Below are 114,510 nucleotides of genomic sequence, written 5' to 3' on the forward strand. Positions count from 1 at the left end.
ACCGCGCCCGCGAGCTGGACATGATGTGGTGGTCGGTGTCGCCGTTCGCCGCCGACGAGGAGCTGTCCGCCGACACCCTCAAGCTCGGCATGCACGCCACCGAGACCTACCGCGGCGACACCGCCAAGGCCCTCGCGGACACCAAGGGCTGGCTGGCCGACGGCTGGCGCACGGTGTACGTCACCGAGGGCCACGGCACCGCCTCCCGCACGGTCGAGGTGCTCGGCGGCGAGGGCATCGCGGCCCGTCTGGACGTCGACCTGGACGAGCTCGGCCCCTCCGTCGTCCACGTGTCCTGCGGCTCGATCGACTACGGCTTCGTCGACCCGGCGCTCAGACTCGCCGTCCTCACCGAGACCGACCTGTCCGGCCAGAAGGCGGCCGGCAAGGACGGCGCCCGGATGCCGGCCCGCCGCCGCAAGACCATCGACCCGCTCACCCTGGAGCCGGGCGACTACATCGTCCACGAGCAGCACGGCGTCGGCCGCTACATCGAGATGGTCCAGCGCACCGTCCAGGGCGCCACCCGCGAGTACCTGGTCGTCGAGTACGCCCCCGCCAAGCGCGGCCAGCCCGGCGACCGCCTCTACATCCCGACGGACCAGCTGGAGCAGATCACCAAGTACGTCGGCGGCGAGGCCCCCACCCTGCACCGCCTGGGCGGCGCGGACTGGACGAAGACCAAGGCGCGCGCCAAGAAGGCCGTCAAGGAGATCGCCGCCGACCTGATCAAGCTCTACAGCGCGCGCATGGCCGCCCCCGGGCACGCCTTCGGCGGGGACACGCCCTGGCAGCGCGAGCTGGAGGACGCGTTCCCGTACGCGGAGACCCCGGACCAGCTGACCACCATCGCCGAGGTCAAGGAGGACATGGAGAAGTCGGTCCCCATGGACCGCCTGGTCTGCGGCGACGTGGGCTACGGCAAGACGGAGATCGCGGTGCGGGCCGCCTTCAAGGCCGTACAGGACGGCAAGCAGGTGGCCGTCCTCGTCCCCACCACCCTGCTGGTGCAGCAACACTTCGGGACGTTCTCCGAGCGGTACTCGCAGTTCCCGGTGAGCGTGAAGGCGCTCTCCCGCTTCCAGACCGACACCGAGGCGAAGGGGACTCTGGAGGGTCTGCGCGAGGGCGCGGTCGACGTCGTCATCGGCACCCACCGGCTGTTCTCCTCGGAGACCAAGTTCAAGGACCTCGGCCTGGTCATCGTCGACGAGGAGCAGCGCTTCGGCGTCGAGCACAAGGAGCAGCTGAAGAAGCTGCGCGCCAACGTCGACGTGCTGACCATGTCCGCGACCCCGATCCCGCGCACCCTGGAGATGGCGGTCACCGGCATCCGCGAGATGTCGACGATCACCACGCCCCCGGAGGAGCGGCATCCGGTGCTCACCTTCGTCGGGCCGTACGAGGAGAAACAGATCGGCGCCGCCATCCGCCGCGAACTGCTGCGCGAAGGCCAGGTCTTCTACATCCACAACCGGGTGGAGTCCATCGACCGCGCGGCGGCCAGACTCCGCGAGATCGTCCCCGAGGCGCGCATCGCGACCGCGCACGGCCAGATGTCGGAGTCGGCGCTGGAGCAGGTCGTCGTCGACTTCTGGGAGAAGAAGTTCGACGTCCTCGTCTCGACGACGATCGTCGAGTCCGGCATCGACATCTCCAACGCCAACACGCTCATCGTGGAGCGCGGCGACACCTTCGGCCTGTCCCAGCTGCACCAGCTGCGCGGCCGGGTCGGCCGAGGGCGCGAGCGCGGGTACGCGTACTTCCTGTACCCGCCGGAGAAGCCGCTGACCGAGACCGCGCACGAACGGCTCGCCACCATCGCCCAGCACACCGAGATGGGCGCGGGCATGTACGTGGCGATGAAGGACCTGGAGATCCGCGGTGCCGGCAACCTGCTCGGCGGCGAGCAGTCCGGGCACATCGCGGGCGTCGGCTTCGACCTGTACGTCCGTATGGTCGGCGAGGCCGTCGCGGACTACCGGCGGCAGCTGGAGACCGGCGAGATCGAGGAGGAGCCGCCGCTCGAGGTCAAGATCGAGCTGCCCGTCGACGCGCACGTTCCGCACGACTACGCGCCCGGCGAGCGGCTGCGCCTGCAGGCCTACCGTTCGATCGCCTCCGCCAACTCGGAGGCGGACATCAAGGCGGTCCGCGAGGAACTCACCGACCGCTACGGCAAGCTGCCCGAGCCGGTCGAGAACCTGCTCCTCGTCGCCGGTCTGCGGATGCTCGCCCGCGCCTGCGGGGTCGGCGAGATCGTCCTCCAGGGCGCCAACATCCGGTTCGCGCCGGTGGAGTTGCGCGAGTCGCAGGAGCTGCGCCTCAAGCGCCTGTACCCGGGGACCGTCATCAAGCCGGCCGTCCACCAGGTGCTGGTGCCTCGCCCGAAGACCGCGAAGGTGGGCGGAAAGCCGCTGATCGGACGGGAACTGCTGGGCTGGGTAGGGGAGTTCCTGGCCTCGATCCTGGGGTCGTAGGCGCGGACGCAGACGTATTCGTACGGGGGAGGCGCACGCCCCGCGACGGTGTGAGCGGGCGTGCGGCCTCGGCAGCCGGGCTTCTCCCGCTGTGTCCGGCCCCCGACTACAAGAAGGGGTCGGGGGCATCCGTCCGCTGAGGCCCCGTCCGGCCCGAACCCCGGCGGTTACGGTGGGGCCTGCGGACATCCGCCCCTGCCGGGCGACGGAGGGCGAGTACGAGGGGGGCGCACGTGGCGCGTCTGAGGGGCGGGGCGGCCGTGGCCGCCGCCGCTGTCTTCGCTGTGGCGGGATGCAAGAACGCGCAGGACAAGGGGGCTTCGGGAGCCCAGGGCTCCGGAGGCGGGGGCGCGGCCCTGGCCGCCGCCGACTCGCTGACCGTCAAGGGCCGGGCACCGAAGACCGGTTACACCCGGGAGAGGTTCGGCTCCGCCTGGGCGGACACCGACTCCAACTCCTGCGACACCCGCAGCGACATACTCAAACGCGACCTGAAGGACGTGAAGTTCACCGACGGCGACTGCAAGGTCTCCTACGGCGTCCTCGACCCTGACCCCTACTCCGGTAAGAAGGTCACTTACCGGCGTGGCCGCAGCCTGGTCGACATAGACCACCTCGTCGCCCTCTCGGACGCCTGGCAGAAGGGCGCCAAGTACTGGGACGCGAGCAAGCGCATAGCCCTCGCCAACGACCCGCTCAACCTCCTCGCCGTCGACGCGAGCGCCAACCGCGGCAAGGGCGACGGCGACACCGCCACCTGGCTCCCGGCCAACAGTTCGTACCGCTGCACCTACGTCGCCGCGCAGGTGGCCGTGAAGAAGAAGTACGGCCTGTGGGTCACCGCCGCCGAGAAGGACGCGATGAAGAAGGTCCTGTCCGGCTGCCCGAACCAGGAACTCCCCACGGGCGGAAACCCGACCGAGGCGCCGTCCCGCTTCAAGGCGCGCTGAACCGGCCCGCCCCCGCCGCGTGCGTCAGTACCCCAGGGAGTGGCCGCGCGGCGGAGGGGCGGGACGGCCCGCCTTCTCCCAGGCGACGAAGGTGTTGGTACGGGCGAAGACGAACGCCTTGACCGGGTTGGCGGAGTAAGTCCATGGCGTGCTGCCGACGTATCCGCCGATCGCACGGAACTGCTCGACGGCCTCTGCGTACCGCTTCGTCTGGAACAGGGCGTCCGCCAGCAGGTGCCGTACCGCCGGCAGCCGGTGGTGCCCGGCGGGCGCCCGGTCCACCGCGTCCAGGGTGGCGTCCACGGCCGACTGCACGAACGGCTGGTTGTAGACAGGCGCCTTGGGCTCCCGGAACGCGTGCTCCATCAATGCGTCCAGGCGCAGCACCGGCAGCAGGCTGCCCTGCGGCGCGGCGGCCGCGGCCTGGTCGGCGAAGGCGTACATCAGCTCGTGTGAACCGCGCCACTTGGCGCACCAGTACTGCAGAGCGCTCATGTGCGCTCCGAAGTGGTGCGGGTCGCGTGCGGTGATCTCGGCCCACAGCGCCCGGAAGTCGTCGTGCGACCAGCCGAGCCCCACAGCGATGGAGATCTGCGCGATCCAGGGGCAGGGATCCTCGGGTGCCATCCAGGCGGCCTCCTGGCAGGCGGGCAGCGCCTCGGCCAGCAGCCGGTGGAAGCCCTCGAACTGCTCCGCCGTGGTGTGCTTCGCCAGCTTCGCGCCGCGGACCTTGCCCGCCAGCGAGACGAGTGCGTCGGCGTGCACGAGGACGGCGGACGGGTCGCCGGGGTACTCGGTCCGCCACGCCTTCAGCCAGGCGTCGTCCTCGACGGCGGCGTGGGTGAGGATGCCGAGCCGGTACCACCGCAGGTCCCAGTCCCGGCCCGCTCCGGCCAGATAGGCGGCCGCCTGCCGCCAGTCACCGGCGAGGGCGGCCGCCGCGACCGCGTCGGCCTCGGGATCGGGGCCCGCGAAACGTTTGTCGAGCTGGGCGGCCGGCACCAGCCCGTACTTGGCGGGGTCGATGTTGACCGGCGCTTTGGCCTTCGCCTCCGCCCGGAGGGCCCGCCCCTTGCGGATGTTGCGGGGGAGGGTGACGACCGCATAGAGGAGGATGCCGGCACCGGCTATGTCGATCAGGATGTTCATACCGGGTCTTTCGGATAGGGGCCGCCGGAGGAAGCGGTCGAAGAGACTCTCGAGGAGACGGCCGAGGGGACGGCCGAGGAGGCTGTCGGAGCAGGAAAGCGCAAGGCTGTCAGCGCGGGGTGCCGGGCGGCGGCCAGGGCAGGACGGCCGGCGGTGGTGCCGAGCCGCCGAACGGAGCACGACCGCCCCCGGACAGCAGAGCCCGCAGGGGGGCCGTGGTGGGCGGGTCGGCGATCGCGTGGTCCAGAGCCTCGTCCAGTGCCTCGGCGAACCGTTCGGGTGCCAGCGTCCGCACCGGGGGTCCGGACCAGCACAGCTCCCACCGGCACAACCCGGTGTCCAGCGCGGTGAGCAGGGCCAGTCGGCGCAGGGCCGAGCCGAAGGCCGTCCTCGCGAACTCGCGTGCCGCACGGCCGCTGCTCCGACCGGCCTGGTCCGACCTGGGCAGCCGGTCCGCGATGTCGTACAGCAGGCCGTGGTCGATCAAGTCCAGGAGGCGGTCGAGGTGTGTCGCTCCGTACACGCCGACGCCCCTCGCGCCGGCCACCTGAGCCATGGCCTCCAGCAGCGGCCCCGTTTCCCGCGCCCAGCTCTCGCGCCGTGTCTGTGCGGGCAGTTCGGCCCAGGGCACCCGCCGCCAGGACTGCGTCTCCCGGCTCAGTACAGCCCGTTCCAGTCCGGCGAGGAGACGGTCCGGCTCCCGGAGCAGCGCGAGAGCGGGACGACGAGGGAATGTGGTGGTGCGACCGTCGTCGGGGAGTGCCTCCAGCGCCGCGATGCGGTCGGCCGTGGGCGGGTGGCTGTCGTACGGAGAGCTCTCCTCATAGACCGCCTCCGGGAGCGGTCTGAGGGTCCACGCTTCCAGTTCCGCCCGGCGTACGGGGTCCGCGAGCAGGAGGGCGAGGCCGCCGTGGAACTGTCCTTCCGGCGGCAGCAGGCCGGCGTCCCGGCCCATCAGCGCGTACTCGCGCAGGTAGAGGTCGTCGGCGGCTTCGAGCGCGGGGATACGGCGCAGTGCGGCGGACATGCTGTCCCGGCCCGCGACCCGGGCGGCCGTCAGGTCGGCCGCGTACTCCTGCCGGCGGCTGACGGCCTCGGTCAGGCGCAGACACAGCCGGGCGTACGCGGAGAAGACGAGGGCCAGGTAGTGGTCCGGGCCTCGCGTCGGCTCCCGCTTCACCGGTGGCGGCTTGCCGGCCGCACGGCGCCGCGCGGCCCGTGCGGCTGCCCTCGCCTTCTCTTCGGCTTCCTCACGCGCAGCCCGCTGCCGCAACGTGTGCGCGGTGTGCAGCAGTCGGCTGTGCAGCGCCCAGAGCAGGCCGCCCAACCGGGTGTCGTCGTGCGCGTAGTGGCCCAGTTCGTGCGCGAGCACGGCGTCCAGTTCGTCCTTCGGCAGGCCGATCAGCAGTGCCACGCCGAGGAAGAGCCGCCGTTCACCCGCGACCAGCCCGAGCCACCGGGAGTCCTCCCGCACCATGGCGTTGGCCCCTGGGACCACCCGGATCCGAGCGGGCGGCCGCGTGCCCACCCGCTCGGCCAGCTCGCGTACCCGCCGCCACAACTCCGGCTGCTCCCCGGGCGCAAGTGACAGACCGGGCTCCTCGTCCTGCCCGTCCCCGGCGCCGCGGCTGAGCAGGACGACCCGCACCACGCACCAGGCGATCGCCAGCGAGCCGAGCCAGCCCTCGACGGCCATGACCGTGAAGCCGTGGCCGCGGGCCAGGAAGACGTCCAGGGCCGCCAGCGCGACGAGGAGGAGCAGTGCCAGCACGTAGAACCCGAGGAGCAGGCCGAGAACGAGCGCGGCACGCAGCGGAGTTCCGGGCACGCCCCGTTCCCGTGCGGCGGTCTCCGCGGCGGCCGCTCGACCGGCGGGGCGGGACGTCAGGCGCATCGGCATCCTTCACGGGAACGGAAACGGAACGGAACGTGGGTGGGGCGGCGCCTCGGGGCCGGGCTCGGACCCGGCCGCACGCGGCGCCCGCTTCTTCAGCTACTTCTTCAGCGCCGACAGGATCGTCGTCGTCACCTTCTTCGCGGACGCGGCGCCGTTGTCGCCGCCCGCGGTGGACAGCACGGTGACCACGGAGCCGCCGGAACGGGCCGCGATCAGCGTGGTGCCGTTCTCCCAGTGGCCGCTCGTCAGCGTCATCGTGTAGGCCTCGTCACCGAGTCCGGCCGTGGAACTGCCGGTGAGCTTCACCGTGGCGTGCTCGTCGCTGTCCGTGTACGTGGCGCACTCGGCGGCCACGGTGCGCAGGGCCTTCATCACGTCGGTCGCCGTGGTGCCCTGGAAGGCGTCGATCTCCTGGTCCACTTCCTCGGTCTTGTTCGCGTAGCCGTTCTGCGCGAACGACACCCCGCCCTTGTAGCCGGACACCTGGATCCAGGACGTGGACTCCAGCGCGGTGCAGTCCGGCTTCCCCGTCTTCGGGCTGGACGGGGAGAGGAACTGGCCACCGCTGTCCGCGGAGCCGTCGGATTCGAGGGCGAGCCCGGACGGGAAGGCCGAGGCGGGCGCCAGCGCCTTCTTCAGCTGTGTGCCGGTGAGCAGGCCGGAGTTGGGGTCCTTCGCCTTGGCGGGCTTGGCGTTCGTGCCGGTACCGGAGTCGGTGGTGGAACCGGTGGAACCGGTGGAACCGGTGGAGCAGGCGGTCAGGGCCAGCGGAAGGGCCGCAACGGCTATCAGCATCACGGCACGGGACGGGAGACGCATCAGGAGTCCTTCTGGGGTGGGTGAAACGGATTCAGGGCGGGACGGTGATCCGGGCGGGCGATGGTCGGGCTGTTCTCTCCGGTTGCCACGGCCCGTTCGTCTCGAAGCGCTGGGTCAATAAGAACAGAGGCTGTGAACCGAGTCAACATGACATGTTTGATGCGGCGTTCGCGCGTTTGTGAAGGCAGAGGTCTTGTGTACGTCGGTATGCTCGGTGCACACACGGGACGAGGGGAGCTGGGCGCGTGCAGGACAACGCCACGGAGGTGACCGCGGCCGGTATCGCACGGCTCGCCGGAGTGGGCCGCGCCGCCGTCAGCAACTGGCGCCGCCGCCACGCCGACTTCCCCAAGCCGGTCGGCGGTACCGAGACGAGTCCGTCCTTCGCGCTCGCCGAGGTCGAGTCCTGGCTGCGCAAGCAGGGCAAACTCGCCGAGGTCCCGCTGCGCGAGCGGGTCTGGCAGCAACTCGCCGGGCACCCCGAAGGCGCCCTGACAGCGCTGGTCCACGCCGGATGTGCGCTGCTGCTGATCCACGAGCGCCCCACCGTCTGGCTCGACGTGAGCGCCGGCTCGGACGAGCGCCTGGCCGCGATGCTGCCGGGCGCGCTGGAGCAGGTACTGACTGCGCGCCTCGGCGGGAGAGCGGAGCCTACGGCTCGCGGCGGCCGATCTTCAGGTGCCGCCGAGGCTGTGAACAGGCCCGGTGGCACAGAGGGTGTGAACACCACAACGGCTGCCCACCCTGTGAGCCCCGCGCCGACGACACTTGGCGCGACCGCCTCGCCGATGACGCCCGGCGCGACCTTCGCCCCCGCATCACCTCGCACGGACCCCTCACCGGCCCCGGCCGACCGCATCCCGCCGGTGAACTCACCGTCCACCGTTCAGAGCCCCACGGCCCTCACCACCCCGGACACCCCCGTCGTCCGCACCCCCACCGGCCCCCGACTTCTTCCGTCCGCCCCGCTCCTGCGCGCCGCCGCCGAACTGGCCGCAGAGGTCGGGGCCCGGCAGGCCTTCGAGTTCCTGCTGGGCCGGCACCTGGACGCCAACCCCCGCCAGTACACGCTCACACCGTCCGAACTCGCCGGTCTCATGGCCGACCTGGTAGGCCCCGCACGCACCGTGCTGGACCCGGCCTGCGGGACCGGATCCCTGCTGCGGGCCGTGGACGTCCGCCCCGGCCAGGAGCTGTACGCCCAGGACAGCGCCCCCGACCTGGCCGCGCTCACCGCGCTGCGGCTCGCGCTGCACTCCCGGGCCGGTGTGCACGGCGCCGCCGGCGACACCCTGCGCGCAGACGCCTACCCGGAACTGCGCGCCGACGCGGTGCTGTGCCACCCGCCGTTCAACGAGCGCAACTGGGGCCACGACGAGCTGGCGTACGACTCACGCTGGGAGTACGGCTTCCCCGCGCGCACCGAGTCCGAGCTGGCCTGGGTGCAGCACGCCCTGGCCCGGCTCGCCGACGGCGGGACCGCGGTCCTGCTGATGCCGCCGGCCGCCGCGTCCCGCCGTTCCGGGCGCCGGATCCGTGCCGACCTGCTGCGCCGGGGCGCGCTCAGGGCGGTCGTCGCGCTGCCGGTCGGGGCGGCACCCCCGTACAGCATCCCGCTGCACCTTTGGGTGCTGCGCCGGCCCGACCGGACACCGGCCACGCCCGAGGTGCTGCTCGTGGACACCGGGCAGTTCGCGGGGGAAGGGCGGGATGGTCCGGACTGGACGGCGGTCCGGGACACCGTCCTGGACGCCTGGCGTGCCTTCGAGCGCGCCGGGGGACCGGTGGAACAGCCGGGACTGGCCCGTTCGGTGCCGGTCATCGAACTCCTCGACGACGACGTGGACCTCGCCCCCGCCCGCCATCTGCCCCCGGCCACGGCGGCCGACGGCGCGGAACAGCTCACGGCGGTCCGTGAACAGCTCGGCGACACCCTCCGCCTGACCGTCGACCTCACCCCGCCACCGGCCGACCAGGCGCCGCCCGCGCGCTGGCCGCTCACCACCGTCGGTGAACTCGTCCGTGCGGGCGCTCTGGTGCTGCGCACCGGCGGGCACGGCGGCCACGCGCGTGTGCCCGTGCTCACCGACCATGACGTCCTCGCCGCGGTGCCGCCCTCGGGCACGCTTCCCGAGAGCGACGAGGAGGCCGTACTGACCGAGCCGGGCGATGTCGTCGTACCGGTCCTCGGCGGGGGCTCGGTGGCGCGCGTGATCGACGATGCGACGGCGGGCGCCGCCCTGGGGCGCAACCTCGTGCTCCTGCGCCCCGATCGCACGGCGCTCGACCCGTGGTTCCTCGCCGGCTTCCTGCGGGGCACCGCCAACAACCGGCAGGCCAGCAGTTATGCCTCCACTGCGACCCGGCTGGACGTGCGCCGGCTGCAACTGCCCAGGCTCCCGCTGGAGGAACAACGGCGCTACGGCGCGCGTTTCAGCGCGCTCGACGAGTTCGAGCGGGCGCTGCGCCATGCGAGCCGGCTCGGAGAACACCTCGTGCGCGGGATGTACGACGGCCTCACCGACGGGACTGTCGCGCCCGACTGATTCCCGACCGACTCCCGCCAGAGCCCCGACCGGGCCCCGCCTGAGCCCCGGTCGGTCGTCGACCGGCGCGTCCCGGCAGCCGGTACGACAACGGTTCGGTACAACCCGAACCGGTTGTCCGCCCCGGGCCATATGCTCGAACCGACCATCGCACGACCGGTGTCGTCCCGGACGGAGCACACCGGGTGGGCGAGTGCGCCCTTTTCAGGCAACCTTCAGGCAACACAGGAGCGATCATGCAAGGCCAGGGCCATGCGCAGCCGGTGCAGCGGCCGCCGCACGAAGCGGTACTGGTCCTGTTGCGCGTGGTGTTCGTGGCGCTGGGCGTGTTCAGCCTCGGCCTCCTGACGTGGGTGATGATGCTGAGGCTGGCCGCCGTGACCCGCAGATCGGTGGACTGGGGCCTGCTGGTGGCGGTGGCGGCGTCCGACGTCCTCAGCTTCGTGCTGCTGGGCAACGAACCCGGCGACGACGTGAACACCACCGGCGGCTACCTGGGCATCACCCTGCTGTTCGGCACGCTCCTGGCCACGATCGTCTACTACCTCGTGGCCGAGGTACGCCACTTCCAGCGGCAGCGCGCGGCGTACGCGGCACAGACGTACGGCTACGCGCCGCCCGCTTCGCCGTACGTCACGGGGACGGCTCCCCTGGGCGTGCAGCCCCCGCACACCCCGCCCCCGCACACTCCGCCCCCGAACACCGTTCCCCCGATGCCCGGGCCACCGCTCTCGCAGCCTCCGATACCCGCCCCGCCCCAGCGCCCGGCGCCCGTCCGGATCGAGCAGGTGCGCGCCGAACTCGACGAGCTCAGTGACTACCTGCGCAAGCACGACGGGCACCACGAGGGCAACCGCGAAGGCGGAAGGTGACCGTGGCGACAGGACGTGTCGTCGCCGGCCGCTACGAGCTGTCCACACTCATCGGTCAGGGCGGTATGGGCCAGGTGTGGACGGCGTACGACCGGCGGCTCGACCGGCGTGTGGCGGTGAAGCTGCTGCGCCCCGACAAGGTGGCGGGCGCGGAGGCGGAGGAACTGCGCCGGCGGTTCCTGCGGGAGTGCCGGGTGACCGCGCAGGTAGACCACCCAGGGCTGGTCACCGTGCACGACGCGGGCAGCGAGGGCGAGGAGCTCTTCCTCGTCATGCAGTTCGTCGACGGTGCCGACCTCTCCGACCACCTGGCGGAGCACGACCCGTACCCGTGGCAGTGGGCGGTGGCGGTCGCCGCGCAGCTGTGCGCCGTGCTGAGCGCCGTGCACGCGGTGCCGATCGTCCACCGCGACCTCAAGCCGCGCAACGTGATGGTGAAGCAGGACGGCACGGTCACCGTCCTCGACCTGGGCGTGGCCTCCGTCATGGACACGGACACCACCCGCCTCACCCACACCGGCTCCCCGATCGGCTCCCCCGCCTACATGGCGCCCGAGCAGGCGATGGGCGGCGCCGTCGGCCCGTACACCGACGTGTACGCGCTCGGTGTTCTGCTCCACGAACTGCTCAGCGGAGAGGTGCCGTTCGCGGGTTCCACGGCGCTCGGCGTGCTGCACCGGCACCTGTACGAGCCGCCGGTGCCCGTACGCCGGATCCGCCCCGAGGTCCCGGAGCCGCTCGAAAGCCTCGTGCTGCGCCTGCTCGCCAAGGATCCGCAGCACCGGCCGGCGTCCGCGCAGGAGGTCTACGAGGACCTGGCGTCGCTCCTGCCCGCCCGCGGGACGCCCTCAGGGGCGCCCCTGGATCCCACGCGCCCCTTCCTGCGCCCGCACGCCCCCTGGCCGGACCGGGCCCGGACGCCCGCGCCCCAGCCCGCCGCCCCCGTGGCCGCCGTACCGGACAGACCGGATGTCGCCGCCGCCGTCGACGAGGTCAAACGGCTGCTCGGGGAGGGGCGCATCACCCAGGCCGTCGACATCCTGGGCGCGATCCTGCCGGTCGCCGCCGACCAGCACGGCGAGCGCTCCACGGTCGTACGCACCCTGCGCAAGCAGTACGCGGCCACGCTGATGGACGACGGGCAGTACCGGCGCGCGCTGCCCGAGCTGCGCCGGCTCGCCGACGAACGCGCCGCCGAGGCCGGCCAGGCCGACCCGCAGGTCCTGCGCTTCCGTTACGAGACCGCCCAGTGCCTGGAGCAGCTCGGCGAACCCGCGGCGGCGCTCGCGGAGTACCGGGCGTTGCTGCCGTACTACGAGAACCAGTACGTGGCCGGTGATCCGCAGCTCGCGCACGACGTGCGCCGCCGGATCGGACATCTGCTGCTGGCGCTCGGCGACCGGCCCGCCGCGCACGACACGCTCACCCGGCTGCTGATGGACGTGGAGCGGCTGCACGGGCCCGGACATCCGATGGCGACCGAGGTCCGGCGCACGTTGCAGTGGCTGGGACAGGTACGCGGCTAGCCGTTGCTGACCTGGCAGGTGGCCGACCGCGGCCTCCTGATAGGTTGCGGTCCGTTTTCCGCGGTTTTTGTTGCACAGTGCACACACAGGGGTGGGGTAGGGGCATGTCCAGCCATCGGCAGTCGAAGAAGCGCAGATACATCACCTGGGGCGTGGCGGGTGCCGCCGTCGTCGCCGGGGCCGGGATCGCCGCGCAGACCTCCATGGCGGCCACGACGTGGCCCGCACAGAAGACGTACACCGGCCACGCCTTCGACACCTGCGCCGCGCCCTCCCTGAACGCGATGACGGCCTGGAAGGGCGGCCTCTACGGTGCCGCCGCGGTCTACGTCGGCGGCAAGAACCGCGGCTGCAGCCAGCCCAACCTCACCGCCTCCTGGGTGAAGTCCGTCAGCTCCCTCGGCTGGAAGCTCATCCCGCTCTACGTCGGCGCCCAGCCGCCCTGCCAGAGCGGCTCCAACCCCGAGAAGCTCACCGCCTCCACCGCCGCCTCGCTCGGCGTGAGCGACGCCAACGACGCGGTGGCCAAGGCGTCGGCGCTCGGCATGAAGGCCGGCAGCCCGATCTACCTCGACATGGAGGCGTACGACACCACGAACACGTCGTGCAACAACGCCGTGCTGACGTACGTGCGCTCCTTCTCCAAGACGCTGCGCGCCAAGATCTACCGCAGTGGCTACTACGGCTTCACCAGCTCCAGCGCCAAGGCCGTCGCCACCGCGACCGACAAGACGGACCTGCCGGGCAACCTCTGGTACGCGCTGTGGGACAAGCAGTACACGACCACTTCGGACTGGCCGTGGGGAGCCACCCAGTACACCGGCCACAGCCGCGCGCACCAGTACCTCGTCAACAGCAAGGAGACGCGGAACGGGTACACGATCACCGTGGACCGCGACGCGTGGGACGCACCGGTGGCGATCACGGGCTGAGCACGGGGCGGGTCCGGGTCGGGCTCGCGGCGAGTACGCGTCGACCCGCAAACCCTTCCAGGGGTGGTGCGGCGGTGCCGGATGCGGCTGTGAATCGTTGGTCGAATGGGTTGGCCAGAGCCTGCCCACTGCCTACCATCGATCACCGCAAGACTTTGTGCACCGTCGCACAATCTCCTCGGGAGGCCTCCTTGCACCGCCGCCGTCGCACCGCGCTCGTCCTCTCCGCCGCGATCGCCGCCGCGGCCCCCTTCCTCACCGCCTGCGGAAGCGGCGCGCACGCGGGCGCGGCGGCCGTCGTCGGCGGCCAACGGATCACCGTCTCGCAGCTGGAGAGCCGCGTGAACGAGGTGCGTCAGGCACAGCGTGCGGCGGTGCCCGACGAGACGCAGTACCAGCAGGTCCTCGCCTCCACCAGCAGCCTCACCCGGGACACCCTGCACAACATGGTCCTCGACCAGGTGCTGCACCGGGCCGCCCAGGACGCGGGCGTCAGCGTCACCCGCAAGGAGGTGGAGCAGCTGCGCTCCGGCCTCGAACAGCAGGCCGGCGGTGCCAAGGGGCTGCAGGCCGCCTGGCTGCAGAAGTACGGCATCGCCCCCAAGCGCCTGGACGACAACCTCCGCCTCCAGGTGGAGGCCACCAAGCTCGCCCAGGTGCTCGGCACCGACACCGCCCAGCCCGCGTTCTGGAAGGCCCTGGCCAAGGCATCTCAGGAACTGCACGTCGACCTCAACCCGCGCTACGGCGCCTGGGACGTCCAGAAGAGCAGCCGTGTGGACGCCAAGACGCCGTGGGTACGCGAGGTCACGTCGGCGGGGACACAGGTGTCGGCGTAGCGCAATACGCCTAGGGCGGGAGTGATCACGCGAGTAGTCGTACGACCGCTTGATCGGCCCCGCCCTGTGGACGAACCGCGAGGTCGGCGGCGGCGGTGCGTTACGTTCGGAGCGTGAACACCACCAGGCCCGAACCCACCACCCCGGAACCCCCTACGACTCCCCGTGCCGACGCCACCGGGACCGGCCGCATCGTCCTGCTCACCACCAGCCACCGGGTCGCCCCCGGCCTGCTGTCCTGGCCCGCCTGGCAGGCGCTGCGCACGGCGGACCGGGTGCTGTGTTCGGACGGCGCGCATCCGCAGCTGCCGTATCTGCGGGAGGCCGGCACCGCGGTGGACGAGGCCGCCCCCACCGCCCAGGAGCTGGTCGACGCCTGCGCGGGCGGCCGGACCGTGGTGGTCGTGGCGACGGGTGAGGGCGAGCCCACGCTCACGGACGGACTGGCCCGCCTCGCCGGTTCCGGCCGCGTCGCAATGCCCGAGCTGGAGCTGCTCCCCGCCTCCTACGACCTGCCCGGCGCCCGCCTCCTCGACCTCGTCCAGGTGATGGACCGCATCCGCGCGGAGTGCGTCTGGTCCTCCCGGAAGACCCACGAGGGCCTGGCGAAGTACGCCATCGAGGAGGCGTACGAACTGGTCGAGGCGATCGAGCAGGGCGACCGTGACGAGCTGCGGGAGGAACTGGGGGACGTCCTGCTCCAGGTCGTCTTCCACGCACGCATCGCGGAGGAGGACCCGGAGGCCCCCTTCTCGATCGACGACGTGGCGGGAGGCATCGTCGCCAAGCTCATCCACCGCCACCCGCACGTCTTCGGCGACGAGACCGCGTCGACGCCGGAGGAGGTCAAGGAGCACTGGCTGCGGACCAAGGCGATAGAGAAGCGGCGGGAGTCGGTGACCGACGGTGTCCCGCTCGGTCAGCCCGGCCTCGCCCTCGCCGCCAAGCTCGCCTCCAGAGTCCACAACGCCGGCCTGGACGTCCCCCTGCCGGCCGGCGAGGGCATCGGCTACGAGCTCCTGGCACTGGCGGCCCGCGCCGAGGCGGAGGGCGTGGACCCGGAGGCGGCACTGCGGGTGGCTGCCCGGGCGTACCGGGACGCGATCAGGGAGACCGAGGGAGAGGAGAGGCGGTGAGGACGGGAACAGCGGAGAAGACGGGAACAGCGGAGAAGACGGGAACGGCGGTGAGGACGGAAACTGCGGAGTCGGTGCTCGGAGGGAAGCCCTATACGGTCAAGGAGTGACCGACCAGCCCCACCCTCAAGCCCCCCAGGCCTCCCAGGCCCCCGAGGCACTCGTCGCCCCCGACCTCTTCACCTGGGAGTTCGCCACCGATCCCTACCCCGCCTACGCGTGGCTCCGCGAGCACGCCCCCGTTCATCGGGCCACGCTCCCCAGCGGGGTGGAGGCCTGGCTGGTCACCCGGTACGCCGATGCCAAGCAGGCCCTCGCCGACCCCCGGCTCTCCAAGAACCCGGCGCATCACGACGAGCCCGCGCACGCCAAGGGGAAGACCGGGATTCCCGGGGAGCGCAAGGCCGAGTTGATGACGCACCTGCTGAACATCGACCCGCCGGACCACACCCGGCTGCGGCGGCTGGTCAGCAAGGCGTTCACACCGCGCCGGGTGGCCGAGTTCGCGCCGCGGGTGCAGGAGCTGACCGACCGGCTCATCGACGGGTTCGCGACCGGCGGGTCCGCCGACCTCATCCACGAGTTCGCCTTCCCGCTCCCCATCTACGCCATCTGCGACCTGCTCGGCGTCCCGCGCGAGGACCAGGACGACTTCCGGGACTGGGCCGGGATGATGATCCGGCACGGCGGGGGACCGCGGGGCGGGGTCGCGCGGTCCGTGAAGAAGATGCGGGGATATCTGGCCGAGCTGATCCACCGGAAGCGGGAGGCGCTGCCGGCCGAGGCGGGTCCTGGCGAGGACCTGATCTCCGGGCTCATCCGGGCGTCGGACCACGGTGAGCATCTCACCGAGAACGAGGCCGCCGCCATGGCCTTCATTCTTTTGTTCGCAGGTTTCGAGACCACCGTCAACCTGATCGGGAACGGGCTGTACGCCCTGCTCACCCACCCCGAGCAGCGCGCACGGCTGCAGGACTCGCTCGCCGCCGGGGAGCGCGGGCTGCTGGAGACCGGTGTCGAGGAACTCCTGCGCTACGACGGGCCGGTGGAGCTGGCCACCTGGCGGTTCGCCACCGAGCCGCTCGTCGTCGGCGGGCAGCGGATCGCGCCCGGCGACCCCGTCCTCGTCGTACTCGCGGCGGCGGACCGGGACCCGGAGCGGTTCGCCGAGCCGGACACCCTCGACCTCTCCCGGCGGGACAACCAGCACCTCGGATACGGCCATGGCATCCACTACTGCCTCGGCGCCCCGCTGGCCCGGCTGGAGGGTCAGACCGCGCTCGCGACCCTCCTCACCCAGCTCCCGGATCTGCGACTCGCGGCGGATCCGAGCGAGTTGCGGTGGCGCGGCGGGCTCATCATGCGCGGGCTGCGCACGCTCCCCGTGGAGTTCACGCCCCTCGGTCGGTAAGCCCTCTACCAGCCAAAGGTGACCAGCACTCAAGTCTGTGATCTTCACGTGATCTGCGCGGCATTAACTTGTGACAAGTGATCGTCTGCCTATACGTTCACCCATCAGTGCGGCGCCCCTGCGGGACCCGTCGCGCTGGTCACCGCTGTCGCTCGAAAGGTTTCCGCATGCTCTCCGGGAACGGTCGTCACCGTCGCCCCCACCAGGCTCCGGCTCTCCTCGTCGCGGCCGGAGTGACCGGCTCGGCCATCGCCATCCCGCTGCTCGGCGCCGCGAGCGCCCACGCGGCCGACGGCACCACGTGGGACAAGGTGGCCAACTGCGAGAGCGGCGGCTCCTGGAGCATGGACGCCGGCAACGGCTACTACGGCGGCCTGCAGATGTCCCAGGACGACTGGGACAAGTACGGCGGCTCGGACTACGCCACCACGCCCGACCAGGCGAGCCGTTCGCAGCAGATCGCGGTCGCCGAGAAGATACTCGCCGACCAGGGCACCAAGCCCTGGCGGACCTGCGCCCTGCTCGCCGGGCTCTCGTCGGACGACGCCTCGGTGAACGTCGACACCGGTCTCAACGGTTCGGGTGGTTCGTCCGGTTCCTCCGACTCGTCGAATTCGTCGGATTCGTCCTCCGGATTGTCGGACTCGTCCTCCTCGTCCGATTCCAGCTCCTCGTCCAGCGTGGCGGACTCCGGGGCCCAGTCCGCGAGCCCCACCCCGAGTTCCAGCGCGAGTGGCGACTCCAAGAAGGGCACCTCGGGCAAGCCGTCCAAGACGGACAAGTCGGCATCTTCCGATTCCGGCACCTCGAAGGCGAGCGAGAGTCCCGTCATTCCCGACAGTAGCGGCGACTCGGACAATTCATGGCAGACCGGCGGGTCTTGGAGCCTGGTCGACACAGGGGCCGTCAGTAGCAGCAGTGGCAAGCATCGCGGCGGCTCGGCGGACGAAAGCGTGACAAACGGTCAGAAGGCCGCATCCTCCGGTCGTCATGCCTCCCGGGGCGCCGGCACCTACACCGTCCGCGACGGCGACACTCTCGCCTCCATCGCCGACTCCCTTGACCTCGACGGCGGATGGCGCGCCCTCTATGCCGCGAACAAGGCGGACATCGGCACCGACCCGAACGACATCACCCCCGGTCAGACCCTGAAACTCAGCAGCGAATCGGACGAAAAGTAGCGGGAGTTGGCGCCCAACTTGGGGGCTAATGTCCGGTTTGGTGAAAGTGTGGGATGAGTCTCAGAAGCCCTGATCATCTTTGAAATTCACCGGATCGCCCGCTTACGGTCAAGGCCGCTCGTCACCACGAGCCCCGGCCGCCGCAACGCCGAGTCCTGCCAGCGGCTGCCCGGGAACAGTCGACGCGTCAAGCGCCGTAGGCAGGAGCGGGGGACCCAAGGTAAGCGCCGGGTCCGGCAGTTGAGCCCTCATGGGCGCACGGCCGAAAGGCCGCCGGAACCGGCTAGGGGTGGAGCCGCGCACCGACACGCAGGTGTGCGGCCGGGCAACTCAACCGGCCCGAACCCGACAGCTCACCTCGCAGGCGTCGGTGAGGGGATCCACCATGCTGTTTTCCGGCAAGGGCAAGCACCGTCGTCCGTCCAGGGCCATCCGCGCCGTCGCCGTCGCCGGTGTCACCGGCGTCGCCGTCGCCGCCCCGCTGATGGCGGCCGGCAGCGCCTCCGCCGCCACCGCCTCCGAGTGGGACACCGTCGCCAAGTGCGAGTCCGGCGGCAACTGGTCCATCAACACCGGCAACGGCTACTACGGCGGTCTGCAGTTCTCCGCCTCCACCTGGGCCGCGTACGGCGGCACCGCCTACGCCCCGCAGGCCAACCAGGCCACCAAGGCGCAGCAGATCACGATCGCCGAGAAGGTCCTCGCCGCGCAGGGCAAGGGTGCCTGGCCGGTCTGCGGCACGGGCCTTTCCGGCGCCGCCTACACGGGCGGCAGCTCCAGCTCCAGCTCGTCGAGCGGCAGCACGAGCGGCCGTACCACCGACACGCAGGCCGCCTCCCGGTCCGCCGAGCGTCCGGCCGTGACCAAGACCGTCACCACCCCGACCGGCAAGAAGGTCAAGAAGGGCGACGGCGAGTACAAGGTCGTCAAGGGCGACACCCTCAGCTCGATCGCCCAGAAGCACCACGTCAAGGGTGGCTGGCAGGCCCTGTTCAAGCTGAACAAGGGCATCGTCGCCGACGCCGACTTCATCTACCCGGGCCAGCAGCTCCACCTGAAGTAAGGCCCAGCTGAACCACAGCCCCCACACGGTCATGGTCCTCATGGTGGGGACCATGTGAGGGTCACCCCCGTCCCCCCGGGCCCCCGCTCCGGTGCGTTTTCCCCCGTACGCACCGGAGCGGGGTTTCTTTTTTGACCCGCTCTTCTTCCGTTCTTCATCGGCACCCCCTTTGTTCCGCGCATGAACAATGAGTACCGTCTGAGTGTCCACGGGCCGGTCGGTCGGCCGGCTGACGGCCCTGGGACGGTTAGGCTCTAGTCGCAAGGCTGAGCAAGGGCCGACAAGGCTCGCGTGCGCCCCGCACAACCAGCGTCACATCCCAAGAAGGAGATGCTCGTGCCGTCCATCGACGTCGTCGTAGCCCGGGAAATCCTGGACTCCCGAGGTAACCCCACGGTCGAGGTCGAGGTCGGCCTCGACGACGGCAGCACGGGTCGTGCCGCCGTTCCGTCCGGCGCCTCCACCGGCGCCTTCGAGGCCATCGAGCTCCGTGACGGCGACCCCAACCGCTACCTCGGCAAGGGCGTCGAGAAGGCCGTCCTCGCTGTGATCGAGCAGATCGGCCCGGAGCTGGTCGGCTACGACGCCACCGAGCAGCGCCTGATCGACCAGGCCATGTTCGACCTGGACGCCACCGACAACAAGGGCTCGCTCGGCGCCAACGCCATCCTCGGCGTCTCCCTGGCCGTCGCGCACGCCGCCTCCGAGGCGTCCGACCTGCCGCTGTTCCGCTACCTCGGTGGCCCGAACGCGCACCTGCTCCCCGTCCCGATGATGAACATCCTCAACGGCGGCTCGCACGCGGACTCCAACGTCGACATCCAGGAGTTCATGATCGCCCCGATCGGCGCGGAGTCCTTCTCCGAGGCGCTGCGCTGGGGTGCCGAGGTCTACCACACCCTGAAGAAGGTCCTGAAGGGCAAGGGCCTGGCCACCGGTCTGGGCGACGAGGGCGGCTTCGCCCCGAACCTCGGCTCCAACCGCGAGGCCCTCGACCTCATCCTGGAGGCCATCAAGCAGGCCGGTTACGTCCCCGGTGAGCAGATCGCGCTCGCGCTCGACGTCGCCGCGTCCGAGTTCTACAAGGACGGCAAGTACGAGTTCGAGGGCAAGTCCCGCTCGGCCGCCGAGATGACCGAGTACTACGAGGAGCTCGTGGCGGCCTACCCGCTCGTCTCCATCGAGGACCCGCTGTTCGAGGACGACTGGGCCGGCTGGAAGGTCCTCACCGACAAGCTCGGCGACAAGGTGCAGATCGTCGGCGACGACCTGTTCGTCACCAACCCGGAGCGCCTGGCCCGCGGCATCGAGGAGGGCACCGCCAACGCCCTGCTGGTGAAGGTGAACCAGATCGGTTCGCTGACCGAGACCCTGGACGCCGTCGAGCTGGCCCAGCGCAACGGCTTCAAGTGCATGATGTCCCACCGCTCCGGCGAGACCGAGGACGTCACCATCGCCGACCTCGCCGTCGCCACCAACTGCGGCCAGATCAAGACCGGCGCCCCGGCCCGCTCCGAGCGCGTCGCCAAGTACAACCAGCTGCTGCGCATCGAGGAGATCCTCGACGACGCGGCGGTGTACGCCGGCCGCTCCGCGTTCCCGCGCTTCAAGGGCTGAACCCCTGCGGCCCGCAGCGGCCGGTAGAGGGTAAGGCTTAGCCAGTCGTACGTACGTCCCCGTACCCGGTCCCGTACCGTGTCCGGGGACGTACGCACGTATCAGGGCGACCAGGGAGGCGGGGACATGGCCGTGAAGGACCGGGACCGGTTCTCCACCGCGACCAGGCTCAAGCTGCTCGGCGAGCAGACGGCGGCCCGGGTCTACCGTTCCCAGACCAGGCGTCAGGCCCGCCGCTCCCGGCTCACCGGCCGCGCGGCGCTGCTCGCGATCGTGCTGTGCACGATGATCGTCGCGCTCGCCTATCCGATGCGGCAGTACGTCTCGCAGCGCGCCGAGATCTCCGACCTGGAACGCCGGCAGCAGCAGGCGCAGCAGCGGGTCGAGCAGCTGCGGGACCTCAAGGCGCGGTGGCAGGACGACTCCTACGCCGAGCAGCAGATCCGGCAGCGGCTGCACTATGTGATGCCGGGGGAGACCGGCTACATCGTGATCACCCCCGGTACGGCCAAGCAGGCGCACGCCTACCTCGGGGCGGCCGACCGGCCCTGGTACGCGAACGTCTGGGACGGCGTCGACAAGTCCGACGCGTCCGACCAGTGAACCGACAGAAAGCCACGCAGAACACAGTCATGCAAACGCCTCCGCCCTCCACTCCGCGTACCGAGCCCACCGACGCCGACGTCGAGGCCTTCAAGCAGCAGCTCGGGCGGCCGCCGCGCGGGTTGCGGGCGATCGCGCACCGGTGCCCGTGCGGGCAGCCGGACGTCGTGGAGACCGCGCCGCGGCTGCCGGACGGGACGCCGTTCCCGACGCTGTACTACCTGACGTGCCCCAAGGCCGCGTCCGCCATCGGCACTCTTGAGGCCAACGGCGTGATGAAGGAGATGACGGCGCGGCTGGAGAGCGATCCGGAGCTGGCGGCGGCGTACCGGGCCGCGCACGAGGACTACATCCGGCGCCGGGACGAGATCGAGGAGCTGACGGGCTTTCCGAGCGCGGGCGGGATGCCGGACCGGGTGAAGTGCCTGCACGTCCTGGTCGCCCACTCGCTGGCTGCCGGGCCCGGCGTGAACCCGCTCGGCGACGAGGCGATCGCGATGCTGCCGGAGTGGTGGGCCAAGGGTGCCTGTGTGATCACCGGCGAGTGACGCACCCTCCAGGGGGCTCCGCCCCCTGGACCCCCGAGACCTTCGCCCATCCACCACCCGACTCGGTCGGCCGAGAAGTCACGAACAGACAAGGACCCCACCGTCATGACCCGCGTCGCCGCCATCGATTGCGGTACCAACTCCATCCGCCTCCTTGTCGCCGATGTGGACCCGGAGACCGGGGAACTCGTCGATCTGGACCGCCGCATGACGATCGTTCGGCTCGGGCAGGGTGTCGACCGGACCGGGCGGCTCGCGCCGGAGGCGCTCGCGCGGACCTTCGCCGCCTGCCGTGAGTACGCGGCGCTGATCAAGGAGCACGGCGCGGAGCGGCTGCGGTTCGTGGCCACCTCCGCCTCCCGGGACGCCGAGAACCGCGACGAGTTCGTACGGGGTGTGCTGGACATCCTGGGCGTGGAGCCCGAGGTCATCAGCGGTGACCAGGAGGCCGAGTTCTCCTTCACGGGGGCGACCAGGGAGCTGAGCGGTCAAAACCAAGGGGGCGCGGAGCGCCCTTCGATTGAGGGTGGTGGTGGGCGACGGGCGGGCGACCTCGCCAAGCCGTTCCTCGTCGTGGACATCGGCGGCGGCTCCACCGAGTTCGTGGTCGGCGACGAGCATGTGCGGGCCGCCCGGTCCGTGGACGTCGGGTGCGTGCGGATGACCGAGCGGCACCTCGTGCACGAGGGACACGTCAGCGACCCGCCCACCGAGGCCGAGACCGCCGCCATGCGGGCCGACATCGAGCGCGCCCTCGACCTCGCGGAGGAGACCGTGCCGCTGCGCGAGGCGCACACCCTGGTCGGTCTCGCCGGCTCCGTCACCACCCTCTCCGCGATCGACCAGGACCTGCCGGAGTACGACTCCGCCGCCATCCACCACTCCCGCATCTCCTATGCCCGCGTCCGGGAGATCACCGAGTGGCTGCTGCGCTCGACGCACGCCGAGCGGGCGGCGATCCCCTCCATGCACCCCGGCCGCGTGGACGTCATCGGCGCGGGCGCCCTCGTCCTCCAGTCGATCATGGAGCGGGTGGGTGCCCAGGAGGTCGTGGTGAGCGAGCACGACATTCTGGACGGCATCGCCTGGTCGGTCGCCTGACCCACAGGTCGGCGTGATCCAACCTCGGATGAGCATGCGAAAGGACGGGTGAGCGCCCCGAACGGCCTGTGACACGCCGTGCCACGACACCTCGCCGGAAAACTTCGTGAAGTTCTTCACAAGGAATTCGGTGCAGGTGAGGGGTCCGGAGGGGTCTCTTGGTCCGTTCGGGGGCTCAACGGGCCCGAATGGACGCTCAGGGGAGCGTCCAGGGGGCGTTCCGGGAGGCGCTCGTGAGGGTGACATCGGGGGTCCTCGCGGTGCCCCCGGAAGCCTGGAGAGGCAGCTCACGCGGCATTGACAACGGGTCGTATCGGAAGTGGGTTCCCGCCGATGACCATGACCTGCGTCACGTGGGTCGCGGAGTGTAGCACGACCCCTGTCGAACCTTGTGAAGGGGCGCACGAGCGGGCCCCTCGGGGCGGGTGGATACTCGATGCCATGAGCACCACGGAGCGTCCCAGGATCCTCGTAGTAGGCGGTGGGTACGTAGGCCTGTACGCAGCTCGGCGCATCCTCAAGAAGATGCGCTACGGCGAGGCGACCGTCACGGTCGTCGACCCCCGGTCGTACATGACCTACCAGCCCTTCCTCCCCGAAGCCGCCGCCGGCAGCATCTCCCCTCGGCACGTCGTCGTCCCGTTGCGACGCGTCCTGCCGAAGGCGGAGGTCCTCACCGGCCGGGTCACCACCATCGACCAGGACCGCAAGGTCGCCACGATCGCCCCGCTGGTCGGCGAGGCGTACGAGCTGCCCTTCGACTACCTGGTCATCGCGCTCGGCGCGGTCTCCCGCACCTTCCCGATCCCCGGTCTCGCGGAGCAGGGCATCGGCATGAAGGGCATCGAGGAGTCCATCGGCCTGCGCAACCACGTCCTCGAGCAGCTGGACAAGGCCGACTCCACGACCGACGAGGAGATCCGCCGCAAGGCGCTCACCTTCGTCTTCATCGGCGGTGGCTTCGCGGGCGCGGAGACCATAGGCGAGGTCGAGGACATGGCCCGCGACGCGGCGAAGTACTACAAGAACGTGTCCCGCGAGGACATGCGCTTCGTCCTGGTCGACGCCGCCGACAAGATCCTTCCCGAGGTCGGGCCCAAGCTCGGCCAGTACGGCAAGGAGCACCTGGAGAGCCGCGGTGTGGAGATCTACCTCTCCACCTCGATGGACTCCTGCGTCGACGGTCACGTGGTGCTGAAGAACGGCCTCGAGGTCGACTCCAACACGATCGTCTGGACGGCCGGCGTCAAGCCGAACCCGGCGCTCGCCCGCTTCGGTCTCCCGCTCGGCCCGCGCGGCCACGTGGACACCGCCCCGACCCTCCAGGTGCAGGGCACGGACTACATCTGGGCCGCGGGCGACAACGCCCAGGTGCCGGACGTCGCCGCCCGCAAGGCCGGTGTCGAGAACGCCTGGTGCCCGCCGAACGCGCAGCACGCGCTGCGTCAGGCCAAGGTCCTCGGCGACAACGTGGTCTCCGGTATGCGGGGCTTCCCGCAGAAGGAGTACAGCCACGCCAACAAGGGTGCGGTCGCCGGTCTGGGCCTGCACAAGGGCGTCGCGATGATCGTCCTGGGCAAGACCAAGATCAAGGTCAAGGGCCGTCTCGCCTGGTACATGCACCGTGGCTACCACGGTATGGCGATGCCGACCTGGAACCGCAAGATCCGCATCTTCGCCGACTGGACCCTCGGCATGTTCCTCAAGCGCGAGGTCGTGTCCCTGGGTGCCATGGAGAACCCCCGCGAGGAGTTCTACGAGGCCGCCAAGCCGGCGCCGGTCGCCGCCCCGAAGGCCGAGGAGAAGGCCAAGGCCTCCTGACCCCGGTCACCGGTCGCCGAAGCAGCTGAACCGACGAAGGACCTCCCGCCATCCGTGGTGCGGGAGGTCCTTCGGCGTTTCCGGGAGGCGGTGCGACGATTCCGGGAGCCGCCGCAATTACATGTTGGCTACATCTGTTTTGCCCAGTCGTAACTCCTTTGCGGGACTGCGCTGCTGCCTCCACGGTGTTTACGTGGTAACCGGCATCCGGGATCGATGTCTTGGAGGTGTGCGCCATGGCCGACGCCGCGTCGCGGCTGGGGAGAGTTGCCGAGCAGGTGCTGGGGGTCCCGCTCCCGGTACGGCTGCGGGCCTGGGACGGATCGCAGGCGGGACCACCGGGCGCGCCGACGTTCGTCGTGCGCAACCGACGCGCCCTGCGCCGCATGCTGTTCAAGCCGGGGGAACTGGGCCTCGCCCGGGCCTGGGTCGCCGGTGATCTGGACATCGAGGGCGACCTGTACGCCGCGCTGGCCGCGGTGTCGGAACTGGTCTGGGAGCGCGAGGAGGGCGGCCGTACCCTCGTCCAGGCCCTGCGCGAGCCCGAGGTGCGGGCGGCCGTCCGTGAACTGCTGCGGCTCGCCGGACCGCCGATCCCGCCGGCGCCGCCCCGCGAGGAGGTCCGCAGACGCCGGCATCTGCACACCCGCCACAGCGACAGACGGGCCATCAGCCACCACTACGACGTGGGCAACGACTTCTACGAGATCGTCCTCGGGCCGTCCATGGTGTACTCCTGCGCTTACTGGGGGGCCGTCGACGATGCAGAGACGCTGGAGGGCGCGCAGCGCGACAAGCTCGAACTCGTCTGCGCGAAGCTCGGCCTGACCCCCGGTCAGCGGCTGCTGGACGTCGGCTGCGGCTGGGGCTCCATGGCGATCCAGGCGGCCCGGGAGCACGGGGTGAGCGTCGTCGGGGTCACCCTCTCCCAGGAGCAGGCCGCATTCGCCCGTAAACGGGTCGCGGACGGGGGTCTGACGGACCGGGTGGAGATCAGGGTCCAGGACTACCGGGACGTCACGGACGGGCCGTACGACGCGATCTCGTCGATCGGGATGGCCGAGCACGTGGGGGCCGAGCGGTATCTGGAGTACGCGGAGAACCTGCACGGGCTCCTGAAGCCCGGCGGGCGGCTGCTCAACCACCAGATCGCGCGGCGGCCGCAGCGCGACGAGTGGGCGTACGACGTCGACGAGTTCATCGACGCCTATGTCTTCCCGGACGGCGAACTCGCCCCGATCGGCACCACCGTCACCCAGCTGGAGCGGGCCGGGTTCGAGGTGCGGGACGTGGAGTCGATCCGCGAGCACTACGCCCGCACCCTGCGCCAGTGGGTGGCCAACCTGGAGGCCGACTGGAAACACGCGGTACGGCTGACCAGCCCCGGCCGGGCCCGGGTCTGGCGGCTGTACATGGCCGCCTCCGCCCTCGCCTTCGAACGCAACCGCATCGGCGTCAACCAGGTGCTGGCCGTGAAGCCCTCCGAGTCGGGCGCCTCCGGCCTGCCGCTGCGCACCCGTACCTGGAACTGACGGCGCAGCCGAAAGGGGCCCCACGGCGAACGTGGGGCCCCTTCGTCGTGCCTGCGGCGCGATCGCGTACCGCTACTCGGACTTGATCGCCGACAGCATGTTCAGCTTCGCCGCCCGCCGGGCCGGCCACAGGGCCGCCAGGACGCCGACCGTGCCGGCCAGGAGGAGGAAGACCGCCATCCGGGTCCAGGGCAGGACCAGTTCGTACGTCGGCATCTTCGCGCCGACCAGCCGGCCGGCCGCCCAGCCGAAGAACACGCCCAGGCCGATGCCCAGCACCCCGCCGAAGAGCGAGATGACGAGGGACTCCAGGCGGACCATCCGCTTGACCGCCTTGCGGTCCAGGCCGATCGCGCGGAGCATGCCGATCTCCTGGGAGCGTTCGAAGACCGACATGGCCAGGGTGTTGATGACCCCGAGGACCGCGACGATCACCGCCATCGCGAGCAGGCCGTAGACCATGTTCAGGATCAGCGTGAACACCTGCGCGATGGAGTCGGACAGGTCCTGCTTGTCCTGGACCTGGATCGCCGGGTTGGAGCCGAGCGCCCTCTCCAGCTTGTCCTTGGCGGCGGCGGTCGCGCCGTCCGCCGTCTTGACCATGACCTGCATGTCGGCGGGGTCGGTCACGTGCGGGGTGAGGGTGGCGTTGTCCAGCATGATCCCGCGGATCATCTGGTTGCCCTCGTAGACCCCGGCGACCGTCAGCCGCTGCGCCTTGCCGTCCTCGTAGTGGACGGTGAAGACCGAACCGGCCTTCCAGCCGTGCGACTTGGCGGTGTCGTCGTCCACGACGACGTCCGAGCCGCCGACCTTGAACGAACCGCTGTCCACCGTGAGGTCGGTCAGTTTGCCGATCGCCGAGCCGTCGACGCCGGTGAGGAACTCGGTCTCGCCGCCGATCCGGGAGGCCGCGTTGCGCAGCGGGCTGGAGGCGGTCACGCCGTCGGTGGCCGCGACCTTCTCGGCGACGTCGGGGGAGAGCGGGTTGCGGTTGGCCATCGAGACGACGTAGTCCGCGCGGATCGCCGCGCTCGCCATCTTGTCGATGGACTTCTGCAGGCTGCCCGCCATCACCGTCATGCCCGTGATCAGGGTCAGCCCGATCATCAGCGCCGAGGCGGTGGCGGCGGTACGGCGCGGGTTGCGCACCGAGTTCTGGCGTGCGAGCTTCCCGGAGACACCGAACCCGCGCAGCAGCGGGGCCGCGGCCGCGATCAGCGGGCGGGAGAGCAGCGGGGTGAGGACGAAGACGCCGATGATGAGGAGGACCGCGCCCAGCCCCATCGGGGCCTGGCCGTCGCTGCCGCTCATCGTCGTCGCCGCCAGGATCACCGCCACGCCCGCCGCCGAGAACAGGGCGCCGATCGTGTTGCGCAGCACCAGCGACTTCGTGGTCGGGGCCGAGTGCAGCGCGCTCATCGCGGCGACCGGCGGGATCTTCGCGGCCCGGCGGCCGGGCAGCCAGGCGGCCAGCATGGTGATGACCACGCCGACGGCGAGCGCGGCGGCGACCGTGCCGGGGGTGACGACCAGCGGGCCGTCCGGGACGGACGCGCCGAACGAGCCCATCAGCGCGCGCAGTCCGGCGCCGATGCCGATACCGGCGGCCAGGCCGGTCACCCCGGCCACCGCGCCGACCACGAACGCCTCGATCAGCACCGAGCGGGTGACCTGGCGGCGGGAGGCGCCCACCGCCCGCAGCAGCGCCAGCTCCTTGGTGCGCTGGGCGACCAGCATGGTGAAGGTGTTGGCGATGATGAACGTGCCGACGAACAGGGCGATGCCGGCGAAGACCAGCAGGCCCTGACGCAGGCCGCTCATACCGTCGGCGATCTGCTTGGCCTGGTCGTCGGCGAGCTTCTTGCCGGTGGTGGTCTCGACGAGCTTCTGCGGAAGCGCCTGGTCCAGCTCGGACTTGAGGGCGGCCTGACCGGTGCCGGACTTCGCGGTCACGTCGATCTCGTCGTACGCGCCCTTCTTGCCGAACAGCTGCTGCGCGGTCGCCGTGTCGAACAGGGCGAGGCTGCCGCCGGCCGTGACGTTGCCGTCGTCGGTGGTGAAGATGCCGGCGATCGTGGGGGTGAGGACCGGGCCGTTCACCGAGATGCGCACGGTGTCGCCGACCTTGTAGCCGGCCCGCTCGGCGGTCTTGGAGTCGATCAGCACCTGGCCCGCGCCGCTGGGCGCGTGGCCGCTGACGAGCGGGTAGCGGGCGTCCTTGGTGCCCCAGTAGTTGCCGCCCGCGGACTGCCAGCCGCCGCCGATCAGCTTGCCGTGCTTGTCGGCGATCGCGGTGAAGCCGGAGACGACCCCGGTGGCGGAGGCGGCCCCGGGGACCTTCGCGGCCTTGTCGAGCAGGGTCTGGGTGAGGTCGGGTGTCTTGCCGACCTGGTCGCCCTTGGAGTCCTGGTACTTGGCCTGTACGGCGACGTCGACGCCCTGGAAGCCCTTGGCGGAGCTGTTCTGGTAGGCGTCCGAGATGGTGTTGGTGAAGACCAGGGTGCCGGAGACGAACGCGACGCCGAGCATCACGGCGAGCACGGTCATCAGCAGCCGGGCCTTGTGCGCGAGTACGTTGCGCAGGGCGGTGCGGAACATCAGCTGGTGCGGCCCTTCGCGTCGAACTGCTTCATGAAGTCGAGGACCGTCTCGGCCGTCGGCCGGTACATCTCGTCGACGATCCGGCCGTCCGCGAGGAAGACCACGCGGTCCGCGTACGAAGCGGCCACCGGGTCGTGGGTGACCATGACGACGGTCTGGCCCAGCTCACGCACGGAGTTGCGCAGGAAGCCCAGCACCTCGGCGCCGGAGCGGGAGTCCAGGTTTCCGGTCGGCTCGTCGCCGAAGATGATCTCCGGCCGGGAGGCGAGCGCGCGGGCGACGGCGACGCGCTGCTGCTGGCCGCCGGAGAGCTGTGAGGGACGGTGGCTGAGCCGGTCCTTGAGGCCGACCATCTGGATCACGCTGTCCAGCCACTGCTTGTCCGGTTTCCGCCCCGCGATGTCCATCGGGAGGGTGATGTTCTCCAGTGCGGTCAGCGTCGGCAGCAGGTTGAACGCCTGGAAGATGAACCCGATCTTGTCCCGGCGGAGCTTGGTCAGCTGGCGGTCCTTCAGGGAGCCCAGCTCGGTCTCGCCGATCCGCACGGAACCCGAGGAGAAGGTGTCGAGGCCGGCCACGCAGTGCATCAGCGTGGACTTGCCGGAGCCGGACGGCCCCATGATCGCGGTGAACTCGGCCTGCCGGAACTCGACGGTGACCCGGTCCAGGGCGACCACCTGGGTCTCGCCCTGGCCGTAGATCTTCGAGAGGTCCGTGGCGCGAGCGGCCACGGAGGTGGTCCGCCGGTCGGCGATGGGTGTGGTGGACACGGAAGGGCGCTCCTGTCGGGACGGCGTTGTTCGTACGGCCGGACCATCGTCTCCGGCGCACGGGCCCGTGTAGTCAGCCGCAGTTCCCGTTCCGGAGGCCGACCAAGGGGGGACCGGAGGGTGCCGAGGTCATACCTGGGGATGACGGCGGACCCTGAGACTCCGCTGGGAAGCGCTTGCTCCGAATCGTCGAGAACAGGTGGAGCCCCCTTGTTCGGACGGTGAAATTCCGTCATTCCGCGTACGCGCGCACCCACCGCGCGTAACGCTATTGGCAAGTGCGGATGGCTCGTTCCGGGGGCTGATGCTCCCTCAGACGTCAATAAAATAAGACAACATCGGGTCGGCCGTCCGCTGTTCGGGGGACGCCTCCCGATAGGCTCGGAAACTCGTAGCGGAGCCCATGGCCTGCCCGGATGGTGGAATGCAGACACGGCGAGCTTAAACCTCGCTGCCCCTCGCGGGCGTACCGGTTCAAGTCCGGTTCCGGGCACTTCCCGCGCCTTCTCGCGCCTCCTCGGAGGCGCGTCGGCTCACCCCTCGTAGACCGTCAGGACGGCGCCGTCGACCTCGACGCGCCGGCCCGCGCGCATTCCGTTGCGGCGCAGGGCGTCCAGGCACTCCTCGAAGAGGATCAGTTCCTCGGCGTCCAGGATCGCGGCGGCCAGGTCCAGGAGTTCGGTGACCGAGGCGTCGGTGAGCACCTCGGGCAGTTCCCCGGACAGCAGGACGACGGACTCGCCGTCAGGGCCTCGGACCACTGCCGTTGCGGGTCCGCCGTGCACGAACAACACATCTTCCCCCTGAGAGCCCGTGGTCGAGCGGCTCTCGCGTTCCCGGGCAGGACGAGAGACTAGCCCTGGATCTTCCCGCTTTCGTGCGGAGTCGGATTCTTTTTCCGACTTGGCGGAAGAACGTCCGGGAGTGGACCGGTGACGGTCACTTCTCCCGGGGGGCCCGAGGGGCGCGGTCCAGCAGGGACTCGACCAGTGCGGCGACATGCCGGCGGTCGTCGGACGACAGCTTCTGGACGCTCGCGATGAGCAGCGCGACCTCGGGGTCGGCGGCCGCGCCGTCCGGTTCCGCGTCCGGCGAGGTGTCGTACACGTGGATCCCGCAGGCCTCGGCCGCCGCGCGGCGCACCGCCTCCAGCGGGAGCTCCAGTCCCTTGGCCAGGCCTTCCAGGGTCGTCGTCTGGGGCATGCGGACCAGGCGCTCGGTGGTGGCGAGGTGGTGGACGGTGGAGCGGGGGACGGAGCCGCGGCGCGCCACGTCACCGTAGGACCAGCCCTTGCGGTCGAGGTGCTCGCGGATCAACTGCTGCAGTGCGTTGGCCACTGACCCGTCACTTCCTGCTCGCCGCCGGCGGAGTCCGCCATGTCGCGGCCGATTCTACGGTCGGGTCGGCGATCGGCCGAGAGGGTGATTTTCCGAAGGGGTTGCGCGAGGGGTCTCCGAGCCCGTAGTGTCCAATCTCGTTGGACAGCACGTCCGACCAGATTGGACAGAGTCCGGGGGGAACCTGACTCGTTCCGATCGGAAATGTCTATCCCTGAGGGGGAAAAGATCATGATGGACGCCCATGAGCTCGAGGCCGAGTCCGCGGAGCTGCTGCCGGGTCGTGAGGCCCTGGGCAAGCTGAAGTTCGGCTTCGGCAAGACGGTCAACGTCACCAAGCACGTCGCGAACATCAGCGCCCACAACGAGTCCGCCGCGCTGAACGACCACTCCTCGTGGTCGGTGGCCGACTCCGGCGCCGCCCAGACCATCAGCGTCACCCAGTAACACCGTCCCGGCGCACGGCGCCGGGACCCTCGCGACCGACCTCAATCTCACCGCACACGCAACGAAAGGACATCCGTCATGAGCATGGACATGAACGAGCTGGAGAACGAGTCCGCCGAGCTGCTGCCGGGCCGTGAGGCCCTGGGCAAGCTGAAGTTCAGCTTCGGCAAGACGGTCAACGTCACCAAGCACATCGCGAACATCGAGGCGTCCAACCAGTCCGCCGCGCTGAACGACCACTCGGCCTGGTCGTCCGCCGAGTCGGCTGCCGCGCAGACGATCAGCGTCACCCAGTAGTCCCCGCGAGCGCCACCGCCGTCGCCCCGGCGGTGGCGCTCTTGGGCATCGGGGGGGGGAACTTCATGGGGGATCCGGGGGGAGACCACATATGACGGTGCTCGGAGACGGGACCGCCGCGCTGTACGACACGGGCCCGGTGCCCGGACCCGGCGGCTGGCCGGTGACCTACGAGCAGGTGGCGACGGGCAACCTGCCGGTGGTGGAGGCGCCGTCGCCGGTCCCGAGGCTCAGCGCGGGACTGCGGCTGCACGGCGAGTACCAGGGGTCGGGTTTCACCGAGCCCAAGTACATCGCCCGTCGGGGGGACGGGCAGGTCGTACAGCTGTCCAGGCTGCTGTACCTGGTGGCGTCGTCGGTCGACGGCGTCCGCGATGCCGAGGCCATCGCGCACCGGGTCAGCGCCCGCTTCGGCCGCGAGGTCAGCGGGGAGAACATCCGCTTCCTCGTCGAGAAGAAGCTGGAACCGCTGGGGGTGACGGTCCCGGAGGGCCAGGAGGACGACGAGGTCGACGCCCCGCGCTCCGACCTGCTGCTCGCCCTCAAGGGCCACCGGGTCATCTTCAACGAGCGGCGCACGATGAAGATCGCGCGTTCGCTGGCATGGCTGCACCGGCCGGCCGTGGTCGCGCTGGTGCTGGGCTCGGCCATAGCCATGGACGTCTGGCTGTTCGGGTTCTTCGGGGCGATCGAGCCCGTCCTGCAGGTACTCGACCAGCCGGTCCTGATCCTCGTCGTCTTCGTGCTCACCGTGGCCTCCCTCGTCTTCCACGAGTTCGGTCACGCCTCCGCGTGCAGATACGGAGGAGCCCGGCCCGGCTGCATCGGGTGCGGGCTCTTCCTCATCTGGCCCTCGATGTACACCGACGTCACCGACGTCTACCGGATCGGGCGGGGCGGCCGGCTCCGCACCGACCTGGGCGGTGTCTACTTCAACGTCGTCTTCATGCTGGCCATGGCGGGCGCCTACTTCGCCACCGGCGCGCAGTTCTTCCTGGCCACGGTCTACCTCGGGCACTTCGAGATCCTGGAACAGCTGATGCCGGCCGTACGGCTGGACGGCTACTACATCCTCGGCGACCTGGCCGGGGTCCCGGACCTGTACGGCAAGATCAAACCGATCCTGCTGAGCCTGGTGCCGGGGGCGAAGGGTGACAAGGCCCGGCAGGAGGTCGCCGGGCTGAAGAAGTCGGCCCGCGCGATCGTCGCCACCTGGACGCTGACGATGGTCCCGCTGATCATCGGCGAGCTCGGCTACGCCATGTGGAACCTGCCCCGGATCCTCACCACGATGACCCGCTCGCTGACCGAGCAGCTCATGGGCACCGGTTCGGCGTTCATGGACGGGAAGATCGTCGAGGGTCTGGTCGGGACCATCGGCTCCGTGATGCTGCTGTGCCCGATGGCCGGTGTGGTCTATCTGTCCGTGAAGATCGGCGGGCGGATCTTCCGGGCCGCCAAGCGGTCGACGGACGGCAGGCCCGCGCTCCGGCTCGCGGTCTGCGCGCTCGCCCTGGCCGCGCTCACCGGGCTCAGCTACGCCTGGGTGTCCGGGGTGACCCCGAAGCCGCTGCCCAAGCAGCCGCCGATCGCACCGATCCTCCAGCCGGGGGTGCCGACCGAGGAGCCGCCGACACGGCAGGCCTCGACCCCGGAGGGACCGACGGGCTCAGGCGCCCCGTCGGACACGGTGTCCGGTGTGCCGGCCGCCTCGCCCGGGGCGAGCGCCGGACCCTCGGCCGAGTCGACGTCGCGCGGGGCGTCCGCCTCCGCGTCGCCGTCCGCCTCCGTGTCGGGCCGCCCCGGCCGGGAGGCCACGTCACCGGCGCCCTCTGGCGGGGGAACGGTCACCGGCCCGACGGCCTCGTCGTCGGCGAGTGTCCCGGTGACCCCGACGCCCACACCGTCGGAGAGCGTGCCGGTGTCCCCGACGCCCTCCGGCCCGTCCTCGCCGCCGGTCAGCGAATCGCCGGTCAGCCCGGCACCGGCCACGTCCTGACGAGCGGCACCGGGCCGCCGCCGTACCAGCCGTACCGCGGCGGCTCATGGTCACCGAACCATCCATCGCAGCAGCACAGCACAGGAGCACTTCATGAGCATCCACCGAAAACCACGCACTCCGAGCCCGCTCACCCGACGGGCCCTCGGGCTCGGCCTGTTCGCCGCCGGGGTCGCCGGGGCGGCCGCGGTACCGGCACAGGCGGCCACCGTCGCGCCGCACGCCGCGTTCGCCTCCGACCACGTCTTCAGCCACGCGGACCGGGGCCACCACACCCAGACCAGGGACTCGTTCACGATCCGTCAGTTCGGCACGGTCAACGCCGCCACCGCGCGCAACCAGGCCAACGCGGTCGGGGCCGGCTGCTCGGCCGACGACCACTGCCGGTCGGTGGCGCTGTCCTTCCAGATCGTCACGATCGGCGGGGAGCACACGCACCTGAACGCGGTGAACCTCAGCGACGCCGCGAACAAGGAGTGCACGGGCTGCCAGACCCTGGCCGGCGCCTACCAGTTCGTGGTCTCGACGCCGACCGCGCTGAGCTTCGACAGCGCGACCCGCGGCAAGCTCGACGACATCCACCGCCGGCTCGATGCGCTGACCCGCTCCACCCTGCCCGCCGCCGAGCTGCGCTCGAAGGTCGACGGGCTGGCCGGCGAGGTCACCGCCGTCCTCCACGACGCGGTCGCGAACGCCCCCAAGGGCGACCCGAAGACCGACGTCACCCTGCACCGCCACCTGGACGGCTGGCCGGGCCACTGACCCCGAGCATCGTCGTCCCGTGATCCGGCCGCCCGGCCCACGACCGCCTCCGGCGGGCCGGGCGGCCGGTCACGTGCGCGCCGCGGACATCGGTGTGTCCTCGGGTGTGTCCATTGACATGGGGTACGACCGGACGGAGACTCGGAGGAAATCGGTGAAGTAAATTTCACCAGGCGAACACCAGATCACGCGAACATCAGTGGAAGGGAACGACCGATGCGCACCACCGTCGGCATCATCGGAGCCGGACCCGCCGGGCTCCTCCTCGCGCGGCTGCTGCACAACGCGGGCATCGACTCGGTCGTCCTGGAGAGCCGCGACCGCAGCTACGTCGAACACCGCCAGCGCGCCGGGATCCTGGAACAGGGCACGGTGGACGTGCTGCGGGCGGCCGGCGCCGGGGAGCGCATGGACCGCGAGGGCCTGCGCCACGACGGCATCGAGCTGCGCTTCGCGAAGCAGCGCCACCGCGTGGACTTCCCCGGCCTGACCGGCGGCCGGTCCGTGATGGTCTACGCCCAGACCGAGGTCTGCAAGGACCTCATCGCCCTCCAGCTCAAGGAGGGCGGCCCGCTGCTCTTCGAGGCGGAGGCGCTGGAGGTCGAGGGCGCCGAGAGCGGGCGGCCGCGCGTGCGGTTCCGGCACGAGGGCCGGGAGGACGTCCTGGAGTGCGAGTACGTCGTCGGCTGCGACGGCTTCTGGGGAGTGGCCCGCAAGGCGTTCCCCGCCGGACTCTCCAGGGTCTTCGAGCGGACGTACCCCTACGCCTGGCTGGGCATCCTCGCCGATGTCGCCCCCTCCCACGACGAACTGGTCTACGCCCGCCACGACCGCGGCTTCGCCCTGCTCTCCATGCGCTCCCCGTCCGTCTCCCGCCTCTACCTCCAGGTGCCGGCCGGCACGGACGCCGAGGCGTGGCGCGACGAGGAGATCTGGGACGAGCTGGAGCGGCGCTTCGAGACCGACGACGACTGGCGCCTGGAGCGCGGGCCGATCACCCAGAAGTCGGTCACACCCATGCGGTCCTACGTCCACGAGCCCATGCGGCACGGCCGGCTCTTCCTCGCCGGGGACGCCGCCCACATCGTGCCGCCGACCGGCGCCAAGGGACTGAACCTCGCCGTCGGCGACGTCGTCACCCTCGCCCGCGCCCTCGCGCACGAGAAGGAGACCGGCTCGCCCGAGCTCCTGGAGACCTACTCGACGACCTGTCTGCGCCGGATCTGGCAGGCGGAGCGCTTCTCGTACGACATGACGACCCTGCTCCACACCAGCCCCGAGGACACCCCCTTCGATGCCCGGCTCCAGCTGGCCCGGCTCGGCCGGATCGCCTCCTTCCGGGCGGCCGAGACCGACCTGGCGGAGGCCTATACCGGGTTCCCCCTGGATGTCTGAGGCCATCCGAGGGCATCCGAGGACATCCGGGGGATCTCTGGCCGATTCCGGTCGTGTAGCGGCTTCGTCATGGAATGAAGCCCTCCGTGGCCGGGAATCAGGGGTCCGCGTAGCGTGTTGCGCAGCACGGTGAGGGAAAGATCCTCCCCAGGTACTAGGGTCAATCCTTTGCCAATCCATTACTCTTGACGCCAAGGCCACGCACGGTGGCCATGGAGGAGTGAAATGAGGAGCAGCAACCCGGTCTTCTCGCGACGGGGGTTCAGCCGCGACAACGGCTACGCGGGCTTCAACACCGCGCCGCAGGCCGGGTACGCACAGGGCAACCCGTACGCGCAGAACCCGTACGCGAACAACCCCTACGCCCAGCAGGACCTCCAGCAGGGCGCCCCGCCGCAGGCCCCGGTCTCCACCGGCCACATGACGATGGACGACGTCATCACGCGTTCCGCGATGACGCTCGGCACCGTCGCCGTCGGCGCGGTCCTCGCCTGGGTCCTGCTGCCGATCTCGGCCACCAGCTACGGCCTGGCCTTCGGCTCGGCGATCGTGGCGATGGTCCTGGCACTGATCCAGAGCTTCAAGCGCACCCCGTCGCCCGCGCTGATCCTGGGGTACGCCGCCTTCGAGGGCGTCTTCCTCGGCGTCATCAGCGAGATGTACAACAGCCAGTGGAGCGGCGCCCCGTTCCAGGCGGTGCTCGGCACCATGGCGGTCTCGGGCGCGACCCTGCTGGTCTACAAGGCCGGCTGGATCCGCGTCACCGCCCGCTACGCCCGCATCGGCATGGCCATCGCCATCGCCTTCGTGGTGGTCATGGCGGTCAACCTGCTGCTGGTCGCGTTCGGCGTCGCCGAGAACGGCGGTCTGCGCAGCTTCGGCCCGCTCGGTGCGATCGTCGGCATCATCGCGATCCTGCTCGGCGCGTTCTTCCTGACCCTCGACTTCAAGCAGATCGAGGACGGCATCGCGTACGGCGCCCCGAAGAACGAGGCCTGGCTGGCCGCGTTCGGCCTCACCATGACGCTGGTGTGGATCTACGTCGAGATGCTGCGCCTGGTGGCGATCTTCAGCAGTAACGACTAGCTGGACGGCACGCTTTCGCAAGTGAGCTGAGAAGGGCCCCGGGTCACCGCCCCGGGGCCCTTCGTCGTCTGAATGTGCGCGCCTAGAGAAGTTTGCGCGCCGCCCTCCTCAGGTCGTACTCGTGGATCAACGCCTTCGCGTGGCCGTACGCGAGGTTGTGTTCGTGGCGGAGCCAGCTGACCTTTTCCTCGAAGCGGAAGAGGGCCGGGCCTTCATCGACGGTGCGCAACCAGTCGGACACTTCACGACCGGTGCAGTGGGGGATGCGGGCGAGCATGTTGCGATGGGTCTCCTCGGAGAAGACTTGGGACATCGGCGCCTCCGGTGCGCAAAGGGGGTTGTAGCCGGTCCTTCACGTCACCGTGCCTGAGTGTTGGCGTGTTGGCAACAGTCATGACAGGACAGCCGGGTCCTGCCGGGAGAGCCGACGGGAGGCGTTACGCTCGCGGCGTGGTTGATACGACGCCTCTTACCCGTGCAGTGGAGCACTTCGCCGACAAGTTGCGGGCGGCACCGCAGAGCCGGTTGCAGAGGGGGGCCGCCGCGGAGGCGCTGGCGCTGGCCAGGCAGTTGGCGAACTGGGCGCAGACCGTCGAGGAACCGGGCGGTGAGGCGCGCGAGATGCCGGACGCGGGGATGTTCGCGGTCGCCGACCAAATCACGGTGGCCGGGAACGACTTGGCGGTGGTGCTGGAGAGCGACGCCGAGGTCGGCGACGCGGTGCGCCTGGTGGAGGAGGCGCAGAAGAGGGCGGGGGTGTGAGGCGGCGGTGCAAGGGGCGCTTCGACGCGCGCCCCTTGGGGGCGCGGGGAACTGCGCGACCAGCCACAGTGCACCCGCACCCGACGACGCACCGGAGCGCCCCCGAAATCAGAGCGACGCTATGACCCTGTCCGCCAGGATGTACACGTTCTCCTCGCCGCACGCGAAGGTCAGCGTGTACGCGCCCGAGATCCCCGACCCGCCCAGCAGATACGGCGTCTCACCGGCGTTCAGGGCGGCAGCCAGCCGCTCCGCCGTCTCCCGGTGCCCCGGCGTCATGCACAGGGTCGTGCCGTCGGCGAAGACATAGACGTCCAGCGTGCCCAGCGGCCCTGGACGGACGTCGGAGAGTTCGACCTGCGCCTCGGCCAGCTGTTCCAGCGTCGCGACCGTGCGCTCATGGTCGTTCACCACCGGCGACTGCACCGGCACGAAGTCCGGGTGGGAGGGGTGGCGTCGGCGGGCCGCAGCCAGTTCCGGGGACTCCCCGGTGAACTCGTCGGCCTCCGTGGCCGCCTCGGCCACCGGCTCCAGGCCCACGAAGTCGCCCTGCCGGGGCAGGAACAGCTCACTGTCCGCCAGGCCCAGCAGCGAAGGCGTGTCGGAGGCGTCACGTGCCTCCTGCGCGGCCCAGAAGGCCCGCGCCTCGGCCAGCTCCCGCTCCCGCTCCTCGGCCAGCGCCTCGGCGACCGCGGCGCGTATCTCCTCGGCGGCGGCGTGGCTACGAGCCGCCGGCAGAAGGGCGCGCATCGTCGCGGCCTGGTTCTGGGCAAGCTGGGTGTGCAGCTCGGCGACCTGACGGCGCAGCTTCAGAACGGTGCGCAGGACAGCGACGCCCACGGCGCCCGTGGCGGCCGTGGTGAGCAGCAAGGCGATCGGCATGGCGCTCACTGACGTACTCCCGGTTCAAAGTCGACCCCCGACTTCCTACATCAGCTTGAAGGGTGGACTATCAAGCTGTCAGTGCGTAACGTCACGAAACGGACAGGACTTTGGTCCTGAGGTTTGCCCCTGCAGCCGCGCTGACCTGGGGTGACATCTCCACAGAGGGAGATAGGTCACATCCTGGGGGAGATTGGATCACAAATCGGCCCGGTGTTCGGGGTTTTCTCGAACACCGGGCCGTGGTGTCACGGTGGGTCCCGTGACGGTCACTCAGGGGTCACTCGGGGGTCCTGCGATGCCTCAGCTCAGGCGCTCGATGACCATCGCCATGCCCTGGCCGCCGCCCACGCACATCGTCTCCAGACCGAACTGCTTGTCGTGGAACTGGAGGGAGTTGATGAGCGTGCCGGTGATGCGGGCGCCGGTCATGCCGAAGGGGTGGCCGACGGCGATGGCGCCGCCGTTCACGTTCAGCTTCTCCAGCGGGATGCCGAGGTCGCGGTAGGAGGGGATCACCTGGGCGGCGAACGCCTCGTTGATCTCGACCAGGTCGATGTCGTCGATGGTCAGGCCGGCGCGGCCGAGGGCCTGCTTCGACGCCTCCACCGGGCCGAGGCCCATGATCTCGGGGGAGAGGCCGGAGACGCCGGTCGACACGATGCGGGCGAGCGGGGTGAGGCCGAGCTCGCGGGCCTTGGTGTCGGACATGATGACCACGGCCGCGGCACCGTCGTTCAGCGGGCAGCAGTTGCCGGCCGTGACCAGACCGTCGGGGCGGAACACCGGCTTCAGGCCGGAGACGCCCTCCAGGGTGACGCCGGCGCGCGGGCCGTCGTCCTTGCTGACGACCGTGCCGTCGGGCAGGGTCACCGGGGTGATCTCGCGCTCCCAGAAGCCGTTCTTGATGGCTTCCTCGGCGAGGTTCTGGGAGCGGACGCCGAACTCGTCCATGTCCTGGCGGGTGACGCCCTTGATGCGGGCCAGGTTCTCGGCGGTCTGGCCCATCGCGATGTACGGGTCGGGGATCAGACCGTCCTCGCGCGGGTCGTGCCAGGTGGAACCCTCCGACGCGGCGGTGGCGGCGGTACGGGCCTCCGCCTCCGCGAAGAGCGGGTTGTGGGTGCCCGGGAGCTCGTCGGAGCTGCCCTTGGCGTAGCGGGAGACCATCTCGACACCGGCCGAGATGAAGACGTCGCCCTCGCCGGCCTTGATGGCGTGCAGCGCCATACGGCTGGTCTGCAGCGACGAGGAACAGTAACGGGTGATCGTGCAGCCGGGCAGGTGGTCCATGCCCATCTGCACGGCGACGATCCGGCCGAGGTTGTAACCCTGCTCGCCGCCGGGGAGACCGCAGCCGAGCATCAGGTCGTCGATGTCCCGCGGGTCCAGCTCGGGGACCTTGGCGAGGGCGGCCTGGATGATCGTCGCGGTGAGGTCGTCGGGGCGCAGGTCCTTCAGGGAGCCCTTGACGGCGCGGCCGATCGGGGAGCGGGCGGTCGAGACGATGACGGCTTCGGGCATCACGGCTCCAAAAGAAAGGGGCGGCGCGTAGCGCCTCGTTGAGGGGTGGCGGTCGGGTGACGGGCGGGCGTACGGACTGGCAGGGGTGCTTGGGAAGTTACCCGTACGTATGTCATCGGTCACGGGTGTCGGGGTGTGACACTGGCCGCACTTTCTAAGCGCTTGCTTGGCTCTTTCCCCGCGGAGCGTCCCGAGTGGCGGATCCCCGGGCGGCTCGTACGCGTCGCCGGTCACCGCCACCCGAGTGTTCCGTCCCTAGCCGTCCTGGTTCGTCGTCGTGGCCCTCGACCGTGTCTCCTCGGCGACCGGGCCGGCCGGCAGGTCGGGCGGTTCGACGCGCTGCCGCCGGCGGCGCTTCAGGAGGGCCCACGGTCCCCGGGGCCCTGTCGGCATCGCCGCCGTGACCTCCGTGCCGGGCTCGGCCGCTGCCTCCGCCGCGGCGCGGGCGACCGGCAGGAAGCCCTCGCGGCGGGTGACATCGGGGCGCTCCTCCTCCGCCGGCCACAGGCCCAGGGCCGCGCAGACCGTCGGCAGCACCGCCATCGCGGCCGTGGCGTAGCCCTCCGCGGACGGGTGGTAGCTGTCGGGGCCGAACAGTTCGCGCGGGTTGGCCGCGAACTCGGGGCCCAGCAGGTCGCCCAGCGACACCGTGCGGCCGCCCTGCTCCACCGTGCCGATGGTCTGGGCCGCGGCCAGCTGCCGGGACGCCCGCCGGGCCAGCCAGCGCAGCGGCTGCCGTACCGGCTCGATCGTGCCCAGGTCGGGACAGGTGCCGACCACCACCTCCGCACCCGCCGTGCGCAGCCGCCGTACCGCCGCCGAGAGATGGCGTACCGAGCGGGTCGGGGGCATCCGGCGCGTGACGTCGTTCGCACCGATCATGATCACGCAGACGTCGGGGACCGGCGTGGTCGAGCCCAGGAGCAGGGCGACCTGCCGGTCCAGGTCGTCGGACTGGGCGCCGGGCTGGGCCACGTTGCGCAGTTCCACCGGGCGTTCCGCGACGGCCGCCAGGCCGGACGCCAGCAGTGCGCCCGGCGTCTGGGCGGCCCGGTGCACGCCCTGGCCCGCCGCTGTGGAGTCGCCCAGGATCGCCAGCCGCAGGGGAGGCTCATGACCCTCACCGGGGTTGCCGTACCCGTCGCCGTAGCGGCCGTCGGCGGTCGGCACCCGTCCGCCGCTGTTGCCGTTGCCCACCGCCGTCCTGGCCATTCGCACCTCGGCCAGCACCACCCCCACCGCGGCCGCGCCGACCAGCCCGATCCCGCCTCCGCCGTACGCCGCACCGGCCGCGATCCGCCGGGCCACCCGTGCCCTCGACATGCTCGTCATGCGCCGCCGCCACCTCCTCGTTGCCGTCCATCCACTCCTTGCCCCGTACGGACCGTCCGCCAATCTCAACGGGGAGTGAACCTCGGACGTGCCCCGTAGGCTGGCGACACCACCAAGACCATTTCTTTTGCAGGCAACCGGAGACAACGGTGCGATTCCACGACTCGATGATCAGTCTCGTCGGCAACACCCCGCTGGTGAGACTCAACAGCGTCACCCAGGGCATCCAGGCCACCGTCCTCGCCAAGGTCGAGTACTTCAACCCGGGCGGGTCCGTGAAGGACCGCATCGCGCTGCGGATGATCGAGGCCGCCGAGAAGAGCGGGGAACTGCAGCCCGGCGGCACCATCGTCGAGCCGACCAGCGGAAACACCGGGGTGGGGCTGGCGATCGTGGCCCAGCAGAAGGGGTACAAGTGCATCTTCGTGTGCCCCGACAAGGTGAGCACCGACAAGATCAACGTGCTGCGTGCGTACGGCGCTGAGGTCGTGGTCTGCCCGACGGCCGTGGACCCCGAGCACCCGGACTCGTACTACAACGTCTCCGACCGGCTGGTGCGGGAGACCCCCGGCGCCTGGAAGCCGGACCAGTACTCCAACCCGAACAACCCCCTGTCGCACTATCACTCGACCGGCCCCGAGCTGTGGGAGCAGACGGCGGGGAAGATCACCCATTTCGTGGCGGGCGTCGGCACCGGCGGCACCATCTCCGGCACCGGGCGCTATCTGAAGGACGCCAGCGACGGCCGCGTCCAGGTGGTCGGCGCCGACCCGGAGGGCTCGGTGTACTCCGGCGGCTCCGGGCGGCCGTACCTGGTCGAGGGCGTCGGTGAGGACTTCTGGCCGACCGCCTACGACCGGACGGTCGCCGACGAGATCGTCGCGGTGTCGGACAAGGACTCGTTCCAGATGACCCGGCGCCTCGCGAAGGAGGAGGGGCTGCTGGTGGGCGGCTCCTGCGGGATGGCCGTGGTGGCCGCGCTGCGGGTGGCGGAGCGGCTCGGCCCGGACGACGTGGTCGTCGTACTCCTCCCGGACAGCGGCCGCGGCTACCTCAGCAAGATCTTCAACGACGAGTGGATGGCCGACTACGGCTTCCTGGAGGACGAGGGCCCGAGCGCCCGCGTCGCCGACGTCCTCAGTGACAAGGCCGCCGGGACCATCCCCTCCCTCGTCCACATGCACCCGGACGAAACCGTCGGACAGGCCATCGAGGTGCTGCGCGAGTACGGTGTCTCGCAGATGCCCGTCGTCAAGCCTGGCGCCGGCCACCCGGACGTGATGGCCGCCGAGGTCGTCGGCTCGGTCGTCGAACGCGAGCTGCTGGACGCGCTGTTCAGCAAGCGGGCCTCCCTGGAGGACCCGCTGGAGAAGCACATGTGCGCGCCGCTGCCGCAGGTCGGCTCCGGCGAGCCGGTCGAGGACCTGATGAAGGTGCTGGGCGCGGCGGACGCGGCGATCGTCCTCGTCGAGGGCAAGCCGACAGGCGTGGTCAGCCGGCAGGACCTGCTGGCCTTTCTCGCCAAGGGCGGCAAGCAGTAGCGAACCTCCGGTGAACGGCCCGTGAATCCCCGGAACTTACTGTTTCCCTATCGAAGCGGTGGACTTCGCGGAAGTGGTACGAGCGCGTCACGTCCACGCAGCACACGCTTAACACGGGTCCGGCAGATTAGTGGGTGTCGGCAGGGCGGGAGCGGCTCCCCGCCCCAGCCGGCACCGAACGTCCAAGGACCTCCGGAGCGGCTCCCGGACCTCCATGGACGCCCGGACGTGCGACCCGGCCCTGACCCGGTCCATGTCCCTCGCGGGGACCGCCGTCGTCCCGCCCCCCGGCAACGGGGGTGCGGCGGTCCCCGCGCATTACTTTTTCCGGGCTCAGTCCTCGCGGCCCGCGCCGCGGAACAGACCGGGGTTGAGGCGGACCGCCTGGGCCGCGTTGACGCCGACGATGCCGATCCAGGTGGCGATCAGGCCCGTCACGCCCGCGAAGGTGCCGCCGATCGCCGACAGCGGGATGGCCAGCACCAGCGAGACGATCCCGAAGCCGAACCGCTCGCCCCAGGAATCGCTGCCCTTCGACCTCCGCGCACCCCGGGCCACCTGCATCTGCTGCTCGGCCATGCCTCGGCGCAGCCGGCGCTCCACCGCGCCGTCGATGCGCTGGTCCAGCTTCTCCAGGAAGGAGTCGGCCAGCTCCGACTCGTACTCCGGCCCCAGTTCCCTGCGGGCGTGCAGGGTGGCGGAGAGGTCCTTCTTCAGGTCGGTGTCATGCGCGTCCGTCATGGCGTCCACGGTAGGGACCGGGGACCGCCGCCGCACTGGGGCAATCCCCCGCATCCGCCCGGGGGTCCGCCCTCAGGGCAGCAGCGACACCAGCCCGCTGTCCGGGTCGAACCGCGCCGCGACCACCGACGCTCCCGCGAACGCCGAGTCCGCCCGGATCGCGTCCCGCACCCACACGGTGTGGGCCCGCATGGTGTGGGCGGCCCAGTCCCCGGGCAGCGCCCTGGTCCGGCGGGCGGCCGGGGCGATCTCGTCGGCCAGGAGCTCCAGATGGCCCGGGACGGGCGCGCCGGTGCTCAGCCGGCCGAGGGTGGCGGCGACGGCCCCGCAGTGCTCGTGACCCAGCACCACGACCAGCGGGACGCGCAGTTCCGCCACGCCGTACTGGATCGAGCCGAGCACCGCCTCGTCCAGCACCTGCCCGGCCGTCCTCATGCACAGCAGGTCCCCGAGCCCCTGGTCGAAGACCAGCTCGGGGACGGCCTGGGAGTCGACACAGGCGAGGACGACGGCGAACGGGCGCTGCCGGGCGGCCCGGGTGCGGCGCGGGCGGCCGGTGGCGAAGCGCCGGTTGCCCGCGAGCAGTTCGTCGAGGGCTGCGCTCGCCGAGGAGGGGGCGACGGCCGCCGAGGAGAAGGCGACGGCCGGCGCGCCGACGGCGGTGGCCGCCGGAAAGGCCGTGGGGTTGGAGGCCATGACGCTTCCTCAGGTGCTGGTGCCGGTAGGGTCATCACTGTACGCGGCGGAAACGTTACGATGTGTATTGGTTTAACGACCCTTGGCCGGATCATCGCCCGCGCGATACCCGGTCGGGCATCCGGCCGGTCAGGCCAGCCCGTGCTGCTCGGCGTACGCGTTCGCCACGTCCTCCGGGTCCTTCTTGTCGTTGTCCACCTGGCTGTTGAGCTGGGTGAGCTGCTCGGTGGTGAGGACGTTGCCGAGCTTGGCGAGGGCCTTGCGGACCGTGTCGTCGGCCTTGCGGTCGGCGATGAGGGGGACGATGTGCTGGCTGGGGATCAGGTTCTTCGGGTCGGCCAGCACCACCCAGCCGTTGGCCGCGATGTCGGTGTCGGTGGTGAAGAGGTTCGCCACGTCCACATCGCCCTTCTTCAACGCGCCCTTGACCAGCGGGCCGTCCGAGTCCAGCGACTTGAACTCCTTGAACTGGACGCCGTACACCTCCTGCAGCCCGATCGCGCCCACCCGCCGCTTCTTCACCTCGGGCGCGGCGCCGATGACCAGCTTGCCGTTCTGTGCGGCCAGGTCGGCGAGCGAGGTCAGGCCGTACTTCTGGGCGGTCGCCCGGGTGACGACGAAGCAGTCGGAGTCGGCCGCCTGCCCGTACGGCAGCACCTGGAGGCCGCTGGGCAGCGCCAGCGTGAGCGCGTTCTGCATGGTGCCGGGCTCGGACGAGTCGTCCTTCGGGGCCAGGTAGTTGAGGAGGGCGCCCTGGTACTCGGGCAGCAGGTCGATGTCGCCGGCCTTGAGCGCGGGGATCACGATCTCCCGGGTGCCGAGGTTCGGGCGGACCTTCACCTTGACGCCGGCCTGCTTGAGGGCGGCCGCGTAGAGGTAGCCGAGCACCTGGTTCTCGGTGAAGTTGGCGGTGCCGATGGTGATCCCGCCCTTGCTGGAGCCGCCGCCCGCGGTCGAACCGCTGCTCTCGTTCAGGGAGGTGATACCGCTGGAGCAGGCGGCGAGGGCGGGCACGGATCCGGCGGCGAGCAGGCCACCGAGGAGGGTACGACGGTTCATCTGCGGGATCCCTAGGCAGTGCGGTGGCGGAAGAGGAGGCGCTGGAGGGTGCTGAGCAGCAGGTCGAGTACGACGGCCACGACCGCGACCAGCACCGCGCCGCCGAGCACCTGGACGAGGTCGCGCTGGGCGAGTCCGTCGAAGACGTAGCGGCCGAGACCGCCGAAGGAGACGTAGGCGGCGATGGTGGCGGTGGCGACGACCTGGATGAGCGCGAGGCGCAGGCCCGTCATGATCAGGGGGAGCGCCAGCGGCAACTCGACCTGGAGGAGGACCTGGTGGCCGCGCATGCCCTGGCCGCGCGCCGCGTCGCGGACGTCCGGGTCCACGGCGGTCATGCCGGCGTAGGTGTTGGTGACGATCGCCGGGACCGCGAGGGCGACCAGCGCCACGTACACCGGCAGCATCGAGAGCCCGCCCGCCAGGAAGACCAGGACCACCAGGCCGACGGTCGGCAGCGCGCGCCCGAAGGACGCCAGGTTGATGGCGAGGAAGGCGCCCTTGCCGGTGTGGCCGATCAGCAGTCCGATCGGGAGGCCGATCGCGGCGGCGATCAGGGTGGCGAGCAGCGAGTACTGGAGGTGCTCGGCGAGCCGGTGCGCGATGCCGTCCTGGCCGGCCCACTGGGAGCCGCTGGTCAGCCAGGTGCCGAGGTTCTTGAAGAGTTCGAACATCTCAGGCTCGCCTCCTGCGCCACGGGGTGAGGACGTACTGGAGGGCCACCAGCAGCGCGTCCGCGACCACGGCGAGCAGGATCGTGAGCACCACGCCCACGATCACCGGGGTCGGGAAGTCGCGCTGGAAGCCGTCGGTGAAGAGCTGGCCGAGGCCGCCGTCGCCGATGTAGGTGGCGACCGAGACCAGCGAGATGGACATGACCGTCGCGATCCGGATGCCCGCGAAGATCACGGGAAGCGCGAGCGGGAACTCGACGGTGAGGAGGGTGCGCAGCGGGCGCGTCCCCATCGCCTTCGCCGCCTCCTTGGTCTTCGCCGGGACCGAGTCCAGGCCCTCGACGGTGTTCCGGAGCAGCACGACCAGCGTGTAGACGGTCAGGCCGATGACGGTGGTGGTCCGGGTCAGGCCGCTGACCGGGAGCAGCAGTACGAAGATCGCGATCGAGGGGATCGTGAAGAGCACGTTCGAGAGGCCGAGCAGGAAGCCGCGCAGCGAGCGGACCCGGTGGGCGAGCACCGCGAGCGGCAGCGAGATCAGCAGGCCGAAGAAGACGGCGGTCATCGCGGCCTGGAGGTGGGAGAGGGTGAGGCTGGTGAGGTCGTCGGTGTGGTCGCCTATCCACGACCAGTCGATGGTCATGCGGCCACCACCCGGGCCTCGGAGTGCGCCTGGCCGGCGTGGACGTGGATGTCGTCACGGGACGAGACGCCGGTGAGGGCGCCGGTCGCGTCGACCCGGGCTATCAGGCCGGTGGGGGAGGCGATCGACTCGTTGAGGGCCGAGAGCAGGGAGTCGCCGTCGGTCAGCGGCCGTACGGGGAGTTCGGCGTCCTTCGAGGCCCAGTGCAGCGGCCTGCGGTCGGCGTCGAGGACCAGGGTCCAGGCGCCGCCCTCGGGTGCCGGGCCCTGCGGGACCTCGGCGAGGGTCTTCAGTGAGAGCAGCTTCAGGCCGCGCTCGGCGCCGAGGAAGTCGGCCACGAAGTCGTCGGCCGGGCGGGCCAGGAGTTCGGCGGGCGGCGCGCACTGGACCAGGTACCCGCCGGTGCGGAACACGGCGATCCGGTCGCCGAGCCGGACCGCCTCGTCGATGTCGTGCGTGACGAAGACGATGGTCTTGCTCAACTCCTTCTGGAGTCTGAGCAGTTCGTCCTGGAGCTGGGCGCGGACCACCGGGTCGACGGCGCCGAACGGCTCGTCCATCAGCAGCACGGGCGGGTCGGCGGCCAGTGCGCGGGCCACGCCGACGCGCTGCTGCTGGCCGCCGGAGAGCTGGTGCGGGTAGCGCTTGCCGGCGTCGGCGGCGAGGCCGACGGTCTCCAGGAGTTCGGCGGCGCGGGCGCGGGCCTTCTTCCGGTTCCAGCCGAGCAGCAGCGGGACGGTGGCGATGTTGTCGAGGACCGTGCGGTGCGGGAAGAGGCCGGCCTGCTGGATGACGTAGCCGATGGAGCGGCGCAGTTCGGCGGCGTCCTGCTCGGTGACGTCCCTGCCGTTCACCCTGATCGTGCCGGAGGTCGGCTCGATCATCCGGTTGATCATCCGCAGGGTGGTGGTCTTGCCGCATCCGGAGGAGCCGACCAGGACGGTGACCCCGCCCTCCGGCATCTCCAGGGAGAGATCGTGGACTGCTGTCGTGCCGTTGGGGAAGCGCTTGTGGACCGCGTCGAACTGGATCATGAGATGTCCCTTGCCCGGCTGTATAACGTCATGCAGAGTTCTTGGTGTGTGAATAGCTTGTCAACGGTCTGGCGTTAATCCGAGGTAACGGATGACCGACAGGCAAGATCAAGTGTCCGGATTGATGGGAGTATGGGCGTGATGTCGTCTCGTATCGTGGACGCTCCCGGAGGTACATATTCCGGCCTGGTGGTCCTCGACGGCATCGGAACGGGCGTCGAGGACGTCGTCCGCCTCGCCGACGGCACCGCACGGCCGGTCCCCGGCACGGACGCGATGCGCCGCGCGGAGGAGTCCTGGAACGCCGCCCGGCAGATCGCGGCGACCGGCCGCGTCTACGGCCGTTCCACCGGCGTCGGCGCCAACCGCAACGAGGACGTGCCCACCGAGGCCGCCGCCGGACACGGGCTGCGGCTGCTGCGCAGTCACGCCGGCGCTATCGGCGAGGAGCTGCCCGCCCGGCAGGTGCGGGCGATGCTCGCGGTGCGCGCGAACCAGTTGCTGGCGGGCGGTGCCGGGCTCAGGCCCAGTGTCGTCACGGCCCTGTGCGAGGCGCTGGAGTCGGGCGCGTATCCGGTCGTCAACGAGTTCGGCTCGGTCGGCACCGGGGACATCGCCGCGCTGGCCCAGGTGGGGCTGGCGCTGGCGGGGGAGCACCCCTGGCGGGGCGCCGGCGCTCCGGAATCCCAGCCCCTGGACAACAACGACGCCCTCGCCCTGATCAGCAGCAACGCCCTCACCCTCGGCCAGTCCGCGCTCGCCCTGCACGAGTTGCGCGGCCTGATCGAGGCCACCCAGGTCGTCGCCGCGCTCTCGCTGCTCGCCGTCGACGGCTCCCACGAGGCCTACGCCGCTCCCGTGCACGCGGCCCGCCCGCACCGGGGGAGCGTCGAGGTCGCCCGCCGGATGCGGGAGCTGATCGGCGCCGCGGACCGGCCGACCCCGCCGCTCGGCCGGATCCAGGACCCGTACGGCTTCCGCTGCCTGCCCCAGATCCACGGCCCGGCCCATGACGCGGCCGACGCCCTGGAAGGCGTGCTGGCGATCGAGATCAACGCGGCCGCCGAGAACCCCCTCATCTCGCCCGAGGACCTCGCCGCCTACCACCACGGCGGCTTCTACCAGGCCCAACTCGCCCTCGCACTGGACCACTTCAGACTCGCCGTCACTCAGGTCGCGCGGCTGTCCACATCCCGTCTGTCCACCCTCAACGAGCCCGCCTACACCCGGCTGCGCCCCTTCCTCGCCGACCAGGAGCCCGCCTCCTCCGGCGTGATGATCCTGGAGTACGCCGCCGGCGCCGCCCTCGGCGACCTGCGCGCCTTCTCCGCGCCCGCCTCCCTGGGGCACGCTGTACTCTCCCGAGGCGTCGAGGAGCAGGCCAGTTTCGCCTCGCTCGCCGCCCGTCAAACGCTGCGCGCCTGCCGTGCGTACCGTCTGGTGATCGGCTGCGAACTCGTCGCCGCCGTACGGGCGCTGCGCCAGCGCGAACTGAGGCCCGAACCCGGGCTCGGGGCGGGCAGGGCGCTGGAACTCGCCGAGGCGGTGCTGGAGGCGGACCCGGCAGACCGGCCGCTCACGGACGACGTCATGGCGGCGGCCGAACTGCTCGACCGGTTCACGGACATCTGGAGGGGGAGCACGTCATGAGCGTGACCGACAGCCCTGCGACTCGCTTGCAGGCGCTTTTCGAGGGACACCGGCTCACGCCGACCCAGCGGCGCATCGCGCACAGCATGGTGCGGCGCGCCGCCGACGTGCCGTTCCTGTCCAGCGTGGAGCTGGCCGAACTGGCCGGGGTCAGCCAGCCCTCCGTCACCCGGTTCGCGGTCGCCCTCGGCTTCGACGGCTACCCGGCGCTGCGCAAGCACCTGCGCGAGGTCGTGCCCCCGGAGCAGGCGCCCGGCTCCGGGTCGTACAACGAGTACCAGCAGGCCGTCGAGGCCGAGATCGAGAACCTCCGGCACCTCGCCGAGGTGCTCGCCGACCCCCGCCCGGTGCAGCAGGCGGGGCGGCTGCTGGCCGCCTCCCGGCCGCTGCCGGTGCTCGGGCTGCGCGCCGCCGCCTCCCAGGCGTACGGCTTCGCCTACTTCGCGGCCAAGGTCCACCCGGACGTCCGGCTGCTCAACGAGGGCGGCACGATGATCCACGACCGGATCGACGCGGCCGTCCTCGCCGGCGCCTCCGCGCTGCTCTGCTTCGCGCTGCCCCGGCACCCCCGCGAGGTCGTGGACACCCTGGGCTATGCCAAGGAGGCCGGACTGACCGTCGTGACCGTCGCCGACTCCGCGTTCGCGCCCGTGGCCAAGGTCTCCGACCTGCTGCTGCCGGCCGCCGTCGGCACCGGACTGGCCTTCGACACGGCCTGCGCACCGATGCTGCTGGGCCGGGTGCTCCTGGAGGCGATGTGCGACGACCTGCCGGACGCGCAGGCCCGCCTGGAGGAGTTCGACGCGCGGGCGGCGGTGCGGGGTCTTTTCGTCGAGTAGGCGGCTTTAAGACTCGTCTCACGTTCGCTGGTTACCGTCCCGCCCTACGGACTGGGGCGGAGACCGGCGAGGAGGCTGCGGACATGGCGCGTGGGGCACGGGAAGGGCGTGGGGTGCAGGGGCTGGCCCGGGTGGCCGTCGTCGTACGGGCCGGGGCCGCACCCCTGTGGTGGGCCGGGGTGTTCGCGGCGGGTGTCGGGGTGCTGCCCCCGGGGATCACCGGGCGACGGATCGGCGTCCTGGCCGGGGCCGCGTTGTTCGTCATCGGCGCCGCCGTCGTGGCGCTCACCCGTCACAAGCGGTACACCGCGCTGCTGCGCGGTGCCGCCCGGGCCGGCAAGCACGACGTCCTCCAGGACCGGGCGGTGACCGTGCGGAACTGGCGCCGGGGCCACCGCTGGTGGCTGCTGCTGGCCTTCGCCGTCGCGCTCGGCAGCTCCTTCGCGGTGCCCGCGGCCGGCGGCATGCTGCTCGCCGGGACCGGAACCGGGCTGCGGCTGAAGGCGGCCTGGCTGGGCCGCCGGGAGCGGGCCGGGGAGCAGCTGATGTGGCTGCGCGTCGACTGGCTCGACGGGCGCGGCGGCGGCCCGGCCGGCAAGACCGTCAAGGCGTACCGCGGCACCGGCGTCGCGGCGGGCGACGCGGCCCCCGGCGGGGCACGCCGCCGCACCGCGGCACTGGTCTGAGGCCTGGTCCGAGGTCCGGTCAGACCTCCAGCTCCTCCTCGATCCTCTTCAGCTGGTGCCGGGCCATCGCCAGGTTGGCGCGGGCCTGGTCGAGCACCAGGTAGAGGAAGAGGCCGTTGCCGCCCCGGCCCTTGAGCAGCCGGATCAGGTGGTACTGGTTGGAGAGCGTGATCAGGATGTCCTCGATCTCGCCCTTGAGGCCGAGGTGCTCCATGGTGCGCATCTTGGCGCGGATCACGTCGGTGTTGCCGGCGGCGGCCACGTTCAGGTCGAAGGTCTTGCTGCCGCCCATCGTGCCCAGCGCCATGCCGCTGGTGTAGTCGACGAGCGCCACGCCGGTGGCTCCCTCGATGGAGGTGAGGCACTCTTTCAGCGCGGTTTCGGTGTTGGCCATGGTGGTCTTTCCTCTCGGACTTCCGTTTTCAACTGTCGGTTGCGGTGCGCGCGTCGGTGGTGGTGCTGGTGCGTGGCGTGCGCGTGGTTCTGGTCCGTGTGGTGGTGGCGCGGGCGGGCCGCAGGACCCTGGCGGCGGCCTCGGCCGCGTCGACCAGCTCCCCGATCCGGACGGCCGCCCTACGGCCCTCCAGGTGCAGCCGGCCGACGTTCACCCGGTCCTCGGTGAGCAGGGTGAGCACCGCGCTGCGGCCCGCGGCGTAGGTGGCGACATAGCCGTCCTCGCCGCGCACCAGCAGCTCCCTGAGCTCGCCCTTGCCGGTGGCGTCCGAGACCCGGACGGCGACACCGAGCTCCGCCGCGGTGAGCGCGGCCAGGCCCTCCGGATCGACCCCGGGGAGGTCATGGGCGATGACGAGGCCGTCCACGCCGGCCGCGAGGGCGCCGGTGAGCTGGGGCATCCGGCTGCGTAACCGGCGCAGCTCGTCGAGGACGGCCTCTCTGTCGGAGCTGCCGGGTTCTGCCGCCATCAGCTGTCTCCTCTCGGCGGGGCGGTGCCGTTCAAAGGGCCTCCAGCGCATCCCTGAGCCTCTTCAGCAGCGCGATGTCGGGGTCGGTGACCGGGGGGAGCACGGGTGGGGCGGCCACGGTGCTCGCCGGGGCGAGAAGCCCGGCCGCCGTCAGCCGTCGGACGTCCACCAGCGTGTGGAAGGCCGGCCGGCCCAGTTCCCGGGCGATCTCCGGGGCCGTGCGGACGCCGTCCACCCGGTCCAGGACCGCCCGCTGCCGGGGGGTGAGCGGCGGCGGTGCGAGGGGGTCGGCGCGGATCAGCGGGGCGCCGTCCGTCGCCGGGTCGGGCCAGAGCCGGTCCAGCAGCTCACGGCGGCGCAGGGTCTCGCGTTCCACGGCGGCGACGGGGACGGAGTGCAGCGGAGCGGGGGTGGGCGGGTCGCCGTAGCGGAAGCGGCCCGGTGTGCTGCTGGGCGACAGCGCGAAGTACGCGGCGTCGTAGAGCGCGTTCAGCCCGCACAGTTCCAGGGCGCCTCTGGGCAGCAGACCGGCGGCGAGCAGCCGGTGGGTGGCGGCCGGTATGTCGTCGGTCCACGGCCAGGCCGCCGCGTCGAGCGTGCCGTGGGCCGTGAGGAGCACGTCGAGGCCGGGGGCGAGCGGGCTCTCGGCGTGCACCACGCGGCCCTCGGCCAGGTGCAGGCTGCCGTACTCGCGGACCAGGACTCCGGTGGCCCGCTCCGCGGCGAGGCGTATCAGCATCGGCGAGAGCGCGCCGGCCGTCCGGTCGCGCAGGGCCGTTCGGTCCCGGACCGGCAGCGGCGGAGGCGTTTCGACCACGGTCATCCCAGCACCAGCCGCTCGGCCATGTCGCCGAGCCGGATCCGGGCGAGGGCGAGATTGCCGTCCTCGCGAGCCAGCCACAGATGCAGGAACACCGTGGCGTCGAAGGACGTGACCACGAACCGCAGCAGGTGGTAGCTGTCCCGGTTGCTGACGATCAGGTCCTCCACCGGAGGACTCACATCGATGTCGTCCCCCGTGCTGAACGCCCCGTGCTCGGCGGCCAGCCGGGCCAGCTCGGCGGCCTCCGCCGCGGTGGTCTCGTGGTCACCGCCGGGCGCCTCCCCGACCGTCCCCAGGGCCAGCCCGCTCGTCCAGTCCACCAACGCTGCGCCCCGGGCACCGGGCAGGCGCATCGCTTCCAGCAAACACTCGTCGATTCCGGGCACCGTGGCTCCCCTCCCACCGCCTGGGACTCCGGTTGAGTGACGCAGACACTACGCAACGTGTGCGGGGAGGGGTGAGTCGTTTGGCATTTTCCGGTGGAACATGCCTTCGGCAGGCTAGTGTTGGTCAACTGGGCTGCTTTTCGCACCAGTTGATCCTTGTGTCACGGGTGTCTCAACGGCTCGCGGAAGCATGCAGGGTGGTGAGCGCGTCGGCGTGCGCCCCGCCGGATTCGGCCACGATCTCCGCGAGCGTCTGCGGCTCCCGTACGACGGCGAACGCCACGCCCCCGTCGCCGTCCGGTGCGAAGCCGTAAACTCCGGGCCGGGCAAGGGAGTTGTAGGAGTAGTGACTGCCGAAGTAGTACGCGCCGGTGTCGAGTGCGGCCGCGAGGTCCCCCTGCTCCAGTGGTGGCAGCGCACGCCCCTCGGCGAGCAGATCGCCCGAGAAACAGGCCGGCCCCGCCACGTCCTGCACCACCGGCGCCCCCTCCTTCGGCCGCCCCTTCGCGTCGTACGCGGCGATCCGCACCGGCCACGCCTCCGGTACGTACACCGTCCGCGGCGCCACCTGCACGCCCGCGTGCGTCACCGCGATCCGCCGTCCGCCCGAGCTCTTCGCGTACTCCACCCGGGCCACCACCGTGCCGTGCCGGGCCAGCAGCGACCGCCCGAACTCCGTCACCAGCCCGTACCGCCCGTCGAACAGCCCCGGCACGGCCTCCGCCAGCAGTCGCGCGTACTGCGCGTACGTCGGCTCCGTCCGCTCCGACCCGAAGTTGACCGAAAGCCCGCCGCCGATGTCGAGGGTGTCGATCTGCCGCCGTCCGATCCGCGCGTTGATCTCCTCGGCCAGCGCGTACGTCTCCGCCACGCCCCGCGCCAGCAGCGTCAGCGGGATGCCCTGCGACCCGATGTGCGCGTGCAGCCGCGTCAGCCACGGCCGCTCCTCGAATGCCTGTACGACCCACTCCCGCGCCCCCTCGTCCCGCAGCCCCACCCCGAACTTCGAGGTCGCCGTCGCGGTGGAGGTGGCCCCGATCGACCCGGCACCGAGCTGCGGGTTCACCCGGATGCCGAGCGGGGAGCGGCCGGGGCCGCCGCCCCGCACCAGGGCGTCGATGCGGCCCAGCTCCTGCGGGCTGTCCGCGTTCACGGCGACGCCCAGCGCCAGCGCCTCGCGCAGCTCCGTCGCCGTCTTCGCGGGCGCGTCGAACACCGTCCGCGTCACCGGTACCCCGGCCGCCCGCGCCAGCGCCAGCTCGCCCGCGCTCGCCACCTCGGCGCCGATCCCCTCCGCGGCCAGCAGCCGCACCACCGGCACCAGCGGGTTCGCCTTCACCGCGAAGGCGTGCAGGATCTCCGTCCCCGGCGCCGCCACCGCCGCGAACGCCCGGCGGAGCGCCGCCGCCGAGGCGCGGATGCCGGTCACGTCCAGCAGGCCCACGAGCGGCGCGTCCGGCCTCAGCAGCCCCTGCTCCACCGCCGCCCGCACGGCGACGTCCCGCCGCACGGCCCGCTCGACGTCGTCCCCGCACCCGTCCCTGTCGCCGTCCACGACGTCCCCTGACATGTCGTCGTCCACACCTTTAAGGCCCATAAGTCCAGCCAAACATCCGGGGGGCGCCCACGCTGGCCGACCGATGTATTGACTAGTTCTATTCAGGGGGCCAGGATGTGAATAACCGCAAGAACATCCGAGGAGGCAGACCATGTCAGGACCCCGCCCCGTACGAGCGCCGCGCGGTACGGAACTGAGCGCCCTGGGATGGCAGCAGGAAGCCGCCCTGCGGATGCTGCAGAACAACCTCGACCCCGAGGTCGCCGAGCACCCCGACAAGCTCGTCGTCTACGGCGGCACCGGCAAGGCCGCCCGCGACTGGCGCTCCTTCGACGCGATGGTCCGCACGCTGCGCACCCTCAAGCAGGACGAGACCATGCTGGTCCAGTCCGGCCGCCCGGTCGGCGTGATGCAGACCCACGAGTGGGCCCCGCGCGTCCTCATCGCCAACTCCAACCTGGTCGGCGACTGGGCCAACTGGGAGGAGTTCCGCCGTCTGGAGGCCCTCGGCCTGACCATGTACGGCCAGATGACCGCCGGCTCCTGGATCTACATCGGCACCCAGGGCATCCTCCAGGGCACCTACGAGACGTTCGCCGCGGTCGCCGCGAAGAAGTTCAACGGCACCCTGGCCGGCACGATCACCCTCACCGCCGGCCTCGGCGGCATGGGCGGCGCCCAGCCTCTCGCGGTCACCATGAACGACGGCGTCGCGATCTGCATCGACTGCGACCCGCGCGCGATCGAGCGCCGTATCGAGCACCGCTACCTGGACGTGAAGGCCGACTCGCTGGAGCACGCGCTGCAGCTGGCCGTCGAGGCACGTGACGCCCGCCGTCCGCTGTCCATCGGTCTGCTGGGCAACGCGGCGGAGCTGTTGCCCCGCATGCTCGCCGAGTCCGCCCCGATCGACATCGTCACGGACCAGACCTCGGCGCACGACCCGCTGTCCTACCTGCCGGTGGGCGTGGCCTTCGAGGACATGGCGGACGCCGCGGCCAAGGACCCGGCCGGGTTCACCACCCGGGCGCGTGAGTCGATGGCGAAGCACGTCGAGGCCATGGTCGGCTTCATGGACGCGGGCGCCGAGGTCTTCGACTACGGCAACTCGATCCGCGGCGAGGCCCAGCTGGCGGGCTACGAGCGGGCGTTCGCGTTCCCCGGCTTCGTCCCCGCCTACATCCGCCCCCTGTTCTGCGAGGGCAAGGGCCCCTTCCGCTGGGCCGCCCTGTCCGGCGACCCGGCCGACATCGCCAAGACGGACAAGGCGATCCTCGACCTGTTCCCGGAGAACGAGTCCCTCGCCCGCTGGATCAAGCTGGCCGGTGAGCGGGTCCACTTCCAGGGTCTGCCGGCGCGTATCTGCTGGCTCGGCTACGGCGAGCGGGACAAGGCCGGCGAGCGGTTCAACGACATGGTGGCCAGCGGTGAGCTGGCGGCGCCGCTGGCGATCGGCCGTGACCACCTCGACAGCGGCTCGGTTGCCTCCCCGTACCGGGAGACCGAGGCCATGCTCGACGGCTCCGACGCGATCGCCGACTGGCCGCTGCTGAACGCGATGGTGAACGTGGCCTCGGGTGCGTCCTGGGTCTCCATCCACCACGGCGGCGGGGTCGGCATGGGCCGCTCCATCCACGCCGGCCAGGTCACGGTCGCCGACGGCACGAAGCTGGCCGGCGAGAAGATCCGCCGGGTCCTCACCAACGACCCCGGCATGGGCGTCATCCGGCACGTCGACGCCGGCTACGACATCGCGGAGACGGCCGCCGACGAGCGGGGCGTGCGGGTGCCCATGCGCGAGGGTGACGACGCGTGACCCCACACGAGGGCGGACCTAGCGGCAACGCTCCGGTGGGGGCCGAGCCCTCGTCGCCGTCTGCCGCGTCGGCTGTGCCCACCCGCCCCCACTCTCAACTTCGATCGAGCGGGGGGACCCCCATCGCCCTGCGGAACGACTGCCCACAGCCTGTACGGGGCGACGAGGGGCAGCCTGCCCGGGGTGACGGGCGGCAGGCTGGGCGGGGTGACCGCGCGCAGCCCGCCGGCGGTTCCTCCTTCCAGGAGATGTGGCGCGAACTGGCGCCCATCGGCCGCCACCCCGACTCCCACGGCTACCGGCGGTTCGCCTGGACCGGGGCCGACGCCGACTGCCGGGCCTGGTTCAAGGAGCAGGCCGCGGCGCGCGGGCTCGTCCACGAGGTCGACCGGAACGGCAACCAGTGGGCCTGGCTGGGCGATCCGGACGCCGGGGACGCCGTCGTCACCGGGTCGCATCTGGACTCCGTGCCGGACGGCGGTGCCTTCGACGGGCCCCTCGGCGTCGTGTCCTCCTTTGCCGCGCTCGACGAACTCCGCGCGAGGGGGGTGGAGTTCACCAGGCCCCTCGCCATCGCCAACTTCGGCGACGAGGAGGGCGCCCGGTTCGGGCTCGCCTGTGTCGGGTCGCGGCTGACAGCCGGGCATCTGACCGTCGAGCAGGCGCACCGGCTGACCGATGGTGACGGGGTCAGCCTCCCGCGGGCCATGGAGGCCGCCGGGTACGACCCCGACGCCATCGGCGCCGACCCCGAGCGGCTCGCCCGTATCGGCGCCTTCGTCGAACTGCATGTCGAGCAGGGGCGGGCGCTGGACCTGTCCGGCGACCAGGTCGGCATCGCCAGTGCCATCTGGCCGCACGGGCGCTGGCGGTTCGACTTCCGGGGCGAGGCCAACCACGCCGGCACCACCAGGACCGCCGACCGGCGCGACCCCATGCTGTCGTACGCCGAGACCGTTCTCGCCGCCCGCCGCGAGGCCGAACTCGCCGGAGCCGTCGCCACCTTCGGCAAGATCGCCGTCGAGCCGAACGGCGTCAACGCCATCCCCTCCCTGGTGCGCGGCTGGCTCGACTCCCGTGCCGCCGACCAGGCCACCCTCGACACCGTCGTCGGCGGTATCGAGAAGGCGGCCCGGGAGTACGCGGAGGCGCACGGCATCGACCTCGACGTCGTCCGGGAGTCCTTCACCCCGGTCGTCGAGTTCGACCACGCCCTGCGGGACGAACTGGGCCGAATCCTCGGCCGGGACACCGGTCTCACCGTGCCCGTCCTGGGCACCGGTGCGGGACACGACGCCGGGATCCTCTCCGGGAGCATCCCGACCGCCATGCTGTTCGTGCGCAACCCCACCGGTGTCTCGCACTCCCCGGCCGAGTTCGCGGCCGAGGACGACTGCCTGGCCGGGGTGAGCGCGCTCGCCGACGTACTGGAAGGGCTGGCCTGCGAGTGACGACACGGACGACGTACTGGTTGGAGTACGCCTGGCTGGACACGCACGTCGAGCCGGGCGTCGCCGTCGATGTGGCGAACGGCCGGATCACCGCCGTTCGCACGGAGACCCCCACCCCGCCGCCGGGGGCCGAGATACTGAGCGGTCTCACCCTCCCCGGCCTGGCCAACGCCCACTCGCACGCCTTCCACCGCGCCCTGCGCGGCACGGTCCAGGTGGGCTCCGGGACCTTCTGGACCTGGCGCGAGCTGATGTACTCCTTCGCCGACCGGCTCACCCCGGAGACCTACCTCACGCTCGCCCGCGCGGTGTACGCCGAGATGGCGCTGGCGGGCGTCACCTGCGTCGGTGAGTTCCACTACGTCCACCACGCCCCCGGCGGCACCCCGTACGCCGACCCGAACGCCATGGGCGAGGCACTGATCGCGGCCGCCGCCGACGCCGGGATCCGGATCACCCTCCTCGACACCGCCTACCTCTCCTCCGGCTTCGGCGAGCCGCCCAACGCCCACCAGCAGCGCTTCTCCGACGGCAGCGCGGAGGCCTGGGCCGAACGCTGTTCAGTTCTCAAGGAACGGGATCACGCACGGATCGGGGCGGCGATCCACTCCGTACGGGCCGTGCCCGCCAGGCAGTTGGCGACCGTGGCGCAATGGGCGCAGGAGCGCCGGGCCCCGCTGCACGTCCACCTGTCCGAGCAGACGGCGGAGAACGACGCCTGCCTGGCCGCCCACGGCTGCACGCCCACCCGGCTGCTCGCCGACCACGGCGTCCTGGGCCCGCGCACCACCGGCGTCCACAACACCCACCTCACCGACGAGGACATCGCGCTGCTCGGTGGCAGCGGGACCGGCACCTGTATGTGCCCGACGACCGAGCGCGACCTGGCCGACGGCATCGGACCGGCCGTCGCCCTCCAGCGCGCGGGCTCCCCGCTCTCCCTCGGCTCCGACAGTCACGCCGTCATCGACCTGCTCGAAGAAGCGCGCGCGATGGAGCTGAACGAGCGGCTGCGCACCCGTGCCCGGGGCCACTGGACGGCCGCCGCCCTGCTGCGCGCCGCCTCCGCCGACGGTCACGCCGCCCTCGGCTGGGACGACGCGGGAATCATCGAGCCCGGAATGCTCGCCGACCTGACGACGATCGCCCTCGACTCGGTCAGAACGGCGGGGCCGCTGCCGCGACTCGGCGCCGAGACGGCCGTATTCGCCGCCACCGCGGCTGACGTACGGCACACGGTCGTCGCGGGCCGTCATGTCGTACGCGACGGCGCGCACACCCTCGTACCGGACGTGCCGTCTGCGCTGGCGGACGCGATCGAAGCCCTCCGAGCCTGACGTTCACCCACGAGGACACCATGAGCAGCAGCACCGTCATCACCAACATCGCCACGCTGGTCACCAACGACCCCTCCCTCGGTGACAACTCCCCTCTCGGTCTGATCCAGGACGCGGCCGTCGTCATCGACGGCGACCGCGTCGCGTGGACCGGCGAATCCAGCAAAGCACCCGCCACTGACAACCGGGTCGACGCGGGCGGCCGGGCGGTGCTGCCCGGCTTCGTGGACTCCCACTCCCACCTGGTCTTCGCGGGTGACCGCACCCAGGAGTTCAACGCCCGTATGTCCGGCCGCTCCTACACGGCCGGCGGCATCCGGACGACCGTCGCGGCCACCCGCGCCGCGACGGACGAGGAACTGGAGCGGAACCTCACCCGTTACCTCACCGAGGCGCTCCACCAGGGCACGACCACCTTCGAGACCAAGTCGGGCTACGGCCTGACGGTCGAGGACGAGGCGAGGGCCCTGCGCATCGCCGCCGCCCACACCGACGAGGTCACCTACCTCGGCGCCCACATCGTCTCCCCGGACTACGCCGACGACCCGGCCGCCTACGTGGCCCTGGTCACCGGCGAGATGCTGGACGCCTGCGCCCCCCACGCCCGCTGGATCGACGTCTTCTGCGAGAAGGGCGCCTTCGACGGCGACCAGGCCCGCGCGATCCTCACGGCGGGCCGGGCGAAGGGCCTGACCCCGCGCATCCACGCCAACCAGCTCTCCTACGGCCCCGGAGTCCAGCTCGCCGTCGAACTGGACGCGGCGAGCGCCGACCACTGCACCCACCTGACGGACGCCGACGTCGACGCGCTGGCGAGCGGCGACACGGTCGCCACCCTCCTCCCGGGCGCCGAGTTCTCCACCCGGGCCGAGTGGCCGGACGCCCGTCGCCTCCTCGACGCGGGCGTGACCGTCGCCCTCTCCACGGACTGCAACCCCGGCTCGTCCTTCACGTCCTCCGTCCCCTTCTGCATCGCGCTGGCGGTACGGGACATGCGCATGACCCCGGACGAGGCGGTGTGGTCGGCGACGGCGGGCGGCGCGGCGGCACTGAGGAGGCACGACATCGGTCGCCTCAGCCCCGGCGCGTACGCCGACCTGACCCTCCTGGACGCCCCGAGCCACGTCCACCTGGCCTACCGGCCGGGTGTTCCGCTGGTCAGCGGGGTGTGGCGGCGGGGCGTAAGGGCCGCCGGCTGAGTCAGCGCGCCCCCGCCCGCCACCGCTGGGCCGTGCTGTCGTCGACCCGGTCCAGGGAAAGTTGGTCGTCGCCGTCCGGGGTGAGGGCTGTTTCGACGGCGATGGCCGGGCGGATCTCGCCGTCGGGGGTCACGGTGAAGCGGAGGTTGATGCCGTGGTCGCCGTCGACCGAGGAGCACTGCCAGATGCCGACGCCGTTGTCGACCGAACCCCGGCTGTCCAGGCAGAAGTCGGGGTCCTCGGCGGACTGCAGGACACCCCGGGACTCGTCGACGCGCCAGCGCTGGGTGGCGGAGCCGGAGCAGGGGGCCGTGACGACGTCGGTGCCGTTGTCGAAGTCGGCGTCGAGGACGTCCAGGCAGCGGGCGGTGGCGGCGTTCACGACCTGGGTGTAGGCGGTGCCCGGGGGCTTCGGGACGGGGGACGGGGTCGGGGACGGCACCGGGCTGTGTGACGTCCTGCTGGGCGTGGGAGTGGGCGTGGGCGATGCGGGGGTCGGCTCGGGGGAGACGGTCGTCGTCGCCGTCACGGTCACCTGGGGGTTCGGGGACGGTGGTGTCGCGGCCGTCTCGGTGCGGGCGTGCGCGTCCGGGCGGGTCAGGAGATAGAGGAGCAGCGGTATCAGGGCCGCGCCCAGGGCGGTGGAGGTCAGGAGGAGACGGCGGGACGGGGTCCGGCGCCGGTGCGGCGGGCGGGGGTCGGCGGGCGGTGCCGTCGGGATGTCGTGTCGTACGTACGCGGTTCCGGCCCAGGGCAGCAGCCCCTCCGCCAGTGCTTCGCGCGGGGTGTCCCGGAGCGCGGTGAGGTCCTCGAACGCCGCCGTGCAGTGCGGGCAGTGCGCCATGTGCGCGTGCAGGTCGGCGCTGTGACGGGGACTCTCGGGGCGTACCGACTCCTCGATCAGGCGGCGGAAGTCCGCGCAGCGGGGGTCGTCGGAGGCGGCCAGCCGGGTGCGGAGGCAGGCCTGGGCCAGGGAGTGCAGGGCGGGCGGCGTGCCGTGGCGGACGTCCTCGGAGGTCAGGCCGAGGTGGGCGACGGTCAGGGCGCGGGGTTCCCGGTCCACGACGTCGTACCAGATGAGGCCTTGGGCGCGGGACGGCAGGGACTGGAACGCCGGCAGCAGCGGCGGGGTCGGGCCGTCGGGGCCGCCGGAGGAGTTCAGGACCAGGAGGAGGGTGGGGTCCAGGGTGGCGGAGCGCTCGTCGTGCGACCAGTCGGCGGCCAGGCGGGCGGTCAGCAGGAGCAGGTGGTGGCGGAGCGGGACGACCGGCTCGGCGCCGTGCGCTATGTCGCGGGCCGCGGTGGTGAAGACCTCCGCGGCGAGCCGGCGGGCCGCCGCGTCGCCGGTCGTGCAGAGGCGGGCGTAGGCGAGCACCGCGGGGTGGTGGCGAGTGCGGAGTTCCTGGAGCGCGGGGTACGCGGTGGCGCTGGGGGTGCGCAGGAGTTCGGTCAGGCGCGCGTCCGAGGGTGAATTGTCGTCCTGCACCATCGTGCACCCCTTGTCGCCGGGCGTCCTTGCTGACGTACCGGCCAGTTTGGGGTGTGGGTGCGGGTGCGCGCGGAGCTTTGGCCAAAGACGCGGGGGGCCGGGGCGCGGGCACCTCCGTCGCCCCGGCGGCATGACCGCCGGCCCGGCTCACTCCTCCAGGGTCAGCGCCTTGCGCAGTTGCACCAGCGTGCGGGAGAGCAGACGGGACACATGCATCTGGGAGATGCCCAGTTCGTCGCCGATCTCCGACTGGGTCATGCCCGCGACGAAGCGGAGGGAGAGGATCTGGCGGTCCCTGGCCGGGAGTCCGGCGATCAGCGGCTTCAGGGACTCGACGTACTCGATGCCTTCGAGGCCGTGGTCCTCGTAGCCGATGCGGTCCGCGAGGGCGCCCTCGGACTCGTCCTCGTCCGGTTGTGCGTCCAGGGAGGAGGCCGTGTAGGCGTTGGAGGCCGCCATGCCCTCGACCACCTCGTCGTTCGAGAGGCCCAGGCGTTCCGCGAGCTCCGCGACCGTGGGTGCGCGGTCCAGCTTCTGCGCCAGTTCGTCGCCCGCCTTGGCGAGGTCGAGGCGGAGCTCCTGCAGGCGGCGCGGGACGCGCACCGACCACGACGTGTCGCGGAAGAACCGCTTGATCTCGCCGATGATCGTCGGCATCGCGAAGGTGGGGAACTCGACACCGCGGGCCAGCTCGAAGCGGTCGATCGCCTTGATCAGGCCGATCGTGCCCACCTGGATGATGTCCTCCATCGGCTCGCTGCGGGAGCGGAAGCGGGAGGCGGCGAACTTGACCAGCGCGAGGTTCAGCTCGACGAGGGTGTTGCGGACGTACGAGTAGTCGAGCGTGCCTTCCTCCAGCGACTCCAGCCGCTCGAAGAGGGTCTTGGACAGGGCTCGCGCGTCGACCGCGTCGACCTCGTCGTACGGGGGGATCTCGGGGAGTCCGAGTCCCGCGGTGAGTCCCTCGATGGCATCCAGTTGTTCCGGTGGGGGTGTCGACGTCGCGGTCCGGGGATGCGGGGCGTCGAGCCGGGGTGACATGGTGTCCTCCATCGTTCTCGGCTATCAGGCTGCCGAAGCCATACGTGCACTGCGGTGTGCGGCGCCTCCAAAGCCGGCCGTGTCGGTTGTGTGTCCTACTAGCCCTACCGGCTCGACGGAGCCCATCGCAAGTCCGTTCTATTAGGGTTTGTCCGTTTGTGGGTGGTTGTTCGGGTGTCGGAGTACGTGCAGAAGGCGTAATGTTCGAGGGCGTCGCCAAGGCGTTCGGCGGGCATCCACGGACACCGCCGGGCATCGGCCCGGACGGTGTCGAACAGCGGTCACGACCTCGGGAGAGAGACGGCAATGGACCACGGGACGGTCGGCAGCGCACAGTCGGGCCGGCTTCTGGTGGAGGTGCGGAAAGTGGGCTCCAGCGCCGTCGTGATTCCGGCGGGTGAGCTCGATCACCACACCGCCGATCTGCTGCGCGAGCCGCTCGACGATCTCCTCGACAAAGGGTTCTCACGCCTGGTCGTCGACTGTTCACGCCTTGAGTTCTGCGACTCCACCGGGTTGAACGTGCTGCTCGGCGCCCGGCTGCGCGCCGAGGCCGCCGGAGGCGGGGTGCATCTCGCCGGGATGCTGCCCGTCGTCGCCCGGGTGTTCGAGATCACGGGAGCCGAAGCGGTCTTCACCGTCCACGACTCCGTCGAGGCGGCCCTGGCCGACGAGGCCGGCGGCGACGAGCGCTGAACCCCGGTCCGGCGTCCGGAACCGGGGGGTGTTCCCGCGGATCGGTCGGGCAGGAGAGATTCTGGATCTGGCGGTGACCGACCGGGCCACTTTTGAGTGGATCATGCCGACGGGTCCGTACGAAACTGCAGCAACACGAACTTTTGACTCGTGAAACGGTGAACGGTGAGGTGAAGCGCTGATGAGCACCACCCGGCCTTACCCGCCGGGCGACCGCGGCCCGGAGTCCAGTGGTGCCTCCGGGGCGTCCGAGGGGGCGTTCGAGGGGGCGGTGCCCGACGCGCCGTCCGCCTCGTCGGGGGGTCGTCAGGTCCGCAGAGTGCGTCTCGACGGTGCGAGCGGGGTCGTACCGCTCGCCCGCGACTTCGCCCGCCAGGCGCTGTACGACTGGGGCTGGCTGCCGGCCGCGACCGCCGACCGCAGGGCCGCCGCCGAGGACGTGCTGCTCGTGGTCTCCGAGCTCGTCACCAACGCGTGTCTGCATGCCGAGGGGCCGGACGAGCTGTTCCTGGCCTGCGACCGCAAGGTGATCCGGGTCGAGGTGTCCGACCGGGGGACCGGGCAGCCGGCCCCGCGGACCCCGCACCGGGCAGGGCGGCCGGGCGGGCACGGGATGTTCATCGTGCAGCGGCTGTGTCTGGACTGGGGGGTCGTACGGACGCCGGGGGCGGCCGGTAAGACCGTATGGGCCGAGTTGGGGGCACCGGCCTAAGGGGCGGCGGCTTCGGGTTCGTGCGCGGCTGCGGGTCGTGAGTGGTTGCTCGCGCAGTTCCTCCTCCAGCGCCCCTTACGGGGCGCTCACACTTCCGCCACGCCCTTTCTCTTCCCTCCTCATGAGCCCCGGCGTACCTTGACGGCCCATCTGATGTGCCGTCAGGAACGAGGTGGACCGTCGTGTCATACCCCAAACGAACCGCCGCGCTCGCGTCCGCCGCCGCGCTGGCCGGATCGGCGGTGCTGCTCGCCGCCCCCGCGGCGCACGCCACCGTCGTCGAGGTCAACTACGCCTGCAAGACGCCGATCGGCAACAAGAGCGCGGTCTCCCCGATCGACATCAAGGGCGTCAAGAGCGGCAGCGGCTACAAGATCACGATGTCCTGGCAGAAGGGTGTCTCCTCCAGCCCCGTCGAACTCGGCAAGGGCGCGATGAGCCCGAGCGCCACCGTCAAGCTCGGCGGCGCCGACAGCGGGACCGTGAGCGTCACCGGCGCCGCCAACCAGGCCGCGATCCCCGCCAACACCCCCATCAAGATCAATGACCTGAGCGGCACCTACACGCCGAAGAAGACCGGCAAGGTGACCTTCACGCCGGGCACGCTCATCATCAAGGCGCTCGGTACGACGACGACCTGCAACCCCACCAACAATCCCGGCCCCGCCCTGACCCTGGACGTGACGGCCGCGAGCGGCGGCTCGTCCGACAGTTCGTCGTCCAGCAGCACCGGCGCCGACTCCGCGGGCACCCTCCCGAAGACCGGCCCCGAGGACTCGTTCGTCGCCCTCGGCACCCTCGGCGGCACCGTGCTGCTCGCGGGCGCGGCCGGCGTCCTCTGGCTGACCCGGCGGAACCAGACCGTACACCGCTGACCCTCCGGGCCCGACCGCGGGAGCCGCCCATGCCGTCCGCCCAGTCAGCCGCCCAGGTGCTGGGACTGTCCCTGCTGTCCTTGCTGACCCTGCTCGCCGCCGCTCCCCGAGCCGTGGCCGCCGAGGGCTGGTCCCTCGCGCCCGCGGGCGGCGGCCGCCCCTCCTTCTACGCCGAGGGCGCTCCGGGCGCGGTCCTCCAGGACACCGTGTCGGTGACCAACCCGGGCGGGCATCCGGTCTCGGTACGGCTGTCCGGCACGGGCACGGGCGTCCCCGTCACCTTCGCCGAGCGGAGCGTGCGCGTCCCCGCCCGCACCCGCGCCGACATCCCCTTCACGGTGACCGTCCCGACGGGCGCCGCGCCCGGTGACCACGCCGGTGCGCTCGTCGCCGAGGACGGCACCGGCCGCACCGCCACCGTCCGGATCCGGCTGCGCGCCGACGGCCCCGCCCTCTCCGCGCTGACCGTCGAACACCTCGCCGTGCACGGCGACCGCATCACGTACGAGCTGGTCAACCGCGGTACGACCGTCCTCGTACCCAGGCTCGCGGTGCACGCCGACGGAGTCTTCGGCCGAGTCCTCCTGGACCGGGCCCCGCGCACTCTCCCCGTCCGCCTCGCCCCGGGCACCCGCACCCGGCTCACCGAGCCCTGGCCCGGTCACCCCGCCCTGGACGCGGCCGAGGTCCGGCTGACGGCGACGGCGGCGGGCGGTGCACAGGACACGGCGAGCGCGCAGGCCCGGTTCGTGCCCTGGGGCGCGGCGGCGGGCGCCATGGGCGCACTGACGGCGGGGGCCGCCGTGACGGTCGTACGACTGCGCAGGCGGCGTGGCGACAGGGCGGCCGAACCCCCTTCCACGGAGATCGAGTTGACGGGAGCGGTGAGGTGAGGGCGAAGGTGTGCCTGGTGCTGGCGGCGATGTGCGCGCTGCTGCTGGCGGCGCCCCTGGCGGCAGCGGTCGGCGGGCCGACCGTCGAGGTCTCCAAGGCCCAGGCCGGCACCGGCAGTTCGATCACCGTCAGCGGCACCGGCTGGCGGCCGCACACCCTGCTGATGATGCTGGTCTGCGGCCAGGCCACCCCGTCCCGGGGCGTGATCGGCGGCACCAACTCCTGCGCCAACGCCGACGGACGGGCCGTCACCACCGACGCGAACGGCCACTTCGGCAAGCAACTTCCGGTCGCCGAACCGCCGGTGCCCTGCCCCTGCGTGGTGCACGTGGCCACCGTGACCGGCGCCACGGCCGACGCGGACGCCGCCTTCCAGGTCGCCGGGCACCCCGTGAAGGCGCTGCCCGCCGAGTCCACCGGCGGCCGCCTCTCCATGCTCACCGACACCCGCCTCGACGGCTCCTCGGGCCTGCTCACCTGGTTCGGCGCACCCCCGTCCCGCACCCTCGTCTTCACCATCGGCAACGCGGGGTCCTCGACCCTGAAGGACCCCGTCTTCCAGGTCGGCACCGCGCACGGCGTGTTCGCCCCCGAGTGGGACGAGCAGCAGTGGCACGGCACCCTCGCGCCCGGCAAGAAGGCGCAGGTCAAACTCCCCGTGGAGCTCTCGGCGGGCGCGCACGGCGACTACACCGTCTCCCTCAGGTACGACGGCAAGGTCCTCGCCGAGCAGCCCTGGGGCGTCGGCCGCCCCTGGGGCGTGACCCTGTTCTGGATCCTGCTCGGCGTGGTCGTACCGGCCGCCGTCTTCCGTATCGGCATGGCCGTGGTGGACCGGGTACGGCCGCCCCGCGCCGGCGGCATCCGCCACCGGGGGATCCACCGGCCGCTCCGCCCGACCCTGCGGATCCCCCGCCTGCGCGCGCTCGAACCGGAGCCCGCCACCACCTCGACCCTGCCGTGGTTCACCCCGGACACCGATCCGGGTACGACGGCCGGCCGGCTCTCCGCACCGCACGACGACAGCCCGGCGAGTCCTACGACTCCCACCACGAAGGGACCCACATGATCATGCGAAGGAGAGTGACACCGGTCGGAGCGGGTGCGGCGGCGGCCGCGCTGGTCCTCGGCGGGGCGGGCCTCCTGCTCGGCGCGGCAGCCGGGACCGCCCAGGCGGCCGAGGTGTCGTTCGCCACCCACTGCGTACCGCCCGCCGGGGTCGCCGACCCGATCGACGGGACCACCAAGGTCGATATCACCGCGCCCGCCACGGCGAAGGTCGGCGACACCGTCGACATCACCTGGAAGTTCGTGCAGGCCGCGTCCAAGAACCCGGACATCATCGACCTGCCCGCGAACACGGTCCAGCCGTCCGGCACGCTCAAGGCGGCCGGCGCCCAGACCGCCGACATCGCCATGCAGGGGCCGCGCAAGAACCCGGCGATCCCCAAGGGCGGCGACATGGTGCTGTCCGACATGACGGGCACACTGAAACTGACCAAGGCCGGCGAGGTGACGCTGACTCCGGACACGTACACGGTCAACGCGTACGGGACGAACACCGTGTGCACCCCGAAGGGGACGGTGCCGAAGGCGGCGACGATCGAGGTGAGCGGCAGCGACTCCAGCGGGTCGGCGACCCCGACGGACAGCACGTCCGCCTCGGCCTCCGCGAGCCCGTCCGACTCGGCGAGCGCGTCCGAGTCGGCCTCGGCGTCCGCCTCCGCGTCTGCGTCGGCCTCCGCCTCCGGCGGCACCGGCCAGACCGACTTCACCGGCAAGGAGGTCGAGGTGCCGTACGCGTGCGTGACCCCCATCGGCAACAAGAGCGCGACCTCGCCGGTGCAGATCAACGCCAAGAAGGACGGCGAGAGCTTCGACCTCACCGTGCAGTTCAAGAAGTCGGTGATGGACAGCCCCGCGGACATCCCGGCGGACTCCGTGAAGCCGTCGATGGAGGTGGTCCTGGGCGGCGCCGACAAGGGCACGGTCCATGTGGAGGGCCCGACGAACTCCTCCGCGATCAAGTCCGGCGACCCGATCGAGATCCCGGACCTGACGGGCACCTACAAGCCGGGGGCGAGCGGTACGTCGACGCTGTCGCCGGGCGTCCTGACGGTGAAGGCGCTGGGTACGACGACGACCTGCACGCCGAAGACGACGGCGGTCTCGCTGACGCTGGACACGACGGAGCAGGCGAGCGGGGCGTCGGGCAGCACCGGTTCGGGAAGCAGCAGCAGTAGCAGCAGCGGCGGCCTCGCCGAGACGGGCGACAGCAGCAACGGCGCACTGAAGGCGCTCGGACTGGTGGCGGGAACGGCGATCCTGCTGGGCGGCGCGGTGTTCACGTTCATGCCTCGAAAGAGGACGAGGTGACCTACCTGCTTTAGGGGCTCGGGGCTGTGACATGTGCGGCTCCGCCGCGTGGGCGCGATCAACCCCCACCGACCGTCAGCCGAAAAACGACGAGGGCCACCCCATGCAAAAGATGCGGTGGCCCTCTGTCAGAAGACGATTAGTGCACGTCTCCCATGAGCTCCCGGACCTTCTTCCGGTACATCCACACGGCCACACCGGCGAGCACCGCCAGCACCGCCTGGAACGCCACGATCCCCGTCTTGTTCAGGTCGACGCCCGCGATGGACAGCAGTCCGGTCGTCGCGTCGCCCGCGGTGACCGCCAGGAACCACACACCCATCATCTGGGACGCGTACTTGGCGGGAGCCATCTTGGTGGTGACCGACAGGCCCACCGGAGACAGCATCAGCTCACCCACGGTCTGCACGAAGTAGATGCCGACCAGCCACATCGCCGCGGCCTTGTGACCACCGTCGGCGATCGACAGCGGCGCGAGGAACAGGAAGAACGACGCACCGATCAGCACCAGACCACCGGCGAACTTCACGGCCGTGCTCGGCTCCTTGCCCCGCCGGGCCATCGCCAGCCACGCCCAGGCGAAGACCGGCGCGAACGCCATGATCATGACCGGGTTGACGGACTGGTACCAGGAGACCGGGAAGTTCCAGCCGAAGATCGTGTTCTTCGCGGAGGCGTCGGCGAACAGGGAGACGGTCGAGCCACCCTGGTCGTAGATCATCCAGAAGACGGCGGCGGCGACGAAGAACCAGATGTACGCGCTCATCTTGGACTGCTCGGCACGGTCCAGGTCCTTGTCCCGCTTGATACGGGCGATGACGACGACCGGGATCAGCAGACCCGCGATCGTGATCGGGACCAGCAGCCAGTTCAGCGTGTAGACGCCGGAGACACCGACGACGACGTAGAAGACCGCGGCGACGGCGGCCCAGAAGCCGGCCTTCGTCAGCGTCGCCTTCTTCTCCGCGGCGGACAGCGGCGTGGGGACGATGTCCGAGCGCGAGCTCAGGTGACGCGTGCCGAGCAGGAACTGCGCGAGACCCAGCGCCATGCCGACCGCGGCCAGCGCGAAGCCGATGTGCCAGTTGTAGTTCTCGCCGACCGTACCGATGACCAGCGGCGCGGCGAACGCACCCAGGTTGATGCCGATGTAGAAGAGCGTGAAGCCACCGTCACGGCGCGGGTCGTCCGGACCGTCGTACAGGTGACCGACCATCGTGGAGATGTTGGCCTTCAGCAGACCTGAACCTATGGCGACCAGACCGAGGCCGGCGAAGAACGTGCCGGAACTGGGCAGCGCCAGCGTCAGGTGGCCGATCATGATGATCGTGCCCGCGACGGCGACCGTCTTGCGGGGGCCGAGGACACGGTCGGCGAACCAGCCGCCCGGCAGGGCGAGCAGGTACACGAGCGAGAGGTACACGGAGTAGATCGCCGTGGCCGTGGCCGCGGTCATGTGCAGGCCGCCGGGAGCGACCAGGTACAGCGGGAGCAGGGCCTTCATGCCGTAGTAGGAGAACCGCTCCCACATCTCGGTCATGAAGAGGGTGGCCAGTCCGCGGGGGTGGCCGAAGAAGGTCTTCTCGGAACCGGGGGTGCCCGGTCGGACCGAGTCCTTCGTCAGGCTGGACGCCATGGTCGTTCCTTGCTGGTCGGGACGCGAGGTGGGGCTTTGCGCGCCCGTGGGGGGAGCGGCCGGCACCGGCGGGTCGGACCGTCCACCCCACGCCCAGGGGGAGTCCGCCCCGGGTCGCGGAGCGGCGGACGGCGACCACCGGGATCCACGCCCCGTGACGCTGAGTCGCGTCCGGAGCCCGGCCAGAGGTCATTCCTTTCAAGGCCGGCCCAGGCCGGCCCGCACACAAAAGAGACCTTCAGCGTCAGGATGCGCACCAAAGGTCACTGGGTGTACTGCAGGCGTTCACATCACTGTACGTCAGGACACTGCCGGATATGGAAGGACTTGAGACAGGGATCACAGGTGTCGGTGGAACCTCGCACCCGGTTTCGAAGGTCCCTCCTACGATCGCACCTTTCGCCCATAGGTTCGTACCACTGTGCCCCAAGGTAAGAATCCCTGGTGCCGATCACACTCCTGTACTGCGTGTAAGCGGACTACCATCACCTCATGACCCGTGTACTGCTCGCCGAGGACGACGCGTCCATCTCGGAGCCGCTGGCCCGCGCACTGCGCCGGGAAGGTTACGAGGTCGAGGTGCGCGAGGACGGACCCGCCGCGCTCGACGCCGGAATGCAGGGCGGCGTCGACCTGGTCGTGCTGGACCTCGGGCTCCCCGGCATGGACGGCCTGGAGGTCGCGCGCCGGCTGCGTGCCGAGGGCCACACCGTGCCGATCCTCATCCTGACCGCGCGGGCCGACGAGGTGGACACCGTCGTCGGCCTCGACGCCGGTGCCGACGACTACGTCACCAAGCCGTTCCGCCTCGCCGAACTGCTCGCCCGGGTGCGGGCGTTGCTCCGTCGCGGCGCCGCGGAGCCCGCGCAGCCGCCGGCCACGCATGGTGTGCGGATCGACGTCGAGTCGCACCGGGCGTGGATGGGCGACGAGGAACTCCAGCTCACCGCGAAGGAGTTCGATCTGCTGCGGGTGCTGGTGCGGGACGCGGGGCGGGTCGTCACGCGGGACCAGTTGATGCGGGAGGTCTGGGACACGACATGGTGGTCGTCGACCAAGACGCTCGACATGCACATCTCGTGGCTGCGGAAGAAGCTGGGCGACGATGCGGCGAACCCCCGGTACATCGCTACCGTGCGTGGGGTCGGGTTCCGTTTCGAAAAGAGCTAGGTCGGCTACGCGCGTCGCGCCGTGGGTGGCTGATGAGATGTGCGCGACCGGCCGTCGTGGTGGGCCGGTCGCGCCCACGCGGCGGAGCCGCATATGTCAGCGCCCCGCGCCCCTGAAGGGGCGCTGAAGTCGCCGTTTCCCGGAGAGTGCTGTGCGTCGTCGTCTGATTCAGTCCACCCTCGCCGTCGTACTCGTCGTCATCGCCGTGTTCGGTGTGTCCCTGGTGATCGTCGAGTCTCGGACCATCAGCAACAGCGCTCAGGAACGCGTCGACTCCGAAGCGCTTCGGCTTGCCAGCATCGTCGACAGCCGGATCCTCGGGGACGAGGACGTCACCGCCGAGATACTGCGCAGCCAGGTCGGCAAGGAGCAGTACGCCGTCATCCGGATCCCGGGCAAGCCGCCGATCGAGCTCGGGGTGAAGCCCGAGGGTGACGTCATCCACTACACCGCCGACGGTGAGGAAGGCGAGACGGTCACCGTCCAGGAGCCGCGCTCCACGGTGACCCGGGAGGTCGGCCGTACGCTGCTGATCATCGGGGCCGTCGCACTGCTCGCCGTGATCGCCGCCGTCCTGCTGGCCATCCGGCAGGCCAACCGGCTCGCCTCCCCGCTCACCGACCTCGCGGAGACGGCGGAGCGGCTGGGCTCGGGCGACCCGCGGCCCCGGCACAAGCGGTACGGCGTCCCGGAGCTGGACCGGGTCGCCGACGTCCTGGACTCCTCCGCCGAACGCATCGCACGGATGCTCACCGCCGAGCGGCGACTGGCCGCCGACGCCTCCCACCAGCTGCGTACGCCGCTGACCGCGCTGTCCATGCGCCTTGAGGAGATCACCCTCACCGACGACCCGGACATCGTGAAGGAGGAGGCGAACGTGGCGTTGACGCAGGTGGAGCGGCTGACGGATGTGGTGGAACGGCTGCTGACGAACTCCCGCGACCCGCGCACCGGCTCCGCCGTCTCCTTCGACCTGGACGAGGTCATCCAGCAGCAGCTCGCCGAGTGGCGGCCCGCCTACCGCAGCTCGGGCCGGGCGATCGTCAGCTCCGGCAAGCGGCATCTGCGGGCGGTGGGCACGCCGGGCGCGGTCGCACAGGTGCTGGCCGCGCTGATCGAGAACTCGCTGATGCACGGCGGTGGCACGGTCGCCCTGCGGACCCGGGTCACCGGCAACCAGGCCGTGGTCGAGGTGACGGACGAGGGGACCGGGGTGCCGGCCGATCTCGGCAACCGCATCTTCGAGCGGACCATCAGCGGCCGTAACTCCACCGGGATCGGGCTGGCCGTCGCCCGTGACCTCGCCGAGGCCGACGGCGGACGTCTGGAGCTGCTCCAGGCCCAGCCGCCCGTGTTCGGCCTGTTCCTGTCCCGGACCGCGCCGACGCACAAGCCGGACGACGACCGGCCGATGGTCCGCTAGGACCGGTCCGCCGGGAAAACCCTGCCGAGGCGGACCGGTCCTGACGTTTTGAACGTCCTACCGAACTCTCTGCCGAGGCTTCTCGGTGTCGGCGGCCTTCTCCAGGATGGCCTCCGCGTCCGCGACCGTCTCACGCGCCGGCAGCGCCTTGAAAACCCAGGTCCGGTACGACCAGAAGCGGAACAGCGTCGCCACGCCGATGCCGACGAACTTGAAGACGTTGCTCTGCAGCGGGCTGTCCCAGCCGAAGCCGTAGGTCGCCGCGTACAGCAGACCGTTCTCGATCACCAGGCCGACCGCGCTGAACAGCAGGAACAGGGTGAGTTCCTTGGTGCGGCCGTGCTTGTCACGGTCCCGGTACGTCCAGTAGCGGAAGCCGAGGTAGTTGAAGACAATGGCGACGACGGTCGCTATGACACTCGCCCGCACCACCTGCAGGCCGGTGGCATGCCGGAGCAGGTTGAAGACGCCGAGATTGACGAGAATCCCGGCACCGCCAACGGCGCCGAACTTGGCGACCTCGCGTACGAGCCGTTGCAGCCCCGAGGAACGATGTTCCATGGTCGTGCGGGCTCCCGTCAGTAGGTTCAGGCCAACTCCGCCATGCTAACGGCCCTGAATGTCCCCCGCCTGTGGATGGCGACACAGGACGGAAACGGCTTGGAAAGAGCACCGGAAAAGCGGGGCAAGAGGCGGCGAAGCGACCGGTAAGAGCCCTGGTCGCGGGCGTGGAAACCGGCCACCCTGGCGCGGCCGATACCCTAGGGGCGTGACGTTCCCGGTAGTCGGCATGGTCGGCGGTGGTCAGCTCGCGCGTATGACGCACGAGGCGGGCATTCCGCTGGGCATCAGGTTCAAGCTCCTCAGTGACACCCCGCAGGATTCCGCGGCCCAGGTGGTGAGCGATGTCGTCGTCGGCGACTATCGCGACCTGGACACGCTGCGTGAGTTCGCACGCGGCTGCGATGTGATCACCTTCGACCACGAGCACGTGCCCACCGAGCACCTGCGGGCCCTGGAGGCGGACGGCATCCCCGTACGCCCCGGTCCCGACGCTCTGGTGCACGCCCAGGACAAGGGCGTGATGCGGGCGAAGCTCGACGCGATCGGCGTCCCGTGCCCCCGGCACCGGATCGTGGCCGACCCGGAGGACGTGGTCCGCTTCGCGGCCGAGGGCGACGGCTTCCCCGTCGTCCTGAAGACGGTGCGCGGCGGTTACGACGGCAAGGGCGTGTGGGTCGTCGAGACCGCCGAGGAGGCCAGCGACCCCTTCCGGGCCGGTGTGCCCGTCCTCGCCGAGGAGAAGGTCGACTACGTCCGCGAGCTCGCCGCCAACGTCGTACGCTCCCCGCACGGCCAGGCCGTCGCCTACCCGGTGGTCGAGTCCCAGCAGGTCAACGGCGTCTGTGACACCGTCATCGCGCCCGCCCCCGACCTGGAGGAGTCCCTCGCCCTGCAGGCCGAGGAGATGGCCCTGCGGATCGCCAAGGAACTGGGCGTCGTCGGCCACCTCGCCGTCGAGCTCTTCCAGACCCGCGACGGCCGCATCCTCGTCAACGAACTGGCGATGCGCCCGCACAACTCCGGCCACTGGACCCAGGACGGCGCGATCACCTCGCAGTTCGCCAACCACGTCCGCGCGGTCCTCGACCTCCCCCTCGGCGACCCGCGCCCGCGCGCGAAGTGGACGGTCATGGTCAACGTCCTGGGCGGCGACTACCCGGACATGTACTCCGCGTACCTGCACTGCATGGCCCGCGACCCCAAACTGAAGATCCACATGTACGGCAAGGACGTGAAGCCCGGCCGCAAGGTCGGCCACGTCAACACCTACGGCGACGACCTGGACGACGTTCTCGAGCGCGCACGTCACGCTGCCGGCTACCTGAGAGGCACGATCACCGAATGAGCCCTGTTGTAGGCATCGTCATGGGTTCGGACTCCGACTGGCCCGTGATGGAGGCCGCCGCCAAGGCCCTGGACGAGTTCGAGATCGAGTACGAGGTCGACGTCGTCTCCGCGCACCGCATGCCGCGCGAGATGGTGACGTACGGCGAGCAGGCCGCCGAGCGCGGGCTGAAGGTGATCATCGCGGGTGCCGGGGGAGCGGCCCACCTCCCGGGCATGCTCGCCTCGGTCACGCCCCTCCCGGTCATCGGCGTCCCCGTCCCGCTGAAGTACCTCGACGGCATGGACTCCCTCCTCTCCATCGTGCAGATGCCGGCCGGTGTCCCGGTCGCCACCGTCTCCGTCGCCGGCGCCCGCAACGCGGGTCTGCTGGCCGCCCGGATCCTCGCCGCGCACGACGAGGACCTGCTGCAGAAGATGCGCGACTTCCAGCAGGACCTCAACGACCAGGCGACCGAGAAGGGCAAGCGGCTGCGGGCCAAGGTCGAGGGGTCGGGGTCGAACGGCTTCGGCTTCGGCAAGTAGGACTCCGGGAAGCAATACGCAATGACCTCATCCGACGAAGCCCGGTCCCTGCTGCGTGAGTTCCCGGTCGTCGACGGCCACAACGACCTGCCGTACGCACTGCGCGAGCAGGTCCGCTACGACCTCGACGCCCGGGACATCGCCACCCACCAGAACGCGCATCTGCACACCGACATCCCGCGGCTGCGCGAGGGCGGGGTCGGTGCGCAGTACTGGTCGGTGTACGTCCGCTCGGACCTGCCGGGCGCGGTCCCGGCGACCCTCGAACAGATCGACTGCGTACGGCAGCTGATCGCCCGCTACCCCGCCGACCTGCGGTCCGCGCTGACCGCCGCGGACATGGAGGCGGCCCGCGCGGAAGGCCGTATCGCCTCCCTCATGGGGGCGGAGGGCGGTCACTCGATCGACAACTCGCTGGGCACCCTGCGCGGTCTGTACGAGCTGGGCGTGCGCTACATGACGCTCACCCACAACGACAACAACGACTGGGCGGACTCGGCGACGGACAAGCCGAACGTCGGCGGCCTCTCCGCCTTCGGCCGCGAGGTCGTACGGGAGATGAACCGCCTGGGCATGCTGGTGGACCTGTCCCATGTCGCGGCCACGACCATGCGCGCGGCCCTGGACACGACCACCGCCCCGGTGATCTTCTCGCACTCCTCCTCCCGGGCTGTCTGCGACCACCCCCGCAACATCCCGGACGACGTCCTCGAACGCCTCCCCGCCAACGGCGGCATGGCGATGGTGACGTTCGTACCGAAGTTCGTGCTCCAGGCGGCGGTCGACTGGACGGCGGCGGCCGACGACAACATGCGGGCGAACGGCTTCCACCACCTTGACACCACCGAGGAGGCGATGAAGGTCCACCGGGCCTTCGAGGAGACCCACCCCCGCCCGATCGCCACGGCCGCCACGGTCGCCGACCACCTCGACCACATGCGCGAGGCCGCCGGCATCGACCATCTCGGCATCGGCGGCGACTACGACGGCACGGCCTTCACCCCCGACGGCCTGAACGACGTCTCCGGCTACCCGAACCTGATCGCCGAACTCCTGGACCGCGGCTGGTCCCGCCCCGACCTGGCCAAGCTGACCTGGCAGAACGCGGTACGGGTCCTGAGCGCGGCGGAGGACGTGGCCCGGGACCTGCAAGCCACCCGCGCGCCGTCCAACGCCACGATCGAGTCGCTGGACGGCGTCGACGGGGACTGAATCGCCGGGGTCGAGGTGAGCGAGGGCGTTCGGGCCGCACGGCCCCGCGTCGAGGGCCATACCCCCGAACGCCCCGTCCACCAGGAACCCTCCCGGGCGGGCGTGCGACGGTGGGCTAAGCCCCTTCACGACGTAGCTCACGACGACGTACGGAGCCCGCCATGGCCGACCTCCAGGACGACATCCCCACGACGACCGAGGTCGGCGAGGACGACTGCCTCCCGGACGACCCGTTCCCGACGGAGTCCGGCACCGATGTCCTGGAACGGGCCCATGCCCTGCTGGCCGCGCATCCGGTCGCGGACGGCTACAGCGGACTGCCCCGGGCGCTCGCGCCGCTCCCTTGGTACGACCTGGAGCTGGGCGAGACGGCCGTGGACACGGACGTGCCCCGGCTGCGCGAGGGGCATGTGGGCGCGCTGTTCTGGTCGCTGCAGGTCCCGGAGGGGGAACGGGCCGACCGGGCCGTGGGCGCCACGCTGGAGCAGCTGGACCTGGCCCGCACGGTGGTCGAGCGACACCCCGAGGGGCTGCGGCTGGTGCGCACCGCCGGGCAGGTCATCGACGCCCGCCACTGCGGCCGGGTCGCCGTGGTGCTCGGCCCGGCCTCCGTCGCCGCCCTCGGCGACTCCCTCGGCATCCTGCGTGTGCTGCACTCCCTGGGCCTGCGCGTGCTCAGCCTCGCCGGCGCCTCCTGGGCGGGGGAGGAGGGGCTGACCCGGTTCGGCGAGGAGGTGATCCGCGAGATGAACCGCCTCGGTGTGCTCGCGGACCTGACCGGAGCCCCGGAGGTCACCCTCGCCCGGGTGCTCGCCCTCTCCAAGACGCCGGTCCTGTGCACCCGCTCCGCGGCGGCGGCCGTACGCCCGCACCCCGCCAACCTCTCCGACGAGCTGCTCGCCCGGCTCGGCGGGCAGAAGGGCCTGTGCATGGTGCCGCTGATCGCCGAGCAGACCGGGTCGACCGCCCGGGACGTCGCCGACCACCTCGACCACGTGCGTACCGTCGCGGGACCGGAGTGCGTCGCCCTGTCCGGCACCTACGACTCCGGCGCCGGCCACCCCCGCGACCTCGCCGACACCTCCCGCTACCCGCACCTCATCGCCGAACTGCTCCGGCGCGGCTGGTCGGACACCGAACTGTCCCTGCTGACCTGGGGAAACGTCCAGCGGGCGCTACGCAGCGCCGACTTCACCGCACGGGCGGCCCAGCGCCGCAGAGAGCCGAGCCCGCCCCGGCCGGCCGACGCGGACGTCTGACCGGCCGAGGCCCGGTCGGACCGGTCAGTCGATCCGGCAGATGCAGAACGGATGCCCGGCCGGATCGGCGAACACCCTGAAGTCCTCCGCCACGGGGTCCTCCTCCCGCCGCAGCAGCCGTGCCCCGAGGGCCAGCACCTTCTTCTCCGCCGCGTCGACGTCGTCCCAGGTCGGCCCCGCGTCGAAGTCGAGATGGAACTGCTGGGAGTTGTGGTCGGCCCGCGGCCACTCGGGCGGTGTGTACCCCTGCGCCAGCTGAAAGCCCAGCCGCAGCCCGTCCGGCAGCCTCAGTACGACCCAGTCGTCCTCCTCGGCCACCAGGTCACCGCCGACGACGGCCGCGTAGAAGGCGGCCAGCGCGTGCGGGTCGGGACAGTCGATCACCACGTTGCGCAAGCGGGCGACGGATGCCATGAGTCCTCCCTCTCTCAGCAGGCGCAGAGGCAGAACGGGTGCCCCGCCGGGTCGGCGTACACACGGAAGCTGCGCGACCGGTCCGCCGCGTCCAGCGGCTTCGCGCCCAGCTCCAGCACCCCCTTCTCGGCCGCGTCCAGATCCTCCACCACCAGGTCCAGATGGAACTGCTGGGAGTCGTCGGGCGCGGGCCACTTCGGCGCCACGAAACCGGGCGCCTTCTGGAACGCCAGCGCCTGCCCGCCGGGCACCGCCAGGTCCACCCAGTCGCCGTCCCCTTCAACGCTGCCGCCCAGCACCCCGGAGTAGAAACCGGCGAGCGCGGACGGATCGGGACAGTCCAGGACGACGACACCGAGCTTGGCGAGAGCCATGACTTCCTCCTCGAAGCCGGGGTTACCCTTAAAAGCGGGTAACCAGTAACGGTCACCGCATGCTCCCGCAGCGGTGGTGACGTCGCAACCGAATTCGGGAGGTAACTTGCGGGAATGAGTGAGAGATCGCCCGCGCCGGGCGGCCTGGCCCTGGTCGAGGCCCTGGTGAACACGCTGGACCTGGAGTCGGGCGCTGACACGCTCGACACGCCGGACGGCAGGGCGCGCCTCGGCATCACGGAGGAAGGGCTCCAGCCCGCCCGCGCCCTGCGCGAGTCCCTGCGCGCCACACTCCTGGCCCACGCCGGCCACCCCCCGCACCGCGAGGTGACCCCGCTGGGCGAGCTGCTGGCCGACGCCCCTCTCCTCGTCACCGTCGACCCGGCCGACGGCACGGCGGCCCTGGCCTCCGCCGACCCGGCCCCCCTGCTCTCCCGGATCGCCGTCGCCGTCGCCTCCGCCCTGGTGGAGGGCACGTGGACGCGTCTGAAGGCCTGCGAGTCCGACACCTGCCACTGGGCGTACTACGACCGCAGCCCGGCGGGACGCGGCCGCTGGTGCTCGATGCAGGTGTGCGGGGCGCGCGCGAAAATGCGCCGTTACCGCTCCAAGGACCGGTAACACACAGCCAGTTCATCGCTCACAAACGTGCCGCGTGGTGCAGAATGCAACAAGACACCGGTTCGGCCGACTGAGCCTCGGCCGAACCGGTGTCGTCCTGTTCTATTTGGCGCCCTGCACTGAAGCGCCCCGTCAGGGGCGCTGGGGGTACCCCCAGCCTTCGGCTGGGGGAGGAACTGCGCGACCAGCCCCCACGCACCCGCAGCTTTACGCGGTCGGACGCCCCATCGCGCGATACGTCCAACCCGCCCGCCGCCAGACCTCAGGCTCCAGAGCATTACGCCCGTCGAGGATCACCTTCTCCGCGGCCACCTCTCCCAGCACCGCCGGATCCAGCTCCCGAAACTCCCGCCACTCCGTCAGATGCAGCACCACGTGCGCCCCCCGCACGGCCTCCAGCGCAGCCTCCGCGTAGCCCAGCGTCGGGAACAGCCGCCGCGCGTTCTCCATCCCCTTCGGGTCGTACACCGTGACCTGCCCGCCCTGCAGATGGATCTGCCCGGCGACATTCAGCGCAGGCGAGTCCCGCACGTCGTCCGAGTCCGGCTTGAACGTCGCGCCGAGCACCGCGACCCGCTTCCCGAGGAAGGACCCCCCGCCCAGCGCCTCCCGGGCCATCTCGACCATCTGCCCGCGGCGCCGCATGTTGATGGAGTCGATCTCGCGCAGGAAGGTCAGCGCCTGGTCGGCACCGAGCTCACCGGCCCGTGCCATGAACGCGCGGATGTCCTTCGGCAGACAGCCGCCGCCGAACCCGATCCCGGCCCGCAGGAACTTCTTCCCGATCCGGTCGTCGTACCCGATCGCCTCCGCCAGCTTCACCACGTCACCGCCGCCGGCCTCGCACACCTCCGCCATCGCGTTGATGAACGAGATCTTCGTGGCGAGGAAGGAGTTCGCCGAGGTCTTCACCAACTCGGCCGTCGGGAAGTCGGTCACCACGAACGGCGTGCCCTCGCCCAGCGGCGTCGCGTACACCTCGCGCAGCAGTTTCTCCGCGCGCTCGCCGCGCACGCCGACCACGACCCGGTCGGGGTGCAGCGTGTCCTGGACGGCGAAGCCCTCGCGCAGGAACTCCGGGTTCCAGGCCAGCTCGGCATCGGCCCCGGCGGGCGCGTTCTCCGCGAGGTACGCGGCCAGCCGCTCCGCCGAGCCGACCGGCACCGTCGACTTGCCGACGACCAGCGTGGGCCCGGTGAGATGCGGGGCCAGCGACGCGATCGCGGAGTCGACGTACGACATGTCGCAGGCGTACTCGCCGTGCTTCTGCGGGGTGTTCACACAGACGAAGTGGACATCGCCGAAGGCGCCGACCTCGGCCCAGTCGGTGGTGAAGCGCAGCCGTCCGCTGGAGCCCTCGAAGCCGGCCACGTGCCGGCGCAGCAGCTCGTCGAGCCCCGGCTCGTACATCGGGGTCTCGCCACGCTCCAGCATCGCGATCTTCTCGGGTACGACGTCCAGACCGAGCACCTCGAAGCCCAGCTCGGCCATGGCCGCTGCATGGGTGGCGCCGAGATAGCCGGTGCCGATCACGGTGATCTTGAGGCTCATGAATGCTCCAGCTCGGGGACGTGGGTGCGGGCTGCGGCCCGAGCATAACCGGGCCGTGTTCCGGGCAACTTTCCCGCTGTCGCCAAGCTCACGTGACCTATCCGTGGGCCGCGTTCTAAACTTTGAGTTACTTAACAGTAATTAGCGTCAGCACCACTGCGTCTGGAGTGAGAGACCTTGGCCGGATCGGCTGACTTCGACCTGTACCGCCCGTCCGAGGAGCACGACATGCTCCGTGACGTCGTCCGCGCGCTGGTCGAGGCGAAGATCGCCCCGTACGCCGCCGCGGTTGACGAGGAGGCCCGCTTCCCGCAGGAGGCGCTCGACGCCCTGGTCGCCAACGACCTGCACGCGGTGCACGTACCCGAGGAGTACGGCGGGGCCGGCGCCGACGCGCTCGCCACGGTCATCGTGATCGAGGAGGTCGCCCGCGCGTGCGTCTCCTCCTCACTCATCCCGGCCGTGAACAAGCTGGGTTCGCTCCCGGTGATCCTCTCCGGCGGCGAGGACCTGAAGAAGAAGTACCTGACGCCCCTGGCCAAGGGCGACGGCATGTTCTCGTACTGCCTCTCCGAGCCGGACGCGGGCTCCGACGCGGGCGGCATGAAGACGAAGGCGGTCCGCGACGGCGACCACTACGTCCTCAACGGCGTGAAGCGCTGGATCACCAACGCGGGCGTCTCCGACTACTACACGGTCATGGCCGTGACCGACCCGGAGAAGCGCACCAAGGGGATCTCCGCCTTCGTCGTCGAGAAGGCCGACGAGGGTGTCTCCTTCGGCGCCCCGGAGAAGAAGCTCGGCATCAAGGGCTCGCCGACCCGCGAGGTCTACCTCGACAACGTCCGCATCCCCGCCGACCGCATGATCGGCGCCGAGGGCACCGGCTTCGCCACCGCGATGAAGACCCTCGACCACACCCGCATCACCATCGCCGCCCAGGCCCTCGGTGTCGCCCAGGGCGCCCTCGACTACGCCAAGGGCTACGTCCAGGAGCGCAAGCAGTTCGGCAAGCCGATCGCCGACTTCCAGGGCATCCAGTTCATGCTCGCCGACATGGCCATGAAGATCGCCGCCGCCCGCGCCCTCACCTACCAGGCCGCGGCCGCCTCCGAGCGCGGCGACGCCGACCTCACCTTCCAGGGCGCGGCGGCGAAGTGCTTCGCCTCCGACGTCGCCATGGAGGTCACCACGGACGCCGTCCAGCTGCTCGGCGGCTACGGCTACACCCGTGACTACCCGGTCGAGCGCATGATGCGCGATGCCAAGATCACCCAGATCTATGAAGGCACGAACCAGGTTCAGCGGATCGTCATGGCCCGCAACCTGCCGTAGCCGCACCGGTATCCGGCGGGAAGGCGCCCCTCGGGGCGCCTTTTCCGTGTCCGGCCCGAATGGCACTACCGGGCGGTCGGGCTTAGGACGGGAAGCACACGGGGACCCGCCCCGGACCCCTCTCCCTTCCTCTGGAGGAGCCATGACCCAGACCGGACCCATGACCGCCATGTCCAAGCAGATGCAGGACTGCGTCAACATGTGCATGGCCACCCACACGATGTGCGAGGAGACCATGAGCTCCTGCATGTCCATGGAGGGCGGCCAGGCGCAGATGCGGATCATGCGCGCGCTGATGGACTGCTCCGAGATGACCCGGATGTGCGCCGACATGATGATGCGGCGCTCGCCGTTGTCCGCCGAGATGTGCGCGATGTGCGCCAAGGCGTGCGACATGTGCGCCGAGGCGTGTATGACCATGCCGGACGACCCACAGATGAAGCGCTGTGCGGAGATGTGTCGCAAGTGCGCCGAGATGTGCCGCTCGATGGCGGGCGTGTCCATGTGACACCGCGCTGAACCGGTATCAGGGGCACCTCGCCGGGTGCCCCTGATCCACGCTCTGGCACGCTTGCCCCATGACCAGTGACGCCTTCGACACCACCGAACGGGCCATGTGGACGGGCCGGGCGGCGGCCTACGCCGAAAGCTTCGCCCGCCTGTGCGCCCATCCCGTGGAGCAGTTGCTGGACGCGGCGGGCGTGACGGGGGGAACGCGACTCCTCGACGTCGGCACCGGAACGGGTACGGCGGCCCTGGCGGCCCAGGAGCGCGGTGCCCGGGTCGTCGCGGTGGACGCGGACGCCGGGATGGTGGCCGCGGCCCGCGCGAGGGGCGTCGGCGCGCGCACCGCCGTACTGCCCGAACTCCCTTTTTCTGGCGGGGAGTTCGACGCGGTCGTCGGCAACTTCGTGCTCAACCACGTCGGTCGCCCCCGAGCCGCCCTCGCCGAACTCCACCGTGTTCTGCGCCCCGGGGGCCGGCTCGCCGTGACGATCTGGAGCGGCAGACGCGGCGCCGGCCAGGACCTGCTCGGCCAGGCCTGCGCGGCGGGCGGTGCGGTACCGCCTCCGCACCTGCCCCGGCTCGATGCGGCGGACGACTTCGCACGCTCCGCCGAGGGCCTGGCGGGGCTGCTGGCGGAGGCCGGGTTCACGGACGCGTACGCCGGCGAACTGGAGTGGGACCACCGCGCCGGCCTCGACGAGTGGTGGGGCGGCGCCGCCGGCGGGGTGGCCACCATCGGCCTGGTGGTGACCTCGCAGGACGCGGCGACGGTCGTACGGATCCGGCAGGCGTACGAGCGGCTCGCCGCCGGATACGCCGACGGGGAAGGGCGCCTGGCCCTTCCCCATGTGGCACTGCTCGCCGCCGGTACGGCCTAGTTGCCGGTGACGGTGACCTTCTGGTCGTTCTTCAGCTCGTCCACCAGGGTCTTGACCTTCGCCTTGTCCCAGACGAGGTTGCCGCCGGTGGAGCCCGAGATCGGCATGTTCATGGAGGTGCCGTTGCCGCCGTTGACGTCCTTCATCGCGAAGAACATCGAGCCCAGGTCCCACAGGCTCATGTCCTTGTCGACGGTGAGGGAGTCCAGGCCCGCGCCGAGGGTGGGGTAGAGCTTGAAGGGGTTCAGGATCGTCGACGGGGTGGCCACCTGGTGGGCCAGCGCCGCCAGGAACTTCTGCTGGTTCTTGGTGCGCTGCAGGTCGGACGTGGCGAAGGCGTGCCGGGTACGGACGAAGGCCAGGGCCTCCTCGCCGTTCAGGGTCTGTGTGCCCGCCTTGAAGTCCGCGCCCGAGTACTTGTCCTTGAAGCCCTTGTCGATGTTGATCGTGACCCCGCCGACCGCGTCCACGATGCCCGCGAACCCGGCGAAGCCGATCTCCACGTAGTGGTCGATGTGCAGGCCGGTGTTGTACTCGATCGTGCGGACGAGGAGGGTCGGACCGTCCTCGGCGTAGGCCGCGTTCAGCTTCGTGTGCCGGCCGGTGCCCTTGTAGACCTTGCCGGACGTCGACCCCTGGTACGACGGGATCTCCACGTCCGAGTCGCGGGGGAGGGAGATCAGCGTGTCGCCGTTGTCGCCGACGTGCAGGATCATCATCGAGTCCGTGCGCTTGCCCTCGGCCGAGCCCGTGTGCAGCTCCTTCTTCTGCGCGGCGGACAGGCCCTGGCGGCTGTCGGAGCCGACGATCAGGTAGTTGGTGCCCGAGCCGGCCGCGGGACGGTCGATCACCTTCGACAGGTCGACGTCCCGGTGCAGCTTGGAGTCGGCCCAGAAGTAGGTCGAGACGGATGTGACGATCACCACGCTGAGGACGACGATCGCCGTCCACTTGATCCGCTTGCGCCAGTTCGGAGCCCGCCGCGGTCCACGCTCGTACTCGCCGCCGGGTCCCCCGCCCCCGGGGCCGCCGCCGTAGACCTGGCCGGTGTTGTAGCCGCTGTTGTAGTTGTCGTACCCGGCACCGTCGTCGAATCCGTTGCCGTTGCCGTACGACGGCTGCTGCGGCACCCCGCCGTATCCGCCGCCCTGCTGCGGGGCGCCGTACGGCGGTGCCGACGGTTCTCCGCGCCGCACCTGGCGCATCACGCGCGCGCCCTCAGGCTGCGCGTCCGCGCTCCCGCGTCCGTACCGGTTGCCGCGGTTGTCGTTCGACCATCCCTGGGGCCATTCGTTCATGGGCCCCAGTGTGCAGGTAGCGGCCATGCCAGTTACAAGGGTCGTCGGAAAATCAGGTCACCGCTGTTGCGAACCCGACACAAATTCCGCGAATGTCGCTTCGGCATAAGGTGGGGGCCATGACAGACCAGGCCCCCGAGGCGGAACTCGACATACCCGGCAAGCCGACGTCCGCGTCCCGGACCACGCTGAGCCACATCATGACCCACGGCGACACCAACCTCCTGGGCACGGTGCACGGCGGTGTGATCATGAAGCTCGTCGACGACGCCGCGGGTGCGGTCGCCGGCCGTCACTCGGGCGGTCCCGCCGTCACCGCGTCCATGGACGAGATGGCGTTCCTGGAGCCGGTCCGCGTCGGCGACCTGGTCCATGTCAAGGCGCAGGTCAACTGGACCGGCCGGACGTCCATGGAGGTGGGCGTGCGGGTCCTGGCCGAGCGCTGGAACGAGTCGACCCCCGCCACCCAGGTGGGCTCGGCCTACCTCGTCTTCGCCGCGGTCGACGCGGACGGGAAGCCGCGCCGGGTGCCGCCGGTGATCCCGGAGACCGAGCGGGACCGCCGCCGCTACCAGGAGGCCCAGATCAGGCGGACGCACCGGCTGGCGCGGCGGCGGGACATCAGGGAGCTGCGGGAGCGCCGGGTGGCGGAGGGCTTCGAGGACTGAGCAGCGACTGAGCGGCGTGAGCAGCGCCCTGCCCGGTCAGGGGCCGACCGGGGCGTCCCCGCGGAACGCGCCGGCCACCACGGGGACCAGCTGCCGTTCGATCCGCTCGGCGGACAGGGCGGCCAGCTCGGTGCCGATGGGCGCCAGCGCGAGCCAGTTGAGCATGCCGGCCGTACAGCGCGTGCGTACTCGAAGATGTACTCCGACATGGGCGTGAAGTGGGACTGGGCCGGCGCGGTCGACAACCACTGAGCCGCTTCCCGGTGGGTGATGCCCGGCGCTGTCGGCCGCGCATCACCCACCGGCTCCCGCTAGCAGACCTTCTCGTCCCCCCGGATGACAGCAGGCTCCCCCTGCGGTGCCGGATCGTCGGCCCGCACCTTCCGGGCCTGCCCCTTGAAGTCCGCCCCGGCCGTCACCCGCAGCACCGGCCCCAGCCCCTTCACCGCCCGCAGCTCACTGCCCGGCAGAGCCGCCGCGAGCGACCGGGCCGACCGGTCCCAGCGCGGGTCGAAGGAGATCACCGTCCGCTTCACGTCGTGACGTGCCGCGGTCACCGGCTGCCGGTTCGTCGCGAAGCCGGTCGCCGCCAGTGCCGCGTCCAGCCGCCGGGCGAGCCCCGCCGTCGCCGTGCCGTTCTCCACCTGTACGTGGATCTGCTGCGGCGCGACCTCCACGGTCACCGGCACCGGACCGCGCGGCCTGGCGGGCGTGGGCGTGGGCGATGCCGGCGATGCCGAAGGTCCCGACGACGCCGACGGTGCCGGCGTCCCCAGCGGTTTGTCGTCGCGCATCGACTGGAACAGCTGGGCCGCCCTGGCCTCGTCCCACTTCAGCGTCGAGCCGATGCCCTTCACGACGTACCCCATCTGCCCGATGGGGACCGTCGTGAACTCGGACGAGGACGGGGAGAAGTTCCGCATCGCCCGGCCGAGGTCCAGCAGCTCGTCCGTGCCGAAGCCCGTGTCGGCCCGTACGGAGCCCAGCACCGCCCGTGTCACGTCCCGGAACCTGATCGGGTTGAGCAGCACCCCGGACGACGCCGCCCGCTCGATCAGCGCGGCCATGAACCGCTGCTGCCGCTTCATCCGGCTCAGGTCGCTCGCCACGTCGACGTGCCGGGACCGGACGTACTGCAGGGCCTGCCCGCCGTTCAGCTGATGGGTGCCGGGGGAGAGGTTCAGGCCGGTGTAGGAGTCCTTCAGGGGCTGGGCCGTGCAGATCCGGACCCCGCCGAGCGCGTCGACGGTCTCCATGAAGGAGATGAAGTCGACCTCCAGATAGTGGTCGATCTTCAGATGGGTCATGTCCTCGACCGTGCGGACGGTCAGCTGCGGGCCGCCCTCCGCGTAGGCCGCGTTCAGCTTGATGGGATGGGCGGCGCGCTGCTGCCCCGTCGTCTCGTCGACATGCGCCGGGACCTCGACGTACGAGTCGCGCGGCAGACTCACCACGGTCGCCCGCTCCCGGTCTGCCGAGATGTGCACGATCATGATCGTGTCGGTGCAGTGGCAGGGCGCCCCGCCCAGCCGGTACCTGCGCCGCTCCTGCTCGGTGATCTTGTCGCGGCCGTCGGTGCCGACCAGCAGGACGTTCATGCCGTGCCCCGCCCGGGGCCGGTTCTTCATGTCCTTGAACGGGTCGACCCGTGCGATGTCCGCGTCCAGGCTGGCCATCACGGAGTGCCCGATCCCGGCCGACGCCAGCACCACCACGGAGAGTGTGGTGACCGCCCGCATGGCCCAGCGCGGCCGCCGGGGCCTCGTGGGTCGTACCGGCGGCCGCGGGGCCTGACGGGTGGGCTGTGGTCGGCGCTGCGGCCGGGCGGGCCGGACAACGGACCGGGGCGGGCTGGCGGGCAAGGGACACCTCCGGACGAGGCCGTACGTGGGATCCGTAAGGACGGTAGGCCGATACGACCTTCATCCCGCGACTTGGCCCCGGCGGCGCGCACCGGTGTCCCCCGTTCGCGGTAACGTGAGCCCCCTATGAACGCCAAGCCCGACGTGCGGCACCCCGCAGTTTCTGTGATCATGCCCGTCCTCGACGAGGAGCGGCACCTGCGCGGGGCCGTCGAAGCGATCCTCGCGCAGGAGTACGCCGGCGAGCTGGAGGTCGTGATCGCCCTCGGTCCGTCCAAGGACCGCACGGACGAGATCGCGGCCGAGCTCGTGGCCGAAGACCCGCGTGTGCACACCGTCCCGAACCCGACCGGGCGCACCCCGGCCGCACTGAACGCCGCGATCAAGGCCTCCCGGCACCCGATCGTGGTCCGCGTGGACGGCCACGGCATGCTCTCCCCGAACTACATCACCACCGCCGTACGGCTCCTGGAGGAGACCGGCGCGATGAATGTCGGCGGCATCATGCACGCCGAGGGCGAGAACGCCTGGGAGCACGCGGTCGCCGCGGCCATGACCTCGAAGATCGGCGTCGGGAACGCCGCCTTCCACACCGGCGGTGAGGCCGGCCCGGCCGACACGGTCTACCTGGGCGTCTTCCGGCGCGAGGCGCTGGAGCAGCAGGGCGGCTACAACGAGGAGTTCATCCGCGCCCAGGACTGGGAGCTCAACTTCCGGATCCGCGAGGCCGGCGGGCTGATCTGGTTCTCGCCGGAGCTGAGGGTGTCGTACCGCCCGAGGCCGTCGGTGAAGGCGCTTGCCAAGCAGTACAAGGACTACGGCCGCTGGCGGCACGTCGTCGCCCGCTACCACGAGGGCTCCATCAACCTGCGCTACCTCGCCCCGCCGGTCGCCCTGTGCGCGATAGCGGCCGGGATCGTGGCCGGTGCCCTGGTGACCCCGCTCGGTTTCGTGATCCCCGGCGGATATCTCGCCGCGATCGTCGCCGGGTCCGTCCCGGCCGGCAAGGGGCTGCCGCTCAAGGCGCGGCTGCAGATCCCGGTCGCCCTCGCCACCATGCACATGACGTGGGGGTACGGCTTCCTGACCAGCCCCAGGTCGCTGGCGAAGCGGGTCATCGCGTCCCGTCGCCCCGCGGTGCTCAGCCCTTCTTCCCGCTGAGCACCGCCCCTCGCGGGTTCACCAGGTGTAGTCCGGGTCCACGTGCATGCACGCCTTGGTGTCCGAGGCGTTGAGGGCGCTCGCCGAGGCCGGGGTGGTGTCATCGTCGTCGGCGGTGTACCTGGTGCCCGAGCGCCAGTCGGCGCCCACCACCAGCGTGACCCCGGAGACGGCCCCCGATGTTCAGGTCCGCCTTCTTCAGGTTGCTGTTCAGGTGCTCGTAGTACAGGTATCCGGCGGTGGCGGTGCCGGCCATCGCCAGGGCGAGGACCGAGGCCGACCAGCGTATGACCCGGCGTCTGCGGCGCTTCCGGTCGCCGTCCGTCCCGCCTCCGCGCCGTCTTCCGCCGGGCCCGCCGGCACCGGCTGCCTGGGTCGTGAGGGGCATGGTGTCGTCGATCACCGACACGTCGGACACCTCCCCTCGCACACCGCTGCGCACCACCGCTGCCCGCCTCCCGCTCGCACCTGCCACCACGCCCGGAACTCCCGGGCACCTGAGCACGGCGGCAGTGTCATGCAGCCGTTCAGGAGTTGCCTGTGCTTACCTGTGCGGACCTGTGTGTGAAGAGACCGTGCCGCCTGTAATGACCCTGTATGGGCAGGCGGCACGGGCTGTCACCAGCGATAGGGTCCGTACACGTCCATGCACTGCTTGGTGTCCGAGCCGTTGATCGCGTCGGTGTTGTCCGGCAGGTCACCGGCCTTCGGGGCGGACTGCTTCGGGTACGAGGTGCCCTCGCGCCAGTCGGCCCCGACGACGAGCGTGACGCCCGACACATCGGTGCTCTGCTTCACCTGGTCCGTGGGGATCCCCAGCGCCTTGGCGACCGCCTGGGCGTCGCCCTGCAGGTCCGCGCTCGGGTACTCCACCACCGTCTTGTCCACGGACTGCGCGCTCGCCGAGGTGTCCGCCGAGGCCTGGGTGTAGCCCTTGGCGATCAGCTCCTGGGAGACGGTCCGGGCCCGGCCGGGGACCGCGGCCTCGGTGGAGGTGCCGGTGGCGTTCCGCACCAGCGCCCCGAGCCGGCCGGCGGAGACGGAGGGCTCCTTGGCCGGCGTGGCGGTCGCGGTGCTCTTCTTCTTCGAGCCCGAGTCCTTGTCGTCCTTGCCGTTCTTGTCGAACGCCACGTCGTCGCGGAGCATCTGCCACATCTTGTCGGCGTTGGTGCCGTCCGGCACCAGGTGGTCCTTGTTCTGCGGGTCCTCGACGTTCGGCATCGTGAGCGAGGTGATGCGGTCCGTCGGCACCGACTTGAGCTGCATGGCCAGGTCGTAGAGCTTCTTCGGGCTGCCGATCTCCTCGGAGACCGTCAGCGACTTGGTGGCCGCCTCCGCCAGGTCCATCAGCCTGCCGGTGTCGGTGAAGACGTTCTGCCCCTTCAATGTGCGGATCATCGAGTTGAGGTACATGTGCTGGGCCTTGGCCCGCAGCGGGTCGCTGCCCCAGGCGTGCCGGGTGCGCAGCCACTGCAGGGCCTGCTTGCCCTCGACCTTGTGCGTGCCGGCCGTCATCTTCAGCCCGGAGCCGCCGGACACCGCGGCCGTCGGCCGGTCCCACACGTTCTGGTTCACACAGACGTCGACGCCGCCGATGGCGTCCGCCATGCTCACCACGCCCGCGAAGTCGATCGTGATCCAGTGGTCGATGTAGACCCCGGTCAGGTTCTCCCAGGTGGCCAGCGTGCAGCCGGCGCCGCCGCGGGCCAGCGACTCGTTGATGATGGTGTTGGTCGCCGGGTACTTCTTGCCGGTTACCGGGTCCTTGCATCTGGGTATGTCGACCCGGGTGTCGCGCGGGATGCTCACCATCGCGGCGCTCTTGCGGTCCGCGGACAGGTGGATCAGCATCTGCACGTCGCCGAGCGGCGGGCTGCCCCGGTCGTACTTGGCGCCGCCGAGCTTCACGTTCGCGTCGGAGTTACGGCTGTCGGAGCCGATCAGCAGGATGTTCAACGGCGTCTGGCCGGCCGCGTTGGCCGCGCTCTTCTGCGCCTTGGCGTCGCCGCTGCTGCGCTGGCCCTTGTGGATGTTGCCGTTCAGATGCTGGTAGTAGAGGTAGCCGGCACCGGCGGTGCCGAGGACCACCACCGCCAGCGCGGTCGCCGACCAGCGCAGTGCCCGCCGTCCGCGTCGGGGCCGGCCGCCGTTCGAGCCGTCGCCGGAGCCGCCCTTGCGACGCCCGCCGCCAGTGGCGCCCGGCCTGACGGGTGCCTCGGGTGTCTTCGGCGCCTTCGGTGCGAGGGACATCGTGTCCTCGACCGCAGGCACCTCCCTCCGCACATCGCTCTGCGTCAACTCCCTGCCCTCCCCACCCTGCGCCCAGCGCGCACAGGCCCGCCGTCACGCCCCCCGTCGGACGTCCCACGGACCACACGGGTCCGCCCCGCGCCCGGTTAGACGCATGACAGACCCAGAGGGTTACCTGCTTATTTGGTAAGACTTGATGTCACCCGATGACAACTCCGTGCCACCGGGCGTCCGTTCGCCGCTATTTGGCGCACGTCACCTTGTCTGCCGTGGTCTTGCTGTCCACGTCCGGCGCCTTTGTCGGGGTGGTGAGGGAGACCCCCGCCCCCTGGAAGTCCTTGCCCAGCGTCAGTGTCATCGCGGGCAGTCCCTGGGAGTTGGTCACGCTCTTGCCAGGCTTCATCGCCGAGCCGGACAGGCCCAGGAGGCTTGCCAGTTCACGTGCCTGGGCGGCCTGGTCGGGGGCGTACTCCAGCGTGGTCTTGGCGAGTTCGGCGGGCGCGTTGCCGGCGTTCTCCGACTTGAGGACGCCCTCGTCGTTCTGCAGCCAGCTGAGGGTCTCCTGGGCGCTGCCGGGCGGGGCACCGCCGTTGAGGATCCGCACCCGCACCTCGGAGGCCTTGGACTTGCTACCTTCGAGACGGGCGGCCGCGGCGTCCTTGCTGGCCTGCGCCTGCTTCTTCTTGACGTCGGTGAAGGAGACGTCGTCCTTGATCGCCTGGAAGACGGCGGGGGCCTTCGACTCGTTGACCACGACGGTGACCGGGACCTTCTCGGCCGGGTTGTCCAGTACCGGGATGGTGGTGAAGGTCAGGTTCTTCGGGTTGAGCTTGCCGAGCTCCAGACCCAGGTCCTTCAGCTTGTTGATGCTGTCCAGTTGGGAGTCGACGGTGAGCGCCTTGGTGCCGACCTCGGCCAGCTTCAGCAGCTTCGTCGGGCTGGAGAGCGTCGAGTTGGAGCTGAGCTTGCGCATCAGCGCGCTCAGGAACTGCTGCTGGAGCTGGATCCGGCTCAGGTCACCGCCGAAGCCGACCGAGTGCCGGGTGCGCACGAAGGCCAGCGCGGTCTCGCCGGAGATGCTGTGGGTGCCCTTGGACAGCTTCAGATGCGACTGCTTGTCGTTGATGTCCTTGGCGAGACAGACGTCGACCCCGCCGACCGCGTCGGTCAGCGTCTTGACCGCGTTGAAGTCGGCCACCATGAAGTTGTCGGGCTTGATCCCGGTCAGCTCCGTCACCGTGCGCACGGTGCAGCTGGCCGTACGGCCGTCCTGGCCGAGGCTGGTGTTGAAGCGGACGTCGGTCGTCCCCGGGATGACCTTCGTGGTGCCGTCGGACTGTGTGGTCGGGCAGTCCGGGACGTCCACGATCAGGTCGCGCGGGATGCTCAACGCGGTCGCGTTGGAGCGGTCCTTGGAGATGTGCAGCAGGATGTTGGTGTCGGCGTGCCCGACGCTGCCCGCGTCGCCGTACCCCTCGTTGCCCTTGCCGGTGCGCTTGTCGGTGCCGATGATCAGCAGGTTGATCGCCTTGTCCTTGCTGAAACCACCGGTGCTCGCGCCGTCGTCGGAGACGGACGTGATGTTGTCGTTGAGGTGCTTGATGTACAGATAGCCGGCGGCCGAGACGGCGACCAGCACGAAGGCCATCGAACCGCCGGTCCACAGCAGCGCCTTCTTGGCCTTCGACTTCTTCTTCACCGGCCGTCGTGAGCGCCGCCCGGCCGGCGGCTCGGGCTCGCTGCGCCGTCGCCGCTGCCCCGGCACCTCCGGGCTCGCCGTCTCCCGCGTCCCGCCCGGGGCGGTGTGCGACGACGTCGCTCTGCGCGGTCCGGGCACCGCCGACGACTGTGGTGACGACTGCGGTGCGGAAGGCGTCAGTCGCAGTTCGTATTCACCGGTGTTCGGATTGAGCACCCACTGGTCTGCGGGATCGATGTTGTCCGCCCGCCCACGGCCTTGCGCGTCCACGGTTGTCCGAATCCTCCGTCGGGGGCCACGCGGCGCCTTCCCCCCACCAAGGCGCTCGGTCACGTTTCGCGGTGCACGACCCCAGGACGGACCTCGCGGCCGGGTACACCGGAGCGCTCACACTATCCGCCCGGTTCAGCGTCGAGTGACGCCAGTGACAAATTCATCCTCCCTACAAGCGGGCAATCCATCTCATTTAACTGACATCGAACAGCGCGGAAGTTCGCCGCCTTGGCGAGTGCTTTACGTGCAACTGTCCTCAGCGGCGGTGTTCCCGTGAAACGCGGGCGATGCCGAGTCCCCGGGAGAGGTGTTCTTCTTGGTCACCGTCACCGGCCGGTCGGCCCGCAACAGAGAGAAAAGCGCGTCCGCTCTGCCCGCCACGAGCTGGTCGCGATTGGAGTCGTACACATACGGCTCCCGCGGAACAGTGAGGAACTGCACATGTTCCGTGGGGATGGCCCGCACCCCGCGCACCAGTTGGTACAAACCCCGCAGACTGGCCAGTTCCGGATCGGTGGTGAGCGCCGAGGTCGCCGCGTCCAGCAATGGATAGAGCTTCGCCGGGTTCAGCAGTACGTCGCTGCTCTGGACCTTGCTGACGAGCGCCCCCAGGAACCGCTGCTGACGGTCCATCCGCCCGGTGTCGCTGCCGTCCCCCAGCGACTTGCGCGCCCGTACGTACCCCAGCGCCTGCTCCCCGTCGAGGGTGACGCGCCCGGCGGGCAGCCGCAGCTTGGCCGCCTTGTCGTCGATCGGCTTCTTCAGGCACACCTGCACCCCGTCGATCGCGTCGATCATGTCCTTGAACCCGCTGAAGTCGACGACGACGTAATGATCGACGCGGATGTCCGTGAGCTTCTCCACGGTACGGACGGTGCACGCCGAACCCCCCACTTCGAAGGCCGAGTTGAACAGCGTGAACGAGGGCTCGCCACGGTGCCCGTCGCTTTGCAGGCAGCCGGGCACGTGCACCATCAGATCCCGGGGCAGGGACACGGCGGTGGCGCTGCGCCGGTCGGCGGCGAGATGCAGCAGGATCGTGGTGTCGGACCGCTCGGTGCCCGAGTCCTTGCCGTAGCGGCGGTTCCCGTCCCCGGCACGGGTGTCCGACCCGATGACCAGAATGTTCTGCGCGCCCCGCACCAGCGCGGTGGGGCGCTCCCGCTCGTACCGGGCGAGCTCGGCGGCGGCCGCGTCGTCAGCGGTGATGTTGTCGCTGAGCTTGGTGTAGAGCGCCCAGCCGCCACCGAGGCCACCGGCGAACAGCACTCCGGCGCCGAGAGCCGTCCCCCGCATCCAACGCCGCCGACGCCGCCGGGCAAGTCCGGGCCCGGTGGCTGATGCCCCTACGACGTCGGTCACTGTTCAACAGTGCCTCGGGGGAGGGAGTGAAGGCGGCGGCAACTACTCCGTATGGGTGAGTGGCCCTGCCTTCTTGGGGGCGCCGGGCTGTGCCGATCTGCGGCTACCGCCGCGTGGGCGCGACAAGCCCCCACCGGGCCGCGGATATATGGCGACCTCATCGCGCCGAGGCGGTGACCCGCTCACTCTCGATCCGCTTGGCGATCCCTTCCTCGCCCAGTTCCTCCAGATGCCGGCACAGGACCACGGACCCCCCGGCCGCGAGCGGCGCGTACAGCCCCGCGCTCAGCCCGCCCCAGGTGTCGAACCCCAACCCCGAAAGCAGCCGAGATCCGGGCCCGGTCAGATCCAGCCCCGCCGCATCCCCGAGCGCCCGCTCCACGACCTCGGCGCCACTCATCTCCGCGCCCGCGACGATCAGAGCGGGCTCGTCCGGATCCACGGGCGAGAACGGCACGAACCGGTCCCCCTGGCTCGGCACCTCCACCGCGTAGTCCACGAACCCGTCCGGTGGCTGCGGAAAACGGCCGCCCAGCGGCCGCAACGCGAGCGCGACCCGCTCTCCCCGGCAGGCCCTGGCCGCCTCCAACGAGTCCGGACCGCTCACCACCACGTCGGCCGCAGCCGGGTCCCCGGCGATGTCCGCCACCACGCCCACCGACGAACACGCCAGCAGCCACACCGCTGTTTGCCAGTGCGCGGGCAGCAGCAGAGCCACCCGGTCACCCGGCTCCGTGCCGAGGTCGCCTTGCAGCAGATTCGCCGTCTTGGCCACCCAATTGGCGAAGGTGGCCACGGACAATTCGACGCGTTCGCCCGTGGCGTCGTCGTAGAAGGTCACCAGGGGGCGTCCGGGATCCGCGGCGAGCGCGGAACGCAGCAGGTCGGCAGGGGTGCGATCGGTGGCGTTCACCCGCGCAAGCGTACGCCGCGCCCGCCGCCCCCACCGGCCGGCGGGGCCACCGGTTCGGCGCAACCGCTTCCTACGGGCCGTCAGATCCCGTATGGACATATTTATCTGACTATGTTCAAGATCAGGAGCATGCGTGGACTCCTGACTTCCTCGATCGGCGTCACCTGCGCGGCGGCCCTCACCCTCCCGCCGGCCGTGCTGAACGTGCCGTCCGCAGCCGCCGCACCGGCGGAGCTGACCACGACGACCACCCTCCAGGGCAGTACCCAGTCGCTGCCCCTCACCCCCCGCACCCGCGAGCGCGTCCTGGGCCGGGCCCCCGAACAGGGCGTGTACAGCACCGACGTACGGCACTTCTCGCTCGTCGGCGTCATCTGGGACAACCCCGGAACCGAACTCGACGGCCGGGTCCAGGTCCGCACCCGGGCCGCCGCCACCGGCCGCTGGTCGGGCTGGCAGGACGTCGAGACCCGCAACGCCGACCACGGCGCCGACCCGGGCACCGCGGAGGCCGCCTCGGGCCGTGTCCACGGCGCCACCGCGCCCCTCTGGGTGGGCGACTCGAACGGAGTGGACGTACGCGTACGCGCCGGAGAGGGGAAGGCGGGGGGAGACGGGGACGGGGACGCAGTCGATGCCGGCCCGGGCGGCGGACCTTCCACCGGCGGACCCGACCCGCTGCCCGCAGGTCTGCGTCTCGAACTCGTCGCCCCCGGTGGCCCCGGTGGCCCCGGTGGCCCCGGTGGCCCCGGTGGCCCCGGCGGCTCCGGCGGCTCCGGCGGTCCCGGCGGTCCCGGCGACGAGTCCCCGCTGGACGGCCCGCCGCCCCTCGGCCTGCCGGTCGACGGTCCCTCGGTCGACGGTCCCTCGGTCGACGGTCCCTCGGCCGGGGGCGCCGGCACCGCGGACGACGCGTCGGCGGACGTCAACGCCGGCCTCGCGCCCGTCGACGCCACCGAGATCCCCGCGCTGAACCGGGAGGACACCGAGCTCGAACTGGAGGAGCTGACCGGTGTAGACGTCTCGCGAGGGAAGCCGTACATCGGACCGCGCCCGAAAATCGTCACCCGCCGGGGCTGGGGAGCCGACGAGTCGCTGCGCGAGAAGGGGTTCGTCTACACGGGCAAGATCAAGGCGGCCTTCGTCCACCACACCGCCTCCGGCAACGGTTACCGCTGCTCCGAGGCCCCGTCCGTCATCCGCAGTATCTACCGCTACCACGTGGTGAGCATGGGCTGGCGGGACATCGGCTACAACTTCCTCGTCGACAAGTGCGGAACCATCTACGAGGGCCGCGCCGGGGGAGTGGCGAAGGCCGTCAGGGGCGCCCACACCCTGGGCTTCAACAACGACAGCATGGGCATCGCGGTGATCGGCACATACGGCTCGCACCAGCCGTCCTCCGCGGCCGTGACCGCCGTCGCCAAGCTCACCGCATGGAAGCTGGGCCTTTTCGGGGCCAATCCCAAGGGAAAGACATATCTGAAGTCCGGTGGTGGCAATCTCTACCCAAAGGGGAAGAACGTACGACTGAACGTGATCTCCGGCCATAGGGACGGGTACGCCACCGAGTGTCCCGGCGTGAAGCTCTACGCCAAACTCGGCTCGGCCCGGACCAGCTCAGCGCGACTCCAAGGACGCTGAGTACGGGGCTCGCGGTCAACGCCATCGAAGACAGTCGGGGGAAAACCGCACGTCGATGCCGCGCGTCTCCGCGTGGCCGTCGAGGGCGCCGTCGCACGGTCTGCATACACTGGCCGGCCGACAGAGAGTTCGGCCGGTCCCGGCAGGAAGCAGAGACGACAGGTGACAGAAGCGATCCTTCTGGTCGGCGGCAAAGGCACCCGGCTGCGTCCGCTCACGGTCCACACGCCCAAGCCGATGGTCCCGGCGGCGGGCGTGCCGTTCCTGACGCACCAGCTGGCCAGAGCCAGAGCGGCGGGCGTGGAGCACATCGTGCTCGCGACGAGCTACCTGGCGGAGGTCTTCGAGCCGTACTTCGGCGACGGCGCGGCACTCGGCCTGCACATCGAGTACGTCACCGAGGAGGAGCCCCTCGGTACGGGCGGCGCGATCCGCAACGTGGCCTCCCGGCTGCACTCGGGCCCCGACGACCCGGTCCTGATCTTCAACGGCGACATCCTGACGGGCCTGGACATCCGCGCCCTCGTGGCCACGCACGAGTCGACGTCCGCCGATGTCTCCCTCCACCTGACGAAGGTGGCGGACCCACGCGCGTACGGTCTGGTCCCCACCGACGAGACCGGCCGGGTGCTGGCCTTCCTGGAGAAGCCGCAGACGCCGGAGGAGATCGTCACCGACCAGATCAACGCGGGGGCGTACGTCTTCCGCCGCTCGGTCATCGACACGATCCCGGCGGGCCGTCCGGTGTCGGTGGAGCGCGAGACCTTCCCGGAGCTCCTGGCGGCCGGCGCCCACCTCCAGGGCATGGTCGACTCGACCTACTGGCTGGACCTGGGCACGCCCGCGGCCTTCGTCCGCGGCTCGGCGGACCTCGTCCTGGGCCGCGCCCCGTCTCCCGCCGTCCCCGGCCGCTGCGGCGACCGTCTGATCCTCCCCACGGCCCGGGTGGCGGCGGACGCGAAGCTGACGGGCGGCACGGTGGTGGGCGAGGGCGCGTTCGTCGCGGAGGGGGTGCGGGTGTTCGGCTCGACGATCCTCCCGGGCGCCGTGATCGAGCCCGGCGCGGTCATCACCGACTCCCTGATCGGCAAGAGCGCCCGGGTCGGCGAACGGTCGGTCCTCACGGGCACGGTGATCGGCGACGGCGCGGTGGTCGGCGCCGACAACGAACTGCGGGAGGGCGCGAGGGTGTGGTGCGACGCGATGATCCCGGCGGGGGCGGTGCGGTTCTCCTCGGACCAGTAGGGGTGGTGCGGGCCGCTGTTTGACCGCGGGCGCGTGGGGGCTGGTCGCGCAGTTCCTACCCCCAGCCTTCGGCTGGGGGTACCCCCAGCGCCCCTGACGGGGCGCTGCCCAGCCGTTTCTCATACAGCCGCGGGCAGTCGTGCCGCTTGGGCGGCACGGGTGGGCGCGGGCGGCACCCTGCCAGCGCCGGTAGGCGTCCCGCCCCCGCCCAGCCTCCACCCCGGGTCGCTTACAACTGACCGATATCCCCGCGCGGCATCTTCGGCGCCCGCCTCGCCGGTGTCTGCCCGCTCAGCAGGATCAACCGGGTCGCCCGGTGCCGCTGCCCCGCGTACGGCTCCAGCAACCGCAGCATCGCCTCGTCATCGGCATGCCGGTCCCCGGCCAGCGCCCACCCCACGATCCCCGGCAGATGCAGGTCCCCGACCGTCACCGCGTCCGCCGCCCCATGACTGCGCTGCACGGTCTCCGCGGACGTCCATGGCCCCACCCCCGGCACCACCTCCAGCCCCGCCTGGGCGTCCGCAGCCGCCATCCCGACGGCCTGTTCGAGCCGCGCGGCGACCCGCACCGCCCGCAGGATCGTCGAGGCACGCTTGTTGTCGACCCCGGCCTTGTGCCACTCCCACGACGGGATCAGCGCCCAGGTGCGGGGCGCCGGCATCACCCACATCGGCCGCTCGCTCACCCCGGCGGGCCCGGGCGCCCGCTCCCCGAACCTCCGCACCAGCAACCGCCAGGCCCGGTACGCCTCGTCGGTCGTGACCTTCTGCTCCAGGACCGACGGGATCAACGACTCCAGCACCAGCCCGGTCCGCGTCAGCCGCAACCCCGGCCGCCGATGCCGCGCAGTGGCCACGACCCGGTGCCGGGGCACGAAGAGGGCGGGATCATCGGCCGAGCCGAGCATCTCGGGCAACTGCTCCAACAGCCACTCGGCCCCCGGTCCCCAGGCCTCCCCGCGCACCTCACCGCCGTACGCGGCGACCCGCAGCGTTCCGGCCCCGGCGGGCGTGAGACTGGCCCGCCACACGGACCCGTCCCGGGTGGCCCGAAAGGTGGGATCCCCGGGCCCACGCCGCAGCGGCCCGAGCACAAGCCCCAGATCGAGCGCCCCTTCGGGCTTCCACACCCGAACGCGCCCGGCTGCCGCGGCCTGCCGAGGCACCCCACCGGCGGGTACGACAACCTGCCCACCCCGCACAGTCGTACGAGTGGGCCTCGGAGCGAACCGTCCAGCCACGAAAGATCCCGGATGTGTGAGATGCCTGCTGTGAACTATGAGCCTAGGTGCAAACGCCCCGTCAGAGGCGCGGGGCTGTGCGGCTGCCGCCGCGTGGGCGCGACCAGCCCCCGCGGACCCGCACCCGCCCGCGAACCCGGTTCCCCCGAACCATAGGCACTCTCAACTCACCGCACCTCGATGAAGTCCCAGACCTCCCGCGCCGCCCTCTCCCGCGGCTCCTCCGCAGCCTTCCCCACAGCCACCGCCCCCATCGGATCCCACCCCTCCGGCAGATCCAACACCTCCCGCACCACGTCCCGGCAGAACATCGTCGACGAGACCCACGCCGACCCCAGCTGCTCCCCGGCCAACGCCACCAGCAGGTTCTGCACCCCGGCCCCCGCCGCGACCACGAACATCTCCCGCTCGGCGGCGTCCCGTCGCGCGTCCCCGTACGTGTGCGACCCGTCCATCACCAGACAGGGCACGACCAGATACGGCGCGTTCCGCAGCACATCGCCGCGCCGCACCCGCTTCGCGATGGACTCCTCCGACCTGCCGTCCTTCCTCAGGTCGGCGATCCACGCCTCGCGCATCGCGTCCAGCAACCGGACGCGTGCCTCCTCCGACTCCAGCAGCACGAACCGCCACGGCGTCGTGTGGTGCGGCGCCGGCGCGGTCACGGCCGCGGCGACCGCCCGCCGTACCGCCCCGGGGTCGACGGGATCGCCGGTGAACGCGCGGACCGTCCGCCGTAGCGTCACCGCTTCCCGGACCGCCTCGGACGTGCCGAGCCGGAACATGTCGCTGCCCGCGTCCCGGACCAGCGCCCGCGCGCCTTCGACCTCGTCCCCCGCCTCGGCCACGACGTGCGCGAGCCCACGCACCACGGCCACCGGCATCCCCGTGGCCTTGCCCTTCACCAGGTCGCCCGCGGCGGCCAGTTCGTCGGCCGTGGCGACGACCGTCGAGACCAGCGGATTGCCGTACGCGTCCACGCCCCCGCGCAGGTCGTCCAGCACCCGCACCCCGGCGGCGCCGATGGTCACATCCGTGAGTCCCGCGCGCCAGGGTCGCCCGAACGTGTCAGTGACGACCACGCCGACGTTGACACCCAGTGCGTCCCGCAGACCCGCGCGGACGGCCTGCGCCGAGGCGTCGGGATCCTCTGGCAGCAGCAGCACGGTCCCGGACGGGGTGTTGGAGGCGTCCACGCCCGCCGCCGCCATGACCAGCCCCTGCCGGTTCTCCACGATCCGCAGGGCCCCGCGCCGGGCCACCACCCGCACGGTCTCCGCGTCGATCGCCGCCTCCCGGTCGGCCGCCTCGACGAGCCGCCCCTCGGCCTTGGACACGATCTTGGACGTGACGATCACCACGTCCCCGTCGGCCAGCCCCGGCTCGGCCGCGGCGATCAGCTTCGCCAGGTCGTCGCCCTGCTGGACCTCGGGGATCCCGGCCGGCGCCCACACCCGGTACCCCGGCACCGCGTCACCGGTCGTGTCGGTCGTCTCGGTCATACCCCGCGCACCTCCTCGGCCAGCGCCAGCGCCTCCCGCGCCATCTGCGCGGCCGCGTCCAGGTCGGTCATCATCAGCGGTACGGCCCGGCAGCGGATGCCGGCCGTCTCGATCCGCTCCACACTGCCCGCGTCCACGGTGTCGACGAGCCAGCCGTCCAGCAGCCCCGAGCCGTAGTGCTCGGCGACCGCCGCCGCCGTCGACTCCACGCCCACCGCCGCGAGCACCTTGTCGGCCATCCCGCGCACCGGCGCGTCCCCGACGATGGGGGAGAGGCCCACCACCGGCACCCCGGCGCCCGCGATCGCCTCCCGGATGCCGGGCACCGCGAGGATCGTGCCGACGGAGACCACCGGGTTGGACGGCGGGAAGAGGATGACGTCCGCTTCGGCGATGGCCTCCAGGACGCCCGGCGCCGGCTTGGACTGCTCGGCGCCGACCGGGACGACCGCCTCGGCGGGCACGGACGCCCGCAGCCGTACCCAGTACTCCTGAAAGTGCACGGCCTTGCGCTCGCCGTCGACCTCGACGGCCACATGGGTCTCGACCCGGTCGTCGGTCATCGGGATCAGCCGCACGCCCGGCTTCCAGCGGTCGCACAGCGCCTCGGTCACCGCGCTCAGCGGGTATCCGGCGCCCAGCATCTGCGTGCGCACGATGTGCGTCGCGAAGTCCCGGTCGCCGAGCCCGAACCAGTCGGGCCCCACCCCGTAGGCGGCGAGCTCCTCCTTGAGGTGGAAGGTCTCGTCGGCCCGCCCCCAGCCCTGCTCCTCGTCGATGCCGCCACCGAGCGTGTACATCACCGTGTCGAGGTCCGGGCAGACCTTCAGCCCGAAGAGGTGGATGTCGTCCCCGGTGTTGCCGATGACGGTCACGTCGGCGTCCGGCACGGCCTGCTTCAGACCGCGCAGGAACCGGGCACCGCCGATACCGCCTGCCAGAACCACAATGCGCATGAGCCAAGTCTTGCAGGCGGGTCGGACAACGCGGCACGCGTCATGGTGTTACGGGTCACGCGGTCACGGGACGCGCCTCGCACACGGCGGCGGTGGCCGTGTGCATCTGCATCTCGGTCAGGCCCGGGTAGTACACGTGCAGGCTCACCGCCGGCTCCAATGCGTCGTTCACCACCTCGTGCACATACCCCGGCGCGAACACCCGCTGCGCGCCGGCGTCCAGTGCGCGCGTGCCCCGCTCGGTGCGCTCGGTCAGGGCGCCCTCCAGGACGGTCAGCACGCCGGAGGAGCGGCCGTGGTCGTGCAGTCCGCTGCCCTGCCCGGGCACCCAGGACAGCAGCCACACCTCGTAGCCGGGGCCGGTGCGCAGCCGGTGGTACCAGCGACTCGTCGCGTCGTACTCGACCAGGTGCTCCCACTGGGAGCGGTCGGCGGCGATCGCGCGGGCGAGGCCGACGAACTCGGCCACGGTGACCGGGTGCTCGCGCGGCGGCTGCAGCAGGTGCGGGACTTCGAGGATGTCGCCGGCGATCTGGAGGTCGTTGTCGCTGTTCATGGGGTGCGGTGGTTCCTCAGTGAAGAAGGTCAGAGGGGAACGAAATGCGAAAACCGAGTCCGGTGGACTCGGTCTGCAGCTGGAGCGGCCGGGATGCGGCTATGGCTCAACAGCTGGAACAGCAACAGCTACAGCGAGCGCGGGCAGCACCGTGGGACCCGGCGGTGCGGGTCGAGGTGAGCGCCATTTTCGCGAGCATGCCCACTAGGACATCGGTTCACACCTCCGCTGTCAACTCGACGCCCGGTATGTGGGACCGGTTTCACCTCATCCGGTTCATCTCTCTGCCGAAAGGTTTGTTCAGTGGGCACCCGGGACACATGGCGCACAACCGGGCGCGTGAGTCACTTCGGAACGCGATCGAACATCTGGGCGTCCTTCTCCGTACAACCTCTGTATGGGGTCGGAGGCCCTCCAGGGCCTCGTCTGCATGTCAAGGTTTATGCCGATTTGAACACTTTCCGCACGGCCTTGGTTCCGCAGAGTGAATAACGGGCCCAATAGCAGATCTCGGCTTGACTCGCCCGGAGCAGCACACTTGTAATTTCACTCGTGTCGTTCAGCCGAAATCGGCAGCGGCCACGGCACGGGGACGCGAAAGACGGACGAGGGGCGCACATGACCGAGCTGGTGCAGCAACTGCTGGTCGACGACGCGGACGAGGAGCTCGGCTGGCAGGAGCGCGCGCTGTGCGCCCAGACCGACCCCGAGTCCTTCTTCCCCGAGAAGGGCGGCTCCACCAGAGAGGCCAAGAAGGTCTGCCTCGCCTGCGAGGTGCGCTCCGAATGCCTCGAGTACGCCCTCGCCAACGACGAGCGCTTCGGCATCTGGGGCGGACTCTCCGAACGGGAACGCCGCCGCCTCAAGAAGGCCGCCGTCTGAGAGGCCGCCGTCCGAGAGACTGCCGCCCGAAGCGGGCGTCCACCCAACGCACACATCTGATCTGCGCGAACGGCCCGTCGCCAGTGGGTTATCCACAGGCGGCGGGCCGTCGACATGCCCAGCCGATAGTGTGGGCGCTCGTCCGAGACGCCTCGCCGCAACCAGCGGGCGCAGGAGTCCACCGCAGTCCATCGAACCGGGGCCCGTACCTCGATGTCCGTGCACAGCCACACGGCAGCCCAAGACACGGCTGCCACACCAGAGTTCCCGCGTCATGTGGTGACGGCGGTCCTCGTCTCCCACGACGGTGCCCGCTGGCTGCCCGACGCCCTCGCCGGGCTGCTCGGCCAGGATCGCCCCGTCCAGTACGCGGTGGCGGCCGACACCGGCAGCGCGGACGACTCCGCCCAGCTGCTCTCCGAGTCCCTCGGCGACGGCAACGTCCTGCACCTCGCCCGCCGCACCGGCTTCGGCCAGGCGGTCGAGGAGGCGGGCCGCGCCGCGCCCGTCCTCACCCCGGACGACCTGCCGTACCTGAAGCGGCCCAGCGGCTGGGACCCGGTCACCCGCCAGTGGCGCGACGACGCGTACGACATGCCCGAGCTGCCCCACGGCGAACCCGTCCAGTGGCTCTGGCTGCTGCACGACGACTGCGCGCCGGAACCCGACGCCCTCGCCCAGCTGCTGCGGGTCGTCGACAACGAGATGGAGCTGGGCCGTGACGACGTCGCGGTCGTCGGCCCCAAGCTGCGCGGCTGGTACGACCGCAGGCAGCTCCTTGAGGTCGGCGTCACCATCGCCCACTCCGGCCGCCGCTGGACCGGCCTGGACCGCCGCGAGCAGGACCAGGGGCAGCACGACCACGTGCGGCCCGTGCTGTCCGTCTCCACCGCCGGCATGCTGATCCGCCGCGACGTCTTCGAGGAGCTCGGCGGCTTCGACCGCCGGCTGCCCCTGATGCGTGACGACGTCGACCTGTGCTGGCGCGCGCACAACGCCGGCCACCGCGTCCTGGTCGCCCCCGAGGCCGTCGTACGGCACGCCGAGGCGGCCTCGCGCGAGCGCCGCGCCGTCGACTGCGCCGGCCGCACCACCGCCTCCCCGCACAAGGTCGACAAGGCCGGTGCCGTCTACACCCTGCTCGTCAACACCCGCACGGCCATGCTGCCCTGGGTACTGCTGCGCCTGGTGCTCGGCACCCTCCTGCGTACGGTCGCCTATCTCGTCGGCAAGGTCCCCGGACAGGCCCTCGACGAGATCCGCGGTCTGCTCGGCACCCTGCTGCGACCCGAGCGGATCATCACCGGACGCAGCAGGCGCGGCCGCTCCCAGCTGGACAAGGGCGAGCTGCGCCCGCTGTTCCCGCCGCCCGGCGCCACCGTCCGGGCCACCGTCGAGCAGGCCGCCGGTGAGTTCTTCGGCGGCGACGACGAGATCTCCGCGGCCGGCCGGCACGGCGGCGCGGTCGAGTCCGGGCCCGGCGGCGACGACGCCGACTTCCTGGAGATCGAGCAGTTCGCCCGCCTCAAGCGCATCGCCCGCAAACCGGGCCCGGTGCTCTTCCTGGCGCTGCTCCTCGTCTCCCTGGCCGCCTGCCGCGCACTGCTCGGCTCCGGCGCGCTCGCGGGCGGCGCCCTGCTGCCCGCCCCGGGCAGCGCGGGCGCCCTGTGGTCGAGCTACCTCGACGCCTGGCACGCGGTCGGCGCCGGCGGCACCCCCGCCGCCCCGCCGTACCTGGCGATCGTCGCCTCGCTGGCCTCCCTGCTGTTCGGCTCGACCGGGCTCGCCGTCACCGTGCTGCTCGTCGCCTCGGTGCCGCTGGCCGGGTTCACCGCCTACTTCGCCTCCCGCCCGCTGGTCACCTCGCGCCTGCTGCGCGCCTGGGTCGCCATCGCCTACGCCTTCCTGCCGGCCGCCACCGGTGCCCTCGCCGGCGGCCGCATCGGCACCGCCGTCCTCGCGATCCTGCTGCCGCTCACCGCCCGCGCGGGCGTCGCGGCCAGCGGCCTCGCCAACTCCTCGGGGGCGCGCGGCAGCTGGCGGGCCACCTGGGCGTACGCGCTGCTGCTGACCATCACCACCGCGTTCACGCCGATCGTCTGGCCCATCGCCCTGATCCTCGGCATCGCCGTCCTGGCCGTCCGCCGCACCGACCTGGTCGCCTCCGCCCTGCGCCTGCTGGCCCAGCTCGGCACCCCGCTGCTGGTCCTCGCGCCCTGGTCGCTGACCCTGCTGCCGTTCGGCTTCTTCAAGGAGGCCGGGCTGGAGTACGGCGCCTCGGCCGCCTCCGCCCTCGACCTGCTCGGCGCCAGCCCCGGCGGCCCCGGCACCCTCGACGGGCTCATGCTCATCGGCGTCGTGCTGGCCGCGCTCGCCGCCCTGCTGCGCTCCGAGCGCCAGTCGGCGATCCGCACCGCCTGGGTGGTCGCCCTGGTCGGTCTGGTCTTCGCGGTCCTCTCCAACAGCTCCACCTGGGCGGGCCCCGCGACCCTCGTCTACGGCATCGCGATCCTGTCCGCCGCCGCGCTCGGCGCCGACGGGGCACGCGCGCGTGTCGCCGAGCAGAGCTTCGGCTGGCGCCAGCCGGTCGCCGCCCTGATCGCCTTCGCCTCCGCCGCGGGCCCGCTGCTCCTCGCCGCCGGCTGGATGATCGCGGGCGCCGACGGCCCGGTCGAGCGCCGCGACCCCAGCCAGGTGCCCGCCTTCGTCGCCGAGGACAGCACCACCAGCGACCAGGTCCGCACCCTGGTCCTCGACAGCGACAGCACCGCGCACGTGGACTACATGCTGGTGCGCGGCTCCGGCGCTCGCATGGGAGACGCCGAGGTGGCCGCCGCCGACGGCGAGAACGCCAAGCTCGACAAGGTCGTCGCCAACCTGGTCGCCGGCTCCGGCGCCGACCAGGCCGACCAGCTCGGCGGATTCGCGGTGCGCTACGTCCTGGTCCACAAGGGCGCCTCGCGCGACATCACCCGCGTGCTGGACGCCACGCCCGGCCTGAGCCGGCTCAGCCAGCAGGACGGCAGCGCCCTGTGGCGCGTCGACCAGCAGGTCTCCCGCGCGATGATCGTCTCCGCGAACGGCTCCGGCACGCCGGCCTCCGTCGCCGCCGGCCCGGTCGAGATCCACAGCACGATCCAGTCCGGCGCCGACGGCCGGATCCTGCGCCTGGCCGACTCGGCCGCGCCCGGCTGGACGGCCACCCTGGACGGCAAGCAGCTCACCCGCACCACCGTGGACGGCTGGGCCCAGGGCTTCGAACTCCCGTCCTCCGGCGGGAAACTCGACGTCACCTACGACACCCCGTTCACCCACACCGCCTGGCTGTGGGCCCAGGGTGCCCTCGCCGTCGTCCTGGTCGTCCTCGCCCTGCCCGGCCGCCGCCGCGACGTCGACGACGACCTCCCCGAGGAGCAGCCGATCCCCGCCCAGGCCGTCGAGGGCGAGGGCCGCCGCGCCCGCCGTCTGCGCGCCCAGGCGGAGGCCGAGGAGGAGACGGCTCCGGAGGACGAGACCGACTTCCCCGAGCCCGCTCCGGCACCCCCGGAGGAGCAGCCTCAGGTCGCTGTCCCGCAGCAGCAGTCGTACGACGAATGGGACCCCGCCTCCTACCCGGCGGCCGACGGCTACAACGCCGGCTACGCCGACCAGTACCAGGACACGGGCGCCGGCCAGTACCAGCCGGGCGGCTACGACCAGCAGACGTACGACCCGTACCAGACCGGCCAGTACGACCCGTACGCCTACGGCGGGCAGCACGGGCAGACCGCGTACGACCCGACGTACCAGCAGGGCTACGACCCCGCCTATGACCCGGCCGCCCAGCACCACCACGGCACCGGCGGCGAGCACCACGACGGGAGCCAGCAGTGAACCGCACCACCCTGTCCCTGCTCGCCGGTACGGCCGCCCTCGCGGCGGTCACCGGGTTCGCCGCGCTGAACCCGCCGGCCACGTCGGCCGCGCACACCGCCGAGGCGGCCGCCCAGCTGCCCGTGGAGCGCACCACGCTGCTGTGCCCGGCGCCGAGCCTCTCCGACATCGCCGACACCTCGTACACGTCGTTCACGCCCGTCACCAAGGGCACCACGAGCGACGGCAAGGCCGCGCTCCAGGCGGCCACCGAGCAGTCGGTGGACGGGACGGGCGGCGGCAAGAAGAAGGCGTCCAAGCCGGTCCTCACCCCGAAGGCGCCCGGCACCCCGGTCACCGGTGACACCTCCGGTGCCGACGGGCCCGCCTACGTCGGCACCGCCGAGGGCAGCTACGCGTCCGGCTGGACCGTCCAGGAGACCACCGAGGTCGCCGCCGGCACCGGGCGCGGCCTGCAGGGCGTCAACTGCACGCCGGCCGACACCGACTTCTGGTTCCCCGGCGCCAGCACCGCCGCGAGCCGCACCGACTACGTGCACCTCACCAACCCCGACGACAGTGCCGCGGTCGTCGACATCGATCTGTACGGCAAGGACGGCCAGCTCAAGTCCACGGTGGGGGAGGGCATCTCGGTCCAGCCGCACGCCAGCGAGCCGGTCCTGCTCTCCACGCTCACCGACGAGCGGCAGACCGACCTGACCGTGCACGTGAACGTGCGCAGCGGCCGGGTCGGCGCAAGCGTGCAGGCCCTGGACGACAAGACCGGCGGCGACTGGCTGGCCGCATCCGCCGACCCGTCCGGCAGCCTGGTGCTGCCCGGCATCCCCAAGGACGCCACGGACGTCCGGCTGATCGCCTTCACCACCGGCGACGCCGACGCGGACCTGAAGGTGCGCCTGGCCTCCCCGAACGGCACCATCACTCCGGCCGGCAACGAGACACTGCACGTGAAGTCGGGCATGACCACCGCGGCCGACCTCGGCGACGTCACGCGCGGCGACGCGGGCTCGCTGATCCTCACGCCCACCGACCAGTCCGTCCCGGTGGTGGCCGCCCTGCGCGTCACCCGCGGCAAGCCCGGCAAGCAGGAGACCGCGTACATCCCGGCGACCGCGCCGATCGGTACGCGCGCGACGTCCGCCGACAACAGCGGAAAGGGCACCACGCTCTCCCTGACCGCCCCCACCGCCACCGCCCAGGTCAAGGTCACGGCGTCGGCGGGCAGCGAGGGCGGTACGGCGGTGTCCAAGACGTTCACGATCAAGTCCGGCACCACCCAGGACGTCGACGCCCCGGTCCCGTCCGGCCTGAAGGGCACCTACGCGCTGACCGTGGAGACCGTCTCCGGCGGCCCGGTCTACGGCGCCCGCACCCTGGCGGCCACCGAGGAGGGCGTCCCGGGCTTCACGATCCAGACCCTCCCGGACGACCGCGGCACGGTGGCCGTACCGGTGGCCGACCAGAACGTGTCGGTGCTGCAGAAGTAGAAGCAGAAGCGGAACCAGAAGGGGGGAGTGCCGGGGGCCACCAGGAGGACAACCCTGCTGGTAGGGCCCCCGCTCAGTCCTCGCCGTAGCGGGGGTCCACCGTCTCCGGGGTGAGTCCGAGCAGCTCGGCGACCTGCTCCACGACGACCTCGTGCACCAGGGCGCCCCGTTCGTCGCGCCCCTTGGTGCGGATCTCGACCGGCCGTCGGTAGACGACCACCCGCGCCCTGCGTCCCTCGCGCGCGGGAATGATGCCGCCCAGCGGCACGGCCTCGTCGCTCCAGGTCTCGCCGTGCCGGTCCTGGAGCCGGGGTACCTCCAGCACCAGGAAATCGATGTCGGCGAGCTGCGGCCAGCGCCGCTCAAGGCGCTCCACGGAGTCCTGCACCAGGTCCGCGAACACGTCGGCGCGGCTCGCGGCCAGCGGCACCTGAGGTGGCGCGATCGGCCCGCGCATGCCCCGACCGTGGCGATCGCGTCGACGAGGCCCGGGGCCGGCGGCACGGGGCGGTACACGGTTCTCCATCACTGGTGAAGCGTAGTCCTCGCGGGCTCCGGCCGTGCTGTCCCGCGCCCCGACGGCGTCCTGGGCGACATGTCGGAGGATGACCAATCCGGCCAAGGTTGGGCTCGTTTCCGTATCTCCACAAGACCGACGGCCTCAAGGCAATTGACGTTGTTCGTACCGACTGATGACCGGATGCGGTACCGCCCCGGGGCCCGGACGACCCGGTCCACGCAGGTCAGCAAGGTGTGTCCGGAGGGGTGTGTGGGGCGTTTCACAGCACGACACGGTGGAGTGACCTGGGGGAGAGTCGTCGCGGCCCGCTCAAGAGTGCGGTACCGTCCAACCTCGTGAGCCCTGTACGTCGCTGTTCGCGAACCGCCTGCGGCCGACCCGCCGTCGCGACGCTGACGTACGTCTACGCCGACTCGACCGCGGTCCTCGGTCCGCTCGCCACCTACGCCGAACCCCACTGCTACGACCTGTGCGCCGAGCACTCCGAGCGCCTCACCGCCCCGCGCGGCTGGGAGGTCGTCCGACTCCTCGACGGTTCCGCCCCTGCGCGGCCCACCGGCGACGACCTGGAAGCCCTTGCGAACGCGGTGCGCGAGGCGGCCCGCCCCCAGGAGCGGGCGGCCCAAGCGGGCGGCGGCGGACGCGGCGCGGACCCGATGGAGGTCGCACGGCGCGGCCATCTGCGGGTGCTGCGGTCACCGGACAACTGACGTTCCTTCGGGCAAGCGACGTTCCTTCGGGTGGCTGACGTCCCTTCGGGTGTCCGAGGCCCCTTCGGGTGACTGACGCCGTCTCGGGTGGCTGACGTTCTTTCAGGTGGTCGGCCTCCTTCCCGGTGGTTGTCCTTCGTGTGCGTTCCGTTCAGCGGTGCGCACCCATTGACGCACGCTTGTCGCGGACACGACCATTCCGGGTGACCGTCGGCGGGAAATCGCTTTCTGCATGCCGGAACCCGAGGGCGCCCGTGCACGTCCAGGAACTGGAACCCGTCGCCGACTCGATGAGAGCCCATCTGGCGGGCCTGTGCGGCCTTCTGGCGGCCGTACTCGTCGCGAGGCTCGCCTACCGCATGCCGCTGGACCAGACGCTCTCCAGTGCCGCCCAGGGCGCCGCGTTCGGCCTGTTCCCCATCCTCTGGATCGTCGTCAACGCCCTGTGGGTGTACCGGATGACGGTCTGCACCCGGCACTTCGACGTCCTGCGCCGCTCGTTCGAACGGCTCTCCGGCGACCCGCGTATCCAGGCCCTGGTGATCGCCTTCTGCTTCGGCGCGTTGCTCGAGGCGTTGGCCGGATTCGGCGCCCCGGTCGCGATCTGCTCGGTGATGCTCGTCGCCCTCGGTTTCGACCCGGTCCGCGCGGCCGTGGTCTCCCTGGTCGCCAACACCGCCCCGGTGGCCTTCGGCGCGATGGGCACCCCGGTCGTCACACTCGCCCAGGTGACCGGGCTGCCCCTGGACTCGGTGGCCTCCGTGGTGGGCCGTCAGACCCCGCTGCTCGCGCTCGTGGTCCCCTTGGTGCTGGTCGGCCTGGTCGACGGCACGCGCGGGCTGCGCGAGACATGGATTCCCGCTCTGGCGTGCGGAACCGCCTTCGCCGCCGCCCAGTTCGCCGCCTCCAACTACGTCTCCGCCCAACTCGCCGACATCTGCGCCGCGCTGGCCGGCGCGGCCGCCCTGGTCGCCGTACCGCACGCGCGCGTGCCCGCCGCGGCGGAGGTCCGCGCCGCCGTTCTCACGGGTGCCCGCAGCGCGGACCTCGACGAACCCGACCCGCGCCCCGAAGTCCTGCGCGCCTACGCCACGTACGCCCTGATCGTCACCGTCTTCTCGATCGCTCAGATCCCGGCCGTCAAGGACTGGCCGACAAAGGCCAACCAGGTCTACGACTGGCCCTTCCTGAACGCCGTCAACCCAAGGGCCAACCGATCGGTGGAAATCTCTTCACCTGGCCGATCGTCTCCACGGGCGGCACGCTCGTGCTCTTCGCCGGCATCGGCGCGGCGGCCGTCCTGCGCGTGCACGCGCGCGTGGCGGCCGCGGAATGGGTGGCGACGGTACGGGAACTGCGCTTCGCGATCCTCACCGTGACCTCCGTCCTCGCCCTCGCCTACGTCATGAACCTCTCCGGACAGGCCGCGACGATCGGCCACTTCGTGGCGGCGGCCGGTGCGGGGCTCGCCTTCCTGTCGCCGGTCCTCGGCTGGTTCGGTGTCGCCGTCTCCGGGTCGGACACCTCGGCCAACGCGCTCTTCGGAGCGCTTCAGGTGAGCGCGCGCACGAGTCCGGACTCTCGCCGGAACTCCTGGCGGCCGCCAACAGCTCCGGCGGCGTGCTCGGCAAGATGATCTCCCGCAGAACCTGACGATCGCCTGCGCGGCGGTCGGCCTGGCGGGCCGTGAGGGGGACCTGCTGCGGAAGGTGCTGCCATGGAGCCTCGGGCTGCTGCTGGTGATGTGCCTGATCGTGGTGGGGCAGAGCTCGCCGGTGCTGGGGTGGATGCTGCCGTGACCGGTCACAACGATCCTGGCGACCGGTCCTCCCGGAGGCCCACGCGCCCCCGGTCTTTCTCCGATCCAAGTGGATCCCAGTTGATCTCGATCGATCTCTGTCGATCCCGCCCGGTCGCCACCGTGAGTCCGCTGAGGGATCTGCTGGGGCATCCCACGTCTGGCGCTTACCCGGGGCAGGTAGCTTGGGGCGATCGAGAGGATTCCAGGAGGGTTGGCCTGTGGCTGCTGCTGATCTGTCGCAGATCGTGAAGGCGTACGACGTGCGCGGGGTGGTCCCGGACCAGTGGGACGAGGCGCTCGCCGAGTTGTTCGGCGCCGCGTTCGTCCAGGTGACCGAAGCCACCGCGATCGTCGTCGGCCACGACATGCGGCCGTCCTCGCCCGGTCTGTCCCGCGCCTTCGCGCGCGGTGCGGCGGCCCGGGGGGTCGACGTCACCGAGATCGGCCTGTGCTCGACGGACCAGCTGTACTACGCCTCGGGCGCCCTCGGTCTGCCCGGCGCGATGTTCACGGCCTCGCACAACCCGGCGCAGTACAACGGCATCAAGATGTGCCGCGCGGGAGCCGCGCCGGTGGGCCAGGACACCGGTCTGTCGGAGATCCGCGAGCTGGCGGAGCGCTGGTTGCAGGAGGGCGCCCCCGAGCCGGCCGCCACGCCGGGAACGATCACCACCCGCGAGACGTTGTCGGACTACGCGGCCCATCTGCGCTCGCTCGTGGACCTGACCTCCAGCCGTCCCCTGAAGGTCGTGGTCGACGCGGGCAACGGCATGGGCGGCCACACGGTCCCGACGGTCTTTGAGGGCCTGCCGCTGACCCTGGTCCCGATGTACTTCGAACTGGACGGCACGTTTCCCAACCACGAGGCCAACCCCCTGGACCCCGCCAACCTGGTGGACCTCCAGCAGCGGGTCCGCGCCGAGTCCGCCGACCTGGGCCTGGCCTTCGACGGTGACGCGGACCGCTGCTTCGTGGTGGACGAGAACGGCGACCCGGTCTCCCCGTCGGCGATCACGGCTCTCGTCGCCGTGCGCGAACTCGCCCGCAACGGCGGCAAGGGCACGGTCATCCACAACCTGATCACGTCCTGGACCGTCCCCGAGGTGGTGCGGGAGAACGGCGGCACACCGGTCCGCACCCGCGTCGGCCACTCCTTCATCAAGGCCGAGATGGCGAGGTCCGGCGCGATCTTCGGCGGTGAGCACTCGGCCCACTACTACTTCAAGGACTTCTGGAACGCCGACACGGGCATGCTGGCCGCCCTGCACGTCCTCGCGGCCCTCGGCGGCCAGAGCGGCCCCCTGTCCTCCCTGGTGGACCAGTACGACCGCTACGTCGGCTCCGGCGAGATCAACTCCACGGTCGCCGACCAGCAGGCCAGCCTCGCGGAGATCCGCGCGGCCTACGGAGACCGCGGCGATGTCACCCTGGACGACCTCGACGGCCTGACCGTCACCGCCGCCGACTGGTGGTTCAACGTCCGCCCGTCCAACACGGAACCGCTGCTGCGCCTGAACGCGGAGGCGAGGGACGAGGCGACGATGACGAAGGTACGCGACGAGGTACTGGCGATCATCAGAGCGTGACGAACGGGTCCGCCCCGGCCACCTCGCCCCACCCGCCACCCATGGCCAGCCCGACCCACCCCACCGGCGGTAATCTGACCGCACGCGAACATCCCACCCCGAAGGGAAACCCCATGCCGCTCGAAGCCGGCCTCCTGGAGATCCTCGCCTGCCCGGCCTGCCACGCCCCCCTCAAGGAGCAGGACGCCGAGCTGATCTGCACCGGCCAGGACTGCGGCCTGGCGTACCCCGTCCGCGACGGCATCCCCGTCCTCCTCGTCGACGAGGCCCGCCGCCCCGCGTAAGCAGTAGGCGGTAAACCGTAAGCAGTAAGCCCCACAACCGCAGAACACCAGGACCCCGGCAACCGGAGGCCGCTCCCATGCTCGACGATTCGCTGCTCGACACCCCGGAGGGCCTTGCCGAGGCCGACCGCCGCGGTCTGCTGCGCGGTGCGGCCGAGGCCGGCGCCCGCGTCCGTACGGCCGCCCGGCACGCCATCGAGGCCGGTGTCCAGGAGCTGAAACCGGACGGCCGCCCGCGCGCCGTCCTGATCGCCGGCCCCGGGGTCGCGGCCACCCACGCCGCCGACCTCCTCGGCACGCTGGCCGGCGCCGGCAGCCCCGTCACCCGGTTGGCCCCCACCGGCGTCGCCCCGGCCGCCGGCGCCCTGCGCTGGGAGCTCCCGGGCTGGGCCGGCTCCGTGGACCTGCTGCTGATCGCCACCCCGGACGGCACCGAACCCAGCCTCTCCCTCCTGACCGACCAGGCCTACCGGCGAGGCTGCTCGGTCGCCGCCGTCGCCCCCGCCGACACCCCGCTCGCCGAAGCGGTGGCCGGCGCGCACGGCCTGTTCGTCCCGATGGCGACGGCACCGTACGACCAGGACGAGCCGCTCGCGGGCTCCTCTCCTGGCGTCCTGTGGGCGCTGCTCACCCCGCTGCTTGCACTCCTCGACCGCATCGGCCTGGTCACCGCCCCGCCGGACGCCCTGGACAAGGTCGCCGACCGCCTCGACCACATCGCCGAGCGCTGCGGGCCGGCCATCGCGACCTACAGCAACCCGGCCAAGACCCTCGCCGCGGAACTCGCCGACGCGCTCCCGGTGATCTGGACGGAGGGCGACTCGGCAGGCCCGGCCGGCCGCCGCTTCGCCGCCGCCCTCGCCGAACTGGCCGGCCGCCCCGCCCTGGCCGCCGAACTCCCCGAGGCCCTGGCGGCCCACACCGCCCTGCTCGCCGGCCCGCTCGCCGCCAGTGCCGACCCCGACGACTTCTTCCGCGACCGCGTGGAGGAGCAACCCGCCCTGCACGCGTGCGTAGTGCTGCTCCGCGACCGCCCGCTCGGCGGCCTCACGGCCGCTCCCGCCGCCCGCGAACTGGCGCTGAGCCACGACACCCCGATCAGCGAGCTGGAGCCCGAGGCGGGCGACGAGCTGGAGACCCTGGCGGAACTGATCGCCGTCACGGATTTCGCCGCCGTTTACCTTGCGCTCGCTTCGAGGGCCTGAGGTGGACACCTACACCGGAACCGCCGCACGAAGGGCGGCCTGAAGGCCGTACCGAAGGCCAGCCGGTGCGGGAACACACGGTGAACACGACCGCCGAACACCGCGGCGCGACGTGATTCGCCGCCGTACGCAGACAGAACCGGCCGAGCGCAGAGAGAAGTCATGGACCGCCTCGACAACACCGTCCGCCCCTACGCCTGGGGTTCCCCGACCGCCATCCCGAAGCTCCTCGGGGTGGAGCCGAGCGGCGAGCCGCAGGCGGAGATGTGGATGGGCGCGCACCCGGGCGCCCCGTCGCGCACCGCGCGCGGCACGCTCGTCGAGGTCATCGACGCGGACCCCAAGGCCGAACTGGGC

General features: G+C 71.2%; 102 protein-coding genes, 1 tRNA gene, 2 pseudogenes and 1 riboswitch (2 of these 106 only partly in view). Of the genes and pseudogenes, 62 read left to right on the forward strand and 43 right to left on the reverse strand.

Going from position 1 to position 114,510, the window contains the following annotated elements; genetic code table 11:
* Window positions 1–2,480, forward strand: the 3' portion of a protein-coding gene (mfd, locus tag EDD90_RS32360) for a transcription-repair coupling factor (RefSeq protein ID WP_123976429.1). Its footprint begins 1,054 nt before the window's first position; only the last 2,480 of its 3,534 coding nucleotides appear in the window; its start codon lies beyond the left edge, outside the window; its stop codon occupies window positions 2,478–2,480.
* Between the two features lie 233 nt (window positions 2,481–2,713).
* Window positions 2,714–3,430 (forward strand): HNH endonuclease family protein, encoded by a 717-nt coding sequence (locus tag EDD90_RS32365; protein ID WP_123976430.1) that lies wholly within the window; start codon window positions 2,714–2,716, stop codon window positions 3,428–3,430.
* Between the two features lie 24 nt (window positions 3,431–3,454).
* On the opposite strand, the gene EDD90_RS32370 is transcribed toward EDD90_RS32365, so the two are convergent.
* From EDD90_RS32370 to EDD90_RS55745, 3 genes are all read right to left on the reverse strand, one after another.
* A complete protein-coding gene (locus EDD90_RS32370; protein ID WP_123976431.1) occupies window positions 3,455–4,579 on the reverse strand; it encodes a hypothetical protein in 1,125 nt (374 codons plus the stop codon).
* A gap of 109 nt (window positions 4,580–4,688) precedes the next feature.
* On the reverse strand, window positions 4,689–6,473 hold the full coding sequence (locus tag EDD90_RS32375) for a M48 family metallopeptidase (RefSeq protein ID WP_123976432.1): 1,785 nt from the start codon (window positions 6,471–6,473) through the stop codon (window positions 4,689–4,691).
* A 99-nt stretch (window positions 6,474–6,572) separates the two neighbouring features.
* The gene (locus EDD90_RS55745; protein WP_185149293.1) at window positions 6,573–7,295 is read right to left on the reverse strand and encodes a hypothetical protein; all 723 of its coding nucleotides are present in this window, start codon (window positions 7,293–7,295) and stop codon (window positions 6,573–6,575) included.
* Window positions 7,296–7,540: 245 nt separating this feature from the next.
* Here EDD90_RS55745 and EDD90_RS32390 point away from each other — a divergent pair, with 245 nt between their 5' ends.
* The 15 genes from EDD90_RS32390 to EDD90_RS32460 all read left to right on the forward strand — a co-directional run bounded on the left by EDD90_RS32390 (window position 7,541) and on the right by EDD90_RS32460 (window position 26,023).
* Entirely contained in the window at window positions 7,541–9,841 is a 2,301-nt protein-coding gene (locus tag EDD90_RS32390; RefSeq protein ID WP_123976435.1) for an N-6 DNA methylase, read from the forward strand.
* Between the two features lie 236 nt (window positions 9,842–10,077).
* Window positions 10,078–10,713 (forward strand): hypothetical protein, encoded by a 636-nt coding sequence (locus EDD90_RS32395; protein WP_123976436.1) that lies wholly within the window; start codon window positions 10,078–10,080, stop codon window positions 10,711–10,713.
* 38 nt (window positions 10,714–10,751) lie between these two features.
* Entirely contained in the window at window positions 10,752–12,239 is a 1,488-nt protein-coding gene (locus EDD90_RS32400) for a serine/threonine-protein kinase (protein WP_260328773.1), read from the forward strand.
* Between the two features lie 104 nt (window positions 12,240–12,343).
* Entirely contained in the window at window positions 12,344–13,171 is an 828-nt protein-coding gene (locus tag EDD90_RS32405; protein ID WP_123976438.1) for a glycoside hydrolase domain-containing protein, read from the forward strand.
* 191 nt (window positions 13,172–13,362) lie between these two features.
* Entirely contained in the window at window positions 13,363–14,010 is a 648-nt protein-coding gene (locus EDD90_RS32410) for a SurA N-terminal domain-containing protein (RefSeq protein ID WP_123976439.1), read from the forward strand.
* Window positions 14,011–14,123: 113 nt separating this feature from the next.
* Complete coding sequence (locus tag EDD90_RS32415; RefSeq protein ID WP_123976440.1) at window positions 14,124–15,146, forward strand: nucleoside triphosphate pyrophosphohydrolase; 1,023 nt, start codon at window positions 14,124–14,126, stop codon at window positions 15,144–15,146.
* A gap of 106 nt (window positions 15,147–15,252) precedes the next feature.
* Complete coding sequence (locus EDD90_RS32420; protein WP_123976441.1) at window positions 15,253–16,557, forward strand: cytochrome P450; 1,305 nt, start codon at window positions 15,253–15,255, stop codon at window positions 16,555–16,557.
* 167 nt (window positions 16,558–16,724) lie between these two features.
* Window positions 16,725–17,738, forward strand: a complete 1,014-nt coding sequence (locus tag EDD90_RS32425) for a transglycosylase family protein (protein WP_123976442.1) — start codon at window positions 16,725–16,727, stop codon at window positions 17,736–17,738.
* A 182-nt stretch (window positions 17,739–17,920) separates the two neighbouring features.
* Window positions 17,921–18,120: riboswitch (cyclic di-AMP (ydaO/yuaA leader) on the forward strand.
* Window positions 18,121–18,123: 3 nt separating this feature from the next.
* Entirely contained in the window at window positions 18,124–18,801 is a 678-nt protein-coding gene (locus EDD90_RS32430) for a transglycosylase family protein (protein ID WP_123976443.1), read from the forward strand.
* A gap of 330 nt (window positions 18,802–19,131) precedes the next feature.
* Window positions 19,132–20,418: a phosphopyruvate hydratase gene (gene eno / locus EDD90_RS32435; protein WP_123976444.1), complete on the forward strand. Its 1,287-nt coding sequence runs from the start codon at window positions 19,132–19,134 to the stop codon at window positions 20,416–20,418.
* A gap of 126 nt (window positions 20,419–20,544) precedes the next feature.
* On the forward strand, window positions 20,545–21,021 hold the full coding sequence (locus EDD90_RS32440) for a septum formation initiator family protein (protein ID WP_123976445.1): 477 nt from the start codon (window positions 20,545–20,547) through the stop codon (window positions 21,019–21,021).
* A gap of 29 nt (window positions 21,022–21,050) precedes the next feature.
* Window positions 21,051–21,569: a DUF501 domain-containing protein gene (locus EDD90_RS32445; protein ID WP_123976446.1), complete on the forward strand. Its 519-nt coding sequence runs from the start codon at window positions 21,051–21,053 to the stop codon at window positions 21,567–21,569.
* A gap of 105 nt (window positions 21,570–21,674) precedes the next feature.
* Complete coding sequence (locus EDD90_RS32450) at window positions 21,675–22,670, forward strand: Ppx/GppA phosphatase family protein (protein ID WP_123976447.1); 996 nt, start codon at window positions 21,675–21,677, stop codon at window positions 22,668–22,670.
* Between the two features lie 441 nt (window positions 22,671–23,111).
* Window positions 23,112–24,491 carry an NAD(P)/FAD-dependent oxidoreductase gene (locus EDD90_RS32455; RefSeq protein ID WP_123976448.1) on the forward strand — a complete coding sequence of 460 codons (1,380 nt, stop codon included), beginning with the start codon at window positions 23,112–23,114 and terminating at the stop codon, window positions 24,489–24,491.
* A gap of 236 nt (window positions 24,492–24,727) precedes the next feature.
* Entirely contained in the window at window positions 24,728–26,023 is a 1,296-nt protein-coding gene (locus EDD90_RS32460) for a cyclopropane-fatty-acyl-phospholipid synthase family protein (RefSeq protein WP_123976449.1), read from the forward strand.
* A 72-nt stretch (window positions 26,024–26,095) separates the two neighbouring features.
* On the opposite strand, the gene EDD90_RS32465 is transcribed toward EDD90_RS32460, so the two are convergent.
* Together EDD90_RS32465 and EDD90_RS32470 are read right to left on the reverse strand one after the other, a co-directional pair.
* The gene (locus EDD90_RS32465) at window positions 26,096–28,624 is read right to left on the reverse strand and encodes an ABC transporter permease (protein ID WP_123976450.1); all 2,529 of its coding nucleotides are present in this window, start codon (window positions 28,622–28,624) and stop codon (window positions 26,096–26,098) included.
* Window positions 28,624–29,397, reverse strand: coding sequence for an ABC transporter ATP-binding protein (locus EDD90_RS32470; protein WP_123976451.1), 774 nt, complete (start codon window positions 29,395–29,397; stop codon window positions 28,624–28,626). Before EDD90_RS32470 ends, EDD90_RS32465 begins: the two co-directional genes overlap by 1 nt.
* A gap of 410 nt (window positions 29,398–29,807) precedes the next feature.
* On the opposite strand from EDD90_RS32470, the gene EDD90_RS32475 reads away from it, so the two are divergent.
* Window positions 29,808–29,890: transfer RNA gene (locus tag EDD90_RS32475), tRNA-Leu, on the forward strand.
* A 40-nt stretch (window positions 29,891–29,930) separates the two neighbouring features.
* Here the strand turns inward: EDD90_RS32475 and EDD90_RS32480 are convergent.
* A complete protein-coding gene (locus EDD90_RS32480) occupies window positions 29,931–30,158 on the reverse strand; it encodes a hypothetical protein (RefSeq protein ID WP_260328241.1) in 228 nt (75 codons plus the stop codon).
* Window positions 30,159–30,336: 178 nt separating this feature from the next.
* Window positions 30,337–30,735 (reverse strand): helix-turn-helix transcriptional regulator, encoded by a 399-nt coding sequence (locus EDD90_RS32485; RefSeq protein WP_123976452.1) that lies wholly within the window; start codon window positions 30,733–30,735, stop codon window positions 30,337–30,339.
* 231 nt (window positions 30,736–30,966) lie between these two features.
* Between EDD90_RS32485 and EDD90_RS32490 the strand changes: the two genes are divergently transcribed.
* From EDD90_RS32490 to EDD90_RS32515, 6 genes are all read left to right on the forward strand, one after another.
* Window positions 30,967–31,182, forward strand: coding sequence for a hypothetical protein (locus EDD90_RS32490; RefSeq protein WP_185149294.1), 216 nt, complete (start codon window positions 30,967–30,969; stop codon window positions 31,180–31,182).
* A 78-nt stretch (window positions 31,183–31,260) separates the two neighbouring features.
* Window positions 31,261–31,479: a hypothetical protein gene (locus tag EDD90_RS32495; protein WP_123976453.1), complete on the forward strand. Its 219-nt coding sequence runs from the start codon at window positions 31,261–31,263 to the stop codon at window positions 31,477–31,479.
* Between the two features lie 91 nt (window positions 31,480–31,570).
* On the forward strand, window positions 31,571–33,478 hold the full coding sequence (locus tag EDD90_RS32500) for a hypothetical protein (RefSeq protein WP_123976454.1): 1,908 nt from the start codon (window positions 31,571–31,573) through the stop codon (window positions 33,476–33,478).
* A 93-nt stretch (window positions 33,479–33,571) separates the two neighbouring features.
* A complete protein-coding gene (locus EDD90_RS32505) occupies window positions 33,572–34,240 on the forward strand; it encodes a hypothetical protein (RefSeq protein WP_123976455.1) in 669 nt (222 codons plus the stop codon).
* A 216-nt stretch (window positions 34,241–34,456) separates the two neighbouring features.
* Window positions 34,457–35,635: a 4-hydroxybenzoate 3-monooxygenase gene (locus EDD90_RS32510; protein WP_123976456.1), complete on the forward strand. Its 1,179-nt coding sequence runs from the start codon at window positions 34,457–34,459 to the stop codon at window positions 35,633–35,635.
* A 225-nt stretch (window positions 35,636–35,860) separates the two neighbouring features.
* On the forward strand, window positions 35,861–36,721 hold the full coding sequence (locus tag EDD90_RS32515; RefSeq protein ID WP_123976457.1) for a Bax inhibitor-1/YccA family protein: 861 nt from the start codon (window positions 35,861–35,863) through the stop codon (window positions 36,719–36,721).
* Between the two features lie 82 nt (window positions 36,722–36,803).
* On the opposite strand, the gene EDD90_RS32520 is transcribed toward EDD90_RS32515, so the two are convergent.
* Window positions 36,804–37,034, reverse strand: coding sequence for a DUF4287 domain-containing protein (locus tag EDD90_RS32520; RefSeq protein WP_093502087.1), 231 nt, complete (start codon window positions 37,032–37,034; stop codon window positions 36,804–36,806).
* A gap of 137 nt (window positions 37,035–37,171) precedes the next feature.
* Here EDD90_RS32520 and EDD90_RS32525 point away from each other — a divergent pair, with 137 nt between their 5' ends.
* The gene (locus tag EDD90_RS32525; RefSeq protein ID WP_123976458.1) at window positions 37,172–37,483 is read left to right on the forward strand and encodes a hypothetical protein; all 312 of its coding nucleotides are present in this window, start codon (window positions 37,172–37,174) and stop codon (window positions 37,481–37,483) included.
* A gap of 108 nt (window positions 37,484–37,591) precedes the next feature.
* Here the strand turns inward: EDD90_RS32525 and EDD90_RS32530 are convergent, their stop codons facing one another.
* From EDD90_RS32530 to EDD90_RS32540, 3 genes are all read right to left on the reverse strand, one after another.
* Entirely contained in the window at window positions 37,592–38,374 is a 783-nt protein-coding gene (locus EDD90_RS32530; protein ID WP_123976459.1) for a hypothetical protein, read from the reverse strand.
* Window positions 38,375–38,668: 294 nt separating this feature from the next.
* Window positions 38,669–39,889, reverse strand: coding sequence for an acetyl-CoA C-acetyltransferase (locus tag EDD90_RS32535; RefSeq protein WP_123976460.1), 1,221 nt, complete (start codon window positions 39,887–39,889; stop codon window positions 38,669–38,671).
* Window positions 39,890–40,144: 255 nt separating this feature from the next.
* Window positions 40,145–41,221: an SGNH/GDSL hydrolase family protein gene (locus EDD90_RS32540; protein WP_185149295.1), complete on the reverse strand. Its 1,077-nt coding sequence runs from the start codon at window positions 41,219–41,221 to the stop codon at window positions 40,145–40,147.
* Between the two features lie 149 nt (window positions 41,222–41,370).
* Here EDD90_RS32540 and EDD90_RS32545 point away from each other — a divergent pair, with 149 nt between their 5' ends.
* A complete protein-coding gene (locus tag EDD90_RS32545) occupies window positions 41,371–42,762 on the forward strand; it encodes a cystathionine beta-synthase (RefSeq protein ID WP_123976461.1) in 1,392 nt (463 codons plus the stop codon).
* Between the two features lie 333 nt (window positions 42,763–43,095).
* Here EDD90_RS32545 and EDD90_RS32550 read toward each other — a convergent pair whose 3' ends face one another.
* The 6 genes from EDD90_RS32550 to EDD90_RS32575 form a co-directional block, all read right to left on the reverse strand.
* Window positions 43,096–43,503, reverse strand: coding sequence for a hypothetical protein (locus EDD90_RS32550; RefSeq protein ID WP_123976462.1), 408 nt, complete (start codon window positions 43,501–43,503; stop codon window positions 43,096–43,098).
* A gap of 72 nt (window positions 43,504–43,575) precedes the next feature.
* Window positions 43,576–44,199, reverse strand: a complete 624-nt coding sequence (locus EDD90_RS32555; protein ID WP_123976463.1) for a carbonic anhydrase — start codon at window positions 44,197–44,199, stop codon at window positions 43,576–43,578.
* Window positions 44,200–44,328: 129 nt separating this feature from the next.
* A complete protein-coding gene (locus EDD90_RS32560) occupies window positions 44,329–45,258 on the reverse strand; it encodes an ABC transporter substrate-binding protein (RefSeq protein ID WP_123976464.1) in 930 nt (309 codons plus the stop codon).
* 11 nt (window positions 45,259–45,269) lie between these two features.
* Window positions 45,270–45,932: an ABC transporter permease gene (locus EDD90_RS32565; RefSeq protein ID WP_123976465.1), complete on the reverse strand. Its 663-nt coding sequence runs from the start codon at window positions 45,930–45,932 to the stop codon at window positions 45,270–45,272.
* Between the two features lies 1 nt (window position 45,933).
* Window positions 45,934–46,575, reverse strand: coding sequence for an ABC transporter permease (locus tag EDD90_RS32570; protein WP_123976466.1), 642 nt, complete (start codon window positions 46,573–46,575; stop codon window positions 45,934–45,936).
* On the reverse strand, window positions 46,572–47,609 hold the full coding sequence (locus EDD90_RS32575; RefSeq protein WP_123976467.1) for an ABC transporter ATP-binding protein: 1,038 nt from the start codon (window positions 47,607–47,609) through the stop codon (window positions 46,572–46,574). The genes EDD90_RS32570 and EDD90_RS32575 overlap by 4 nt, the downstream gene beginning before the upstream one ends.
* Window positions 47,610–47,750: 141 nt before the next feature.
* On the opposite strand from EDD90_RS32575, the gene EDD90_RS32580 reads away from it, so the two are divergent.
* From EDD90_RS32580 to EDD90_RS32590, 3 genes are all read left to right on the forward strand, one after another.
* Window positions 47,751–49,259: an aromatic amino acid ammonia-lyase gene (locus tag EDD90_RS32580; protein ID WP_123976468.1), complete on the forward strand. Its 1,509-nt coding sequence runs from the start codon at window positions 47,751–47,753 to the stop codon at window positions 49,257–49,259.
* Window positions 49,256–50,098, forward strand: a complete 843-nt coding sequence (locus tag EDD90_RS32585; protein ID WP_123976469.1) for a MurR/RpiR family transcriptional regulator — start codon at window positions 49,256–49,258, stop codon at window positions 50,096–50,098. Before EDD90_RS32580 ends, EDD90_RS32585 begins: the two co-directional genes overlap by 4 nt.
* An 83-nt stretch (window positions 50,099–50,181) precedes the next feature.
* Window positions 50,182–50,784, forward strand: coding sequence for a hypothetical protein (locus tag EDD90_RS32590; RefSeq protein WP_123976470.1), 603 nt, complete (start codon window positions 50,182–50,184; stop codon window positions 50,782–50,784).
* A gap of 19 nt (window positions 50,785–50,803) precedes the next feature.
* On the opposite strand, the gene EDD90_RS32595 is transcribed toward EDD90_RS32590, so the two are convergent.
* The 5 genes from EDD90_RS32595 to EDD90_RS32615 all read right to left on the reverse strand — a co-directional run bounded on the left by EDD90_RS32595 (window position 50,804) and on the right by EDD90_RS32615 (window position 54,486).
* Complete coding sequence (locus EDD90_RS32595; protein WP_123976471.1) at window positions 50,804–51,178, reverse strand: hypothetical protein; 375 nt, start codon at window positions 51,176–51,178, stop codon at window positions 50,804–50,806.
* A gap of 28 nt (window positions 51,179–51,206) precedes the next feature.
* The gene (locus tag EDD90_RS32600; protein WP_123976472.1) at window positions 51,207–51,707 is read right to left on the reverse strand and encodes a roadblock/LC7 domain-containing protein; all 501 of its coding nucleotides are present in this window, start codon (window positions 51,705–51,707) and stop codon (window positions 51,207–51,209) included.
* Between the two features lie 31 nt (window positions 51,708–51,738).
* Window positions 51,739–52,530 carry a transcriptional regulator gene (locus EDD90_RS32605; RefSeq protein ID WP_123976473.1) on the reverse strand — a complete coding sequence of 264 codons (792 nt, stop codon included), beginning with the start codon at window positions 52,528–52,530 and terminating at the stop codon, window positions 51,739–51,741.
* Window positions 52,527–52,916, reverse strand: a complete 390-nt coding sequence (locus EDD90_RS32610; protein WP_123976474.1) for a hypothetical protein — start codon at window positions 52,914–52,916, stop codon at window positions 52,527–52,529. Before EDD90_RS32610 ends, EDD90_RS32605 begins: the two co-directional genes overlap by 4 nt.
* 172 nt (window positions 52,917–53,088) lie before the next feature.
* Window positions 53,089–54,486, reverse strand: a complete 1,398-nt coding sequence (locus tag EDD90_RS32615; protein ID WP_123976475.1) for a diaminopimelate decarboxylase — start codon at window positions 54,484–54,486, stop codon at window positions 53,089–53,091.
* Between the two features lie 139 nt (window positions 54,487–54,625).
* On the opposite strand from EDD90_RS32615, the gene hutU reads away from it, so the two are divergent.
* The 4 genes from hutU (at window position 54,626) to hutI (ending at window position 60,277) form a co-directional block, all read left to right on the forward strand.
* Window positions 54,626–56,290 carry a urocanate hydratase gene (hutU, locus tag EDD90_RS32620; protein WP_123976476.1) on the forward strand — a complete coding sequence of 555 codons (1,665 nt, stop codon included), beginning with the start codon at window positions 54,626–54,628 and terminating at the stop codon, window positions 56,288–56,290.
* 248 nt (window positions 56,291–56,538) lie between these two features.
* Window positions 56,539–57,741: an allantoate amidohydrolase gene (locus tag EDD90_RS32625; protein WP_123976477.1), complete on the forward strand. Its 1,203-nt coding sequence runs from the start codon at window positions 56,539–56,541 to the stop codon at window positions 57,739–57,741.
* Complete coding sequence (locus EDD90_RS32630; RefSeq protein WP_123976478.1) at window positions 57,738–59,078, forward strand: formimidoylglutamate deiminase; 1,341 nt, start codon at window positions 57,738–57,740, stop codon at window positions 59,076–59,078. Before EDD90_RS32625 ends, EDD90_RS32630 begins: the two co-directional genes overlap by 4 nt.
* Before the next feature lie 20 nt (window positions 59,079–59,098).
* Complete coding sequence (gene hutI / locus EDD90_RS32635) at window positions 59,099–60,277, forward strand: imidazolonepropionase (protein WP_123976479.1); 1,179 nt, start codon at window positions 59,099–59,101, stop codon at window positions 60,275–60,277.
* Between the two features lies 1 nt (window position 60,278).
* On the opposite strand, the gene EDD90_RS32640 is transcribed toward hutI, so the two are convergent.
* On the reverse strand, window positions 60,279–61,766 hold the full coding sequence (locus EDD90_RS32640; protein ID WP_123976480.1) for an RICIN domain-containing protein: 1,488 nt from the start codon (window positions 61,764–61,766) through the stop codon (window positions 60,279–60,281).
* A gap of 147 nt (window positions 61,767–61,913) precedes the next feature.
* Window positions 61,914–62,807, reverse strand: coding sequence for an RNA polymerase sigma factor SigF (locus tag EDD90_RS32645; protein ID WP_123976481.1), 894 nt, complete (start codon window positions 62,805–62,807; stop codon window positions 61,914–61,916).
* Window positions 62,808–63,113: 306 nt separating this feature from the next.
* On the opposite strand from EDD90_RS32645, the gene EDD90_RS32650 reads away from it, so the two are divergent.
* From EDD90_RS32650 to EDD90_RS32675, 6 genes are all read left to right on the forward strand, one after another.
* On the forward strand, window positions 63,114–63,503 hold the full coding sequence (locus tag EDD90_RS32650) for an STAS domain-containing protein (protein ID WP_123976482.1): 390 nt from the start codon (window positions 63,114–63,116) through the stop codon (window positions 63,501–63,503).
* A 181-nt stretch (window positions 63,504–63,684) separates the two neighbouring features.
* Window positions 63,685–64,215 carry an ATP-binding protein gene (locus EDD90_RS32655; RefSeq protein WP_123976483.1) on the forward strand — a complete coding sequence of 177 codons (531 nt, stop codon included), beginning with the start codon at window positions 63,685–63,687 and terminating at the stop codon, window positions 64,213–64,215.
* 182 nt (window positions 64,216–64,397) lie between these two features.
* Entirely contained in the window at window positions 64,398–65,090 is a 693-nt protein-coding gene (locus EDD90_RS32660) for an LPXTG cell wall anchor domain-containing protein (protein ID WP_123976484.1), read from the forward strand.
* A 29-nt stretch (window positions 65,091–65,119) separates the two neighbouring features.
* On the forward strand, window positions 65,120–65,983 hold the full coding sequence (locus EDD90_RS32665) for a hypothetical protein (protein ID WP_123976485.1): 864 nt from the start codon (window positions 65,120–65,122) through the stop codon (window positions 65,981–65,983).
* A gap of 29 nt (window positions 65,984–66,012) precedes the next feature.
* Window positions 66,013–67,053, forward strand: coding sequence for a hypothetical protein (locus EDD90_RS32670; RefSeq protein WP_123981907.1), 1,041 nt, complete (start codon window positions 66,013–66,015; stop codon window positions 67,051–67,053).
* Entirely contained in the window at window positions 67,050–68,360 is a 1,311-nt protein-coding gene (locus EDD90_RS32675) for a hypothetical protein (protein ID WP_123976486.1), read from the forward strand. Before EDD90_RS32670 ends, EDD90_RS32675 begins: the two co-directional genes overlap by 4 nt.
* A gap of 139 nt (window positions 68,361–68,499) precedes the next feature.
* Here the strand turns inward: EDD90_RS32675 and EDD90_RS32680 are convergent, their stop codons facing one another.
* Window positions 68,500–69,996, reverse strand: coding sequence for an oligopeptide:H+ symporter (locus EDD90_RS32680; RefSeq protein ID WP_123976487.1), 1,497 nt, complete (start codon window positions 69,994–69,996; stop codon window positions 68,500–68,502).
* Window positions 69,997–70,488: 492 nt separating this feature from the next.
* On the opposite strand from EDD90_RS32680, the gene EDD90_RS32685 reads away from it, so the two are divergent.
* Window positions 70,489–71,166, forward strand: coding sequence for a response regulator transcription factor (locus tag EDD90_RS32685; protein ID WP_123976488.1), 678 nt, complete (start codon window positions 70,489–70,491; stop codon window positions 71,164–71,166).
* 151 nt (window positions 71,167–71,317) lie between these two features.
* Window positions 71,318–72,589 (forward strand): ATP-binding protein, encoded by a 1,272-nt coding sequence (locus tag EDD90_RS32690; protein WP_123976489.1) that lies wholly within the window; start codon window positions 71,318–71,320, stop codon window positions 72,587–72,589.
* Between the two features lie 57 nt (window positions 72,590–72,646).
* On the opposite strand, the gene EDD90_RS32695 is transcribed toward EDD90_RS32690, so the two are convergent.
* Entirely contained in the window at window positions 72,647–73,150 is a 504-nt protein-coding gene (locus EDD90_RS32695; RefSeq protein WP_123976490.1) for a GtrA family protein, read from the reverse strand.
* Between the two features lie 208 nt (window positions 73,151–73,358).
* Between EDD90_RS32695 and EDD90_RS32700 the strand changes: the two genes are divergently transcribed.
* The 4 genes from EDD90_RS32700 (at window position 73,359) to EDD90_RS32715 (ending at window position 77,493) form a co-directional block, all read left to right on the forward strand.
* Window positions 73,359–74,498 carry a 5-(carboxyamino)imidazole ribonucleotide synthase gene (locus EDD90_RS32700; RefSeq protein WP_123976491.1) on the forward strand — a complete coding sequence of 380 codons (1,140 nt, stop codon included), beginning with the start codon at window positions 73,359–73,361 and terminating at the stop codon, window positions 74,496–74,498.
* A complete protein-coding gene (gene purE, locus EDD90_RS32705; RefSeq protein WP_123976492.1) occupies window positions 74,495–75,022 on the forward strand; it encodes a 5-(carboxyamino)imidazole ribonucleotide mutase in 528 nt (175 codons plus the stop codon). The genes EDD90_RS32700 and purE overlap by 4 nt, the downstream gene beginning before the upstream one ends.
* Window positions 75,023–75,043: 21 nt before the next feature.
* The gene (locus EDD90_RS32710; RefSeq protein ID WP_123976493.1) at window positions 75,044–76,234 is read left to right on the forward strand and encodes a dipeptidase; all 1,191 of its coding nucleotides are present in this window, start codon (window positions 75,044–75,046) and stop codon (window positions 76,232–76,234) included.
* A gap of 161 nt (window positions 76,235–76,395) precedes the next feature.
* Window positions 76,396–77,493: a dipeptidase gene (locus EDD90_RS32715; RefSeq protein WP_123976494.1), complete on the forward strand. Its 1,098-nt coding sequence runs from the start codon at window positions 76,396–76,398 to the stop codon at window positions 77,491–77,493.
* Window positions 77,494–77,517: 24 nt separating this feature from the next.
* Here the strand turns inward: EDD90_RS32715 and EDD90_RS32720 are convergent, their stop codons facing one another.
* Together EDD90_RS32720 and EDD90_RS32725 are read right to left on the reverse strand one after the other, a co-directional pair.
* Complete coding sequence (locus EDD90_RS32720; RefSeq protein WP_123976495.1) at window positions 77,518–77,907, reverse strand: VOC family protein; 390 nt, start codon at window positions 77,905–77,907, stop codon at window positions 77,518–77,520.
* 14 nt (window positions 77,908–77,921) lie between these two features.
* The gene (locus EDD90_RS32725; RefSeq protein ID WP_123976496.1) at window positions 77,922–78,281 is read right to left on the reverse strand and encodes a VOC family protein; all 360 of its coding nucleotides are present in this window, start codon (window positions 78,279–78,281) and stop codon (window positions 77,922–77,924) included.
* A gap of 114 nt (window positions 78,282–78,395) precedes the next feature.
* On the opposite strand from EDD90_RS32725, the gene EDD90_RS32730 reads away from it, so the two are divergent.
* Window positions 78,396–78,902: a CGNR zinc finger domain-containing protein gene (locus EDD90_RS32730; protein ID WP_123976497.1), complete on the forward strand. Its 507-nt coding sequence runs from the start codon at window positions 78,396–78,398 to the stop codon at window positions 78,900–78,902.
* A gap of 207 nt (window positions 78,903–79,109) precedes the next feature.
* Here EDD90_RS32730 and EDD90_RS32735 read toward each other — a convergent pair whose 3' ends face one another.
* Window positions 79,110–80,453, reverse strand: coding sequence for a UDP-glucose/GDP-mannose dehydrogenase family protein (locus EDD90_RS32735; protein ID WP_123976498.1), 1,344 nt, complete (start codon window positions 80,451–80,453; stop codon window positions 79,110–79,112).
* Between the two features lie 177 nt (window positions 80,454–80,630).
* Between EDD90_RS32735 and EDD90_RS32740 the strand changes: the two genes are divergently transcribed.
* The 3 genes from EDD90_RS32740 (at window position 80,631) to EDD90_RS32750 (ending at window position 83,173) form a co-directional block, all read left to right on the forward strand.
* A complete protein-coding gene (locus tag EDD90_RS32740) occupies window positions 80,631–81,788 on the forward strand; it encodes an acyl-CoA dehydrogenase (RefSeq protein WP_123976499.1) in 1,158 nt (385 codons plus the stop codon).
* 142 nt (window positions 81,789–81,930) lie between these two features.
* On the forward strand, window positions 81,931–82,296 hold the full coding sequence (locus tag EDD90_RS32745; RefSeq protein WP_123976500.1) for a four-helix bundle copper-binding protein: 366 nt from the start codon (window positions 81,931–81,933) through the stop codon (window positions 82,294–82,296).
* A gap of 70 nt (window positions 82,297–82,366) precedes the next feature.
* Complete coding sequence (locus tag EDD90_RS32750) at window positions 82,367–83,173, forward strand: class I SAM-dependent methyltransferase (RefSeq protein WP_123976501.1); 807 nt, start codon at window positions 82,367–82,369, stop codon at window positions 83,171–83,173.
* Here EDD90_RS32750 and EDD90_RS32755 read toward each other — a convergent pair.
* The gene (locus EDD90_RS32755) at window positions 83,170–84,471 is read right to left on the reverse strand and encodes an LCP family protein (RefSeq protein WP_123976502.1); all 1,302 of its coding nucleotides are present in this window, start codon (window positions 84,469–84,471) and stop codon (window positions 83,170–83,172) included. The two genes, EDD90_RS32750 and EDD90_RS32755, sit on opposite strands and share 4 nt — an antisense overlap.
* Window positions 84,472–84,590: 119 nt before the next feature.
* Between EDD90_RS32755 and EDD90_RS32760 the strand changes: the two genes are divergently transcribed.
* Entirely contained in the window at window positions 84,591–85,139 is a 549-nt protein-coding gene (locus tag EDD90_RS32760) for an acyl-CoA thioesterase (protein ID WP_385680272.1), read from the forward strand.
* A gap of 36 nt (window positions 85,140–85,175) precedes the next feature.
* On the opposite strand, the gene EDD90_RS32765 is transcribed toward EDD90_RS32760, so the two are convergent.
* Together EDD90_RS32765 and EDD90_RS32770 are read right to left on the reverse strand one after the other, a co-directional pair.
* On the reverse strand, window positions 85,176–85,304 hold the full coding sequence (locus EDD90_RS32765; RefSeq protein ID WP_260328244.1) for a hypothetical protein: 129 nt from the start codon (window positions 85,302–85,304) through the stop codon (window positions 85,176–85,178).
* 146 nt (window positions 85,305–85,450) lie between these two features.
* Window positions 85,451–86,878: an LCP family protein gene (locus EDD90_RS32770; RefSeq protein WP_260328246.1), complete on the reverse strand. Its 1,428-nt coding sequence runs from the start codon at window positions 86,876–86,878 to the stop codon at window positions 85,451–85,453.
* A gap of 249 nt (window positions 86,879–87,127) precedes the next feature.
* On the opposite strand from EDD90_RS32770, the gene EDD90_RS32775 reads away from it, so the two are divergent.
* On the forward strand, window positions 87,128–88,162 hold the full coding sequence (locus EDD90_RS32775; RefSeq protein ID WP_123976505.1) for a glycosyltransferase family 2 protein: 1,035 nt from the start codon (window positions 87,128–87,130) through the stop codon (window positions 88,160–88,162).
* An 18-nt stretch (window positions 88,163–88,180) separates the two neighbouring features.
* Here EDD90_RS32775 and EDD90_RS59125 read toward each other — a convergent pair.
* The 6 genes and pseudogenes from EDD90_RS59125 to EDD90_RS32805 form a co-directional block, all read right to left on the reverse strand.
* Window positions 88,181–88,333 (reverse strand): annotated as a pseudogene (locus EDD90_RS59125) (LytR family transcriptional regulator); the annotation flags it as partial.
* Window positions 88,263–88,571: a hypothetical protein gene (locus tag EDD90_RS32785; RefSeq protein WP_123976506.1), complete on the reverse strand. Its 309-nt coding sequence runs from the start codon at window positions 88,569–88,571 to the stop codon at window positions 88,263–88,265. The gene EDD90_RS32785 and the pseudogene EDD90_RS59125, both read right to left, overlap by 71 nt.
* A gap of 209 nt (window positions 88,572–88,780) precedes the next feature.
* Window positions 88,781–90,412: an LCP family protein gene (locus EDD90_RS32790; protein ID WP_123981908.1), complete on the reverse strand. Its 1,632-nt coding sequence runs from the start codon at window positions 90,410–90,412 to the stop codon at window positions 88,781–88,783.
* A 241-nt stretch (window positions 90,413–90,653) separates the two neighbouring features.
* Window positions 90,654–92,381 (reverse strand): LCP family protein, encoded by a 1,728-nt coding sequence (locus EDD90_RS32795; RefSeq protein ID WP_123976507.1) that lies wholly within the window; start codon window positions 92,379–92,381, stop codon window positions 90,654–90,656.
* Window positions 92,382–92,624: 243 nt separating this feature from the next.
* The gene (locus EDD90_RS32800; protein WP_123976508.1) at window positions 92,625–93,680 is read right to left on the reverse strand and encodes an LCP family protein; all 1,056 of its coding nucleotides are present in this window, start codon (window positions 93,678–93,680) and stop codon (window positions 92,625–92,627) included.
* Between the two features lie 223 nt (window positions 93,681–93,903).
* Window positions 93,904–94,659: a TIGR03089 family protein gene (locus EDD90_RS32805; RefSeq protein WP_123976509.1), complete on the reverse strand. Its 756-nt coding sequence runs from the start codon at window positions 94,657–94,659 to the stop codon at window positions 93,904–93,906.
* 129 nt (window positions 94,660–94,788) lie between these two features.
* On the opposite strand from EDD90_RS32805, the gene EDD90_RS32810 reads away from it, so the two are divergent.
* Window positions 94,789–96,303 (forward strand): peptidoglycan recognition protein, encoded by a 1,515-nt coding sequence (locus EDD90_RS32810; protein WP_398926195.1) that lies wholly within the window; start codon window positions 94,789–94,791, stop codon window positions 96,301–96,303.
* A 162-nt stretch (window positions 96,304–96,465) separates the two neighbouring features.
* On the forward strand, window positions 96,466–97,548 hold the full coding sequence (locus EDD90_RS32815; protein WP_123976511.1) for a sugar phosphate nucleotidyltransferase: 1,083 nt from the start codon (window positions 96,466–96,468) through the stop codon (window positions 97,546–97,548).
* A gap of 229 nt (window positions 97,549–97,777) precedes the next feature.
* On the opposite strand, the gene EDD90_RS32820 is transcribed toward EDD90_RS32815, so the two are convergent.
* From EDD90_RS32820 to EDD90_RS32835, 4 genes are all read right to left on the reverse strand, one after another.
* Window positions 97,778–98,791, reverse strand: coding sequence for a DNA-3-methyladenine glycosylase (locus EDD90_RS32820; RefSeq protein ID WP_123976512.1), 1,014 nt, complete (start codon window positions 98,789–98,791; stop codon window positions 97,778–97,780).
* 167 nt (window positions 98,792–98,958) lie between these two features.
* Window positions 98,959–100,293 (reverse strand): coenzyme F420-0:L-glutamate ligase, encoded by a 1,335-nt coding sequence (locus EDD90_RS32825; RefSeq protein WP_123976513.1) that lies wholly within the window; start codon window positions 100,291–100,293, stop codon window positions 98,959–98,961.
* Window positions 100,290–101,249: a 2-phospho-L-lactate transferase gene (gene cofD / locus EDD90_RS32830; protein WP_123976514.1), complete on the reverse strand. Its 960-nt coding sequence runs from the start codon at window positions 101,247–101,249 to the stop codon at window positions 100,290–100,292. Before cofD ends, EDD90_RS32825 begins: the two co-directional genes overlap by 4 nt.
* A 55-nt stretch (window positions 101,250–101,304) precedes the next feature.
* Window positions 101,305–101,805 (reverse strand): cysteine dioxygenase family protein, encoded by a 501-nt coding sequence (locus EDD90_RS32835; protein ID WP_123976515.1) that lies wholly within the window; start codon window positions 101,803–101,805, stop codon window positions 101,305–101,307.
* A 618-nt stretch (window positions 101,806–102,423) separates the two neighbouring features.
* Here EDD90_RS32835 and EDD90_RS32845 point away from each other — a divergent pair.
* From EDD90_RS32845 to EDD90_RS32855, 3 genes are all read left to right on the forward strand, one after another.
* Window positions 102,424–102,687, forward strand: coding sequence for a WhiB family transcriptional regulator (locus tag EDD90_RS32845; protein ID WP_003975777.1), 264 nt, complete (start codon window positions 102,424–102,426; stop codon window positions 102,685–102,687).
* A 213-nt stretch (window positions 102,688–102,900) separates the two neighbouring features.
* Window positions 102,901–106,560 (forward strand): glycosyltransferase, encoded by a 3,660-nt coding sequence (locus EDD90_RS32850; protein ID WP_123976516.1) that lies wholly within the window; start codon window positions 102,901–102,903, stop codon window positions 106,558–106,560.
* On the forward strand, window positions 106,557–108,047 hold the full coding sequence (locus tag EDD90_RS32855; RefSeq protein WP_123976517.1) for a DUF5719 family protein: 1,491 nt from the start codon (window positions 106,557–106,559) through the stop codon (window positions 108,045–108,047). The genes EDD90_RS32850 and EDD90_RS32855 overlap by 4 nt, the downstream gene beginning before the upstream one ends.
* Window positions 108,048–108,120: 73 nt before the next feature.
* Here the strand turns inward: EDD90_RS32855 and EDD90_RS32860 are convergent, their stop codons facing one another.
* Entirely contained in the window at window positions 108,121–108,573 is a 453-nt protein-coding gene (locus tag EDD90_RS32860; RefSeq protein ID WP_123981910.1) for a metallopeptidase family protein, read from the reverse strand.
* Between the two features lie 329 nt (window positions 108,574–108,902).
* Here EDD90_RS32860 and EDD90_RS32865 point away from each other — a divergent pair, with 329 nt between their 5' ends.
* From EDD90_RS32865 to manA, 6 genes and pseudogenes are all read left to right on the forward strand, one after another.
* Window positions 108,903–109,277 carry a DUF3499 domain-containing protein gene (locus tag EDD90_RS32865; RefSeq protein ID WP_185149296.1) on the forward strand — a complete coding sequence of 125 codons (375 nt, stop codon included), beginning with the start codon at window positions 108,903–108,905 and terminating at the stop codon, window positions 109,275–109,277.
* 254 nt (window positions 109,278–109,531) lie between these two features.
* A pseudogene (locus EDD90_RS32870) lies at window positions 109,532–111,076 on the forward strand (L-lactate permease).
* A gap of 220 nt (window positions 111,077–111,296) precedes the next feature.
* The gene (locus EDD90_RS32875; RefSeq protein ID WP_123976518.1) at window positions 111,297–112,664 is read left to right on the forward strand and encodes a phosphomannomutase/phosphoglucomutase; all 1,368 of its coding nucleotides are present in this window, start codon (window positions 111,297–111,299) and stop codon (window positions 112,662–112,664) included.
* A gap of 113 nt (window positions 112,665–112,777) precedes the next feature.
* Entirely contained in the window at window positions 112,778–112,948 is a 171-nt protein-coding gene (locus EDD90_RS32880; protein WP_020940431.1) for a Trm112 family protein, read from the forward strand.
* Between the two features lie 77 nt (window positions 112,949–113,025).
* Window positions 113,026–114,153 (forward strand): SIS domain-containing protein, encoded by a 1,128-nt coding sequence (locus EDD90_RS32885; protein WP_123976519.1) that lies wholly within the window; start codon window positions 113,026–113,028, stop codon window positions 114,151–114,153.
* Between the two features lie 162 nt (window positions 114,154–114,315).
* On the forward strand, window positions 114,316–114,510 hold the 5' end (the start) of the coding sequence (manA, locus tag EDD90_RS32890) for a mannose-6-phosphate isomerase, class I (RefSeq protein WP_123976520.1). 957 nt of this gene lie beyond the right edge of the window; only the first 195 of its 1,152 coding nucleotides appear in the window; its start codon is at window positions 114,316–114,318; the stop codon falls past the right edge of the window.

The sequence above is a fragment of the Streptomyces sp. Ag109_O5-1 genome (assembly GCF_003814875.1).
In the GTDB taxonomy this organism is placed as follows: domain Bacteria; phylum Actinomycetota; class Actinomycetes; order Streptomycetales; family Streptomycetaceae; genus Streptomyces; species Streptomyces sasae.

Coding starts and splice junctions, on each gene's coding strand:
- EDD90_RS32370 (WP_123976431.1), bottom strand. CDS start 4,579: ATGAACATCCTGATCGACATAGCCGGTGCCGGCATCCTCCTCTATGCG.
- EDD90_RS32375 (WP_123976432.1), bottom strand. CDS start 6,473: ATGCGCCTGACGTCCCGCCCCGCCGGTCGAGCGGCCGCCGCGGAGACC.
- EDD90_RS55745 (WP_185149293.1), bottom strand. CDS start 7,295: ATGCGTCTCCCGTCCCGTGCCGTGATGCTGATAGCCGTTGCGGCCCTT.
- EDD90_RS32395 (WP_123976436.1), top strand. CDS start 10,078: ATGCAAGGCCAGGGCCATGCGCAGCCGGTGCAGCGGCCGCCGCACGAA.
- EDD90_RS32405 (WP_123976438.1), top strand. CDS start 12,344: ATGTCCAGCCATCGGCAGTCGAAGAAGCGCAGATACATCACCTGGGGC.
- EDD90_RS32425 (WP_123976442.1), top strand. CDS start 16,725: ATGCTCTCCGGGAACGGTCGTCACCGTCGCCCCCACCAGGCTCCGGCT.
- EDD90_RS32430 (WP_123976443.1), top strand. CDS start 18,124: ATGCTGTTTTCCGGCAAGGGCAAGCACCGTCGTCCGTCCAGGGCCATC.
- eno (WP_123976444.1), top strand. CDS start 19,132: ATGCTCGTGCCGTCCATCGACGTCGTCGTAGCCCGGGAAATCCTGGAC.
- EDD90_RS32440 (WP_123976445.1), top strand. CDS start 20,545: ATGGCCGTGAAGGACCGGGACCGGTTCTCCACCGCGACCAGGCTCAAG.
- EDD90_RS32445 (WP_123976446.1), top strand. CDS start 21,051: ATGCAAACGCCTCCGCCCTCCACTCCGCGTACCGAGCCCACCGACGCC.
- EDD90_RS32450 (WP_123976447.1), top strand. CDS start 21,675: ATGACCCGCGTCGCCGCCATCGATTGCGGTACCAACTCCATCCGCCTC.
- EDD90_RS32455 (WP_123976448.1), top strand. CDS start 23,112: ATGAGCACCACGGAGCGTCCCAGGATCCTCGTAGTAGGCGGTGGGTAC.
- EDD90_RS32460 (WP_123976449.1), top strand. CDS start 24,728: ATGGCCGACGCCGCGTCGCGGCTGGGGAGAGTTGCCGAGCAGGTGCTG.
- EDD90_RS32465 (WP_123976450.1), bottom strand. CDS start 28,624: ATGTTCCGCACCGCCCTGCGCAACGTACTCGCGCACAAGGCCCGGCTG.
- EDD90_RS32490 (WP_185149294.1), top strand. CDS start 30,967: ATGATGGACGCCCATGAGCTCGAGGCCGAGTCCGCGGAGCTGCTGCCG.
- EDD90_RS32495 (WP_123976453.1), top strand. CDS start 31,261: ATGAGCATGGACATGAACGAGCTGGAGAACGAGTCCGCCGAGCTGCTG.
- EDD90_RS32500 (WP_123976454.1), top strand. CDS start 31,571: ATGACGGTGCTCGGAGACGGGACCGCCGCGCTGTACGACACGGGCCCG.
- EDD90_RS32505 (WP_123976455.1), top strand. CDS start 33,572: ATGAGCATCCACCGAAAACCACGCACTCCGAGCCCGCTCACCCGACGG.
- EDD90_RS32510 (WP_123976456.1), top strand. CDS start 34,457: ATGCGCACCACCGTCGGCATCATCGGAGCCGGACCCGCCGGGCTCCTC.
- EDD90_RS32515 (WP_123976457.1), top strand. CDS start 35,861: ATGAGGAGCAGCAACCCGGTCTTCTCGCGACGGGGGTTCAGCCGCGAC.
- EDD90_RS32520 (WP_093502087.1), bottom strand. CDS start 37,034: ATGTCCCAAGTCTTCTCCGAGGAGACCCATCGCAACATGCTCGCCCGC.
- EDD90_RS32535 (WP_123976460.1), bottom strand. CDS start 39,889: ATGCCCGAAGCCGTCATCGTCTCGACCGCCCGCTCCCCGATCGGCCGC.
- EDD90_RS32540 (WP_185149295.1), bottom strand. CDS start 41,221: ATGACGAGCATGTCGAGGGCACGGGTGGCCCGGCGGATCGCGGCCGGT.
- EDD90_RS32550 (WP_123976462.1), bottom strand. CDS start 43,503: ATGACGGACGCGCATGACACCGACCTGAAGAAGGACCTCTCCGCCACC.
- EDD90_RS32555 (WP_123976463.1), bottom strand. CDS start 44,199: ATGGCCTCCAACCCCACGGCCTTTCCGGCGGCCACCGCCGTCGGCGCG.
- EDD90_RS32560 (WP_123976464.1), bottom strand. CDS start 45,258: ATGAACCGTCGTACCCTCCTCGGTGGCCTGCTCGCCGCCGGATCCGTG.
- EDD90_RS32565 (WP_123976465.1), bottom strand. CDS start 45,932: ATGTTCGAACTCTTCAAGAACCTCGGCACCTGGCTGACCAGCGGCTCC.
- EDD90_RS32570 (WP_123976466.1), bottom strand. CDS start 46,575: ATGACCATCGACTGGTCGTGGATAGGCGACCACACCGACGACCTCACC.
- EDD90_RS32575 (WP_123976467.1), bottom strand. CDS start 47,609: ATGATCCAGTTCGACGCGGTCCACAAGCGCTTCCCCAACGGCACGACA.
- EDD90_RS32580 (WP_123976468.1), top strand. CDS start 47,751: ATGTCGTCTCGTATCGTGGACGCTCCCGGAGGTACATATTCCGGCCTG.
- EDD90_RS32585 (WP_123976469.1), top strand. CDS start 49,256: ATGAGCGTGACCGACAGCCCTGCGACTCGCTTGCAGGCGCTTTTCGAG.
- EDD90_RS32590 (WP_123976470.1), top strand. CDS start 50,182: ATGGCGCGTGGGGCACGGGAAGGGCGTGGGGTGCAGGGGCTGGCCCGG.
- EDD90_RS32595 (WP_123976471.1), bottom strand. CDS start 51,178: ATGGCCAACACCGAAACCGCGCTGAAAGAGTGCCTCACCTCCATCGAG.
- EDD90_RS32600 (WP_123976472.1), bottom strand. CDS start 51,707: ATGGCGGCAGAACCCGGCAGCTCCGACAGAGAGGCCGTCCTCGACGAG.
- EDD90_RS32605 (WP_123976473.1), bottom strand. CDS start 52,530: ATGACCGTGGTCGAAACGCCTCCGCCGCTGCCGGTCCGGGACCGAACG.
- EDD90_RS32615 (WP_123976475.1), bottom strand. CDS start 54,486: ATGTCAGGGGACGTCGTGGACGGCGACAGGGACGGGTGCGGGGACGAC.
- hutU (WP_123976476.1), top strand. CDS start 54,626: ATGTCAGGACCCCGCCCCGTACGAGCGCCGCGCGGTACGGAACTGAGC.
- EDD90_RS32625 (WP_123976477.1), top strand. CDS start 56,539: ATGTGGCGCGAACTGGCGCCCATCGGCCGCCACCCCGACTCCCACGGC.
- hutI (WP_123976479.1), top strand. CDS start 59,099: ATGAGCAGCAGCACCGTCATCACCAACATCGCCACGCTGGTCACCAAC.
- EDD90_RS32640 (WP_123976480.1), bottom strand. CDS start 61,766: ATGGTGCAGGACGACAATTCACCCTCGGACGCGCGCCTGACCGAACTC.
- EDD90_RS32645 (WP_123976481.1), bottom strand. CDS start 62,807: ATGTCACCCCGGCTCGACGCCCCGCATCCCCGGACCGCGACGTCGACA.
- EDD90_RS32650 (WP_123976482.1), top strand. CDS start 63,114: ATGGACCACGGGACGGTCGGCAGCGCACAGTCGGGCCGGCTTCTGGTG.
- EDD90_RS32655 (WP_123976483.1), top strand. CDS start 63,685: ATGAGCACCACCCGGCCTTACCCGCCGGGCGACCGCGGCCCGGAGTCC.
- EDD90_RS32665 (WP_123976485.1), top strand. CDS start 65,120: ATGCCGTCCGCCCAGTCAGCCGCCCAGGTGCTGGGACTGTCCCTGCTG.
- EDD90_RS32670 (WP_123981907.1), top strand. CDS start 66,013: ATGTGCGCGCTGCTGCTGGCGGCGCCCCTGGCGGCAGCGGTCGGCGGG.
- EDD90_RS32675 (WP_123976486.1), top strand. CDS start 67,050: ATGATCATGCGAAGGAGAGTGACACCGGTCGGAGCGGGTGCGGCGGCG.
- EDD90_RS32680 (WP_123976487.1), bottom strand. CDS start 69,996: ATGGCGTCCAGCCTGACGAAGGACTCGGTCCGACCGGGCACCCCCGGT.
- EDD90_RS32685 (WP_123976488.1), top strand. CDS start 70,489: ATGACCCGTGTACTGCTCGCCGAGGACGACGCGTCCATCTCGGAGCCG.
- EDD90_RS32695 (WP_123976490.1), bottom strand. CDS start 73,150: ATGGAACATCGTTCCTCGGGGCTGCAACGGCTCGTACGCGAGGTCGCC.
- purE (WP_123976492.1), top strand. CDS start 74,495: ATGAGCCCTGTTGTAGGCATCGTCATGGGTTCGGACTCCGACTGGCCC.
- EDD90_RS32710 (WP_123976493.1), top strand. CDS start 75,044: ATGACCTCATCCGACGAAGCCCGGTCCCTGCTGCGTGAGTTCCCGGTC.
- EDD90_RS32715 (WP_123976494.1), top strand. CDS start 76,396: ATGGCCGACCTCCAGGACGACATCCCCACGACGACCGAGGTCGGCGAG.
- EDD90_RS32720 (WP_123976495.1), bottom strand. CDS start 77,907: ATGGCATCCGTCGCCCGCTTGCGCAACGTGGTGATCGACTGTCCCGAC.
- EDD90_RS32725 (WP_123976496.1), bottom strand. CDS start 78,281: ATGGCTCTCGCCAAGCTCGGTGTCGTCGTCCTGGACTGTCCCGATCCG.
- EDD90_RS32730 (WP_123976497.1), top strand. CDS start 78,396: ATGAGTGAGAGATCGCCCGCGCCGGGCGGCCTGGCCCTGGTCGAGGCC.
- EDD90_RS32735 (WP_123976498.1), bottom strand. CDS start 80,453: ATGAGCCTCAAGATCACCGTGATCGGCACCGGCTATCTCGGCGCCACC.
- EDD90_RS32745 (WP_123976500.1), top strand. CDS start 81,931: ATGACCCAGACCGGACCCATGACCGCCATGTCCAAGCAGATGCAGGAC.
- EDD90_RS32750 (WP_123976501.1), top strand. CDS start 82,367: ATGACCAGTGACGCCTTCGACACCACCGAACGGGCCATGTGGACGGGC.
- EDD90_RS32755 (WP_123976502.1), bottom strand. CDS start 84,471: ATGAACGAATGGCCCCAGGGATGGTCGAACGACAACCGCGGCAACCGG.
- EDD90_RS32760 (WP_385680272.1), top strand. CDS start 84,591: ATGACAGACCAGGCCCCCGAGGCGGAACTCGACATACCCGGCAAGCCG.
- EDD90_RS32765 (WP_260328244.1), bottom strand. CDS start 85,304: ATGCTCAACTGGCTCGCGCTGGCGCCCATCGGCACCGAGCTGGCCGCC.
- EDD90_RS32770 (WP_260328246.1), bottom strand. CDS start 86,878: ATGCGGGCGGTCACCACACTCTCCGTGGTGGTGCTGGCGTCGGCCGGG.
- EDD90_RS32775 (WP_123976505.1), top strand. CDS start 87,128: ATGAACGCCAAGCCCGACGTGCGGCACCCCGCAGTTTCTGTGATCATG.
- EDD90_RS32790 (WP_123981908.1), bottom strand. CDS start 90,412: ATGTCCCTCGCACCGAAGGCGCCGAAGACACCCGAGGCACCCGTCAGG.
- EDD90_RS32800 (WP_123976508.1), bottom strand. CDS start 93,680: ATGCGGGGGACGGCTCTCGGCGCCGGAGTGCTGTTCGCCGGTGGCCTC.
- EDD90_RS32810 (WP_398926195.1), top strand. CDS start 94,789: ATGCGTGGACTCCTGACTTCCTCGATCGGCGTCACCTGCGCGGCGGCC.
- EDD90_RS32825 (WP_123976513.1), bottom strand. CDS start 100,293: ATGACCGAGACGACCGACACGACCGGTGACGCGGTGCCGGGGTACCGG.
- cofD (WP_123976514.1), bottom strand. CDS start 101,249: ATGCGCATTGTGGTTCTGGCAGGCGGTATCGGCGGTGCCCGGTTCCTG.
- EDD90_RS32835 (WP_123976515.1), bottom strand. CDS start 101,805: ATGAACAGCGACAACGACCTCCAGATCGCCGGCGACATCCTCGAAGTC.
- EDD90_RS32845 (WP_003975777.1), top strand. CDS start 102,424: ATGACCGAGCTGGTGCAGCAACTGCTGGTCGACGACGCGGACGAGGAG.
- EDD90_RS32850 (WP_123976516.1), top strand. CDS start 102,901: ATGTCCGTGCACAGCCACACGGCAGCCCAAGACACGGCTGCCACACCA.
- EDD90_RS32860 (WP_123981910.1), bottom strand. CDS start 108,573: ATGGAGAACCGTGTACCGCCCCGTGCCGCCGGCCCCGGGCCTCGTCGA.
- EDD90_RS32880 (WP_020940431.1), top strand. CDS start 112,778: ATGCCGCTCGAAGCCGGCCTCCTGGAGATCCTCGCCTGCCCGGCCTGC.
- EDD90_RS32885 (WP_123976519.1), top strand. CDS start 113,026: ATGCTCGACGATTCGCTGCTCGACACCCCGGAGGGCCTTGCCGAGGCC.